General features: G+C 72.1%; 100 protein-coding genes and 2 pseudogenes (2 of these 102 only partly in view). 61 read left to right on the top strand and 41 right to left on the bottom strand.

Translation table 11 applies throughout. The features are described from left to right. Nucleotides 1-1,639: the 5' portion of a S8 family serine peptidase gene (locus tag AB0F29_RS14415; protein ID WP_361871492.1), read on the bottom strand. 974 nt of this gene lie to the left of the window's left edge; the window shows 1,639 of its 2,613 coding nt (coding positions 1-1,639); it begins with the start codon at nt 1,637-1,639; the stop codon falls past the left edge of the window. Nucleotides 1,640-1,865: 226 nt separating this feature from the next. Between AB0F29_RS14415 and AB0F29_RS14410 the strand changes: the two genes are divergently transcribed. After that, a complete protein-coding gene (locus AB0F29_RS14410; RefSeq protein ID WP_361871489.1) occupies nt 1,866-2,924 on the top strand; it encodes a VWA domain-containing protein in 1,059 nt (352 codons plus the stop codon). Here AB0F29_RS14410 and AB0F29_RS14405 read toward each other — a convergent pair whose 3' ends face one another. Beyond that, nucleotides 2,925-3,569 carry a LysE family translocator gene (locus tag AB0F29_RS14405; protein WP_361871488.1) on the bottom strand — a complete coding sequence of 215 codons (645 nt, stop codon included), beginning with the start codon at nt 3,567-3,569 and terminating at the stop codon, nt 2,925-2,927. A gap of 198 nt (nt 3,570-3,767) precedes the next feature. Here AB0F29_RS14405 and AB0F29_RS14400 point away from each other — a divergent pair, with 198 nt between their 5' ends. After that, the gene (locus AB0F29_RS14400; protein WP_361871485.1) at nt 3,768-5,111 is read left to right on the top strand and encodes a PLP-dependent aminotransferase family protein; all 1,344 of its coding nucleotides are present in this window, start codon (nt 3,768-3,770) and stop codon (nt 5,109-5,111) included. A gap of 50 nt (nt 5,112-5,161) precedes the next feature. On the opposite strand, the gene AB0F29_RS14395 is transcribed toward AB0F29_RS14400, so the two are convergent. Both AB0F29_RS14395 and AB0F29_RS14390 read right to left on the bottom strand, forming a co-directional pair. Further along, on the bottom strand, nt 5,162-5,392 hold the full coding sequence (locus AB0F29_RS14395) for a hypothetical protein (protein ID WP_361871484.1): 231 nt from the start codon (nt 5,390-5,392) through the stop codon (nt 5,162-5,164). Beyond that, on the bottom strand, nt 5,389-5,778 hold the full coding sequence (locus AB0F29_RS14390; RefSeq protein WP_361871481.1) for a hypothetical protein: 390 nt from the start codon (nt 5,776-5,778) through the stop codon (nt 5,389-5,391). Before AB0F29_RS14390 ends, AB0F29_RS14395 begins: the two co-directional genes overlap by 4 nt. 187 nt (nt 5,779-5,965) lie before the next feature. Between AB0F29_RS14390 and AB0F29_RS14385 the strand changes: the two genes are divergently transcribed. Both AB0F29_RS14385 and AB0F29_RS14380 read left to right on the top strand, forming a co-directional pair. Next, complete coding sequence (locus AB0F29_RS14385) at nt 5,966-6,802, top strand: helix-turn-helix transcriptional regulator (protein WP_361871478.1); 837 nt, start codon at nt 5,966-5,968, stop codon at nt 6,800-6,802. Next, nucleotides 6,789-6,998, top strand: a complete 210-nt coding sequence (locus AB0F29_RS14380) for a DUF397 domain-containing protein (protein WP_361871476.1) — start codon at nt 6,789-6,791, stop codon at nt 6,996-6,998. The genes AB0F29_RS14385 and AB0F29_RS14380 overlap by 14 nt, the downstream gene beginning before the upstream one ends. A gap of 170 nt (nt 6,999-7,168) precedes the next feature. Here the strand turns inward: AB0F29_RS14380 and AB0F29_RS14375 are convergent, their stop codons facing one another. Continuing rightward, a complete protein-coding gene (locus tag AB0F29_RS14375; RefSeq protein ID WP_361871474.1) occupies nt 7,169-8,695 on the bottom strand; it encodes a cryptochrome/photolyase family protein in 1,527 nt (508 codons plus the stop codon). Nucleotides 8,696-8,823: 128 nt separating this feature from the next. Continuing rightward, complete coding sequence (locus AB0F29_RS14370; RefSeq protein WP_361871471.1) at nt 8,824-9,264, bottom strand: hypothetical protein; 441 nt, start codon at nt 9,262-9,264, stop codon at nt 8,824-8,826. Nucleotides 9,265-9,380: 116 nt separating this feature from the next. On the opposite strand from AB0F29_RS14370, the gene AB0F29_RS14365 reads away from it, so the two are divergent. After that, nucleotides 9,381-10,196 carry a helix-turn-helix transcriptional regulator gene (locus AB0F29_RS14365; protein WP_361871966.1) on the top strand — a complete coding sequence of 272 codons (816 nt, stop codon included), beginning with the start codon at nt 9,381-9,383 and terminating at the stop codon, nt 10,194-10,196. Here AB0F29_RS14365 and AB0F29_RS14360 read toward each other — a convergent pair. Beyond that, nucleotides 10,190-10,426: a hypothetical protein gene (locus AB0F29_RS14360; RefSeq protein ID WP_361871468.1), complete on the bottom strand. Its 237-nt coding sequence runs from the start codon at nt 10,424-10,426 to the stop codon at nt 10,190-10,192. The genes AB0F29_RS14365 and AB0F29_RS14360 overlap by 7 nt on opposite strands. A 159-nt stretch (nt 10,427-10,585) precedes the next feature. On the opposite strand from AB0F29_RS14360, the gene AB0F29_RS14355 reads away from it, so the two are divergent. From AB0F29_RS14355 to AB0F29_RS14335, 5 genes are all read left to right on the top strand, one after another. Beyond that, the gene (locus tag AB0F29_RS14355; protein WP_361871465.1) at nt 10,586-11,551 is read left to right on the top strand and encodes a hypothetical protein; all 966 of its coding nucleotides are present in this window, start codon (nt 10,586-10,588) and stop codon (nt 11,549-11,551) included. Nucleotides 11,552-11,835: 284 nt separating this feature from the next. Next, nucleotides 11,836-12,885, top strand: a complete 1,050-nt coding sequence (locus AB0F29_RS14350) for an iron-siderophore ABC transporter substrate-binding protein (protein ID WP_361871462.1) — start codon at nt 11,836-11,838, stop codon at nt 12,883-12,885. 83 nt (nt 12,886-12,968) lie between these two features. After that, nucleotides 12,969-14,006 carry an iron chelate uptake ABC transporter family permease subunit gene (locus AB0F29_RS14345; protein WP_215104695.1) on the top strand — a complete coding sequence of 346 codons (1,038 nt, stop codon included), beginning with the start codon at nt 12,969-12,971 and terminating at the stop codon, nt 14,004-14,006. Then, on the top strand, nt 14,003-15,079 hold the full coding sequence (locus AB0F29_RS14340) for an iron chelate uptake ABC transporter family permease subunit (RefSeq protein WP_361871459.1): 1,077 nt from the start codon (nt 14,003-14,005) through the stop codon (nt 15,077-15,079). The genes AB0F29_RS14345 and AB0F29_RS14340 overlap by 4 nt, the downstream gene beginning before the upstream one ends. Nucleotides 15,080-15,137: 58 nt before the next feature. After that, the gene (locus AB0F29_RS14335; RefSeq protein WP_361871457.1) at nt 15,138-15,722 is read left to right on the top strand and encodes a hypothetical protein; all 585 of its coding nucleotides are present in this window, start codon (nt 15,138-15,140) and stop codon (nt 15,720-15,722) included. 71 nt (nt 15,723-15,793) lie between these two features. Here the strand turns inward: AB0F29_RS14335 and AB0F29_RS14330 are convergent, their stop codons facing one another. Together AB0F29_RS14330 and AB0F29_RS14325 are read right to left on the bottom strand one after the other, a co-directional pair. Beyond that, the gene (locus AB0F29_RS14330) at nt 15,794-16,459 is read right to left on the bottom strand and encodes a DedA family protein (protein ID WP_361871455.1); all 666 of its coding nucleotides are present in this window, start codon (nt 16,457-16,459) and stop codon (nt 15,794-15,796) included. 14 nt (nt 16,460-16,473) lie between these two features. Then, entirely contained in the window at nt 16,474-17,361 is an 888-nt protein-coding gene (locus AB0F29_RS14325; RefSeq protein WP_361871453.1) for a sugar isomerase, read from the bottom strand. Between the two features lie 229 nt (nt 17,362-17,590). Between AB0F29_RS14325 and AB0F29_RS14320 the strand changes: the two genes are divergently transcribed. From AB0F29_RS14320 to AB0F29_RS14270, 11 genes are all read left to right on the top strand, one after another. Beyond that, nucleotides 17,591-18,388 carry a DeoR/GlpR family DNA-binding transcription regulator gene (locus tag AB0F29_RS14320; RefSeq protein WP_361871450.1) on the top strand — a complete coding sequence of 266 codons (798 nt, stop codon included), beginning with the start codon at nt 17,591-17,593 and terminating at the stop codon, nt 18,386-18,388. Between the two features lie 215 nt (nt 18,389-18,603). Then, nucleotides 18,604-19,008, top strand: coding sequence for a cell division protein SepF (locus AB0F29_RS14315; RefSeq protein ID WP_006128240.1), 405 nt, complete (start codon nt 18,604-18,606; stop codon nt 19,006-19,008). Nucleotides 19,009-19,146: 138 nt separating this feature from the next. Then, entirely contained in the window at nt 19,147-19,506 is a 360-nt protein-coding gene (locus tag AB0F29_RS14310) for a nucleotide pyrophosphohydrolase (RefSeq protein ID WP_361871448.1), read from the top strand. Nucleotides 19,507-19,630: 124 nt separating this feature from the next. Continuing rightward, nucleotides 19,631-20,131: a DUF6099 family protein gene (locus AB0F29_RS14305; RefSeq protein ID WP_361871446.1), complete on the top strand. Its 501-nt coding sequence runs from the start codon at nt 19,631-19,633 to the stop codon at nt 20,129-20,131. Between the two features lie 156 nt (nt 20,132-20,287). After that, nucleotides 20,288-21,211 carry an LLM class F420-dependent oxidoreductase gene (locus AB0F29_RS14300; protein WP_361871443.1) on the top strand — a complete coding sequence of 308 codons (924 nt, stop codon included), beginning with the start codon at nt 20,288-20,290 and terminating at the stop codon, nt 21,209-21,211. 53 nt (nt 21,212-21,264) lie between these two features. Then, entirely contained in the window at nt 21,265-22,194 is a 930-nt protein-coding gene (mmuM, locus tag AB0F29_RS14295) for a homocysteine S-methyltransferase (RefSeq protein ID WP_361871441.1), read from the top strand. A gap of 93 nt (nt 22,195-22,287) precedes the next feature. Beyond that, complete coding sequence (locus AB0F29_RS14290; protein WP_361871438.1) at nt 22,288-23,820, top strand: 3' terminal RNA ribose 2'-O-methyltransferase Hen1; 1,533 nt, start codon at nt 22,288-22,290, stop codon at nt 23,818-23,820. Next, a complete protein-coding gene (locus AB0F29_RS14285; RefSeq protein WP_361871435.1) occupies nt 23,817-26,402 on the top strand; it encodes a polynucleotide kinase-phosphatase in 2,586 nt (861 codons plus the stop codon). Before AB0F29_RS14290 ends, AB0F29_RS14285 begins: the two co-directional genes overlap by 4 nt. Before the next feature lie 63 nt (nt 26,403-26,465). Beyond that, the gene (locus AB0F29_RS14280; RefSeq protein ID WP_361871433.1) at nt 26,466-27,701 is read left to right on the top strand and encodes an arginine deiminase; all 1,236 of its coding nucleotides are present in this window, start codon (nt 26,466-26,468) and stop codon (nt 27,699-27,701) included. Between the two features lie 114 nt (nt 27,702-27,815). Then, the gene (argF, locus tag AB0F29_RS14275) at nt 27,816-28,820 is read left to right on the top strand and encodes an ornithine carbamoyltransferase (RefSeq protein WP_361871431.1); all 1,005 of its coding nucleotides are present in this window, start codon (nt 27,816-27,818) and stop codon (nt 28,818-28,820) included. Nucleotides 28,821-29,063: 243 nt separating this feature from the next. Continuing rightward, a complete protein-coding gene (locus AB0F29_RS14270) occupies nt 29,064-30,551 on the top strand; it encodes an amino acid permease (protein WP_361871428.1) in 1,488 nt (495 codons plus the stop codon). On the opposite strand, the gene AB0F29_RS14265 is transcribed toward AB0F29_RS14270, so the two are convergent. Then, nucleotides 30,502-30,951: an ATP-binding protein gene (locus tag AB0F29_RS14265; protein WP_097867015.1), complete on the bottom strand. Its 450-nt coding sequence runs from the start codon at nt 30,949-30,951 to the stop codon at nt 30,502-30,504. The two genes, AB0F29_RS14270 and AB0F29_RS14265, sit on opposite strands and share 50 nt — an antisense overlap. 283 nt (nt 30,952-31,234) lie before the next feature. Here AB0F29_RS14265 and AB0F29_RS14260 point away from each other — a divergent pair, with 283 nt between their 5' ends. Together AB0F29_RS14260 and AB0F29_RS14255 are read left to right on the top strand one after the other, a co-directional pair. After that, the gene (locus tag AB0F29_RS14260; RefSeq protein WP_361871424.1) at nt 31,235-32,062 is read left to right on the top strand and encodes an enoyl-CoA hydratase family protein; all 828 of its coding nucleotides are present in this window, start codon (nt 31,235-31,237) and stop codon (nt 32,060-32,062) included. Further along, nucleotides 32,047-34,443, top strand: a complete 2,397-nt coding sequence (locus AB0F29_RS14255; protein ID WP_361871422.1) for a bifunctional salicylyl-CoA 5-hydroxylase/oxidoreductase — start codon at nt 32,047-32,049, stop codon at nt 34,441-34,443. Before AB0F29_RS14260 ends, AB0F29_RS14255 begins: the two co-directional genes overlap by 16 nt. Here AB0F29_RS14255 and AB0F29_RS14250 read toward each other — a convergent pair. From AB0F29_RS14250 to AB0F29_RS14235, 4 genes are all read right to left on the bottom strand, one after another. Continuing rightward, nucleotides 34,430-34,879: a hypothetical protein gene (locus AB0F29_RS14250; RefSeq protein ID WP_361871963.1), complete on the bottom strand. Its 450-nt coding sequence runs from the start codon at nt 34,877-34,879 to the stop codon at nt 34,430-34,432. The two genes, AB0F29_RS14255 and AB0F29_RS14250, sit on opposite strands and share 14 nt — an antisense overlap. Nucleotides 34,880-34,947: 68 nt before the next feature. After that, nucleotides 34,948-35,778, bottom strand: coding sequence for a GNAT family N-acetyltransferase (locus AB0F29_RS14245; protein WP_361871419.1), 831 nt, complete (start codon nt 35,776-35,778; stop codon nt 34,948-34,950). A 56-nt stretch (nt 35,779-35,834) separates the two neighbouring features. Then, the gene (locus AB0F29_RS14240; protein ID WP_361871416.1) at nt 35,835-36,656 is read right to left on the bottom strand and encodes a PaaX family transcriptional regulator C-terminal domain-containing protein; all 822 of its coding nucleotides are present in this window, start codon (nt 36,654-36,656) and stop codon (nt 35,835-35,837) included. A gap of 65 nt (nt 36,657-36,721) precedes the next feature. Further along, nucleotides 36,722-38,410 carry an AMP-binding protein gene (locus AB0F29_RS14235; protein WP_361871413.1) on the bottom strand — a complete coding sequence of 563 codons (1,689 nt, stop codon included), beginning with the start codon at nt 38,408-38,410 and terminating at the stop codon, nt 36,722-36,724. 207 nt (nt 38,411-38,617) lie between these two features. Here AB0F29_RS14235 and AB0F29_RS14230 point away from each other — a divergent pair, with 207 nt between their 5' ends. The 9 genes from AB0F29_RS14230 to mnhG all read left to right on the top strand — a co-directional run bounded on the left by AB0F29_RS14230 (nt 38,618) and on the right by mnhG (nt 47,230). Then, on the top strand, nt 38,618-39,907 hold the full coding sequence (locus tag AB0F29_RS14230; RefSeq protein WP_361871410.1) for an acyl-CoA dehydrogenase family protein: 1,290 nt from the start codon (nt 38,618-38,620) through the stop codon (nt 39,905-39,907). Then, nucleotides 39,904-40,305 (top strand): RidA family protein, encoded by a 402-nt coding sequence (locus AB0F29_RS14225; RefSeq protein ID WP_361871407.1) that lies wholly within the window; start codon nt 39,904-39,906, stop codon nt 40,303-40,305. Before AB0F29_RS14230 ends, AB0F29_RS14225 begins: the two co-directional genes overlap by 4 nt. 81 nt (nt 40,306-40,386) lie before the next feature. Next, nucleotides 40,387-40,626 (top strand): hypothetical protein, encoded by a 240-nt coding sequence (locus tag AB0F29_RS14220; protein WP_361871405.1) that lies wholly within the window; start codon nt 40,387-40,389, stop codon nt 40,624-40,626. Between the two features lie 132 nt (nt 40,627-40,758). Further along, nucleotides 40,759-43,662, top strand: coding sequence for a Na+/H+ antiporter subunit A (locus tag AB0F29_RS14215; protein WP_361871403.1), 2,904 nt, complete (start codon nt 40,759-40,761; stop codon nt 43,660-43,662). Further along, nucleotides 43,659-44,276 carry a Na(+)/H(+) antiporter subunit C gene (locus tag AB0F29_RS14210; protein WP_018956988.1) on the top strand — a complete coding sequence of 206 codons (618 nt, stop codon included), beginning with the start codon at nt 43,659-43,661 and terminating at the stop codon, nt 44,274-44,276. Before AB0F29_RS14215 ends, AB0F29_RS14210 begins: the two co-directional genes overlap by 4 nt. Then, nucleotides 44,273-45,925 (top strand): Na+/H+ antiporter subunit D, encoded by a 1,653-nt coding sequence (locus tag AB0F29_RS14205; RefSeq protein WP_361871400.1) that lies wholly within the window; start codon nt 44,273-44,275, stop codon nt 45,923-45,925. Before AB0F29_RS14210 ends, AB0F29_RS14205 begins: the two co-directional genes overlap by 4 nt. Next, nucleotides 45,922-46,548: a Na+/H+ antiporter subunit E gene (locus AB0F29_RS14200; protein WP_361871397.1), complete on the top strand. Its 627-nt coding sequence runs from the start codon at nt 45,922-45,924 to the stop codon at nt 46,546-46,548. The genes AB0F29_RS14205 and AB0F29_RS14200 overlap by 4 nt, the downstream gene beginning before the upstream one ends. Beyond that, nucleotides 46,545-46,880 (top strand): MrpF/PhaF family protein, encoded by a 336-nt coding sequence (locus AB0F29_RS14195; RefSeq protein ID WP_361871396.1) that lies wholly within the window; start codon nt 46,545-46,547, stop codon nt 46,878-46,880. The genes AB0F29_RS14200 and AB0F29_RS14195 overlap by 4 nt, the downstream gene beginning before the upstream one ends. Next, nucleotides 46,877-47,230, top strand: a complete 354-nt coding sequence (gene mnhG / locus AB0F29_RS14190; protein WP_361871393.1) for a monovalent cation/H(+) antiporter subunit G — start codon at nt 46,877-46,879, stop codon at nt 47,228-47,230. Before AB0F29_RS14195 ends, mnhG begins: the two co-directional genes overlap by 4 nt. A gap of 14 nt (nt 47,231-47,244) precedes the next feature. On the opposite strand, the gene AB0F29_RS14185 is transcribed toward mnhG, so the two are convergent. Further along, nucleotides 47,245-47,613, bottom strand: coding sequence for a nuclear transport factor 2 family protein (locus AB0F29_RS14185; RefSeq protein ID WP_361871391.1), 369 nt, complete (start codon nt 47,611-47,613; stop codon nt 47,245-47,247). Between the two features lie 175 nt (nt 47,614-47,788). On the opposite strand from AB0F29_RS14185, the gene AB0F29_RS14180 reads away from it, so the two are divergent. Together AB0F29_RS14180 and AB0F29_RS14175 are read left to right on the top strand one after the other, a co-directional pair. Next, on the top strand, nt 47,789-48,334 hold the full coding sequence (locus AB0F29_RS14180) for an MOSC domain-containing protein (RefSeq protein ID WP_361871389.1): 546 nt from the start codon (nt 47,789-47,791) through the stop codon (nt 48,332-48,334). Between the two features lie 87 nt (nt 48,335-48,421). Then, nucleotides 48,422-49,162, top strand: a complete 741-nt coding sequence (locus AB0F29_RS14175; RefSeq protein ID WP_361871387.1) for a CDP-alcohol phosphatidyltransferase family protein — start codon at nt 48,422-48,424, stop codon at nt 49,160-49,162. On the opposite strand, the gene AB0F29_RS14170 is transcribed toward AB0F29_RS14175, so the two are convergent. After that, nucleotides 49,131-49,580 carry an adenylyltransferase/cytidyltransferase family protein gene (locus AB0F29_RS14170; protein ID WP_361871384.1) on the bottom strand — a complete coding sequence of 150 codons (450 nt, stop codon included), beginning with the start codon at nt 49,578-49,580 and terminating at the stop codon, nt 49,131-49,133. The two genes, AB0F29_RS14175 and AB0F29_RS14170, sit on opposite strands and share 32 nt — an antisense overlap. Nucleotides 49,581-49,731: 151 nt before the next feature. Here AB0F29_RS14170 and AB0F29_RS14165 point away from each other — a divergent pair, with 151 nt between their 5' ends. Genes AB0F29_RS14165 through AB0F29_RS14155 form a run of 3 tightly spaced genes read left to right on the top strand, consistent with a single transcriptional unit; the run spans nt 49,732 to nt 53,917 of the window. Continuing rightward, nucleotides 49,732-50,994 (top strand): glycosyltransferase, encoded by a 1,263-nt coding sequence (locus AB0F29_RS14165; protein ID WP_361871381.1) that lies wholly within the window; start codon nt 49,732-49,734, stop codon nt 50,992-50,994. Next, the gene (locus AB0F29_RS14160; protein WP_361871378.1) at nt 50,991-52,676 is read left to right on the top strand and encodes a lipopolysaccharide biosynthesis protein; all 1,686 of its coding nucleotides are present in this window, start codon (nt 50,991-50,993) and stop codon (nt 52,674-52,676) included. The genes AB0F29_RS14165 and AB0F29_RS14160 overlap by 4 nt, the downstream gene beginning before the upstream one ends. Further along, on the top strand, nt 52,673-53,917 hold the full coding sequence (locus tag AB0F29_RS14155) for a hypothetical protein (RefSeq protein WP_361871377.1): 1,245 nt from the start codon (nt 52,673-52,675) through the stop codon (nt 53,915-53,917). Before AB0F29_RS14160 ends, AB0F29_RS14155 begins: the two co-directional genes overlap by 4 nt. Here the strand turns inward: AB0F29_RS14155 and AB0F29_RS14150 are convergent. Continuing rightward, complete coding sequence (locus AB0F29_RS14150; RefSeq protein WP_361871373.1) at nt 53,886-55,427, bottom strand: hypothetical protein; 1,542 nt, start codon at nt 55,425-55,427, stop codon at nt 53,886-53,888. The two genes, AB0F29_RS14155 and AB0F29_RS14150, sit on opposite strands and share 32 nt — an antisense overlap. Before the next feature lie 108 nt (nt 55,428-55,535). Here AB0F29_RS14150 and AB0F29_RS14145 point away from each other — a divergent pair, with 108 nt between their 5' ends. After that, nucleotides 55,536-56,702, top strand: coding sequence for a glycosyltransferase (locus AB0F29_RS14145; RefSeq protein WP_361871370.1), 1,167 nt, complete (start codon nt 55,536-55,538; stop codon nt 56,700-56,702). Here the strand turns inward: AB0F29_RS14145 and AB0F29_RS14140 are convergent. From AB0F29_RS14140 to gmd, 5 genes and pseudogenes are all read right to left on the bottom strand, one after another. Beyond that, nucleotides 56,644-57,554, bottom strand: a pseudogene (locus AB0F29_RS14140) (glycosyltransferase family 2 protein). The gene AB0F29_RS14145 and the pseudogene AB0F29_RS14140 overlap by 59 nt on opposite strands. Further along, the gene (locus tag AB0F29_RS14135; RefSeq protein ID WP_361871961.1) at nt 57,551-58,282 is read right to left on the bottom strand and encodes a hypothetical protein; all 732 of its coding nucleotides are present in this window, start codon (nt 58,280-58,282) and stop codon (nt 57,551-57,553) included. The pseudogene AB0F29_RS14140 and the gene AB0F29_RS14135 overlap by 4 nt, the downstream one beginning before the upstream one ends. Nucleotides 58,283-58,286: 4 nt before the next feature. After that, nucleotides 58,287-60,545 (bottom strand): LamG domain-containing protein, encoded by a 2,259-nt coding sequence (locus tag AB0F29_RS14130; RefSeq protein ID WP_361871369.1) that lies wholly within the window; start codon nt 60,543-60,545, stop codon nt 58,287-58,289. Next, entirely contained in the window at nt 60,546-60,902 is a 357-nt protein-coding gene (locus tag AB0F29_RS14125) for a hypothetical protein (protein WP_361871366.1), read from the bottom strand. Beyond that, nucleotides 60,899-61,912: a GDP-mannose 4,6-dehydratase gene (gene gmd / locus AB0F29_RS14120; protein ID WP_361871959.1), complete on the bottom strand. Its 1,014-nt coding sequence runs from the start codon at nt 61,910-61,912 to the stop codon at nt 60,899-60,901. Before gmd ends, AB0F29_RS14125 begins: the two co-directional genes overlap by 4 nt. Before the next feature lie 114 nt (nt 61,913-62,026). Between gmd and AB0F29_RS14115 the strand changes: the two genes are divergently transcribed. Further along, entirely contained in the window at nt 62,027-63,010 is a 984-nt protein-coding gene (locus AB0F29_RS14115; RefSeq protein WP_361871363.1) for a GDP-L-fucose synthase, read from the top strand. A 73-nt stretch (nt 63,011-63,083) separates the two neighbouring features. On the opposite strand, the gene AB0F29_RS14110 is transcribed toward AB0F29_RS14115, so the two are convergent. From AB0F29_RS14110 to AB0F29_RS14095, 4 genes are all read right to left on the bottom strand, one after another. Next, on the bottom strand, nt 63,084-64,625 hold the full coding sequence (locus AB0F29_RS14110; RefSeq protein WP_361871361.1) for a sugar transferase: 1,542 nt from the start codon (nt 64,623-64,625) through the stop codon (nt 63,084-63,086). 374 nt (nt 64,626-64,999) lie between these two features. Further along, complete coding sequence (locus AB0F29_RS14105; protein WP_361871358.1) at nt 65,000-67,240, bottom strand: hypothetical protein; 2,241 nt, start codon at nt 67,238-67,240, stop codon at nt 65,000-65,002. A 138-nt stretch (nt 67,241-67,378) separates the two neighbouring features. Continuing rightward, the gene (locus AB0F29_RS14100) at nt 67,379-67,915 is read right to left on the bottom strand and encodes a hypothetical protein (RefSeq protein WP_361871355.1); all 537 of its coding nucleotides are present in this window, start codon (nt 67,913-67,915) and stop codon (nt 67,379-67,381) included. A 295-nt stretch (nt 67,916-68,210) separates the two neighbouring features. Next, nucleotides 68,211-68,840: an alpha-ketoglutarate-dependent dioxygenase AlkB gene (locus AB0F29_RS14095; RefSeq protein WP_361871352.1), complete on the bottom strand. Its 630-nt coding sequence runs from the start codon at nt 68,838-68,840 to the stop codon at nt 68,211-68,213. Nucleotides 68,841-69,099: 259 nt separating this feature from the next. On the opposite strand from AB0F29_RS14095, the gene AB0F29_RS14090 reads away from it, so the two are divergent. Together AB0F29_RS14090 and AB0F29_RS14085 are read left to right on the top strand one after the other, a co-directional pair. Continuing rightward, complete coding sequence (locus AB0F29_RS14090; protein ID WP_361871349.1) at nt 69,100-69,450, top strand: isomerase; 351 nt, start codon at nt 69,100-69,102, stop codon at nt 69,448-69,450. Between the two features lie 73 nt (nt 69,451-69,523). Beyond that, nucleotides 69,524-70,741, top strand: coding sequence for an FAD-dependent monooxygenase (locus tag AB0F29_RS14085; protein WP_361871347.1), 1,218 nt, complete (start codon nt 69,524-69,526; stop codon nt 70,739-70,741). An 80-nt stretch (nt 70,742-70,821) separates the two neighbouring features. On the opposite strand, the gene AB0F29_RS14080 is transcribed toward AB0F29_RS14085, so the two are convergent. The 6 genes from AB0F29_RS14080 to AB0F29_RS14055 form a co-directional block, all read right to left on the bottom strand. Further along, on the bottom strand, nt 70,822-71,550 hold the full coding sequence (locus AB0F29_RS14080; protein WP_361871345.1) for an ATP-binding cassette domain-containing protein: 729 nt from the start codon (nt 71,548-71,550) through the stop codon (nt 70,822-70,824). 10 nt (nt 71,551-71,560) lie between these two features. After that, the gene (locus AB0F29_RS14075) at nt 71,561-72,370 is read right to left on the bottom strand and encodes an ABC transporter ATP-binding protein (RefSeq protein WP_361871343.1); all 810 of its coding nucleotides are present in this window, start codon (nt 72,368-72,370) and stop codon (nt 71,561-71,563) included. Next, on the bottom strand, nt 72,367-74,529 hold the full coding sequence (locus tag AB0F29_RS14070) for an ABC transporter permease (RefSeq protein ID WP_361871341.1): 2,163 nt from the start codon (nt 74,527-74,529) through the stop codon (nt 72,367-72,369). Before AB0F29_RS14070 ends, AB0F29_RS14075 begins: the two co-directional genes overlap by 4 nt. A gap of 1 nt (nt 74,530) precedes the next feature. Then, nucleotides 74,531-75,736 carry an ABC transporter substrate-binding protein gene (locus tag AB0F29_RS14065; protein ID WP_361871338.1) on the bottom strand — a complete coding sequence of 402 codons (1,206 nt, stop codon included), beginning with the start codon at nt 75,734-75,736 and terminating at the stop codon, nt 74,531-74,533. Nucleotides 75,737-75,873: 137 nt separating this feature from the next. Then, entirely contained in the window at nt 75,874-76,278 is a 405-nt protein-coding gene (locus tag AB0F29_RS14060; protein ID WP_361871335.1) for a roadblock/LC7 domain-containing protein, read from the bottom strand. Beyond that, nucleotides 76,275-78,707 carry a nitrate- and nitrite sensing domain-containing protein gene (locus AB0F29_RS14055; protein WP_361871333.1) on the bottom strand — a complete coding sequence of 811 codons (2,433 nt, stop codon included), beginning with the start codon at nt 78,705-78,707 and terminating at the stop codon, nt 76,275-76,277. Before AB0F29_RS14055 ends, AB0F29_RS14060 begins: the two co-directional genes overlap by 4 nt. A 1,110-nt stretch (nt 78,708-79,817) precedes the next feature. Here AB0F29_RS14055 and AB0F29_RS14050 point away from each other — a divergent pair. The 5 genes from AB0F29_RS14050 (at nt 79,818) to AB0F29_RS14030 (ending at nt 86,682) form a co-directional block, all read left to right on the top strand. Continuing rightward, nucleotides 79,818-80,570, top strand: a complete 753-nt coding sequence (locus AB0F29_RS14050) for a response regulator transcription factor (RefSeq protein WP_361871957.1) — start codon at nt 79,818-79,820, stop codon at nt 80,568-80,570. A gap of 81 nt (nt 80,571-80,651) precedes the next feature. Further along, entirely contained in the window at nt 80,652-81,803 is a 1,152-nt protein-coding gene (gene wecB, locus AB0F29_RS14045) for a UDP-N-acetylglucosamine 2-epimerase (non-hydrolyzing) (RefSeq protein ID WP_361871331.1), read from the top strand. A 137-nt stretch (nt 81,804-81,940) separates the two neighbouring features. Continuing rightward, nucleotides 81,941-83,281 carry a glycosyltransferase gene (locus tag AB0F29_RS14040; RefSeq protein ID WP_361871328.1) on the top strand — a complete coding sequence of 447 codons (1,341 nt, stop codon included), beginning with the start codon at nt 81,941-81,943 and terminating at the stop codon, nt 83,279-83,281. A gap of 52 nt (nt 83,282-83,333) precedes the next feature. Next, a complete protein-coding gene (locus AB0F29_RS14035) occupies nt 83,334-84,533 on the top strand; it encodes a PP2C family protein-serine/threonine phosphatase (protein WP_361871325.1) in 1,200 nt (399 codons plus the stop codon). Nucleotides 84,534-84,648: 115 nt separating this feature from the next. After that, complete coding sequence (locus AB0F29_RS14030) at nt 84,649-86,682, top strand: SpoIIE family protein phosphatase (RefSeq protein ID WP_361871322.1); 2,034 nt, start codon at nt 84,649-84,651, stop codon at nt 86,680-86,682. A 36-nt stretch (nt 86,683-86,718) separates the two neighbouring features. On the opposite strand, the gene AB0F29_RS14025 is transcribed toward AB0F29_RS14030, so the two are convergent. Together AB0F29_RS14025 and AB0F29_RS14020 are read right to left on the bottom strand one after the other, a co-directional pair. Further along, nucleotides 86,719-87,093 carry a hypothetical protein gene (locus AB0F29_RS14025; protein WP_361871320.1) on the bottom strand — a complete coding sequence of 125 codons (375 nt, stop codon included), beginning with the start codon at nt 87,091-87,093 and terminating at the stop codon, nt 86,719-86,721. A gap of 44 nt (nt 87,094-87,137) precedes the next feature. Beyond that, entirely contained in the window at nt 87,138-87,293 is a 156-nt protein-coding gene (locus tag AB0F29_RS14020; protein ID WP_161322245.1) for a hypothetical protein, read from the bottom strand. A gap of 305 nt (nt 87,294-87,598) precedes the next feature. On the opposite strand from AB0F29_RS14020, the gene AB0F29_RS14015 reads away from it, so the two are divergent. The 4 genes from AB0F29_RS14015 to AB0F29_RS14000 all read left to right on the top strand — a co-directional run bounded on the left by AB0F29_RS14015 (nt 87,599) and on the right by AB0F29_RS14000 (nt 94,140). After that, the gene (locus AB0F29_RS14015) at nt 87,599-88,735 is read left to right on the top strand and encodes a hypothetical protein (protein ID WP_361871317.1); all 1,137 of its coding nucleotides are present in this window, start codon (nt 87,599-87,601) and stop codon (nt 88,733-88,735) included. After that, nucleotides 88,722-89,375 (top strand): hypothetical protein, encoded by a 654-nt coding sequence (locus AB0F29_RS14010; protein ID WP_361871314.1) that lies wholly within the window; start codon nt 88,722-88,724, stop codon nt 89,373-89,375. Before AB0F29_RS14015 ends, AB0F29_RS14010 begins: the two co-directional genes overlap by 14 nt. A 149-nt stretch (nt 89,376-89,524) precedes the next feature. Further along, nucleotides 89,525-90,130 (top strand): RES family NAD+ phosphorylase, encoded by a 606-nt coding sequence (locus tag AB0F29_RS14005; protein ID WP_361871312.1) that lies wholly within the window; start codon nt 89,525-89,527, stop codon nt 90,128-90,130. After that, the gene (locus tag AB0F29_RS14000; RefSeq protein WP_361871309.1) at nt 90,130-94,140 is read left to right on the top strand and encodes a CHAT domain-containing protein; all 4,011 of its coding nucleotides are present in this window, start codon (nt 90,130-90,132) and stop codon (nt 94,138-94,140) included. The genes AB0F29_RS14005 and AB0F29_RS14000 overlap by 1 nt, the downstream gene beginning before the upstream one ends. Nucleotides 94,141-94,224: 84 nt before the next feature. Here the strand turns inward: AB0F29_RS14000 and AB0F29_RS13995 are convergent, their stop codons facing one another. Further along, entirely contained in the window at nt 94,225-96,261 is a 2,037-nt protein-coding gene (locus AB0F29_RS13995; protein ID WP_361871307.1) for a caspase family protein, read from the bottom strand. 202 nt (nt 96,262-96,463) lie between these two features. On the opposite strand from AB0F29_RS13995, the gene AB0F29_RS13990 reads away from it, so the two are divergent. The 7 genes and pseudogenes from AB0F29_RS13990 (at nt 96,464) to AB0F29_RS13960 (ending at nt 103,294) form a co-directional block, all read left to right on the top strand. Next, complete coding sequence (locus AB0F29_RS13990) at nt 96,464-96,931, top strand: hypothetical protein (protein ID WP_361871305.1); 468 nt, start codon at nt 96,464-96,466, stop codon at nt 96,929-96,931. Between the two features lie 59 nt (nt 96,932-96,990). After that, entirely contained in the window at nt 96,991-98,769 is a 1,779-nt protein-coding gene (locus AB0F29_RS13985) for a hypothetical protein (RefSeq protein ID WP_361871302.1), read from the top strand. Then, on the top strand, nt 98,766-99,074 hold the full coding sequence (locus AB0F29_RS13980; RefSeq protein ID WP_361871299.1) for a hypothetical protein: 309 nt from the start codon (nt 98,766-98,768) through the stop codon (nt 99,072-99,074). Before AB0F29_RS13985 ends, AB0F29_RS13980 begins: the two co-directional genes overlap by 4 nt. After that, nucleotides 99,071-99,646: a hypothetical protein gene (locus AB0F29_RS13975; RefSeq protein ID WP_361871296.1), complete on the top strand. Its 576-nt coding sequence runs from the start codon at nt 99,071-99,073 to the stop codon at nt 99,644-99,646. Before AB0F29_RS13980 ends, AB0F29_RS13975 begins: the two co-directional genes overlap by 4 nt. A 55-nt stretch (nt 99,647-99,701) precedes the next feature. Beyond that, nucleotides 99,702-101,267: an AAA family ATPase gene (locus AB0F29_RS13970; protein WP_361871293.1), complete on the top strand. Its 1,566-nt coding sequence runs from the start codon at nt 99,702-99,704 to the stop codon at nt 101,265-101,267. 51 nt (nt 101,268-101,318) lie between these two features. Continuing rightward, nucleotides 101,319-101,705 (top strand): annotated as a pseudogene (locus tag AB0F29_RS13965) (hypothetical protein); the annotation flags it as partial. A gap of 359 nt (nt 101,706-102,064) precedes the next feature. Beyond that, a complete protein-coding gene (locus AB0F29_RS13960) occupies nt 102,065-103,294 on the top strand; it encodes a restriction endonuclease (protein ID WP_361871290.1) in 1,230 nt (409 codons plus the stop codon). Between the two features lie 208 nt (nt 103,295-103,502). Here AB0F29_RS13960 and AB0F29_RS13955 read toward each other — a convergent pair whose 3' ends face one another. From AB0F29_RS13955 to AB0F29_RS13940, 4 genes are all read right to left on the bottom strand, one after another. After that, complete coding sequence (locus tag AB0F29_RS13955; protein ID WP_361871287.1) at nt 103,503-104,093, bottom strand: hypothetical protein; 591 nt, start codon at nt 104,091-104,093, stop codon at nt 103,503-103,505. Further along, on the bottom strand, nt 104,068-105,090 hold the full coding sequence (locus AB0F29_RS13950) for a reverse transcriptase domain-containing protein (RefSeq protein WP_361871284.1): 1,023 nt from the start codon (nt 105,088-105,090) through the stop codon (nt 104,068-104,070). The genes AB0F29_RS13955 and AB0F29_RS13950 overlap by 26 nt, the downstream gene beginning before the upstream one ends. 363 nt (nt 105,091-105,453) lie before the next feature. Beyond that, nucleotides 105,454-106,983, bottom strand: a complete 1,530-nt coding sequence (locus AB0F29_RS13945; RefSeq protein ID WP_361871281.1) for a UDP-N-acetylglucosamine 1-carboxyvinyltransferase — start codon at nt 106,981-106,983, stop codon at nt 105,454-105,456. 220 nt (nt 106,984-107,203) lie between these two features. Then, nucleotides 107,204-107,656 (bottom strand): RidA family protein, encoded by a 453-nt coding sequence (locus AB0F29_RS13940; RefSeq protein ID WP_361871279.1) that lies wholly within the window; start codon nt 107,654-107,656, stop codon nt 107,204-107,206. A 242-nt stretch (nt 107,657-107,898) separates the two neighbouring features. On the opposite strand from AB0F29_RS13940, the gene AB0F29_RS13935 reads away from it, so the two are divergent. The 3 genes from AB0F29_RS13935 (at nt 107,899) to acnA (ending at nt 112,404) form a co-directional block, all read left to right on the top strand. Continuing rightward, nucleotides 107,899-108,333, top strand: a complete 435-nt coding sequence (locus tag AB0F29_RS13935; protein ID WP_361871276.1) for a VOC family protein — start codon at nt 107,899-107,901, stop codon at nt 108,331-108,333. Between the two features lie 67 nt (nt 108,334-108,400). Continuing rightward, on the top strand, nt 108,401-109,303 hold the full coding sequence (locus AB0F29_RS13930; protein ID WP_361871273.1) for an aminoglycoside phosphotransferase family protein: 903 nt from the start codon (nt 108,401-108,403) through the stop codon (nt 109,301-109,303). A 386-nt stretch (nt 109,304-109,689) separates the two neighbouring features. Further along, nucleotides 109,690-112,404, top strand: a complete 2,715-nt coding sequence (acnA, locus tag AB0F29_RS13925; RefSeq protein WP_361871271.1) for an aconitate hydratase AcnA — start codon at nt 109,690-109,692, stop codon at nt 112,402-112,404. Nucleotides 112,405-112,495: 91 nt separating this feature from the next. Here the strand turns inward: acnA and AB0F29_RS13920 are convergent, their stop codons facing one another. Then, nucleotides 112,496-113,095 carry a hypothetical protein gene (locus tag AB0F29_RS13920; protein WP_361871269.1) on the bottom strand — a complete coding sequence of 200 codons (600 nt, stop codon included), beginning with the start codon at nt 113,093-113,095 and terminating at the stop codon, nt 112,496-112,498. A gap of 97 nt (nt 113,096-113,192) precedes the next feature. Between AB0F29_RS13920 and AB0F29_RS13915 the strand changes: the two genes are divergently transcribed. Next, nucleotides 113,193-113,810 (top strand): histidine phosphatase family protein, encoded by a 618-nt coding sequence (locus AB0F29_RS13915; protein WP_361871266.1) that lies wholly within the window; start codon nt 113,193-113,195, stop codon nt 113,808-113,810. A 133-nt stretch (nt 113,811-113,943) separates the two neighbouring features. Here AB0F29_RS13915 and AB0F29_RS13910 read toward each other — a convergent pair whose 3' ends face one another. Further along, nucleotides 113,944-114,046: the final stretch of a GH92 family glycosyl hydrolase gene (locus tag AB0F29_RS13910; protein WP_361871263.1), read on the bottom strand. The gene runs 3,782 nt beyond the window's last position; the window shows 103 of its 3,885 coding nt (coding positions 3,783-3,885); its start codon lies beyond the right edge, outside the window; it ends in the stop codon at nt 113,944-113,946.

Here is a 114,046-nt window from a genome sequence, read left to right as displayed (position 1 = left end):
GGCCGGTGATGACGTTACGGGTGCCGGTGGTGGCGCTGTCGGCGTGGACGGTGACGCCGGACAGTGCGGCGCCGGTGGCCCGGTCGGTGACCTTGCCGCTGACGGTGCCCGCGGTGTGCGGGGCCTTGTCGACCGAGGCGAGGATGTCGAGCCTGCCCTCGCCCCAGACGTTGTTCATGCCCGCGGTGCCGCCGCAGTGGGTGTCGTCGACGTCTAGGGCGCCCTCGTCCAGGAGCGCCCGGGTCTCGTCGATCCTGCCGATCAGCGACGGAGCGGCCGACCACAGCAGGGCCACCGCACCGGCGACGTGCGGCGTCGCCATCGACGTACCGTTGGACACCTTGTACGTCGAACCCGGCCAGGTGGAACGGATGTCGACGCCCGGGGCCGAGATGTTCGGCTTCGTCGAGCCGTCGATCAGTGAGGGGCCGAAGCCGGAGAAGGACGCGATCGCGCCGGTGGAGTCGTACGCGCCGACGCCGTAGGCGGGCGCCTGCGCGCCGGGGGCGTGCGCGGTGGAGCAGGTGGTGCCGTCACCGTCGTTGCCGGCCGCGAAGGCCTCGAAGATGCCCGCGGACTTCCAGGCCACGACGATGTCCTGGTAGAACGTCGTGTTGCCGCCGCCCCAGGAGTTGTTGACGATGTTCGGGGCCAGGTCGGGGCGGGGGTTCTCACCGTCGCGGTCGGTCGGGGCGAGGATCCACTGACCGGCCTTGAGCAGGAACTCGTCCGAGCACTGGTTCGACTCGCAGCCCTTGGCGGCGATCCAGCGGGCGTTCGGGGCGACGCCGACACCGTTCGCGCCGACCATGGTGCCCATGGTGTGGGTGCCGTGGCCGTTGTTGTCGCAGGGGACACCGCTCGTGCCGCACCGGCCGCTCGGGTCGTACCAGTTGTAGTCGTGGGTGAAGGTGCCGTCGCCGTTGGCGCCGCGGTAGCCGCCGACGAGGTCCGGGTGGTCGTACTGGACGCCCGAGTCGATGTTGGCGATGACGATGCCCTCGCCGCGCTCGTCGTACTGCTTCCAGACCTGGTCGGCCTTGATGTCGGCGACGCCCCACTCGGGTGCGCCGGTCTCGTCGGTGCCCGCGTCGCTGCCGTCCGTGGCGCCGCCGGCCGCGTTGACGCCGTCCGCGTTCGGCCGGGAGGAGGCGGCCTTTGCCCCGGCCGTCTCGACGTCGTCGAGCTTGTAATGCCGCTCCTTGACGATGCGGGAGACGTCCGAGCGCTTCGCGAGCTCGCCGATGAGCTGCTGGTCACCGGTGACCCGGATGGTGTTCGCGATCCAGAAGCCCTGGTGGCCGGCCTTCTTCCGGTCGAGGAAGGCCTTGAGCGGGGCCTGGGCGTCCGCGGCCTTCGCCCGCAGCTCCTCGAACGCGGCGTTGGCCTTGGCCGCGTGCGTCTTCTGCTTCCGGGCGGCGGACAGGTCGGCCCGGTCCTTCAGGACGACGTAGAAGGGCTCCTCGCCGCTCTCGGATACGGCCGCGGTGAGCGCGGGTTCGACTTTCGCGGACGCCACCGGGGGGACGGTGTCCGCCGCGGCGGCGACGGGTGGTGTCGCGGTCAGCAGGGCGGTGGCGGTGAAGGCGGTCGCCACCCAGCCGGCGCTTCTGCGCCAGGGCGGTCGGGGCAGGTGCATCGGGGTGCTCCTCCAGGGACGGTACGGGGGAGTCCGGACGCTAGACAGGGGCCGTTACTCGGGCATTACAGCGCTCGGCCCGGCGGTGTTCCGCGGGCCCCGGGGTGTTCCGCGGGACCTCGCGAGGCGGGCGGTCGTCGGCCCAACGGCGTTGTCAGTGCCTCCCCATAGAGTCGAAGCATCACTCGGGGGAGCACCGGGGAGCACCGGACGAAGGAGCAGAACCATGTCCGCCAACAGGATCCAGCACAAGGTGAATCACGTCGCTCTGGTCGTGGACGCCTCGGGTTCCATGAAACAGCACCAGGGTCAGCTCATCCGCGTCGTGGACGAGTTCGTGGCGGGCCTGAAGGCCGAGTCGGACACCCTCGGCCATGAGACGCGGATCAGTCTCTACTCCTTCGACCACCGGGTGGAGAACCTGGTCTGGGACATGGACGTGAAGCATCTCCCGTCCATGCGGGGGTTGTACAAGGTCAACAACGGCGCCACCGCCCTCATCGAGGCCTCGCTGAAGTCCCTGGACGACCTGGGGCACATCTGGGAGGAGTACGGCGAGCACAGCTTCCTCCAGATCGTGGTGACGGACGGCGAGGAGAACGCCTCCGGCGGCGACCGTCGGCACGACGGCGACATGACCATCCTCGGCCCCTGGCTCGACCGGATCACCGCCAAGATGAACGGGCTCCCGGGGCACTGGACCTCCGCGATCCTCGTCCCGAACTCCCTGGCGAAGCGCACCGCCCAGAACTACGGCTTCCCGGCCGGCAACATCGCCATCTGGGACGCGGACTCCCAGAAAGGCGTCGAGGACGCGATCGGCACCGTGCGCGCCGCCGCCACCAGCTTCCTGCGCGGTCGTGAGCAGGGCGTGCGCGGCACGAAGAACCTGTTCGCCGTCGGCCAGGACATATCGGTCGACGACGTGCGGGCCAACCTCGAACCGGTCGCGGCCGACAAGTACCGGCTGCTGAAGGTCGACAAGGAGACGGAGATCCGCGCCTTCGTCGACTCGCATCCGGGTGTCACCTACGAACGCGGCTCCTGCTACTACCAGTTGGGCACCCGAGTCCAGGTGCAGCCCGACAAGGAGGTCATCGTGGTCGAGAAGGACACCGACCGCGCCTACACGGGGGAGGCTGCGCGCAACCTCCTGTTCGGTGCCGGAGTCCGGGGGACCGTCTCGGTGAAGGCCGGCAACAACCCCAAGTTGGAGGTCTATGTGCAGAGCCGTTCGGTGAACAGGAAACTCAAGGCCGATACGCGCCTGCTCATCATGGTCTGATCATGCTCGGGCCGGTGCCGAGGTGTCCGTCGCCACCGATACGGCGAGCAGGCCCAACGCCGCGCCCATGAGGTAGCGCTGGGCGCGGAGCCAGGTGGGGCGGCGGGCGAGGAAGACGGCGATGGCTCCCGCCGCCAGGACGATGCCCAGATTGACGGTGAGGGCCACCACGATCTGGACGGAGCCCAGCAGAAGGCCCTGGAGCAGGACGTTTCCCGCCTCCAGGCTGATGAACTGCGGGATGAGGGAGAGGTACATGATGGCGATCTTCGGGTTGAGCAGATTCGTCATCATGCCCATGGTGAACAGCTTGCGCGGGGAGTCGTGCGGCAGTTCCTCGGGGGCGAAGACGGACACGCCCCCGGGCCTCAGGGCGTTCCAGGCCAGATAGGCCAGGTAGGCGGCGCCGGCCAGCTTCACGGCCACGTACAGCTCGGGCACCGCGAGGAAGACCACCGAAAGACCGAGATTCGTGGCCAGAAGGTAGACCAGGAAGCCCACGGCCACACCGCTCAGGGAGACCACCCCCGCGCGTCGCCCCTGCGTGATGCTCCGGGAGACGAGATAGATCATGTTGGGGCCCGGGGTGAGCACCATGCCCAGGGCGACCATCGCGACCCCCAGCACCCCGCTCAGCTCAACCATGGTTGCCCGCCGCTCTGTTCGTGGGGCGCCGGTCGGGTCCGGCGCCCTGTGCACCGGCCCCCCGCGACCGGTGCAATCGGAGTCTAGGGTCGCCGTTCTGCTCGGTTCAATAGGCGCCATTGCACTCGGTGCAATGCCATGCTTGACTGCCGCTCGCCAGGGATTCGATGCCGAACGCTCACCAGGGAGGCGAAGCCCGTGAAGGACTTCCGGTCCGTCGCCGACGCGGTGGCGGAGGAGATCGCGGCGGGGCGGCTCAAGGGCGGGGAACGACTGCCTCCGCAGCGGGAGTTCGCCCGGCTCCATGCCATCGCCGACTCCACCGCCGCCCGCGTCTACCAGGAGCTGGCCCGCCGGGGCCTCACTGTCGGCCAGGTCGGACGCGGCACGTTCGTCACGGAGGCACCCGGCGCTCCCGCTCCCGCCCCGGCGCTCTCCGAGCCCGCCGAGAGCCGGGTCGACCTGGAGCTCAACCACCCCGTCGTCCCCGAACAGGCCGGGCTGCTCGCCGCCGGCCTGGAGAAGCTGGTGCGCGCCGACCGCCTGGAGTCGTTCCTCCGCCCGGTCGGGCCCGCCGGTACGCCCGCCGCCCGCGAGGCCGCCGCCGATCTCCTCGCGCGCGGGCGGTGGCGGCCCGGCCCGGAGCGGATCCTGTTCGCGGGCAACGGCCGCCAGGCCGTCTCCGCCGCCGTCGCCGCGCTGACCCGGCCGGGCGCCCGGCTGGGCGTCGAGGAGTTCACCTATCCGGTGCTGAAGGCCATCGCCGCCCGGCTCGGTGTCGTCCTCGTGCCCCTGGCCATGGACGGGGACGGGCTGATCCCGGAGGCGGTGGAGGAGGCGCACCGCGCGGATCCGCTGCACGCCGTCTACGTACAGCCGGTCCTCCACAACCCGCTCTCCCTCACCATGCCCGAGCGGCGGCTCGACCACCTGGCGGAGGTGTTGCTGACCTCGGGGATCCACGCGATCGAGGACGCCGTCTGGGCCTTCCTCCGGGACGACGTGGCGCCCCTCGCCGCGCGGGCCCCCGAGCGGACCGTCCTCGTCGACAGCCTCTCCAAACGCCTGTCCCCGGGGCTGTCCCTCGGATTCGCCGTGGCCCCCGCCGCGACGGCGGGCAGGGTCGCGGGGGCCCTGCGCTCCGGAGGCTGGACACCCATGCGGTTCCCCCTGGAGGCGATGGCGCGCTGGCAGACGGACGGCGCCGTCGACATCCTCGTACGGGCCAAGCGGCGCGAGGCGGGGGCCCGTCAGGAGATCGCCCACCGGCACCTCGGCGACTTCCGCACCCGCAGCGACCCCTCCTCGTACTACCGCTGGTGGGAGCTGCCCAGCCCCTGGCGCGCCGACACCTTCGTCGCCGCCGCGGCGCGGCACGGCATCGCGGTGACCCCGGCCGCGGCGTTTACCGCGGGCCGCCCCCGGGGCCCGCAGGCGGTCCGCCTCGGCCTGGCGTCCCCCACCCGGGAAACCCTCGCCCGGTCCCTCGCGACCCTCGCCGACCTCGCCCGGTCCGCGCCGGAAGACTTCGCGGGGGAGTGAGGGAGTGCCCTTTCAGTCCGCTGACGTGGCGCCGGCGGCGGCTGCCGAGGTCAGAAGGGGTGCGGGTGCCGACTGCGGGCGTTGACCTCGGCGAGCTGCGCGCTCAGGAACTCGGCCCGGCTGAGCAGTCGTAGGTGGGCCGGATCGGCTTCCCACGCCCGGCCCCCGCCGAGCGGCCGGAGCAGCACGTACGGGTTGCTCCGGCCCGTCACCAGCCCGACCCGGCCGCTCCCGCTGTCGTGGACGGCCGCCCCGATCCCGGGGACACCGTCCTCGGTCACCGGGCCAGCCCGTTGGTGATCGCCGTCGCGAGGGCGTGGGCCACGGGCGCGGAGCACACGCCGAGGTGGACGAGGGCGTAGCGGACCTCACCGGACCGCTCTGTTGCCGGCTGCGCGGGGTCGTCGGTGTTCTCGCCGCCGTACGGGGAGAGCGTGCCGTCTTCGCGGAGGGCATCGGCCCACGGGGTACGGACGTCCATCGCGGGAAGCTGGATACCGGCCCGGGCCAGGGCGGTGGCAAGGGCATCGCGTGCGTCCAGGGCTTCTTGGACCTTGGCCGCGCCAGGGAGTCCGCCGGGCGGAACCGGGACGTGGACGGTGGTGGCGGCGGGGGTGACGGAGGTGTGCTGGGGCGTCCGGTGGGGGAGGGGCGGCTTGGAGGACATGTGGGGGTCTCTTCTTTCGGCTGGTTGTCGCGCGGAACCTGCGCCCCGGCCGCAGGTCGTGAACTACCGTGCGTGAGGGACTCGTTACGAGAATGTCCTGGTCAGGGGCGGAGTCCTGCCGAAGCCGGGGGAGCTTCCCCGGGCGGATCCGCAAGTTCCACACGTTCCACGTTTCACGGAGGGCGCGATGCCGACGAGGCGAGCGGTCACGGGCCGCAGCAGGGAACCACGAGCACGGTTCGCGGAGGAGTTACGCCTCCTGCGCACGGCACGCGGCCACAGCCTGCGGCAACTGGGCGACCGGCTGGGCTGGGACTGGTCGCTGTTCGGCAAGATGGAGAAGGGCGAGACGGTCGGCGGCCCGGAGGTCGTCCAGGCGCTGGACACGCACTACGGGACGCCTGGGCTGCTGCTGGCGCTGTGGGAGTTGGCCGTCAGTGACAAGACCCAGTTCAAGGAGCGCTACCGGCGGTACATGGCGCTGGAGGCCGAGGCCGTGAGCATGTGGCACTTCGCGGTGAGCGTGCTGCCGGGGTTGTTGCAGACGCAGGGGTACGCGCGGGAGGTCTTGGCGTCGGGTGGGCTCAGGGGCGAGGCGCTGGAACAGCAGGTCGAGGCTCGGATGGGTCGGCGGGAACTGCTCGCTGGTGAGGACGTGCCGCAGTTCCGGACCATCCTGTCCGAGGCAGTGTTGCGGACCCCACTGCGAGACCGGAGGGAGTGGGAGGCGCAGCTGGAGTATCTGCTGGAGGTCGGAGAGCGGGAGGACGTGACACTGCAGGTGGCACCGTTCAGAGCGGGTCTGCATGGCCTTACTAACGCCGATGTCATGTTCCTCCGCCTGCCCGATGGGCGTACCGTGGCGTATGCCGAGAACGGGTACAGGGGCGAACTCATCGAGGAATCTGTACCGGTTGAGCGGCTGCAACGTGCGTACGATTCGGTGCGCGACCTGGCTCTTTCACCAGCCGAGTCGCGGAAGTTCATTCTGCGCATCCTGGAGGAAGCACGTGCGAGCCCGTGATCTGAACGCAGCCACTTGGCGGAAGAGCAGCTACAGCAACCAGGACGGCGGCCAATGCCTTGAGGTTGCAGACGGCTTCGCCCCGGTTGTTCCGGTTCGCGACAGCAAGAACCCGCACGGCCCGGTGCTCGCGTTCGCGGCCAACGGCTGGACCTCGTTCGTGTCCGCTGTGAAGGACGGCGAGCTGAGCGCCTGATCCCGATCTTGTACGAGATGGCCCTCCCTGACACGCTCAGCGAGGGCCATCGGCGTCATCGGGGTGCCGGCAACGAGCGGCGAACCAGGTGACAAGCGGCGATGCCGGACGCGGCTCGCGGGGCGCGCTCACGGTCCGAGAGCCGCGCTCCGGGGCCGTTCCCGCACTTCTCAAGGTGCCCGGTCCCCCCGATCCGAGGTCTCCTCCAGAAGCTCGTCGAGGTCCTTCAGCCGGTCCAGGCCCTTGACCGCCCTCGCCATGCGGTGGTTGGCGCTCAGGGCGGTCCGGTGGCGGTGCAGGAAGGCCCAGTAGCCCGCCGTGTACGGGCAGGCGTGTTCGCCGGTCCGGTCGGTGGGGCGGTAGGCGCAGGGGGTGCACAGGTCGCTCATCCTGTTGATGTAGGCGCCGCCGGAGGTGTACGGCTTGGTCGTCATCCGGCCGCCGTCCGCGTACTGCGACATGCCGACCACGTTGGGGAGCATCACCCAGTCATAGCCGTCCACGAAGCAGCGGTGGAACCAGTCGGTCACGGCAGCCGGGTCCCAGCCGTCCTGCAGAGCGCGGCTGCCCAGCACCATCAGGCGCGGGATGTGATGGGTCCAGCCGGTGTCCCGGACCTGGGCCAGCACGGTGGACAGGCAGTTCGCGGTGACCGCCTCCGCGTCCAGGTCGAGGAACCAGTCGGGCAGCGGGGCGGTGTGGCGGAGTGCGTTGCGGCCCCGGTAGTCCTCGCCGAAGTACCAGTAGAGCTGCCATACGTACTCCCGCCAGCCGGCGATCTGGCGCACGAAACCCTCGACGCTGTTGAGCGGGGCCTCGCCCGCGCGCCAGGCCTTCTCGGCACGCTCGACGCATTCGGCAGGGTCCAGAAGTCCCAGGTTGAGGGGGGCCGACAACAGACTGTGGCTCATCACGGGGTCGCCCGCGAGCATCGCGTCCTCGTAGCGGCCGAAGTCGCCGAGGCGGTGCGCGACGAAGCGCCGGAGCGCGGCCAGCGCCTCCCGCCGGGTGACGGGGAAGCGGCGGGGGCCGTCGCGGCCGACGAACGAGACCTCCCCGTCCCGTTCCCAGCGGTCGAGGTCGTGGCGGACCTCGTCGTCGATCTCGTCCTCGGCCGGGCTGTACGGAGCGGGCTCTTCCAGGGTCGGACGACCTCGGGGCGGCGGCTCGCGGTTGTCGTGGTCGAGGTTCCACGTTCCCCCGGCGGGCTCGTCGCCGTCCATGAGCAGCTCGTGGCGCCGGCGGACCCACCGGTAGAAGCCCTCCATCCGCAGGCGGTCGCCCGTGTGCTCGTGCGCCCACGCTCCGAACTCCGTATGCGGCAGCAGGAAGCCCCGGGCCGGGAGGATGGCGACCTCCTCCCGGGCGGTCACGAAGTCCAGCGCCGCGCGGGAGGTCGGGTGGCAGACCGTCAGGCGCCCCCCGCGCCCCCCGCGCCCGCCGAACCCCGCCTCCGCCAGCCCGTCCGCGTACGTCTCGGACCGTACGTAACGGACGCGGTCGCCCAGTTCGGCCGCCCGGTGCCGCATCGCGGAGAGGACGAGGTGGGCCTTGGCCCGGTGGAAGCGGCGTCGGCGCAGCACGGATCGGGCCTCGATCATCAGGACGGGGGCGTGTGCGTCCGGTCCGCCGTGGCGGGGGTCCAGGAAGTGGGGGCCGAGCTGGTCCCCGAAGAGCCAGTGGGTGCGTGGTGCCATGAGGTGCGCCTGTCCTGCCGTCGGGTACCGCTCCGGCCAGGCTAAGGACGGCAGGGAAGGCCCTCGTGACACCACGCCGGGCCCTGGTGGAGGTCGTCGAGCCGCCGTCCGCCGGGCGGTGCATGGCACTACCGTGACGAGGGCGCCGCCGTCATCCGCCGCAGCCCCGTGTACTGGAGCGCGGAGTAGACCGCCACGATCACGGCGCCGATCAGCAGGAACACCACCCCGAAGCCGTTGAGCGGCACGAAGTCGGCGAAGGCCGTCACCACGCAGCCGACCGCGCACAGGGAGTTCACGGCGACGACGGTCCTGGCCAGGGCGGGCGGGATCACCGGATAGCCGGCGATCAGTGCGAGTGAGGCCGCCCCGCCGATCTGGAAGATCCCGAACGCCACGGCGAAGGCCACCGGCATTCCGGTCGCGGAGCCGAGCGGCACGGCGGCCGCGACCAGTACGACGCCCATCACGGCAGTGCTCACACTGTCGACGCGCAGCACCAGACGGAGGAACCGGGCGGCGTCCCGTGCGGGAGCCACCGTCGCGGAAGGGGTGAGGGTGTGCGTCATCTCGGATCTCCTTAGGCCGGTGGGGTCGGTGACACCGTGCCACGCACAGGGGCCCACACTCCATGACCTCCCAGGTCATGGAGGCGTGGACGGCGGACCACGGATACGGTGAGGTCATGGAGACCGAAGAACCGCCCCGGGTAGGCCTGTTGCTCCGGGAGTGGCGCCGCCGCCGCAAGCTCAGCCAGCTCGAACTGGCGCTGCTGGCGGACTCCTCCACCCGGCACCTCTCCTGCGTGGAGACCGGCCGTGCCCGGCCGAGCCGGGCGATGGTCCTCCGGCTCGCCGAGCACCTCGACGTTCCGCTGCGGGACCGCAACGGCCTGCTGCTGGCGGCTGGTTACGCCCCCGCGTACCGGGAGTCACCGCTCGACAGCGAGCGGATGACCATGGTCCGCTCCGCGGTCAGGGCGATGCTGGCCGGCCACGAGCCGTACCCGGCCGCGGCGATCGACCGGATCTGGAACATCGTCGACCGCAACGACGCGATGTCCCTCCTGCTCGGCACCGTGCCGCCGCACCTGACGGAGTCCGGCGGCAATGTGATGCGGCTGATCCTCCACCCGGAGGGCCTCGCCTCCCAGTGCCTCAACTTCGCCCAGGTCCGTGCCCACGCACTCGGCCGGCTGCGGCACCAGGCCGACACCACCGGTCACCGCGATCTGCGGGAGCTGTACGAGGAGGTGTCCGCCTACCCGGCCCCGCCGGACCTCGATGCCGACCCCGGGCCGGTGGACCCGACGGGCATCGTCGTCCCCTTGCGTATCCGCACGCCGCTCGGCGACATGGCGTTCTTCAGCACCATCGCCACCTTCGGCGCCCCGGCGGACGTGACCCTCTCGGAACTCGCGGTGGAGTCGTTCTTCCCGATGGACGAGCAGACGGACACCTTGCTGCGCGCCCTGGCGGCCATGGGCCCCGAGGGTCAGTGACGCCGCTGTCCTGAGCGTGACCCCCCGGCCGAGCGCGGCCCTCCGTGGGGGTGGGCCCGGAAGGCGCGCCCGTCGGTCTTCATCTGCTGTGCCCGCAGCCGGGCGGCCTGCTCGATCAGCAACCCGTCCGCGTTCTCGGTGGGCCCGCGACGCCCGCGCCGGACCAGTACCACCGCACACCACACGGCCGCCCCGCCCAGTCCTGCCATCAGCACGACGAATGTCCCCATGGAATCCCGTTCCCATCCGCTTCGGTCCAGCCGGTGAGCGGGATTCTTCCTGCCTCATGTCGTCGCCACAAGGTCACCTCCAGTTTGACTTGATACCCCAGGGGGGTATCTTGGGTGGTGAGTGGTCGCGACCCGGCGACCTTGACGAGGGAGTGGGCCATGCATACCGGTCTCAAGATCACGGCCTTCGCCGCAGCGGTCGCGGCGACCTTCGGGTCGGCGTACGCCGTGGGCGGGGCCATGGATCCCGCTGTCGCCGAGAAGGCGCCGTCCCACCAGGGCGGTCACGGCGCGAAGGAGGTCGCGGAGAAGGGGGCGGCGGAGACGAGCGTGGACGAGGCCCCGGAGCTTCCGGGCGGCCTGCAGATCTCCCAAGGGGGCTACACCCTCGATCTCAGCACCCCGCGCGTGGAGGCGGGCGAGCCCGCCGAGCTGCGCTTCGCCGTCGTGGACGAGGACTCCTCCCGCAAGGTGACGGCGTTCCGCCGCGAGCACGGCAAGGAGCTGCACCTGATCGTGGCGTCGAGCGACCTCACGACCTACCGGCACCTGCACCCCGAGCGGGCCGCCGACGGCACCTGGTCCACCCCCGTCGAGCTCCCCGAGGCCGGCGGCTACCGCGTCTTCGCCGACTTCACCCCGGACGTGAAGAACGCCGAGGGCGTCACCCTGGGCGCCGACCTCGCCGTGTCGGGCGACGCGAGCCCCGAGGCGCTGCCGAAGGCGGAACGGACGGTGACCGTCGACGGGTACGAGGTGACGCTCGACGGGGCGCTGCGCCCCGGTGCGGGCAGCGAGCTGAAGCTGGAGGTCGAGAAGGGCGGCAAGCCGGTCACCGATCTCCAGCCCTACCTCGGCGCGTACGGCCACCTCGTCGCGCTGCGCGCCGGGGACCTGGCCTACCTCCACGTGCACCCGAACGGCGAACCGGGCGACGGGCGGACGAAGCCGGGGCCGGAGGTCTCCTTCACCGCGACCGCCCCGAGCAAGGGGGCCTACCGTCTCTTCCTCGACTTCCGGCACGAGGGGAAGGTCCGTACGGCCGCCTTCACCGTGCACGCCGGGGGCGCCGCGGCAGGGGAGCCCGTGCCGGAGAACGAGGAATCCGCCGAGCACGGACACTGAGCGTGGCCTGTCCGTCCCGGGCGGGTCCATAACGATCAGCACACGGGCGGAGCGCGTCCCGCCGGGCGGGCGGAGGGGGTCCGCCGGCGGTCCCGGTGAGCAACAGCCTTGTCCCCGGGGCCAGTCCACGGATCCGCCCTGCCTCGGGGCATCGTGCCGAGGAGGGGTGTGAGGCCCGACGCCTCCCTGTGCCCGGCGGCGCGGGAGGGGGCCGGTTGAGGCGTCGACCTCTCTGGCTTAGGCTTGCCTAACCTTCACTCGCTCGGCCAACCTGAGGACCCTCCATGCTCGGCTTCACCCGCGTGCGCCGCCACACTCTCGCCGCGACGGCCACCACCGTCGCCCTCGCCGTCGCCCTGGTCGGCTGCTCCTCGGACGGCGACGGCGACAAGGACGGGGCGAAGGACTCGGCGAAGGGCGGCGGCGCCTTCCCCGTCTCGATCAAGAGCTCGCTCGGGACCGCGAAGATCGAGGAGAAGCCCGAGCGCATCGTCACCCTCGGCCAGGGCTCCGCCGAGACCGCGATAGCCCTCGGCCAGACCCCGGTCGGCATCGAGAGCTACCCCTGGGGCAGCGACAAGAGCGGCTACCTCCCCTGGATCAACGAGGCCGTCAAGAAGTCCGGCGACAAGCTGCCCAAGCAGTTCACGGGCGGTGAGGAGATCGACTTCGAGGCGATCACCGAGCTGGAGCCGGACGTCATCCTCGCCCCCTGGTCGGGCATCACGCAGAAGCAGTACGACGTCCTCAAGGACATCGCCCCCACGGTCGCCTACCCCGACCAGGCGTGGAGCACCGACTGGGACCAGCAGATCGACATCATCGGCAAGGCGCTCGGCCGGACCGAGGACACGAACGGTCTCAAGACGAAGATCGAGAAGCAGCTCGCCGACGCCGCGGCCACCCGGCCGAACTACAAGGACGTCACCTTCTCCTACATCTACAACTCCGGCCCCGGCACCCTCGGCGTCTTCAAGCCCGAGGAGCAGCGCGTCAAGATGGTCACCTCGCTCGGCCTGAAGGTCGACCCGGTCGTCAACGGCTTCAAGGAGACCCCCGGCACCGACTCGGCCCTCATCGGCCTGGAGAACGCCGAGAAGCTCAAGGCCAGCGACCTCGTCTTCACGTTCTACACGGACGAGAAGAACCGCAAGGAGATCGAGGGCCAGAAGCTCTACGGCGCGATCCCCGCGATCAAGAAGGGCGCCGTCGTCGCGAGCGACGACAACTCCTTCGTCACCGCATCCTCGATCATCAATCCGCTGACCGTGCCCTGGACGATCGAGCGCTACCTGCCGATCATCGACAAGGCCGTCAAGACCGCCGGCAAGTAATCCCGGACCGGCATCCGGACCGCCGAGCCCACGAGGCGGACCGGTATCCGAACCGCCGAGCCCACAAGGCACACTCCACTCCCATGGCAACCACCACGGTCGCACCGCCGAGCGGCGCCGGTACCTCCCGTACCGGTGCCGCTCGGCTGGCGTTCCTCCTGCTCCTCGGCCTGGCCGCGCTGGCCCTAGCGCTCTGCGCGAGCGTCATGTTCGGCAGTCGCAGCACCTCGCTCGGTGATGTCGTCGACGTCCTCGGAGGCACCGCCGACCCCAACATCACCGTCATCATCGAGAGCCGCTACCCGCGCACCGTCCTCGGCGTCCTCGCCGGACTCTGCCTCGCGGTCGCGGGCACCCTCATGCAGGGCGTCTCGCGCAATCCCCTGGCCGAACCGGGCCTCCTCGGCATCAACGCCGGCGCGTCCGCGAGCATCGTCGCCGCGACCGCCTGGCTCGGGGCCTCCGGCGCCACCGACACCATGTGGTGGGCGCTGCCCGGAGCGCTGGTCGCCGGCGTCCTCGTCCATGTCATCGGCTCCGCCGGTACGGGGACGAGCGTGGTGCGCCTGGTGCTCGCCGGAGCCGTGCTCACCGCCGTGCTGATGGCGTTCATCCAGGCGGTGACCCTCAGCAAACCGCAGGTCTTCGACAGCTACCGCTACTGGGTCGTGGGAGCGCTCGGCGGCAGGGACTTCGACGTCTTCTGGTCCGTCCTGCCCTTCGCCGCCGTCGGTTTCCTGCTCGCCCTCGCCCTCGGCCCCGGCCTCAACGCCCTGGCCCTGGGCGACGCCACCGCCGTCGCGCTCGGCTCGCACCCCGGGCGCACCCGGGGTGGCGGACTGCTCGCGGCGACGCTGCTCAGCGCCGCCGCGACCGCGGCCGTCGGCCCGATCGCCTTCGTGGGCCTTGCCGTCCCGCACGTCGTACGGGCCCTGGTCGGCGTGGACTTCCGCGCCCAGATCCTCTTCTCCGCCCTGCTCGGACCCACCCTCCTGCTCCTCGCGGACGTGGTGGGCCGGGTCGTCATGCGCCCCACCGAACTCATGGTCGGGGTCGTCACCGCCTTCATCGGCGCACCCGCGCTGCTCATCGCCGTACGCAGGATGCGGGGCACCTCATGACCGTCACCGAACAGACCGCCCCCGCACGCAAGGCTCCCCGGGCCCCCCGTGGCTATCTGGTCGTCGGCCGCACCGTGGCGATACCCATGCGCCGGGCCTCCGTGCTCGCGGGCGCAGGGCTCTTCGTCCTCCTCCTCGCGGCCGCCGTCACGACACTGGCCTGGGGGCGCCTCGGCATCGACCTCGCCGACCTGCCCGCCGCGCTCGCCGGCGACGCCGAGGGCAAGGACCGGTTCGTCTTCAACCGGCTGCGCGGCCCCCGTCTTACCGTCGCCATCGGGGTCGGCGCGGCGCTCGGCCTCTCCGGCGCCCTGTTCCAGTCCGTCACCCGCAACCCGCTCGGCAGCCCGGACGTCATCGGGCTCTCCGCCGGGGCCGGCGCGGGCGCCGCGATCTGCGCCCTGATGTTCCCCGACACGGTCCCGGTCGCCATCGGGGCGCTGCTCGGCGCGGTCCTCGCGATGGCCCTCGTGTACGTCTCCACCGGCACCGGCTTCCGCAACCCCGCCCGGCTCGTCATCGCCGGGATCGGCGTCGCCGCGATGGGCGCGGCCGTCACCCAGTACGTCGTCTACGCCCTGGAACGCGACAAGGCCTCCGTCCTCACCGCCTACGTCAACGGCAGCCTGACCGCTCGCTCCTGGACCGACGCCACCACCATCTGGCTGGTCCTGCTCGCCGTGGCCCCGCTGACCGCGCTGATCTCCCGGCGGCTCGACATCGGCGAGATGGGCGACGACATCGCCGAGGGACTCGGCTCCGAGCCGAAGAAGGCCAAGACCCTCGCCGTGGTCCTGGCCATCGCCCTCTCGGCCGCCGCGGTCAGCGTCTCGGGACCCATCGCCTTCATCGCCCTGACCGCGCCCCAGATCGCCAGACGCCTCACCCGCGGCTCCGGCCCGCACCTGCTGCTCTCCGCCCTCACTGGCGGCCTGCTGCTGGTGCTCGCGGACCTCTGCTCCCAGCAGCTGGCGCTCTTCGACGACCTGCCGGTCGGGATCTACACGATGGCGATCGGCGGCGCGTACCTCGGCTATCTGCTGGTACGGGAATGGCGCAAGGGCGTGCTCTGAGCGGTGCCGGGGCGGTGACGACTGGTCACGTACAGGTTCGTCGACCATACTGCCCGCCGTGGAGCAGAGCATAGATTCGAACAAGAAGCCCGAGTTCGCCGCAGGCACCGACCCGGCGTTCATCCCCTTGCCCGGACTGGCGGCGCCCGTCGCCACCCGGAAGCCCGAACCGGAATCGGAGGCCGGTCCGGAGGACGCTGCTCCGGAGTCGGAACCCAAGTCGGAGTCGGGGACGGAGACGGACCGCGACGACGAGGTGGCCGCGGACGCCGTCGGCACCGACACCGACCAGGAACCGGAATCGGCGGCGGGCGACGCCGCGACGGAGGACAAGGCCGAGAAGGAGGGCGACGCCGTCGATGACGGCCCCGTCTTCGAGGTCAGCGACCGGCGCGGTTCGATCCGGGTGGCCCGGGAAGGCGTCCGCTTCACGCTGGACGACCAAGAGGCCGAGTTCCACTGGGACGAGATCGGCGCGGTGGAGACCACCCCGGCGCGCTTCGGCCGCCGGTTCACGGTGACCGTCCACCTGTCGAGCCGCCGCTGGTTCAACGCCGAGGTCGAGGCGGCGAGCCGCGCCGAGCTCAAGGGCTGGCCGGCCGAGCTGGACACCGTCCTGGACGCCTACTTCGAGGAGTCCTGAGCCGTCTCCTGTGAGACACCCCGCCGGGGTGTCTCACGGGTCGGCGTGCCTTGCCGTGCCCGGTCGCGTCCTCAGGGCCGCTCGCGGTTGCGGCCCCGGACGCGCATCGCGACGTAACCGACCAGGGCCACCGCGGCCAGCGCCAGCACGATCTTGGTCACGACGCCGACGTACGCCCCGACCACGTCCCACTGGTCGCCGAGCCAGTATCCGGCCATCACGAGCACGGTGTTCCACACCAGGCTGCCCACCGTCGTCAACCCGACGAACACCGGCAGCGGCATGCGTTCCACGCCCGCGGGCACCGAGATCAGACTCCGGAACACCGGCACCATGCGGCCCAGCAGCACCGCCTTGGTGCCGTGCCGGGCGAACCACTCCTCCGTCCGCACCAGGTCCGAGGCCTTGACCAGGGGGAGCTTCGCCCACCAGGCGTGCATCCGCTCCCGGCCGAACACCGCTCCGATCCCGTACAGGACCACCGCGCCGACGACCGAGCCGAGCGTTGTCCAGAACAGGGCCGAGGCGATGCTGAGCACCCCCTGCGAGGCGGCGAACCCGGTCAGCGGCAAGATCACCTCGCTGGGCAGCGGCGGGAAAAGGTTCTCCAGCGCGATGGCCGCACCCGCGCCGGGACCGCCGAAGGTCTCGACCAGCCCGGTGGCCCAGCCGACGACGCCCCCCTGCGGATCCGGGGCGGCGAGCAGTTCCCGGGCGGCTGACAGGGTCAGATGCATGTGTCCATGGTCTCTCAGGCCCCGTCGAGCACCACCGAACGGCTCAGGTGGCGCGGCAGGTCCGGGTCGAGCCCCCGCGCGGCCGCACGGGCGAGGGCGAGACGCTGTACGCGTACGAGATCGGCCAGCGGGTCGAGGGCGCCGTCCACCCACTGGGCGCCCGTCGCGCGCACCTGCTCGGGCAGCCCCTCGGGGGCCTCGCCGAACATCCAGGTCGCGGTGGACGTGGTGGAGATGCTGATGGGGCCGTGGCGGTACTCCATCGCGGGATAGGACTCCGTCCAGGACAGCGAGGCCTCCTTCATCTTCAGCGCCGCCTCGTGGGCCAGCCCGACCGTCCACCCCCGGCCGAGGAAGGAGAACTGGGTGCTCTCCAGCAGCCCGTCGGGCAGCGGCGCGGCGAGCGCGGCCTCCGCGTCCGCGACCACGGCCTCGGAGTGCAGGCCGAGGTGGGCCCGCAGCAGGGTGAGGGCGGTCGTGGCGAAGCGCGTCTGGACGACGGACCGTTCGTCGGCGAAGTCCAGGACGACGAGATCGTCGGCCGCCGCCCTGACCGGGGTCCTGGGATCCGCCGTGACGGCCACCGTGCGGGTGGTCCCGCGCAGCCGGTTCAGCAGTTCCAGCACCTCGGTCGTGGTCCCCGAGCGGGTCAGCGCGACGACACGGTCGTAGCCGCGCCCGAAGGGGAACTCGGAGGCGGCGAAGGCGTCCGACTCGCCCTGGCCGGAGCCCTCGCGGAGCCCGGCGTAGGCCTGCGCCATATAGAAGGAGGTACCGCAGCCGACGACCGCGATCCGCTCGCCCGCGACGGGCAGGGCGGCGGTCTCGGGGCCGTCCGCCAGGGCGGCGGCGCGCCGCCAGCAGGCGGGCTGACTGGCTGTCTCGGTCTCGGCATACGACACGTCTGCACTCCACGGGAACGAGGTGGACCACGGGAACGGGGCTGAGCGGGGCCGACCAGCCCGAATGTAGAATTCTGCACGTTACATGCAGTTATCGAGCAAAAACAAGCAAGCCGCAGGTGGGTGACGGGCTCCCGGGAGGCCCTGTGCGACGCTTGCGACGGTCCGGCCCCCGGCGACCGCGTTCCCGCGAAACGCGGTGCCCGCGCCGGACGGTGAGGAGACGCTCTTGTCCAGGGACGCCCGGTGGGACGCGCTGCTGGAACTGGTCGGCAAGCACGGCAGGGTGGACGTCGAGGAGGCGGCGACGGCGCTCGACGTCTCGGCCGCCACCATCCGCCGCGACCTGGACCAGCTGGCCGAACAGCACCTGCTCACCCGCACCAGGGGCGGCGCGGTCGCGCACGGGGTCTCCTACGAACTGGCGCTCCGCTACAAGACGGGCCGCCACGCGCCGGAGAAGCAGGCCATCGGCCGCGCCGTGTCCGGCCTGGTCGCCGTCGGGGAGGTCGTCGGCCTGACCGGGGGGACGACCGTGACCGAAGTGGCCAGGGCGCTGGCGGTGCGTCCGGACATCGTGGGCGAGACGGCGACGGCGGGTGGGCAGCCGACGCTGACCGTGGTGACCAACGCCCTCAACATCGCGAGCGAGCTGGCGATCCGGCCGCAGATCAAGATGGTCGTGACGGGCGGGGTCGCGAGGCCCCAGTCGTACGAGCTGACGGGCCCGCTCGCCGTCGGAGTGATGAACGAGATCACCCTGGACGTCGCCGTCCTCGGGGTCAACGCCATCGACATCGAACGCGGTGCGTACGTCCACCACGAGGGCGAGGCAAGCGTCAACCGGCTGCTCGCGGAGCGGGCCCAGCGCGTGGTGGTGGCGGCCGACTCGTCGAAGATCGGCAAGCGGGCGTTCGCCCGGGTCTGCGACCTCGGACTGGTCGACGTCCTGGTCACCGACTCCCGTATCGGCGCGGAGGCGAAGGACCGGTTCGGCGAGGCCGGGGTCCAGGTCGTCACGGTCTGATCGGCGCGGTCCGGCTGGATCTGTATACGGTGCGGCTCGCCGCGCCCGAGGGCGCGGGGCGTCATGAACGGGTGCCCGTCGGGTACCGGAAGCGACACGGACGGAGACTTCGCCGTGTCGCTGGTACGCCGAACGGGTGAGGGACGAGAGGATTGCCCGATGAACAGTGAGTGCAGCCGGCGGGAACCCGACCGGCTCGACGACGGGGTGGCCCTGTGAGCAGGTACGACAGGTATGACAGATATGACGCCACCGACGAACAGTGGGAAGGGCTCGCGCAGGTCGTACCGCTGCGCGGCCGCGACGAGTGGCCGTCCCGCATCGACCACCGCACCGTCCCGGACGAGCGGGCGGCCGAACAGCGGCGCCTCGTGGTGCTGCGGGTGCAGGTCTTCGCGGACGCTCGCGAGGTCGCCGAGTACCTGGTGGCCCAGGTCCCGGTGCTGCTCGACCTGACGGCGGCCGAAACGGACGTGGCGAAGCGGATTCTCGACTTCAGCAGCGGTGTGGTCTTCGGCCTCGGCAGCGGCATGCACCGCGTCGACCGCAATGTCTTCCTGCTCGCGCCGGTCGGCATGGAGGTCGAGGGGGTCACGCCCGCGGGTCTCGCCCAGTCATAGGAAGCGGCAGTCGGGGCGGCAGCCGGACCGGACCGCCGCCCCCGGCCACGCCGCTCCCGCTTCCCTGGCCGCCCGGCCTCTCGTGCGGGGTGGGAGCGCGGGGAGCCACTGTCGGTGGCCGGTGATAGACCTGAGGCCGTGACAGACATCGATGTGGCAGAACTCCAGCGACGGCTGGCCGCGTTCGCGGCGGCGCGCGACTGGGAGCAGTACCACACCCCGAAGAACCTGGCGGCCGCGCTCAGCGTCGAGGCCTCCGAACTGCTGGAGATCTTCCAGTGGCTGACGCCCGAGCAGTCGGCGGGGGTCATGGAGAATCCCGGATCGGCCCACCGGGTCGCCGACGAGGTGGCGGATGTGCTCGCCTATCTCCTGCAGTTCTGCACGGTGTTGGGCGTCGATCCGACGGCCGCGCTGGTCGCCAAGTTGGAGCGGAACGAGAAGCGCTTCCCCCTGCCGAGCGCTCCGGAACCCCTCGATCGTCACTCTTCGGAGTGAGCGAGATATCCACAGTCGACTTCCTGTCCACAGATTTCCGATTTCCTCTGGCCTTACGGTGCTGTCTACCTCACTGTGGGTAATGAATGAGGTGAGCGGGTTTTCGTACGGACGGGGGAGAGACATGGAAGCGGAGCGAGTCATCGAGGCGGGGCGGCGGGCTCTGGCGGGCAGCCGGGGCGCGCTGGATGTCATGGCGGAGGCCTGGCAGGCACAGGCGCTCGCCCGGGCGGTCGGCAGTCGGCTGGCGCTGTACGGCCCGGTGGAGTTACGGAGCGAGGCGCGGGCGCTGGGGGAGATCGGCGCCGGATGCTCGGTGCTGGATCACCCGACGGTGCTCTCCGGCGGTGCCAGGGCGGCCCAGTTGTCCGGGATCGCCGATGTGCGGCGGTCCCTGGCCGGGCTCGCGCTGTTGCTCAGTGAGGCCGGGATCGCCCTGGTCGGGGTGGCCTGCGACACGGGCGAGGACGGTCTGTACTGGCAGTGCATCGAGGCCATGGACGCCGCCGACGAATCACTGGAGCGCGTGCACGGGATGCTGAGGCGGCTGGCGGAGCGGGAGAGGGAGCGCGACGGCCCCTACGGCGGCATACGCGGCCCTGCGGCATCGGCGGCAGGGCCCTGAGGGGGAGGGGGACGGAGCGCCGGGAGGGGACGCCGACGCCGAGGCCCGAAGGGAGACGACGGTCCGAGGGGAGGCAGGGGAGGCAGGGGGAGATGTGGGGGAGGTCCGGCCTGGCTGGTGGGCGGGACCGGGCGCCGGAGAGGCAGGATGGAGGGCATGGATCTTCGCATCTTCACCGAGCCCCAGCAAGGGGCCGACTACGACACCTTGCTCACCGTCGCCAAGGCCGCCGAGGACCTGGGCTTCGACGCCTTCTACCGCTCCGACCACTATCTCCGCATGGGCTCCGGCGACGGTCTGCCCGGACCGACGGACGCCTGGATCACCCTGGCCGGGCTGGCGCGCGAGACCCGGCGGATCAGGCTCGGCACGCTGATGACCGCCGGCACGTTCCGGCTGCCGGGAGTGCTGGCCATCCAGGTCGCCCAGGTCGACCAGATGTCCGGCGGCCGGGTCGAGCTGGGCCTGGGCGCAGGTTGGTTCGAGGAGGAGCACAAGGCCTACGGCATTCCGTTCCCGAAGGAGAAGTTCGGCCGCCTGGAGGAGCAGCTCGCGATCATCACGGGCCTGTGGGCGACGGAGGCCGGCGAGACCTTCAGCTACGACGGCACCTACTACCAACTCACTGATTCGCCCGCGCTGCCGAAGCCGGCCCAGGCCAAGGTGCCCGTGCTGATCGGCGGCCACGGTGCGACGCGCACCCCTCGGCTCGCCGCGCAGTACGCCGACGAGTTCAACATCCCGTTCGCCTCGCTGGAGGACAGCGAGAAGCAGTTCGGCCGGGTCCGGGCCGCCGCGCAGGCGCACGGGCGCTCTCCGGACGACCTCGTGTACTCCAACGCGCTGATCGTCTGCACGGGCAAGGACGACGCCGAGGTCGCCCGACGCGCGGCGGCCATCGGCCGGGACGTGGAGGAGCTCAAGGCGAACGGGCTGGCGGGATCGCCCGCCGAGGTGGTCGACAAGATCGGCAGCTTCGAGGCGATCGGCTCGTCGAGGATCTACCTCCAGGTCCTCGATCTGGGGGACCTGGACCATCTGGAACTGATCTCCTCGCAGATCCAGTCCCAGCTGACCTGACCTGACCTGACCTGACCTGACCTGACCTGACCTGACCTGAGGAGGAGGTGGCTGTGCGTACCGTGCGCACGCTCGCCGACGCGCTGGCGGCCGGGCCGGTCCTGCTGGACGGCGGGCTCTCCAGCCAACTGGAGGCGCAGGGCTGCGATCTGTCCGACGCGCTGTGGTCGGCCCGGTTGCTGGCCGACGCGCCGGAACAGATCGAGGCCGCTCACCTCGCCTACCTCCGGGCGGGCGCGCGCGTGCTCATCACGGCCAGCTATCAGGCCACCTTCGAAGGGTTCGGGCGGTGCGGGATCGACCGGGCCGGAACCGAGGCCCTGCTCGCCCGCAGCGTGGAGCTGGCCCGGGGCGCCGCCGACGCGGCGCGCCGGGCCGCCCCCGGGCGGGAGACCTGGGTCGCCGCATCGGTCGGACCCTACGGGGCGATGCTCGCGGACGGCAGCGAGTACCGGGGCCGCTACGGGCTGAGCGTCCGGGAGCTGGAGCGTTTCCACCGCCCCCGGGTGGCGGCGCTGGCCGCTGCCGGGCCCGACGCCCTGGCGCTGGAGACGGTGCCGGACCTGGACGAGGCCGAGGCCCTGGTCCGGGTGGCCGAGGAGACCGGGCTGCCGTACTGGCTCTCGTACAGCGTGGCGGGCGGCCGGACCAGGGCCGGTCAGCCGCTGGAGGAGGCGTTCGCGGTGGCGGCGGGGCGGGACTCCGTCCTCGCGGTCGGGGTCAACTGCTGCGATCCGCAGGAGGCACAGGGGGCGGTGGAACAGGCGGTGGCGGTCACGGGCAGGCCCGCCGTGGTCTACCCGAACAGCGGGGAGGGTTGGGACGCCGGAGCGCGGGGATGGACCGGGCGCGGCACCTTCGACCCGGGGCGGGTGCGGGCCTGGACACGGGCCGGGGCCGGACTCGTCGGAGGCTGCTGCCGGGTGGGACCGGACCTCATCACGGAGCTGGAAGGGCGCCTGGAGAGTCAAGGCCCGCCGTAGCGGGCGCTTCTGGGACCGTCCCGGAGATCGCTGCGTTGCGGAAGGAGTGAAAATGCCTGGTGGGGGCAGGGGGCGACGACCATACTCGGACAGGTGTTCCTGACAATCGGTACGACCGGCACCCACGAGCGTCCCGCCACGGACCTGGGCTTTCTGCTGCACAAGCATCCCGACAAGGCGCAGGCGTTCTCCACCTCGCACGGCTCCGCACACGTCTTCTACCCCGAGGCGTCCGCCGAGCGCTGCACGGCCGCGCTCCTGCTGGAGGTGGATCCGGTGGCGCTGGTGCGGCGCGGCAAGGGCAAGGGCCGGGGCGGCGCGCCCGACGCGGCGCTCGCGCAGTACGTCAACGACCGTCCCTACGCGGCGTCCTCGCTGTTGTCGGTCGCTCTCGCCGCCGTGTTCAAGTCCGCGCTCGGCGGCGTCTGCCGGGCCATGCCCGAGCGGGCCGGGAGCCCGCTGCCGCTGCGGATCGAGGTGCCGGCCCTGCCCGCCAGGGGCGGCGCCGAGCTGGTGCACAAGCTGTTCGCGCCGCTCGGCTGGTCGCGGGTCGACGTCACGGCCGTACCGCTGGACGAGGAGTTCCCCGCGTGGGGCGACTCCCGCTACGTACGCCTGGTGCTGGAGGGCGAGTTGCGGCTCGCGGACGCGCTGCGCCAGCTCTATGTCCTGCTCCCGGTGCTCGACGACGCCAAGCACTACTGGGTCGCGCCCGACGAGGTGGACAAGCTGCTGCGCGCGGGGGAGGGCTGGCTGGCCGACCACCCCGAGCGGCCGCTGATCACGCGGCGCTATCTCTCCCACCGCTGGGGGCTGACGCGCCAGGCCGACCAGGCCCTGGAGCTGGTCCGGCTCGCCGAGTCGGACGACCTCGACGTCGACAGCGTCGACAACGCGGTGGACGAGAGCACCGACACCGAGGAGAAGCCGGTCCCGCTCGCCGAACAGCGGCGCACCGCGATCCTCGACGCGCTGCGCGCCGCCGGGGCGAGCCGGGTACTCGACCTCGGCTGCGGCCAGGGCCAGTTGGTGCAGGCGCTCCTCAAGGACGTGCGTTTCACCGAGATCGTGGGCGTCGACGTCTCGATGCGCGCCCTCACCATCGCCTCGCGGCGGCTGAAGCTGGACCGGATGGGAGAGCGCCGGGCGGACCGGGTCACCCTGCGGCAGGGTTCGCTCACCTACACCGACAAGCGGCTCGTGGGATACGACGCCGCCGTGCTCAGTGAAGTGATCGAGCACCTGGACCTGGACCGGCTGCCCGCCCTGGAGTACGCGGTGTTCGGCGCGGCGCGACCGGCGACGGCGCTCGTGACCACGCCGAACGTCGAGTACAACGTCCGCTGGGAGACCCTCCCGGCCGGGCACGTCCGGCACGGGGACCACCGTTTCGAGTGGACCCGGGCCGAATTCCGGGACTGGGCCGGGAAGGTCGCCGAGCGGCACGGATACACCGTCCGGTACGTACCGGTCGGGCCGGACGACCCCGAGGTGGGGCCGCCGACCCAGCTGGCCGTGTTCACCCGGACCACGGAAACCACCGGCAGCCGCGACAGGAACACCGAGAAGAAGACCGAGAAGAACACCGACGAGAACACCGGCAAGAAGGAGGCGGAAGCCGCATGAACAGCGACCACAGCACCACCGGCGCGGAAACCGCCACGACCGCCACCGCCGCGCGCGCCCTGCCGGTGACCGACCTCTCCCTCGTCGTGCTCATCGGCGCCAGCGGATCGGGCAAGTCCACCTTCGCCCATAAGCACTTCAAACCGACCGAGATCGTCTCCTCGGACTTCTGCCGGGGGCTGGTCGCCGACGACGAGAACGACCAGAGCGCCAGCCGCGACGCCTTCGACGTGCTGCACTACATCGCCGGCAAGCGCCTGGAGGCCGGGCGGCTCACGGTGATCGACGCCACCAGCGTCCAGTCCGAGAGCCGCAAGCAGCTCGTCCAGCTGGCCCGGAAGCACGACGTCCTGCCCATCGCCATCGTCCTCGACCTCCCCGAAGAGGTCTGCGCCGCCCGCAACGCGGCCCGCCCGGACCGCGCCTCCATGCCGCGCCATGTCATCCAGCGGCACCGCCGCGAGCTGCGGCGTTCCCTGCGCGGCCTGGAGCGCGAGGGCTTCCGCAAGGTGCACGTCCTGCGCACCGAGGAGGAGGCCGAGCGCGCCGAAGTGGTCCTGGAGCGCCGCTACAACGACCTGCGCCACCTCACCGGCCCGTTCGACATCATCGGGGACATCCACGGCTGCCGGTCCGAGCTGGACACCCTGCTCGGCAGACTCGGTTACGTGGACGGCGCCCACCCCGAAGGACGTACGGCCGTCTTCGTCGGCGACCTCGTCGACCGGGGCCCCGACAGCCCCGGGGTGCTGCGCCGCGTCATGTCCATGGTGTCGGCGGGCACCGCCCTGTGCGTCCCCGGCAACCACGAGAACAAGCTCGGCCGCTACCTCGCGGGCCGCAAGGTCCAGCTCACCCACGGGCTCGCCGAGACCGTCGAGCAGCTGGAGCGCGAGGACGCCGAACACCCCGATTTCCGGGGCCAGGTGCGGAAGTTCATCGACGGGCTGGTCAGCCACTACGTCCTGGACGACGGCAAGCTGGTGGTCTGCCACGCGGGGCTGCCCGAGAAGTACCACGGCCGCACCTCAGGCCGGGTCCGCTCGCACGCTCTGTACGGGGACACGACGGGGGAGACCGACGAGTTCGGCCTGCCCGTGCGCTACCCGTGGGCCGAGGAGTACCGGGGCCGCGCCACCGTGGTCTACGGGCACACCCCGGTGCCCACCACCTCCTGGATCAACAACACCATCTGCCTGGACACCGGGGCCGTCTTCGGCGGGAAGATGACCGCGCTGCGCTGGCCGGAGCGTGAACTGGTCGACGTACCCGCCGAGAAGGTCTGGTACGAGCCCGTCAAACCGCTGACCACCGAGGCGCCCGGGGGCCGGGAGGGCCGCCCGCTGGACATCGCCGACGTCCAGGGCCGCAGGGTCGTGGAGACCCGGCACCTGGGCCGCGTCGCCGTGCGCGAGGAGAATGCCGCCGCCGCGCTTGAGGTGATGAGCCGCTTCGCCGTCGACCCGCAGCTCCTCGCCTACCTCCCGCCCACCATGGCGCCCACCGCCACCTCCCGCGAGGACGGTTTCCTGGAGCACCCGGCCGAGGCCTTCGCGCAGTACGCCGGCGACGGCGTCGAGCGGGTCGTGTGCGAGGAGAAGCACATGGGCTCCCGGGCCGTCGCCCTGGTCTGCAAGGACGCCGGGGCCGCCACCGCGCGTTTCGGCACGGCGGGCCCCACCGGCGCGCTGTACACCCGCACCGGGCGCCCGTTCCTGGACGACAGGGTGATGACCGAGGCGGTCCTGGACCGGCTCCGCACCGCCGTCACCGCCGCCGGGCTCTGGCAGGAGTGGGACACCGACTGGGTGCTCCTGGACGCCGAGCTGATGCCGTGGTCGCTCAAGGCCGGCGGGCTGCTGCGCTCGCAGTACGCCGCCGTCGGCGCCGCGTCCGGCGCGGTCTTCCCGTCGGCCGTCGCCGCTCTGGAGCAGGCGGTCGCCCGGGGCGTCGAGGTGGCGGGCCTCGCCGGGAACCAGCGTGCCCGCGCCAGGGACGCGGCCGCGTTCACCGAGGCCTACCGGCGCTACTGCTGGCCCACCGAGGGGCTGGACGGGGTGCGGATCGCGCCGTTCCAGATCCTCGCCGTCCAGGGCCGCTCGCTGGCCTCCGTACCGCACGACGAGCAGCTCGCCTGGCTGGACCGGCTCGTGGAGCACGACCCGACGGGGCTGCTCCAGGTCACCCGCCGGCTCCTCGTCGACACCGGGGACGAGGCCTCCGTCCGCGCGGGCGTGGACTGGTGGCTGGAGATGACCGGGCGGGGCGGCGAGGGCATGGTCGTCAAGCCGCTCGGCGCCCTCGTCCGGGACGCCAAGGGCCGACTCGTCCAGCCCGGCATCAAGGTGCGCGGCCGGGAGTATCTCCGCATCATCTACGGCCCCGAGTACACCCGTCCGGAGAATCTGGAGCGCCTGCGCTCCCGGTTCCTGGGCCACAAACGCTCGTTGGCGCTGCGGGAGTACGCGCTCGGCCTGGAGGCCCTGGACCGGCTGGCGGAGGGCGAGCCGCTGTGGCGGGTCCACGAGGCGGTGTTCGCCGTCCTGGCCCTGGAGTCGGAGCCGGTGGACCCCCGGCTCTGAGAGCCGTCCAACCCGTGGGCGATTCGCGGGGTGAACGGCGCTCCGCGCGGTGAGGATGAAGGCATGGGATTCCACGTCGACTCCGAAGCCGGGCGGCTGCGCCGCGTCATACTGCACCGCCCCGATCTGGAGCTGAAGCGGCTCACCCCCAGGAACAAGGACGCGCTCCTGTTCGACGACGTCCTGTGGGTGCGCCGCGCCCGGGAGGAGCACGACGGCTTCGCCGACGTGCTGCGCGACCGGGGGGTCGCCGTGCATCTCTTCGGCGACCTCCTGCGGGAGTCCCTCGACATCCCGGTCGCCCGGCAGCTCGTGCTCGACCGTGTCTTCGACGAGAAGGAGTACGGTCCGCTCGCCACCGAACCGCTGCGGGCCGCCTTCGAGGAACTGTCCTCGGACGAGCTGGCGGAGGCGCTGGTCGGCGGCATGACCAAGCGGGAGTTCCTGGAGCGGCACAGCGAGCCGACCTCCGTCCGCTTCCACGTGATGGACCTGGACGACTTCCTGCTCGGCCCGCTGCCGAACCACCTCTTCACCCGGGACACCTCGGCGTGGATCTACGACGGGGTCTCCATCAACGCGATGCGCTGGCCCGCCAGGCAGCGCGAGACCGTCCACTTCGAGGCGATCTACCGGCACCATCCCCTCTTCGCCGGCCCGGAGGCGGGGGTCTTCCACCACTGGTCGGAGGGTCAGGACGACTACCCCTCCACCATCGAGGGCGGTGACGTCCTGGTCATCGGGCAGGGCGCCGTCCTCATCGGGATGAGCGAGCGCACCACGCCGCAGGCCGTGGAGATGCTGGCCCGGGGCCTCTTCGACGCCGGCTCGGCGCGCACGATCGTGGCGCTCGACATGCCCAAGGCCCGGGCGTTCATGCACCTGGACACGGTGATGACGATGATCGACGGCGACACGTTCACCCAGTACGCCGGTCTCGGCATGCTCCGCTCGTACACCATCGAGCCCGGCAGCGGCCCCCGCGAGCTGAAGGTCACCGACCATCCGCCCCAGCACATGCACCGCGCCATCGCCGCCGCCCTCGGCCTCGATTCCCTCCGGGTGCTCACGGCCACCCAGGACGTGCACGCGGCCGAGCGCGAGCAGTGGGACGACGGGTGCAACGTGCTTGCGGTCGAGCCCGGGGTCGTCGTCGCGTACGAGCGCAACGCCACGACCAACACCTATCTGCGCAAGCAGGGCATCGAGGTGATCGAGATCCGGGGCAGCGAGCTGGGCCGGGGACGTGGCGGGCCGCGCTGCATGAGCTGTCCGGTCGAGCGGGACCCCGTCGCCTGAGAAGCGTGCGGACCGCGAGCCCTGGTCCTGTATAGGGATGCGGGTAATCGTATAGACTTCCAGTTCTGCCCGTGCGCAGTGCTGCCGATCCCGTCCGACCCAGGAGCAGTCATCATGGCCATAGACCTCACCGGCCGCCACTTCCTCAAGGAGCTGGACTTCACCTCCGAGGAGTTCCTCGGCCTGGTCTCCCTGGCCGCCGAGCTCAAGGCGGCCAAGAAGGCCGGGGCCGAGGTCCAGCGGCTGCGCGGGAAGAACATCGCGCTGATCTTCGAGAAGACGTCGACCCGTACGCGCTGCGCGTTCGAGGTCGCCGCAGCCGACCAGGGCGCCTCCACCACCTACCTCGACCCGTCGGGCTCCCAGATGGGCCACAAGGAGTCCGTCAGGGACACCGCCCGGGTGCTCGGCCGGATGTTCGACGGGATCGAGTACCGGGGCGACAGCCAGCAGGCCGTCGAGGAGCTGGCCGCTTACGGCGGGGTGCCGGTCTTCAACGGGCTCACGGACGACTGGCACCCCACCCAGATGCTCGCCGACGTGCTCACCATGGCCGAGCTCCGCGAGGGACCCGTCGCGGGGACGGCCTTCGCCTACCTCGGCGACGCCCGCTTCAACATGGGCAACTCCTACCTGATCACCGGAGCCCTGCTCGGCCTGGACGTCAGGATCGTCGCCCCCGAGGCGTACTGGCCGGCCGAGGCCGTCGTGGCGCGGGCCCGGGAGCTCGCCGAGGTCAGCGGCGCGACGATCACCCTCACCGGCGATGTCGCCGAGGGTGTCCGGGGCGCCGACTTCGTCGCCACCGACGTCTGGGTCTCCATGGGGGAGCCCAAGGAGGTGTGGGCCGAGCGCATCGCCGCCCTCGGTCCCTACGCCGTGACGATGGACGTCCTGCGGGCCACCGGCAACCCGGACGTGAAGTTCCTGCACTGCCTGCCCGCCTTCCACGACCTCGGCACCCAGGTCGGCCGGGACATCCACGCCCGGTACGGGCTGACCGAGCTGGAGGTCAGCGACGAGGTCTTCGAGTCCGCCCACTCGGTCGTCTTCGACCAGGCGGAGAACCGGATGCACACGATCAAGGCCGTGCTGGTGGCGACGCTCGCGGGGAAGTAGCCCCGCCGGTACGGGGGGACTGGGGCGGGGACGGGCACGGGTACAGATACGGAGCAGGGGTTCGCATGCTCATGCACCCGATTGGGTGAACATGCGCGGTGGTGGCTACCATGTCGCCTCTTGGTGGGGTTCGGGCTCGCGATGCCCGGGCCCCCTTCCCATGTGCCGCCCGCGGTCCCCACGGCCGCCGTGCGCACCGGGAGACGTCCCCCCACTGCGCCACCAGAGATGAGAACGTCCCGCATGAGCACCGGTCTGCCGCATTCCGGCATCCCGCAGCACCCCGGCCCCTCGAAGCCGGGGCTGCGCCGCAAGAGCCCCGATCAGCTCATCGCCGACTCCGGCGGCGACCTGGAGGGCCATGGCCTCAAGCGCACGATGGGCCTCTTCCAGCTCGTCTGCTTCGGGGTCGGCGCGATCGTCGGCACCGGCATCTTCGTCGGACTGTCCGACAGCGTCGCCAAGGCCGGCCCCGCCGTCGTGATCTCGTTCGTCCTCGCGGCGATCACCTGCATCTTCACCGCGCTGTCCTTCGCGGAGCTGGGAAGCGCCATCCCGGTCTCCGGAAGCTCGTACTCCTTCGCGTACGCGGCGCTCGGCGAACGCACCGCGTTCCTCGTCGGCTGGTGCCTGCTGCTGGAGTACGGCGTATCGGTCTCCGCCGTCGCGGTGGGCTGGAGCCAGTACGTCAACGAGCTGCTGAACAGCGTGATCGGCCTGCGACTCCCCGAGGCCCTGTCCGCCGGCCCCGCCGAAGGCGGTCTGGTCAACCTGCCCGCGATCGTCGTGATCGCCATGGCCGCCGCGCTGCTGGTGCGCGGTGTCCGGGAGAGCGCCACCGCGACCGCCGCCATGGCGATCCTCAAGATCGGCATCCTGGTCGCGTTCTGCGCCGTGGCGTTCAGCGCGTTCGAGGACGACAACCTCATGCCGTTCGCGACCCACGGGCTCGGCGGCATCACCGCGGGCGCCTCGCTGGCGTTCTTCTCCTATATCGGCTTCGACGCCATCACCACCGCCGGCGAAGAGGTCAAGAACCCCCGGCGGAACATCCCCATCGCCATCCTGATCTGCATCGGCGTCGTCACCCTGCTCTACTGCGCGGTGGCGCTCTCGGCCATCGGCGCGATCGGCTCGGACGCCGTCGCCGACAAGAGCGCGGCTCTCTCGATCGCCGTCAACCAGGTCACCGACTCCACGGTCGGCGGCGGCGTCATCGCCTTCGGCGCGGTCGTCGCCATCGCCTCGGTGGTGCTCGCCGTGATGTACGGGCAGACCCGCATCCTCATGTCGATGTCCCGCGACGGGCTCGTCCCGCGCGTCTTCGAGCGGGTCTCGCCCAAGACCCACACCCCGGTCGCCAACACCTGGATCGTGGCCGGAGTCTTCGCGGTCCCCGCCGCGTTCGTCCCGCTCGAGGTCGTCGTGAACCTGACGACCATCGGCACGCTCGCCACGATGGTCGCCGTCAATGTCGCGGTGGTGGTGCTCCGGCGGAGCGCCCCCGAGCTGAAGCGGACCTTCCGGGTGCCGCTCTACCCGGTGAGCCCGCTGCTGGGCGTCCTGTGCTGCCTGTATCTGATGTACGGGACCGGCTGGACGACCTGGGTCCAGTTCGCGGTCTTCCTCGCCGTCGGCTCACTGCTGTACGCCGGTTACGGGCGCAAGCGCTCCCGGCTGGTCAGCTCCCCGGGGACGGACCCGGCTGCGCCGGTATCGCCGGAAGCGTGAACCAGACGGCCTTGCCGTGCTCCGTGGTGCGGTGACCGCACGCGGAGCTGAGGGTCCGGATCAGCAGCAGGCCGCGGCCGTGCTCCTGCCAGGGGTCGACCTCACAGCCCGGCTGCGGCCGGGACAGGTCGCCCGGCGGGGCGGGGTCGCGGTCGTGCACCTCGACCTGGCAGCCGGTGGGCAGCAGCTCCACGACCAGCTCGATGGGCTCACCGCCCAGGGTGTGCTCGACCGCGTTGGCCACCAGCTCGGCGGTCAGCAGCTCGGCGGTGTCGCTGTCGGCCGGGGCGTCGATGTCCGACAGCGCGGTGCGGATGAGTGCGCGGGCGATCGGCACGGCCGCGGTGGAGTGGGGCAGGGCGATGCGCCAGGAGGCGGGGACGGGGACATCGGGCGGCACGGCGGGGTTTCCGTTCGGGAGCGGGTCTTCCTCGAAGCGGGAGGTCTCGACTTCTGGGGTTCACGCGGTACTCGTGTCGGGACTTCCTGGTTTCAACCTTACGAACCGCTCCGGGCCGACCATAGAGGCGGTCGGTCGGAGCGAAAGGGACTTTCGCCACAACGGTCTCATGGGTGCTGTATTGCGACCTCGTGACGGCAGTCACATAGGAGTGATAACTTCGGAGGCGGAACGCGACCCGCGCACGGCCGGCACCAGCCCGATCGCTGAAGGGGACCCCTCCATGAGCCCGTTTCCCAGCTCGGCCCCGAGCACCGAGGAATGGCGTCATCTCCGGCTGACCCGGGACGACGGTGTGGCCACCGTCACACTCGCCCGCCCCGAGAAACTCAACGCGCTCACCTTCGGCGCCTACGCGGATCTGCGCGACCTCCTCGCCGAGCTCTCCCGGGAACGGTCCGTCCGCGCCCTCGTCCTCGCCGGTGAGGGGCGCGGCTTCTGCTCCGGCGGCGACGTCGACGAGATCATCGGCGCCACCCTGGCCATGGACACCGCACAGCTGCTCGACTTCAACCGGATGACCGGCCAGGTCGTCCGGGCCCTGCGGGAGTGCCCCTTCCCCGTCGTCGCCGCTGTCCACGGCGTCGCCGCCGGGGCCGGAGCCGTGCTGGCCCTGGCTGCGGACTTCCGGATCGCCGACCCGTCGGCCCGCTTCTCCTTCCTCTTCACCCGGGTCGGCCTCTCCGGCGGCGACATGGGCGCGGCCTATCTGCTGCCCCGGATCGTCGGCCTCGGCCACGCCACCCGGCTCCTGATGCTCGGGGACGCCGTCCGCGCCCCGGAGGCGGAGCGCATCGGGCTGATCAGCGAGCTGGCCGAGGAAGGGAAGGCCGACGAACGCGCCGCCGAGCTGGCCCGCCGCCTCGCCGACGGCCCGGCCCTCGCGCTCGCCCAGACCAAGGCCCTGCTCACCGCCGAGCTGGACATGCCGCTCGCCGCCTCCGTCGAGCTGGACGCCAACACCCAGGCCCTCCTGATGCACGGCGAGGACTACGCAGAGTTCCACGCCGCCTTCACCGAGAAGCGGCCGCCGAAATGGCAGGGGAGGTAGCCGTGCCGACCATCGAGGGGCGCCGGGCCCCCTCGGACGCAGCCGTGCCGGCCCCCGAGGCAGCCCGGCGCCCTGACGCCGGGGCCGGGCCCCGCCGGGGCTCCTCGTCCGTGCGCCGCATCGCGGTCGTCGGCGGCGGCCCCGGCGGGCTCTACGCCGCTGCCCTCCTCAAGCGGCTCGACCCGGACCGCGCCGTCACCGTCTTCGAGCGCAACGCCCCCGACGACACCTTCGGCTTCGGCGTCGTGCTCTCCGACGAGACCCTCGGTGGCATCGAACACGCCGACCCCGAGGTGTACCGGGCGCTGAGAGCCGAGTTCGTCCGCTGGGACACCATCGACATCGTCCACCGGGGCCGGACCCACACCTCCGGCGGCCACGGCTTCGCAGCCCTCGGCCGCCGTCGGCTCCTGGAGATCCTGCACCAGCGCTGTGCGGGCCTCGGCGTCGACCTCCGCTTCCGCACCCCGGCCCCGCCCGCTGCCGAACTCGCCGCCCACCACGACCTGGTCATCGCCGCCGACGGGGTGCACAGCGCCACCCGCGCGGCCCACGCCGACTCCTTCGGCCCGAGCGTCACCGAGCACCGCAACCGGTACATCTGGCTCGCCACCGACTTCGCGCTCGACGCCTTCCGCTTCGAGATCGCCGAAACCCCGTACGGCGTCATGCAGTTGCACGGCTACCCGTACGCGGCGGACGCCTCCACCGTCATCGTCGAGATGCGCGAGGAGGTCTGGCGCGCCGCCGGGCTCGACACCTGCGACGCGGCCGAATCCACCGCCCGCTGTGCCAAGTTCTTCACCGAAGCGCTGGACGGCCGCCCGCTGCGCGGCAACAGGTCCTCCTGGGCCGCCTTCCGCACGGTCGCCAACTCCCGCTGGTCCCACGGCAACACCGTGCTCATCGGCGACGCGGCCCACACCGCCCACTTCTCCATCGGCTCCGGCACCAAGCTCGCCGTCGAGGACGCCCTCGCGCTCGCCGCCTGCGTCGAGGAGCAGCCGGACCTGCCGACGGCCCTCGCCGCGTACGAGGCCGAGCGCCGCCCGGTCGTCGCCTCCACCCAGCGCGCCGCCGCCGCCAGCCTGCACTGGTTCGAGGAGCTGGCCACCTACGTGGACCAGCCGCCCCGCCGCTTCGCGTTCAACCTCCTCACCCGCAGCCGTCGGGTCACCCACGACAACCTCCGGCTGCGCGACGCCTCGTTCACCGCCGCCGTCGAGGAGGAGTTCGGCTGCCCCCCGGGCACCCCGCCGATGTTCACCCCCCTGCGCCTGCGCGGCCTCGAACTGCGCAACCGCGTCGTCGTCTCGCCCATGGACATGTACGCGGCCGTCGACGGGCTGCCCGCCGACTTCCACCTCGTCCACCTCGGGGCCCGGGCGCTCGGCGGCGCGGGACTCACCATGACCGAGATGGTCTGCGTCAGCCCCGAGGGCCGCATCACCCCCGGCTGCACGGGTCTGTGGAACGACGAACAGGCCGCCGCCTGGCGGCGGATCACCGACTTCGTCCACACCTCCGCGCCCGGCGCCGCCATCGGTGTGCAACTCGGCCACTCCGGCCGCAAGGGCTCCACGAAGCTGATGTGGGAGGGCATCGACCAGCCCCTGGAGAGCGGCAACTGGCCGCTGACGGCCGCCTCCCCGCTCCCGTACGAACCGGGCGTCAGCCAGGTCCCCGCAGAGCTGGACCGTGCCGGACTGGACGCCGTGCGGGAGCAGTTCGTGGCGGCCGCCCGGCGCGCCGCCGACTCCGGCTTCGACCTCCTCGAACTCCACTGCGCCCACGGATACCTGCTCTCCGGCTTCCTCTCCCCGCTCACCAACCGTCGCACCGACGCCTATGGCGGAGCACCGGCCGGGCGGTTGCGCTTCCCCCTCGAAGTCTTCGACGCCGTACGCGAAGTCTGGCCGCCGGAACGGCCGATGACGGTGCGGATCTCCGCCACCGACTGGGCCGAGGGCGGCAACGACGCCGAGGACGCCGTCACGATCGCCCGCGCCTTCGCCGACCACGGGGCCGACGCCATCGACGTCTCCACCGGCCAGGTCGTGGCCGAGGAGCGCCCCGAGTACGGCCGCTCCTACCAGACCCCGTACGCCGACCGGATCCGCAACACCGTCGACGTCCCCGTCATCGCCGTCGGCGCGATCTCCTCCTGGGACGACGTCAACTCCCTGCTCCTGGCGGGCCGCGCCGACCTCTGCGCCCTGGCCCGCCCCCATCTGTACGACCCGCACTGGACCCTCCACGCGGCGGCCGAACAGGGCTACAGCGGCCCCGGCGCTCCCTGGCCCCTTCCGTACGGCGCGGGCAGCCGCCCCCCGCCCACCGGCCGCACCGACGGACCGAAGCCCCGGCTCACGCTGGAGTGAGGCAGCCGTGGCACCGGCACGGGACGGGGTGCGGCACACCGCCCCAGTGCTCCTCGCGGTACCGCGGGGCCAGGCGGGCCAGCAGGGCGGCCAGCTCCTCGGCGTGCTCCCGCGTGGCCCATGACCCGTCGACGCCCACCGCCGCCACGCGGCGCAGCACCGCCGGGCTGTACACCGCGACCGGCCGGAAGGTGTGGAGGTTGCGGGTCGCCATGTCGATGGTGATGTACGCCCCGGTGTGCCGGCCGCGCCCGACGGTGGTCAACTCCTCGTGCGCCATGCCCCCATAGGTCTTGACGACGTGCACCTTCGACCCGCCCCGGTACGACTTGGTCCCGGGCCGCAGTTGCTGCCCGCCGTCGCCGTACCGCCGCCACCGCACCACGTTCGCGGCGACGAGCCACAGCGGCTCCGCCGTCACGTGCTCCTCAACCATGGGGACGGTCAGGGGCACCTCGGCCACGGTCTCCTCGGCCACGGGCTCCGCCGACGCGGGCTCCGCGCTCACGGCTTCCTCCTCAACAGCAGCCGGTCCGCCACCGGTTCGTAGCCGATGCGCAGATATACGCCGTTGCTCGTCGGGTTGGCGAGGTCGGAGAACAGCACGACCTCCGCAGCCCCCGCCTCCCGGGCCGCCCGGCCGGCCTCGTCGGTCACGGCGGCCGCGTACCCCCGGCCGCGAAGCTCCGGCGGGGTGTACACCAAGGTCACCCGCACCGTGCCCGCCAGCATCCGGGAGCGCCCCGCGAGAGCCACCGGAGCCCCGCCGCTCTCCCAGAGGGTGAGCGCCCCGCGTTTCGTGCCCTCGTCCACCAGCCATTCGGCCGAGGACTTCGACTGCCCGGTCTCCTCGGCGAAACCGCGCACCCACTCCACGAGCAGCGCCCGGTCCGCCGGCGTCGCCGCCCTGGCGCGGCCCTCCGGCGCGGGTGAGGGCGGTCGCGGCGGGCCCAGCCGGTACAGCCGCTGCTCCTGCTCGGTCCGGTAGCCGGGGAGCCGGGTGGCCAGCAGCGCCGCGGTGTCCCGGTCCGCGTCGACGGCGTCCAGATCCGGGCCCGCTCCCAGGGCGTCGGCCAGCGGACCCACGGCCTCGGCCGGCACGGCGTTCAGCAGCGCGGGATGCGGCGGAGTGCGCAGCACGGTCCCCGCCACCGCCCCGTCCGCCCCGCACCACCAGCCGAGCACCGGATCGCCCCCGCCGTAGTGGTGCGGGCCCGCACGTCTCAGCCGCTCGGTGACGGTCAGCGCCACCGTGTGCTCGACGGGCCGCGCGGCGAGCGACGCGCCGGCCACGGCGAGGAACGTGGCGACGTCGTTCGTGAAGGTCCAGGTCATGCCTCATCCTGCCCGTGGGCCGAGGCCCGGGGCACCTGGATTTCACCCCGGCGGGGTCACGGCCGCACGTACCGCTCCCCGGCGTCCCGCAGCCGCTCGTGCAGCCGGTCGAACACCTCCGCCGACCGCCCGCCCGGCCAGTCCCCGGGCAGCAGCTCCGACGGCAGACCGGGGTCCGCGTAGGGGAGTTGCCGCCACGAGTCCAGGGCCAGCAGATAGTCCCGGTAGGCGGTCTGCGGGCGGGGTGCGTCGCCGGTGTCCCCGGCCGCCTCCCAGTCCCGCAGCACCGGCTCGTGCAGCTCCAGGAACTCGTGGTGCAGCCGGGCCACCGCCGGCAGGTCCCACCAGCGGGCCACCGCCTCGCGGGTGGCGGCGAAACCGAGGTGCTCGCCGCGGAACAGCTCCACGTACGGGGCGAGTCCGAGCCGCTCCAGGGTGTGCCGGGTCTCCTCGTACAGCCCGGCCGGCGCGATCCACACCCCGGGCGCGGCCGTGCCGAAGCCGAGCCGGGCCAGCCGGGAGCGCAGCAGATGGCGCTTGTTGCGCTCCGCCTCGGGCACGGAGAACACCGCGAGCACCCAGCCGTCGGAGAGCCGCGGCCCGGGCCGCCCGTAGATCCTCCGGTCCCCGTCGTCCAGCAGCTGCCGGGCGTCCGGCGACAGCGCGTACCCCGCCGAACCGTCCGCCGCACGGGCGGCCACCAGCAGGCCGCGCCGCTTCAGCCGCGAGACGCACGAGCGTACGGAAGGGGCGTCGACGCCCACGGCGTGCAGCAGACGGATCAGCTCCGACACCGCGAAAGGTGCCCCGTCCGGCGGGCGGCCGTAGGCGCCGTAGAGCGTGACGATCAGGGAACGGGGGGTGCGCAACTCGGCCACGTGATCACTCTAGGGTCTTTCGCTCGGAACAGGTCCCGAGCCCGGCATGATCCGGACGAGAGGCCTCAGAGGTGCTGGTCCCGCAGCAGGAACCGCTGGAGTTTTCCGGTGGCCGTCCGGGGCAGGGACGCCTGGAAGACGAAGACCCGCGGGCACTTGTGCGGGGCCAGGTTGGCCTTCATATGGGCGCGCAGCGAGTCCGCGGTCTGCTCCGAGCCCTCCGTCAGCACCACGTGCGCCACCACGATCTCGCCCCGCAGTTCGTCCGCCCGGCCCACCACGGCGGCCTCCGCGACCTCCGGATGGCGCAGCAGGGCGTCCTCCACCTCAGGGCCCGCGATGTTGTAGCCGGAGGAGATGATCATGTCGTCGGCGCGGGCCACGTAGCGGAAGTAGCCGTCCGGTTCGCGGACGAAGGTGTCGCCGGTCATGTTCCAGCCGTGCCGGACGTACTCCGTCTGCCGGGGGTCGGAGAGATAGCGGCAGCCGACCGGACCGCGTACGGCCAGCAGCCCCGCCTCGCCGTCGGGCAGCTCGTCCCCGCGCTCGTCCACCACCCGGGCCTGCCAACCCGGCACGGGCACCCCGGTCGTGCCCGGCCGGATCGCGTCGTCGGCGGCGGAGATGAAGATGTGGAGCAGTTCGGTGGCCCCGATGCCGTTGATGATGCGCAGCCCCGTCGCCTCGTACCAGGCCCGCCAGGTCGCCTCGGGGAGGTTCTCCCCGGCCGACACGCAGCGCCGCAGCGCCGAGAGGTCGTGGCCGTCCAGCTCCCCGAGCATGGTGCGGTAGGCCGTCGGCGCGGTGAACAGCACCGAGACCCGGTGCCGGACCAGGGCGGGCAGCAGCTGCCGCGGGCCCGCCTGCTCCAGCAGCAGCGTCGAGGCCCCGGCCCGCAGCGGGAAGACCAGCAGCCCGCCCAGGCCGAACGTGAAGCCCAGTGGCGGACTGCCCGCGAACACGTCGTCGGCCGAGGGGCGCAGCACATGCCGGGAGAAGGTGTCGGCGATGGCCAGGAGGTCCCGGTGCAGGTGCATACAGCCCTTGGGGCGCCCGGTGGTCCCCGAGGTGAACGCGATGAGCGCGACCTCGTCGGCGGCCGTGTCCACCGCCCGGTACGGCCCGGTCCTGGCCTCGGCCAGCCGGGTCAGGTCCCCGGCCGCGTCCCCGCCGAACAGGGTGATCCGCAGGCCCTCCACGTCCGCCTCCGCCAGGTCCCGCGCCGACCGGGCGTCGCACAGGGCGTGGCCGATCCGCGCCAGCGAGCAGATGGTGGCCAGTTCCGTCGCGCGCGCCTGCGCCAGTACGGTGACGGCGACAGCGCCCGCCTTCATGACGGCGAGCCAGCAGGCGGCAAGCCAGGGCGTCGTCGGCCCGCGCAGCAGTACCCGGTTGCCCGGCACGACGCCCAGGTCGTCCGTCAGCACATGGGCGATGCGGTCCACCGTCTCCCGCAGCTCTCCGTAGCTCCAGACGCTCCCGTCGCCGGAGAGCAGCGCGGGGCGGTCCCCGCCCCGTTCCTCGACGGTCCGGTCCAGCAGTTCGTGCCCGCAGTTCAGCCGGTCGGGGTAGCGCGGCGCGGGATCCTCCAGGAGGAGCTCCGGCCACTGCTCCGGCGGCGGGAGATGGTCGCGCGTGAAGGTGTCGGCGTGGGCGCCCGCGGCGTGCCCGGACGGCTCGGGATGCGCGCCGGGGACGCGTACGGACGCGTCGGCGGCGGCTGTGGGCGTGTTCGGCGAGGAATTCGGCTCCATGAAGGATCGCCCCCTTGTCGCCTCTGGAGCGTATCGTTTGGGTGACGGTAGTCAACGGTCCGCGATAAGACATGACGTGCGATGCGACGAAGCGACGAGAAGCCACGCAACGCGACAGGGCAGCCGACGCGACAGGGCACGTAACGCGACAGGGCACCCGACACGATGGGACACGACGCGACACGACGCGACAAGAGAGGCGCCGCCATGACGGCATTCTCCCTCGAACCGGAACAAACCGCCTGGTGCGAGGAGCTCCGCACCCTCGCCGCGCGGGAACTGCGCCCGCTCGCGGAGAAGGGGGAGCCCGGGCGCGTCAACCGCCCGCTGCTGGCCGCTCTCGGCGAGCAGGGCCTCCTCGGCCGGATGCTGGGCTCCGGGGCGCTGGACCTGTGCCTGCTGCGCGAATCCCTGGCCCGGGGCTGCACCGAGGCCGAGACCGCCCTCGCCCTCCAGGGCCTCGGCGCCACTCCGATCGTCCAGGCGGGCACCGCCGCCCACCGCGAGCGCTGGCTCCCCGAGGTGCGGGCCGGGCGGGCCGTCGCCGCCTTCGCGCTGAGCGAGCCGGGTGCGGGTTCCGACGCGGCGGCCCTGAGCCTGGCCGCCGAACACACCCCGGCCGGCTGGGCGCTCACCGGCGAGAAGTGCTGGATCTCCAACGCCCCCGAGGCCGACTTCGCCGTGGTCTTCGCCCGGACGACCCCCGGCGCGGGATCCCGCGGCGTCACCGCGTTCCTGGTCCCGTCCGACCGCCCCGGACTCACCGGCTCCGCCCTCGACATGCTCTCCCCGCACCCCATCGGCACCCTGGAGTTCGACGGCGTACCGGTCACCGCCGACGACGTGCTCGGCGAGCCCGACCGGGGCTTCCGCGTCGCGATGAACACCCTCAACCTCTTCCGGCCCAGCGTCGGAGCCTTCGCCGTGGGGATGGCCCGTGCCGCCCTCGACGCGACCCTGGAGCACACGGCCCACCGCACCGCGTTCGGCGGCCCCCTGAGCGACCTCCAGGCCGTCTCGCACCAGGTCGCGGAGATGGCCACCCGCACCGAGGCCGCCCGCCTCCTGGTGTACGCGGCGGCCGCCGCGTACGACGCGGGGGAGAGCGGCGTGCCCCGCCGGGCGGCGATGGCCAAGCTGTACGCCACCGAGACCGCGCAGTACGTCGTCGACGCCGCCGTCCAGCTGCACGGCGCCCGCGCCCTGCGCCGGGGCCATCTGCTCGAACACCTCTACCGCGAGGTCCGCGCGCCGCGGATCTACGAGGGCGCGAGCGAGGTGCAGCGCACCATCATCGCCAAGGAGCTGTACGCGAGCGCCGCCCAGCGGCCCGAGCCCTCCGCCGAGCAGCGCCACGACCAGCTGTCCCGTGACGCGCTGCCCCGTGATCAGCAGTCCCTCGCCCAGCAGTCCCTCGCCCAGCAGCCCGCCGCCCAGCAGCCCGCCGCCCCGGAGCCCGTGGAGCCCGCGGGCCTCACCCAGGAGCCGCCCGCATGAGTCCGTCCCACCGGATCAACCCGGCCGAACTCTCCCCGCCCACCGGCTTCAGCCACGCCGTCGTCGCCACCGGCGGGCACCTGGTCTTCCTCGCCGGGCAGACCGCACTCGACCCGGACGGAAAGGTCGTCGGGGCCACCCTGCCCGACCAGTTCGCCGTCGCCCTGGGCAACCTGCTCACCGCTCTCCACGCGGCCGGCGGCGCCCCCGCCGACCTCGCCCGGGTCACCGTCTACGCCACCGACATCGCCGACTACCGCTCCCACGCCCCCGAGCTGGGCCGGATCTGGCGCAGGCTCGCGGGGCGCGACTACCCGGCGATGGCCGTCATCGGGGTGGCCCGGCTCTGGGACGAGCAGGCGATGGTCGAGATCGACGGGGTCGCGGTGCTGCCGTGAGCCGGGCGTCCGAGTAGCGGCGGGAGGACGGCGGGCGAGGCTGAAGGGGTCCGGATGCCGAGCTGACCGGGAGAGCCAGCGGTGACCAGCCCGCCGCCCCCGCGCCCCGCCGCCCGCTCCTATGACGGCGAGGGCATCGTCGTCCGATTCGACGCGCACCGCTGCCTGCAGGCCGACGGGGTGCCGCACGTACGCGGGGATCTCGAAGTCGCCACCCCCCGCGGACCGCGCCACGAGACCCGGGTGATGCTCCGCGGCTGCGGCGCCACCGGCAACACGCCGTACTGCGACCACAGCGGACCCTGCGCCGGACACGGCTGAGGCGCCCCTCCCGCAGACAGCGGCCGGGAGGCGCGCGGCGCGCCGGTCGAGTGAATCAGCCTGAGGGATATATCTGTATTTAGTGCCTTTTATTTCGGATGCCCCGTCGTCGCCCGAACCGGACACCCCTCGGTGATCGCGCTCATCGTCGCCCACTTCGCGCTCGCGGCCTGCGCGGGCCCGCTGGTGCACCGGCTCGGCCGCCGGGCCTTCGTCGTGCTGGCCCTGCCGCCGGCGGCGGCCACCGTCTGGGCCCTCACCCGCTGGAGCACCGCCGCGTCCGGAGGCGCGGACACCTGGTCCTGGCAGTGGATCCCGGACTACGGCGTCGCCCTCGACCTCCGCCTGGACGCGCTGGCCGAACTGATGGTGCTGCTCGCCGCCGGGGTCGGCGCGCTCGTCCTGCTCTACTGCGCCTCCTACTTCACCGACGACACCCCGCAGCTGGGCCGCTTCGCCGGGAACCTGCTCGCCTTCGCGGGCGCGATGCTCGCCCTCGTCCTCGCCGACGACCTGATCACGCTCTATGTGTTCTGGGAACTGACCACGGTCTTCTCCTACCTGCTGATCGGCCACGGCAGCGAACACCGGCACAGCCGCCGCTCCGCCCTCCAGGCCCTCGTCGTCACCACGTTCGGCGGCCTCGCCATGCTCGTCGGCTTCCTGATCCTCGGTCAGGCCGCCGGCACCTACCGGATCTCCGCGATCGTCGCCGACCCGCCCGAGACGACCCTCGCCGTGTCCGTCGCCGTCGTCCTCGTGCTGTGCGGGGCCCTGTCGAAGTCCGCGATCTGGCCGTTCTCCATGTGGCTGCCGAACGCCATGGCCGCGCCGACCCCCGTCAGCGCCTATCTCCACGCCGCCGCGATGGTCAAGGCCGGTGTCTACCTGGTCGCCCGGCTCGCCCCCGCCTTCGCCGACGTCCCCGTCTGGAAACCCGTCGTGCTCGTCCTCGGCGGCGCGACCATGCTGCTCGGCGGCTGGCGGGCGCTGCGCCTGAACGACCTCAAGCTCGTCCTCGCCTACGGAACCGTCAGCCAGCTCGGCTTCCTGACCCTGCTCGCCGGGACCGGCAACCGCGACGCCGCGCTTGCCGCCGCCGCGATGATCCTCGGGCACGCCCTCTTCAAGGCCCCGCTCTTCCTCGTCACCGGCATCGTCGACCACGCGGCCGGCACCCGCGACCTGCGCGAACTGTCCGGGGTCGGCCGCTCCCTGCCGTACGTCGCCGGTGTCGGCGCCCTCGCCGCCGCCTCCATGGCCGCCCTCCCGCCGCTGCTCGGCTTCGCCGCGAAGGAGGCCGCGTTCGAGGCGCTGCTGCACGGCTCCGCCGCCGACCGGTGGGCGCTGGCCGTCGTCGTCGCCGGGTCCGCGCTGACCACCGCGTACAGCCTGCGGTTCCTCTGGGGCGCGTTCGCCCGCAAGCCCGGCGTCCCCGAGACCCCCGTCCACCGCGTCGGGTGGGCCTTCCTCGCCCCGCCCGCCCTGCTCGCCGCCCTCGGCCTGCTCCTCGGCCCCGGTGTCGGCTGGACCGACCGGCTGCTGGGCGCGTACGCCGACACGTTCCCGGCAGAGGGGAAGCCGTACCACCTCGCGCTCTGGCACGGGTTCGGTACCGCGCTGCTCCTGTCGGCCCTCGCCTGGGCCGCCGGCGCCGTGCTCTTCCTCGGCCGCGCCCACGTCACCCGGCTCTCCCGCCGGATCGCCTGGCCCACCGCCGACAGCGTCTTCGGCCATCTGCTGCTCGGGCAGGAACGTCTCGCCCTCCAGGTCACCGGCTTCATCCAGCGCGGCTCCCTCTCCGTGTACCTCGCCACCACCCTCCTCGTCATGCTCGCCGGGCAGCTCACCGTCCTCGTGGTCGACACCCCCTGGAACGGGGCCGTACGCCCCCGGCTCTGGGACAACCCGCTCCAGGGCGCGGTCGCCGCCCTGACCTGCGCCGCCGCCCTGCTCTGTCTGACGGTCCGCCGGCGCATGAAGGCCGTCGTCCTGGCCGGCCTCACCGGATACGGCACCGCCCTGCTCTTCGTCGTCCAGGGAGCACCCGACCTGGCGCTCACCCAGTTCTGCGTCGAGACCGTCTCGATGATCGTCTTCGTGCTGGTGCTGCGCCGGATGCCCGTCCACTTCCACGAGACCGTCAGCACCTGGCGGCGGGCCGCCCGCATCCCGACGGCCCTCGCGGCGGCCGCCACCGTCGGCGTCGGCATGTGGGTCGCCGCCGCCGCGCGCACCGCCGAACCGGCCGGCGCCGCCATGGTCCGGGAGGTCGCCGACCACGGGCTCAAGGACGTCGTGGCCACCATCCTCGTCGACCTGCGCGCCTGGGACACGATGGGGGAGTCCGCCGTGCTCGCCGCCGCCGCGATCGGCGTCACCAGCCTCATCTACCTGCACCGCCGCAGCGAGGGCACCATGGTCCAGGAGGAGTTGCGGGGGCGTACCGCCTGGTCCCTGTCGGCGCACCACTCCTCCCGACTGCCGCAGGGCGACGACGCGGCCCCCGAACGCGGCTGGCTGGCCGCCGGAGCCACCCTCGCGCCCGAGCACCGCTCGATCGTCTTCGAAGTGGTGGCCCGGCTGCTGTTCCACCCGATCCTCGTGCTCTCGGTCTATCTGCTGTTCTGCGCCGAGTCCCTGCCCGGCGGCGGGTTCGTCGCCGGGCTCGTCGCCGGACTCGCCCTGATCACCCGCTACCTGGCGGGCGGCCGCTTCGAACTCGCCCAGGCCGCCCCCCTGCAACCAGGACTCTTCACCGGGCTCGGCCTCTTCATCTCCACCGGCGTGGGCCTCCTCGGACTCGCCGAGGGCACCGTCCTGCACGCCTTCACGTACTACGGACACCTGCCGGTCTTCGGCGACTACCACCTGAGCACCTCGGTCCTCTTCGACTTCGGCGTCTACCTGCTGGTCCTCGGCGTCGTCCTGGACATCGTGCGGGCACTCGGCGCCAAGATCGACCGGCAGATCGAACGGGCGGCGGGCGTCCTCGCCCCCGAAGGCGGCCCCGAGGCGGGAGGGACCCCCCGATGATCGTCAGCGCCTCGCTCCTCGCCACCGCCGTCGTGCTCTGCGCCGTCGGCGGCATCCTCATGCTCACCCGCCCGCTGACCCGCATCCTGCTCGGCGCCGTCATCCTCGGCAACGGCATCAACCTGCTGGTCCTCTCCTCCACCGGCCGGGCCGGCGCCGCGCCCCTGCTCTACGGGGTGTCCCTGAGCCGGGTCACCGACCCGCTGCCCCAGGCCATCGCGCTGACCGCCATCGTCATCACCCTGGCCACCACCGCCTTCCTGCTGGCCATGGCCTACCGCAGCCACCAGATCACCGGCACCGACGAGGTCCACGACGACCTGGAGGACCGCCGCGTCGTGCTGCGCGCCGAAGTGCTCGGCGAACGCGCCCAGTTGCGCGAACAGTTCCGGTCCGGGGCCGAACCCACCGCTGAGGAGCGCGAACGCTACCGGGAGGAGCGCCGTCGGCTCCGCGACCGGCTCCGCGCCGACCGCGCCCGCCAGGCCCGGGGCCGCGACGCCTCCGGCAACCTGTGGAACGACGTGCTGGGCGCGGACCCGGAGGACTACGCACGTGACGGCGACGCCAAGGCGGACGACCGCTACCCCCGCGACCGAGGAGCCGACGGATGAACGCGCTCGTCCCCCTGCCCGTGCTGCTGCCCCTGTGCGCCACCGGCCTCAGCCTCGCCTTCGGCACCCGTCTGGGGCGCTTCCAGCGCTTCATCAGCGTCGCCGTGCTGTCCGCCGTACTCGCGCTCTCGGTGATCCTCATGATCGCCGCCGACCGGCAGGGCCCGCTCTCCGTCCACCTCGGCGACTTCGCCCCGCCGCTCGGCATCACCCTGGTCGCCGACCGGCTGTCCGGGCTGATGCTCACGGTCTCCTCGGCCATCACGCTCTGCGTGCTCGTCTACTCCCTCGGCCAGGGCATGACCGACCGGGACAAGGAGACCCCGCTCGCCGTCTTCCACCCCGCCTATCTGATCCTCGTCGCAGGGGTCTCCTGCACCTTCCTCGCCGGCGACCTCGTCAACCTCTACGTCGGCTTCGAGATCATGCTGGTCGCCAGCTTCGTCCTGCTCACCCTCGGCGGCACCGGACCCCGGATGCGGGCGGGCTCCACGTACGTGATCATCTCGCTGTTCTCCTCGATGCTCTTCCTCACCGCCATCGCCATGACGTACGCGGCCACCGGCACCGCCAACTTCGGCCAGCTCGCGGGACGGCTGGCCGACCTTCCCATCGGCGTGCAGACGCTGATCCAGGCGCTGCTGCTGACCGTCTTCGCGATCAAGGCGGCCGTCTTCCCGCTCGCCGCCTGGCTCCCCGACTCCTACCCCACGGCCCCGGCCCCCGTGACCGCCGTCTTCGCCGGACTGCTCACCAAGGTCGGCGTCTACTGCATGCTCCGCACCGAGACCCTGCTCTTCCCCGGCAACCGTCTCGGCGACCTCCTGATGGCCGTCGCGCTGGCCTCGATGGTCATCGGCATCCTCGGCGCGGTCGCCCAGACCGACCTGAAGCGGCTGCTCTCCTTCACCCTGATCAGCCACATCGGCTACATGGTCTTCGGGATCGGCCTCGCCACCCGCGAGGCGTACGGCGGGGCCATCGTGTACGTCGCCCACCACATCACCGTCCAGACGACCCTGTTCCTCGTCGCCGGACTCATCGAACGCCGGGGCGGCACCACGGAGCTGACCCGGCTCGGCGGGCTGGCCAGGGCCGCGCCGACGCTCGCCGTGCTGTTCTTCGTCCCCGCGATGAACCTCGCCGGAATCCCCCCGCTGTCCGGCTTCATCGGCAAGCTCGGGCTGATGCGCGCCGGCGTCGCCGACGGCGGCGGCTGGGCCTGGCTGCTGGTCGCGGGCTCGGCGGCCACCAGCCTGCTGACGCTGTACGTGGTCGCCAAGGTCTGGAACCTGGCCTTCTGGCGGGCCGCCCCGCCCGGCCAGGCCGCCGCCGGCACGGTCCTGGAGTCCGGCGACGACAGCGACGACGACGCGGACGCGGGCCCCGACCGGATCCGCGGCACCGGTGACGAGGGCATCGCCCCGGCCCACCGCCCGGCGGGGCAGGCCGTCGCCGCGACCCTGCACGCACGGGCCGTCATCACCACCAGCCGGCTGCCCCGCCCGATGATCGCGGCCACCGCGGCGACCATCGCGATCGGCCTCGCCTTCACGGTGTTCGCCGACCCGCTCACCGCCTTCACCGACCGCACGGCCGCCGAGATCCTCCAGCGGACCCCTTACGTCCAGGAGGTGCTGGGCCGGTGAAACGCATCCTGCGCCTCTCGTTCCGCAACGCCGATCTGCCGCCGCTGAGCTGCGAACTCGGCACCCGCCGACGCGTGCTGGACCTGCCGCTGATCGCCTGGCTCACCGTCATCTGGGTGCTGCTCTGGTCCACCCTCACCTGGGCCAACGTCATCACCGGCCTGGTCGTCTCGGTCGCCGTCTGCCTCGCCTTCCCGCTGCCCCGGGTCGACCTCGGACTGCGGCTCCACCTCTGGGGCATCCTGCGCCTGGTCGGCTACCTCGTCTGCGACATGTACACATCGGGGGTGAAGGTCACCCGGCAGATCTTCTCCGGCCTGCCGCACCGGGCCGCCGTGATCGGGGTGCCCCTGCGCTGCCGCAGCGACCTGATGCTCGCGGCCACCGCCGTCGCCGTCTCCAACGTTCCCGGCGGCTCCATCATCGAGGTGCGCCGGGCCACCGCCACGGTCTTCCTGCACGTCCTGGACGCCGACCGGCCCGAGGAGCTCGAAGCCGCCCGGCGCCAGGTGTGGCGGATCGAGGAACTGACCGTACGGGCCTTCGGCACCCCCGACGAGATCGCCCGGGTCGCCGAACCCCCGCCACCGCCCCAGCTCGCCGCAGGGAGGCCCGCGCCATGACCGCGCCCGAACAGGTCGACCGCATCCTGCTGACCGCCGCCGTCGTCCTGATCCTGCTCGCCGGGGCCCTGCTGCTGGCCCGGATCTGGCGGGGCCCCTCCATGCTGGACCGGGCCATCTCCCTGGACGTGTGCGCCGCCCTGATCATCGCCGGCCTCGCCGCCAAGTCGGCGTTCGCCCGTGACCCGTTCTACTTCCCGATCATGCTGGTGCTGGCGTTCCTCGGGTTCACCGGCTCGGTGGGCATCGCCCGCTTCATCGCCGTACGCGACCGGCCCCGCGACACGCCCCGCTCCCCGCGCCCCGACGACACCGAGGAGGGCCCGGGATGAATCTCTGGCACCAGATCGCCGACACGGCCGGCGCCGCACTGCTCCTCGTCGGCGCCGCGATCTGTCTGCTCGGGGTGATCGGCATGATCCGGCTCCCGGACGTCCTCTCCCGCAGCCACGCGGCGACCAAGCCACAGACCCTCGGCATGATCCTGGTCCTGGCCGGGGTCGCGCTGCGGCTGCGCGGCGGCATGGAACTCGCCACCCTCGGCCTCATCGCCTTCTTCCAGATGCTCACCGGCCCGGTGGCCTCGCACCTGGTGGCCCGTTCCGCGTACCGCACCGGGCAGATCGAACACGGCGACCTGCTCTTCGACGAACTGGACGAGCAGCTCACCGACGGCAAGTGAGCGCGCGTCGGGCTTCAGGCCCCCGGTACCCGGTCCAGGAATCCACTCACCGAACTGATCCGGCCGTCGTCGGCGAGCCGGGCCACATCGAACCCGGCCACCGGCGCGGAGCCGTCCGCGGGGGAGACCAGCTCCCAGGAGAACCGGACCAGGTCGTGGTGCCCGTCGGCCGTCCCGGCGGGCCGGAACCGGAAGCCGGGGAACTGCTCGTGCACGCCGCCGATCACGGCCGCCAGTCCCTCGTGTCCTCGTACGTCGGCCAGCGGGTCGGTGTAGCGGGCGTCGGTGGTGAACGCGGCGGCCACGGCCTTCGCCCGCTCCTCGGCGCCGGTGGTGTTCCAGGCGGCGAAGTAGCGCTGGACGGCCTCGTCGTACGCGGTCATGGTCTGCCCTCTCCTTCTGCGCCCCGTGGGTCCGGGGTGATGGCCCCACCTTGGCCCGGGGGGCGGGGCACCGTCGATTACCCCGGACGTAAGGGAGCTCCGTGTGCGGCTCCGCGACCGGGCGTAGGGTCGCGGGAGAGCGCGCATCGCGCAGGACGAGCGGGGGCAGGGAAGCATGACGTACGGAGCGGTCACGGCGGTCAGCACCAGTGGCGGGCACACGTTCAGCAAGGAGAGCCGGGACAGCGTGACGCTGCTTGCCGGACTCGGCGTCGAGGGCGACGCCCACGCGGGCGAGACGGTCAAGCACCGGTCCCGGGTCGCGCAGGACCCCACCCAGCCCAATCTGCGGCAGGTCCACCTGATCCACGAGGAACTGTTCACGGAGCTGGCCGACGCCGGATTCACCGTGGCTCCCGGAGAGCTGGGTGAGAACCTCACCACCCGGGGCATCGACCTGCTCGCCCTCCCCACCGGCACGCGCTTGAGGATCGGCGACGACGCGGTCGTCGAGGTCACCGGCCTGCGCAACCCCTGCCTCCAGATCGAGGCCTTCCAGGAAGGGCTGCTGAAGCAGGTCGTCGGCCGGGACGCGACGGGCGCGGTCGTGCGCAAGGCGGGTGTCATGAGCGTGGTCCGCCGCGGCGGTGTGGTCCGTCCCGGCGACACGGTCACCGCCGAACTCCCCGCCGGGCCGCACCGCCCGCTGGAACGCGTCTGATCCCCACACCGTCCTGTCCCCGCCAAAGCGCCCACGGGCCGGTGTGCGCATGCCATGATGCGGGCAATGCCGGACGCTGGGGGGCGTATGGGAAGCACGGGCACAGTGCTGCGCGAACTGCGCGGCGCACAGAAGAGCGCCAAGGGCGTCTCGCTCTATTCGCGGTACGTGAACCGGCCCGCCGGGCGGGTGCTCGCGGCCGGGGCGTACCGAATGGGAATGACGCCCAATCACGTCACGCTGACGAGCGCGCTTTTCACGTACGGCGCGGTGGCGTCGGTCGCGCTCGTCGAGCCGTCCTGGGCGCTCGGCGCCCTGGTCTGGGCGGCCCTGGCGGTCGGCTTCGCCTTCGACTCCGCCGACGGGCAGCTCGCCCGGCTCACCGGCCGGGGAGGGCCCGACGGGGAGTGGCTGGACCATGTCGTGGACTGCGGGAAGCTGCTGCTCGTCCACGCCGCGGTCCTGATCTCCTTCTACCGCTTCGGTGAACTGCCCAGCGAGGCTTGGCTGTTGCTTCCACTGGGTTTCCAGCTGGCGGCGGTGGTGACCTTCTGCGCGGGACTGCTGCGCGAACAGCTCGGCAAGGCGGCGGTGAGTGCCCGGGGTCCGTCCTGGGCGGCGCCGGACGCGGCGGCGCCCGTCTCCCGGGTGCGGGCCGTGGCGCTGCTGCCCGCCGACTACGGGGTGTTCTGCCTGGTGTTCCTGCTGCTCGGCGCACCCGGGGCCTTCCGCGCCGGGTACGCCGTGCTCGCGGTGGTGCAAGCGGTGTTCCTGGCGGCCTTCCTCGCCAAGTGGTTCAGGGAGCTGAAAGCGCTCCGGGCCGGTTGACGAGCACGTCCAGCGCCCGGCGCAACTGGGTGCTGGACGTGTGCACGGTGTACGGGAAGTAGACGACCTCCACGCCCACTTCGGCGAAGTCGCGCTCCAGCCTCTCCCCCTTGTCCGTGCCCCGCCAGTCGTCCCCCTTGAAGATCACGTCGAACCGGACCTGCTGCCAGGTCTCGACCTTGTCCGGCACGGTCTCCACGAACGCGGCGTCCACGAAGCGCACGCTGCGGACGATCTCCAGTCGTTCGCGGAGCGGGATCACCGGCGTGTGCCCCTTGGCGAGGGCGGCCATCTCGTCCGACACGACCCCCGCGACCAGGTAGTCGCACTGACTGCGGGCATGCCGCAGGATGTTGAGGTGCCCGACGTGGAACAGGTCGTACACCCCGGGCGCGTAACCCACCCTGTGCTGCACCATCCGTATCTCTCCCCCCACGGTGAACGTGATCCGGTGATGTTCCAACGACCTTACTGTGAAGAACACTTGTGCAAGCCGTGAACGGATAAGCTCGGCAGGGGCTGTTCCCCGGAGGGGACAGCGGCTGTCGTGGGGGGAAGGCGATCGTCCGATGTCCGAAGCGTCAAGGTCCAGTCCGATACGAGGCCGCCGACTTCTGGTGGTTTCGACCAACTACGCACCGGAGCTCACGGGCATAGGCCCGTACGCCACCCAACTGGCCGAGCACTGGGCCGCGTCCGGGGCCCGGGTCCGGGCACTCACCGGTATGCCGCACTACCCCTCCTGGCGGCTGGAGGAGGCGTACCGGGGCATCTGGAGGACGGTGGAGATACGCGGCGGCGTCGGCGTGCACCGGCGCCGGCACTATGTGCCGCCCCGTCAGACCGCTCTGCGGCGTGCCGCGTTCGAGGCGAGCGTCCTCGCGACCGGACTGTTCGCCCCGCCGCCCGGACGCCCCGACGCCGTGATCTCCCAGATGCCCAGCCTCGCGGGCGGCGTCATCGGAGCCCGCCTCGCCCGTCGCCACCGCGTCCCCCACCTGCCCGTCGTCCAGGACCTGATGGGCGCCGCCGCCGCGCAGAGCGGCATCCGGGGCGGCGGCAGGGCCGCCACCGTCGCCGCGGCCGCCGAGCGGTACGCACTGCGCGGGGCCGCCCTCGTCGGCGTCATCCACGAGAGCTTCGTCCCCGGCGTCACCGCTCTCGGCGTCGACCCCGGGCGTATCCGCCTCGTCCCCAACTGGACCCATGTGCAGGGCCCCACCGCCGACCGGGCCGCGACCCGCGCACGGCTCGGCTGGCCCGAGGGCACCCCGGTCGTCCTGCACTCCGGCAACATGGGGCTCAAGCAGGGGCTGGACGTCCTGGTGGACACCGCCCGCCTCGCCCCCGACGTCCGCGTCGTCCTGATGGGCGACGGCAACCAGCGCGACGCCCTGCGCGCCCGCGCCGGGGGGCTGGCCAACGTGGACTTCCTGGAGCCCGCGGCGGCCGAGGAGTTCACCGACGTCCTCGCCGCCGCCGACGTCCTCGCGGTCACCCAGCGCGCCTCGGTCCTCGACATGAGCGTCCCCTCCAAACTCACCTCCTACTTCACCTCCGGACGCCCCGTGCTCGCCTCCGTCGCCGACGAGGGCGGCACCGCCGACGAGGTGCGCCGCTCGGGCGCCGGGGTCCTCGTCGCCCCCGAGGACCCGGCCGCCCTGCTCGAAGCGGTGCGGAAGCTGGTCGCCGACCCGGCCGCCGCCGACGCCCTCGGGGCCGGGGGCCCGCACTATGTCGCCCGCCATCTGAGCCGGGAAGCGGGCCTCGCACGCTTCGACGACCTGCTCGCCGAGGCCCTGCCGGACGCACAAGGGAGCCCCCGCCGATGACCCCGCACCACCGCGCCCCGGACGACCAGGACGAGCCGGCGCTCCTGCGCGACCAGTTCCGCCAACTCCTGCGCTACCGCTCCCTGCTGGCCACCGGAGTCGTCGTCGGCCTGCTCGGCGGCGGCTATCTCGCCCTCGGCGGCGAGGACACCTACACCGCCACCGGCGAGGTGCTCGTCCGCTCGGCGATCTCCGACCCCTTCGCCGCCGGATCCACCGCGGACAAGGGCATCAACATCGGCTCCGAGCGCCAGACCGCCGTCAGCGACACGGTGGGCACCCTCGCCGCCGGGACCCTCCTCAAGGCGGGCGACGACGTCACCGCCCGCAAGCTGCTCACCGGGCTCCAGGTCACCAACCCGCCCAACACCCTCACCCTCCGCTTCTCCTACACCGCCGCAGCCCCCGAGCAGGCCCGCGCCCGCGCCGAAGCCCTCGCCGGGGCCTACCTGGCCCACCGCAAGGCGCGCACCCTGGAGAGCATCCAGAACATGTCCGACGGCTACCGGGCGCAACTCCGCCCGCTGGAGGAGAAGCGCGACCTGCTGGAGGACCAGACGGGAACGGGCGCGGAGGACGACGTCAGCAGCGCCCGCGCCAACATCATCGTCTCCATCTCCGAGCTGAGCCGGAAGATCTCCGAACTGAAGGCCCTGGACACCACCCCCGGCTACCTCAACAAGAAGCCCGTCGCCCCCACGTCGCCCACCGGCCCGGGACTGCCCCTGCTCCTCGGGCTCGGCGGCGTCGTCGGCCTCGCCCTGGGACTGCTGCTCTCCTGGGTGCGCCTCGTCTTCGACCCCGCCGTACGCTCCCCCCGCGAACTGGTCCGCTCGCTCGGCGCGCCCCTGCTCGGCACCCTGCCCCGGGAGCGCGCCACCGCGGGCAGCCTGCTCGCCATCGGGCGCGGCACCTCCCGGCTGGCCGAGGAGTACCGCGCCGTCGCCTTCCGGCTCGCCTACGACCCGTCGTTCGCCGAGAGCCGCCGTCTGCTGGTCACCGCCCCCCGCGGCGACAACACGGCGGCCGCCGCCGCGGCCGCCAACCTGGCCGCCGCCTTCGCCGAGATGGGCCGCGACGTCCTGCTCGTCGAGGCCGACCTGCGCACCCCATCGCTCGCCCGCGACCTCGGCTCCGGCTCCCACGAGGTGCGCCCGCCGCGCTGGGCCGCCGAGGAGGGCGGCGGCTGGCCCGCCGGCGGCCGCACCAACGTGGACGTGCCCGGCTCCGGGGCCTTCGCCCTGATCCCCGGGACCACCGTCGACAACGTCCCGCGCGCCCTGACCTCCCCGCCCGTCGGCCGCATCGTCGCCGAGGCGGACCGGACCGGCAACGTCGTCATCGTCCTCGCCCCGCCCGTCCTGTCCTACGCGGACGCGGTCGCCCTGGTCGACCGGGTGGCGGGCGTCATGGTCGTCTGCGACCCGCGCGAGGTGCACCGCAGCGACCTCGAACGCATCCGCGAGATCATCGGCGCCTCCGGCGGCGCCGTCCTCGGCGCGCTGCTCCACCCCGGCCACAGGCGGCTGCGGCGCGCGGAGCGACGGGCGAAGCCGACCCGACGCCGGGGCGGTGGCGGCGGCCCCGCCCCCACCGCCCGGCCGGACGCTCCCGAGACCACCGGCGACCCCACCGAGACCCTCGGCCTGCGCGCCTTCACCCAGCCGGCCGCGCGCAGGTGAGAGCCCGCACCGCCGTCCTCTGCTCGGTCGCGGACCAAGGTGTGGCGGCGCTCACCAACATCCTGGTGCTCCTCGCCGCCGCCCGGCTCTCCACCGTCTCCGACTTCGCCCGCTTCTCCGCGGTCTACCTGGTCTTCACGGTGCTCCTCGGCGTCGCGGGCGCGTACACCGGGCAGCCGCTGGTCCTCAAGCGCGGCGCGGGGGAGGAGACCCGGGGCGCCTGCCGGTCCGCGCTCGCCTTCACCGTCCTCGCCTCGACCGCCCTCGGCGCGCTGCTCGCGGCGGTCTGCGTCCTCGTCCCCGGCGACACCGCCCGCGCGCTGATGACGCTCGGCCTCGTGCTGCCCGTGGTGCTGGGACAGGACGCGGGACGGTACGCCTTCGCCACCCTCCAGCGCCCCCATCTCGCCCTGACCGCCGACCTGTTGCGCCTCGCCTGTGTGCTGGCGGCGCTCGCCGCGCAGGACCACGGGGCGTCCCCGGCGCGCCTGATCGCCGCCTGGGGCCTCTCCGCGCTGCCCGCCCTGCTCCTGTCGGCCGCTCTCCTCCACCGGGCCACCGCGGGGGCCCGGATCCGACTGCGCCCGATGCTGCGGCGCGGCCATCTCGGACAGCGCTTCACCGTCGAGTTCGGCGTCGGCAACGCGACCGGTCAGCTGTCGGTCCTCGGCCTCGGCGCGGTCGGCAACCCGCTCCTCGTCGGTGCGCTGCGCGGGGCGACCACCCTGTTCGGGCCGCTCAACGTGCTCTACACCTCGGCCACCTCCTTCGGCCCCCCGCTGCTCGGCCGCATCGGCGACGAACGCCGCCGCGTCCGGGCCACCGCCGCTCTCGCCGCCGTCCTCGCGGCGACCGCCGCGCTCTGGGCCACCGTGCTCGCCCTGCTGCCCGCGCGCGCCGGACGCGAACTGCTAGGCGACACCTGGCCCACGGCTGCCGCCCTGCTCCCCGCGACCGGCAGCCAGTACGCGGCGATGGCCGTCGGCACCTGCGGGCTGCTCGCCCTGCGCATGCTCGACCCGCGCACCACGCTCTCCGTCCAGGTCGTCTTCTCGCTCACCGCCGTGGCGCTCCTCGCGGGCGGATACGCCATCGGGGGTGTCCCGGGCGCCGCCTGGGGACTCGCCCTGGGCTCGCTCTGCAAGGCCGTCGCGACCTGGACCAGAGTGGCCCGGCTCCGCCGCCGGGGGCCCGCGCCCCAGGAGCCCGTCAGCGCCGACGCGCTGCCCGCTGCTCCCTGAACGTGGTGATCAGCATCAGGCACAGCGCCGCGATGGCCAGCTTCCCCACCGCCTGCAACAGCGGCCCGCGCAACAGGATGAAGGTGTATCCGGCGATCAGCGGGGCCGCGATCGCCAGCACACTGCCGGCCCCCGGCCCCGCCCGGGTGACCGCGAGCGCGTACCTGCGGTCGGTGCGGGCCGACGCGTAGCCGATCAGCGCCATCCCGCCGACCATCCCGGCCGGGCCGAGATCGACCCAGAACTCGGTCCACAGCGGCGCCGAGAGGTTGGTCATCCGCAGCCCCATCCACTGCCCGACCCGGACCCCGGTGTCCTCCGGCTTCCCGCTCCACACCGCACGCGGCACGAAGAACAGCGCCGAGCCCGTCAGCTGGCGGCCGTAGGTGTGCCCCCGGGTGTCCACCCACGAGATGGTGTTGGCGAACATCACCATCTGGTCGTAGTCCTTGGTCACCAGCGGATCGAAGACCGAGGCCGACTGCACGGGCCGCTCACCCCCCTCCTCGTACCGGAACTTGTCCGCGTACGGGAACACCACCAGCGCCCCCACCACCCCCGTCGTCAGCACCGTGCGGTAGAACGCCGCACTGCTCGGGAACGCGGTGAACACGAACGCCATCAGCACCGTCAGGAACCAGTAACGGGCATTGGAGACCGGGTTGTTCACCACGAGGTTCAACGCCGCCAGCGCCACCCACACCAGCACCGTCGACGGGGTACGCCGGGCGCGACGGGACGTCGCCAGCCGACGGGTGTAGAACAGCAGCGCCAGCAGCGCCGGGACCTGGCCGAAGCCCTTGATGAACGCCGAGCCCACATTGGACCCCTCCGTCACCACCCCGCTCGCCGCGACGGTCTCGTTGATCTCCTGCCGGCTGGAGAAGAAGACCGCGGGCCCGCCCAGCTTCAGCACGTAGAACGCGCTCGCCGCGAAGGCCAGCAGCACGAGGAGCCGCAGCCGCACCGGATGCGCCCGGGCCGGCCCTCCGCCCGAGCCCCGCGCGGAGGGGGTACGGCGGCGCAGCGGACGCCGAGAGGCCAGCAGCGCCCCCAGGTCGTAGGCCGCACACCCCACCAGGATCATCGCGATCGCGGTCACCAGGTCCTGACGCGGCCCCACCATCGGCGTCGGCGTCTGCCCGATCACCACCTGGGCGAACGGCGCCACGCCCATCGCGATGTACACGAACATCCAGAAGACGCCCTGGAGCAGCCGCCGCCGGGTCGAGAGGATCATCGTCGCCAGCCGGGCCCCCGCATAGCAGGTCAGCACCAGCTGGAGCCAGTACGCCGTGTCCCGGACCCCGCTGCCGGGCTGGGCGGCGATCACCGCGGGCAGGAAGCAGACCAGCCCCAGGACGAGCGGCACGGACAGCGCCCGCGACAGCATCGACCAGGCGATCGGCCGCTCGGGCGGCTCCGGGGGGCCGCCCGGAGCTCCCGGCCGCGCCGGACGAGCGGCCGCGCGGTCGGCCTCCCCCCGCGCCGACGTGTGCACCGACGTCATGCGCCCCCCAGGGATCAGTGAACCGCTGAACACTCTAACGAATCCGCCCACTTGAGGAAGACCGATGGCTACTCTGTGAACAAGTGGCCATGATCGAGGGGAACTCCGGTGAAAATCCTGCATGTTGTCACGCTCCACACTCCGGACCACGCCTTCGGCGGTCCGACCCGGGTGGCGTTCAACCTGTCCAGGGTCCAGCGGGCGGCCGGGGACGACGCCCGCGTCATGGCCCTCGGCGACGGCTTCCCCGACGGTGAACTGCCCCGCCACGTGGAGGGAGTTCCGGTCCACCTCTTCCAGGCGCGGCACCTGCTCCCGATGTTCGAGGTCAGCGGCATCACCTCCGCGGCGCTGCTGAACACCGCGCGCCGCATGATGCGCGGCGCCGACCTCGTACACGTCCATCTGATGCGGGACCTGGTGACCCTGCCCGCGGCGCTCCTCGCGCTCGCGACCCGGACGCCCCTGGTCGTCCAGACCCACGGCATGATCGACCCCACCGAGAAGAGGGTCGCCCAGCTCACCGACCTGCTCGGGGTCCGCAAGGTGCTGCGCGACGCCGACGCCGTCCTGCACCTCACCGAGATGGAGCGGGTCGATGTGAACGCCGTCGCCGCCCCCGTCCCGCTCACCCGCACCGTACGGCTGGTCAACGGTGTGCGCCCGCAGGAGCGCAAGCCCGCCCGCGCCCCCGGCCGTCCGCCCACCGTGCTCTTCCTCGCCCGGATCCAGGAGCGCAAGCGGCCCGAGGACTTCGTCGCCGCGATGCCGCACGTCCTCGCCCGCCACCCGGACGCCCGGTTCGTGCTGGCCGGGCCGGACACCGGCGCGCTGGCCGGCACCCTCGCCCTCGCCCGGAAGCTTGGGGTGGCCGACTCCCTCGACCACGTGGGCCCGTTGGAGCACGACCAGGTCCTGGCAGCCGACCGCGAGGCCGATGTGTATGTGCTGCCGGCGATCGAGGAGCCGTTCCCGGTCTCGGTGCTGGAGGCGATGTCGGTCGGCACCCCGGTCGTCATCACCCGCACCTGCGGTCAGGCCCCCGATGTGGCCGGGGCGGGGTCGGGCCGGGTCATCGACAGCCGGGTCGGCGAGGACGCGGCCAACGCCCGCAAGGTCGCCGACGCGATCCTGGAGCTGCTGGAGCCGGAGGCCGCCGAGCAGGCGGGCAAGGCCGCCTGGGAGCTGGTGAACGAGCGGTTCACCATCGAGGCCGTCACCGCCACCCTCCGGCGGACCTACGAGGACGTGGTCCGCCGGAGGCGGGGGTGGTGACCGCGCCACTCGTCAACGCGTCGGCTTCTCCCTCGACTTGAGCGCGATCTGCCAGCGGTAGAAACTCATCGCCAGCGCGAAGTCGAGACCCGCCCGACCGTCCAGGAAACCCCGCTTGTAGAGATACATGTAGGCGAAGGACACCACGGGCTTGAACGGCGCCTTGTGGAACAACTGCCCCTGGCGCGACTTGACCTGGCGCACCTGCTCCTTCACCCCGGGGTGCTGCTCCAGCCACGCCTCCCAGTCCGAGTAGCGGTTGTGCCGCTCGAACCAGGCGGTCACCGGATCGAGGTCCTGGTGCTCGATCGGGTGGGTGAGCGTCCCCACCGTCGCGGCGACCGGCTGGTAGTGGCCCTCCACCTCTCCGATGCCGGGGGCGTCGAGGTCCCCGACCTCCGGATAGTGGGAGCGGGTCCGGTCGGTCAACGACCGCTTGCGGATGGTGTATCCGTGCCGCAGCCGCTTCCCCGAGAACCAGTAGCCGAGCGGTATGTCGTACGCGGCCGGCCTCGGGGACGCCGGGTCCCGGAAGGTCGCCCGCAGCTCGGCCAGCAGCCCGGGGCTCAGCCGCTCGTCGCCGTCCAGGAGCAGGATCCAGTCCAGGTCGGTGCGGACGTTCTCCAGGCACCACTGCTTCTTCCGCGGGTGGCCCCCGTCCCAGGTGTACGTGATCACCTCGGCCCCGCACTCCTCGGCGATCTTGACGGTGTCGTCGGTGCTGTGGGAGTCCACCACCACGACCGCCTCGAAGTGGCCGAGCACCGATCTCACCGCCTCCGCGATGTTCAGGCCCTCGTTTTTCGTGGGGATCGCCACGGCTATCGGCAGCTTCGGCTTTCCTGCGGTCATCCGTCGGCTCCTTCGGGCAGCCAGGCGTAGCAGCCTGTGGAGGTGAACGTGCGGGCGGACTTCGGGATCGTGATCGTGCGGGAGGCGCCGGTGTCGGACGTGCCCGAGGACAGCTCCTTGCCGCCGGACCCGGCGATCTGCCAGGAGCAGCCCGTGGTGGGGGAGGCGGACCGGTAGACGCCCGGCCGGAGCTTCTTCCCGGTGTGCGTGCCGTCCGGGTAGGCGTACGCGGCCTCGTCCACCAGGTCCTGGTGCTGGGGGCAGAGTCCGGCGACCGCGTCCGCCCCGTCCGGGATCTCGCCCGTCGCGATGGCGCCGACGGCGGTGTCCCGGTCGGCCTTGACCAGATAGCGGAGCTTGTCGCAGGTCTCCTGGCCGGTCTGGAGCACGGCGGCCGGGTCCATGCCCTGGGGCACCCGGTCCGCCAGATACTCCTGCTGCTGCTTCGTGAACGTCCCGGTGGCCGGGGTGATCTCGCCGGACGGTGTCTTCGGGCCCGTGGCGGGAGCGGAGGGGCCGGTGGCGGCCGGCGCCTCGGGCTCCCCGGCGGTGGGCGTGGCGGGCGGGGTGGGCGTGCCGTCGGACGGGCCGGGGGCGGCGGGCCCGGAGGCCGCGGGGCGCTGGGCGCCCGCGGCCTCCGGACCGTTCCCGCCGGCGGACGAACCGCAGGCGGCCAGCGCCGCCGTCGTCATGACGACGACGGCGCCGGCCAAGAACGGGTTCCTCATCGGATCAGCCATTCCTCAGGGCGTAGTGCGCGCTGACCTGCGAACCGGTCAGCGTGGTCGGGTAGACGGCGGTCTCGTCGATCTGCCCGGCGAAGAAGTTGCTCGTCGGACGGCTCGGCCAGCCGGACAGGTTGTCCCCGCCGACCCGCCAGTAGCCGGGGTTGCCGTCGTTGCCGGAGACCAGGATGTTCGACGCGCGCAGCTGCCCGTCGACGTACAGCGCCATGCCCTGCCCCAGGGGGCCCTGGGTGGCGACGACATGGTGCCACTGGCCGTCGTTGTAGGCGGCCGGGGTGGTGACGGTCCGTGCCCCACTGCTCTGGACGCCGAACACGAGCCGCCCGTCGTTGCGCATGTAGACGTTCTTGTCCTGACGGGTGCTGTCCTGCTGCGTCTTGTTCCCGAAGCCGATGATCTTGCCGCCCCGGGTGGTGGTGGTCCTGATCCAGGTCTCCACCGAGAACCGGCCCGGCGCGGCGTGCAGCCGGTTGCTGTACGCGTACTCGTCGGTTCCGTTGAAGCCGATCGCCGTCGAGGGCCCGGCGACCGCCGCCGGGGTCTCCCGGTGGGCGGGGCCGTTGCGCAGGAAGCCGTTGTTCAGATTCCCGCTGCTGTCGTGGGCGAACGTGGACGTGCCCTCGTCGTAGCGCCAGTAGAGGCCCGCCCCGTCGGACCTGACCCGGGCCGGGTACGCCTCCGACGCGCCGGCCACGGTAGCCGACTGGGCCGGGGACTTCGCGCTGGTGTTGACGCCGTCGCTCGCGGTGATCCGGTACGAGTGGGTCTCACCCGGCTCGACGTCGGTGTCCGTCCAGGTCAGCTGGGGCCGGTCCCAGAAGACCGAGTAGCCGGTCGTCGTGTGGACCGGGGTGTTCGAGCCGTCCTTGTAGATCCGGTAGGTCAGCTCACCGTCGTCGGTGTCGAAGCTGGTCTGCCAGTTCACGTCGATCCGCCCCGGGGTCAGCGTGGACAGGCTGACGTTGGGCACCCAGGGAGCACCCGTGTCCGGGCCGTCCGCGAACCGGGTCAGCCCCTGCTGCCGATCGCCGTTGACCGTGGTGAACTCGCCGCCCACCCACAGGTAGTGGCGGCCTCCGCTGCTCGCCTGGCTCATCACGCGCGGCCCGACCGGTTCGCCGATGCCGTCGTTGGTGTCCGGGAACCAGGGGAGCAGCTTGGGGTCGTCGACCGACTGGGCCAGCAGATGTTTGCGCGGCTGGTCGGGGAAGGACCCCATGCTGGCGCAGTCGTGGGCGTGGCTGCCGCTGTACAGCACGCCCGAGTGCACCAGCACCGCCTGGGTCGCGCCGAGGCAGGTGTCCCGCCAGCGCTGGTCGAAGTCGTCGAGATCCAGTGCGATCCGGCCGTCGAACACCCCGCCGCCGGTGCCCTCGTTGCCGGTGTAGAAGCCGGTGGCGTCGGTGGTGATGTCCTGGACGGTGGAGTTGTTGTGGATGAATCCCGGGTAGGACTTGGTGAGTTGGCCGGTGGTCGCGTCGACCACGGCCAGGGCGTGGGTGTTCGTTCCGTTGATCCGGAAGAAGTCCCCGCCGAGCAGCACGTTCCGCCCGTCGGGGGTCACCTCGATCGCCCGGGCGACCTCGTCGGCGTTGGCCGTGAAGGGCAGCAGCGAGGCTCCGGTCGTGACGGCGGCGAAGTGGTTCCTGGTCTGGCCGCCGACCGTGGTGAAGTCGCCCGCCAGATAGACCGTGTCGTCGGTGACGGCGAGCCCCCGCACGGTCGCCGAGACCCCGATCTTGAAGGTGTTGCTGACCGTGCAGCTCTCGGTGTCGATCGCCGCGATGTTGCTCACCCCGACGCCGTTCACCGCCCCGAACTGACCGCCCGCGTACAGGGTCCCGCCGTCCGGGGACAGCGCCAGGGCCCGGACGGTCGCGGTTCCCGAGGAGATGGTGAAGGACAGCGAGCAGTCGGTGGGCGCCCCGGTCGCCGCGTCGAACGCGGCGAAGTTCACCGCGGGCTGTTCGTCCGTTCCGGGGGCGGCGGTGGGGGGCCGCAGGGTCGAGAAGGTGCCGCCCGCGTAGACGACGCCGTCTCCGGCGGCCATCGACCAGACGATGCCGTTGGTCTGCCAGGTGGTGAGGTCGTCCGCGGTGATGGCGACCGGTGGTGTCAGCGCCGCCGCCGGAGAGGTCCCGGCCGCGGTCGCGGTCAGGGCTCCGGCCAGCAGGCCGAGAGCGGCGGAAGCGGCCCGTACACGGCCGCGTCCTCCGGTTCTCTGCCCCGTACTTCCGTTCATCATTCAGCTCCGAAGGTGAGATTCGAGCTGCGGCCTGGAGGCCGCGGATGCTGCCTCGTCCGACCGGAAGCGCGGGACTGTCCGTCCCGCCGCCGGTCGGGCGAGTGAGTAGGCGGAGCCGAGGGCTCCGCCCGGTGCCGGCGCGGTGAGCTCCACCGACGGGTCGGTGGAGACGGCGGTCGCGCCGGTGATCGTCCCGAGCGCGGGCGCGGCTGGCGCCGGCCGGGAGTTGGGGGTGACCGACGATGCGGTCAGGGCGCCGGTGAACGGCACCGCGCGGCCGCCGTCGGTGGAGGCGGCCGCGGGGCCGGACGGGTCCGCCGGGCGTACGCGCGGGAGCGTGCCGCCCGGCTTGTTCACCTGTCCACCCGGACGGCGGCGCCGCTCAGTTGGTCGTCCAGTCGGCGGATGTCGGCGTCGACCATGATGCGGGCGAGCTCGCGCGACCTCACCTCGGGCTTCCAGCCCAGCAGCTGCTCGGCCTTGGACGCGTCCCCGATCAACGCGTCGACCTCGCTGGGCCGTTCGTACTTCGGGTCGTACCGCACGTGCTCGTGCCAGTCCAGCCCGGCGTGCTCGAAGGCGAACTCCACGAACTGCCGGACGCTGACGCCCTCACCGGTGGCGACCACGTAGTCGTCGGGGGTGTCGCACTGGAGCATCCGCCACATGGCGTCCACGTACTCCGGCGCGTATCCCCAGTCCCGGATCGCGTCCAGATTGCCCAGGTGCAGCCGGTCCTGGAGCCCGGCCTTGATCCGGGCGACGCCCCGGGTGATCTTCCGGGTCACGAAGGTCTCGCCCCGGCGCGGCGACTCATGGTTGAAGAGGATCCCGTTCACCGCGAACATGCCGTACGCCTCGCGGTAGTTGACCGTGGCCCAGTAGGCGTAGACCTTCGCCACGCTGTACGGGCTGCGCGGGTGGAACGAGGTGTCCTCGTTCTGCGGGGGCGGGCTGGCGCCGAACATTTCGGAGGACGAGGCCTGGTAGATCCGGGTCTCGATGCCGCTGGCCCGGACCGCCTCCAGAAGCCGGATGGTGCCGAGGCCCGTGACGTCACCGGTGTACAGCGGGGCGTCGAAGGACACCCGCACATGCGACTGCGCACCTAGGTTGTAGACCTCGTCGGGCTGGATGTCGCGCAACAGGTTCACCAGGGCCACCCCGTCGGACAGGTCCGCGTGGTGCAGGACGAAGGAGCGCTCCGGCTCCTCGGGCCCCTGGTAGATGTGGTCGATCCGCTCGGTGTTGAAGCTGGAGGAGCGGCGTATGAGGCCGTGCACCGTGTACCCCTTGTCGAGCAACAACTCGGCCAGATACGAACCGTCCTGGCCGGTCACTCCGGTGATGAGCGCGGTCTTCGCCACGATTCCCCCTTCTCTGCTGATCGCCTCGGCGGCGACGTTCACCGACATATCTGAATTGGGGCGTTCTGCGGCGAAGTGTCACCGCAGTCCCTTTCTGCTGGCACAATCCGAGCCATGACGACCGAACTTCCCGTCCCTTCCCAGGAATCCGACCGCTCCCTACTGCGGCCCGGCTCCCGCATATTCGTCGCGGGACACCGCGGCCTGGTCGGCTCGGCGGTGGCCCGCCGCCTCGCCGACGACGGCCACGAGGTGCTCACCCGCGGCCGCGACCTCCTCGACCTGCGTGACGCCGCGCGGACCGGGACGTATCTGAAGGAGGTGCGCCCGGACGCCGTGGTGCTGGCCGCCGCCAAGGTCGGCGGGATCATGGCCAACAGCACGTATCCCGTGCAGTTCCTGGAGGACAACCTGCGCATCCAGCTCAGCGTGATCGCCGGTGCGCACACGGCCGGGGTCGAGCGGCTGCTCTTCCTCGGCTCGTCGTGCATCTACCCCCGGCTCGCGCCCCAGCCGATCCGGGAGGACGCGCTGCTCACCGGCGAGCTGGAGCCCACCAACGAGGCCTACGCCCTCGCCAAGATCGCCGGAATCGTCCAGATCCAGTCGTACCGGCGGCAGTACGGCGCCTCCTACGTCAGCGCCATGCCCACCAATCTCTACGGGCCCGGCGACAACTTCGACCTGGAGACCTCGCACGTGCTGCCCGCGCTGATCCGCCGCTTCCACGAGGCGCGGCGGGACGGGGCCCCCGAGGTGACCCTGTGGGGCTCCGGCTCCCCGCGCCGTGAGTTCCTCCATGTCGACGACCTCGCCGCCGCCTGCGTCACCCTGCTGGAGGCCTACGACGGCGACGAGCCCGTCAACGTCGGCTGCGGCGACGACCTCACCATCCGCGAACTCGCGGAGACCGTACGGGAGGTGACGGGATACCGGGGCAGCATCGGCTGGGACACGTCGAAGCCCGACGGGACGCCCCGCAAGCTGCTCGACGTCACCCGCCTCTCCTCCCTCGGCTTCACACCGCGGATCCCGCTGCGCGACGGCATCGCCCGCACGTACGCCTGGTGGCTCGGCCAACTCCAGCCCGCACAGTGACTGTTCGCCGCCGCCGAGAGGTGTCTCGCGGCGGCGAACCGGCTGTGTCCCTCGCATCCGCACGCCCCCTCCCTCAGTACGCCCCGCGGCCGTCGGTGACGGCGCGCACGGTGCGGGCGAGGAGTCCCATGTCGGCGGCGACCGACCAGTTGTCGACGTACCAGAGATCGAGCGCGACGGTCTCCTGCCAGGTCAGATCGGAGCGGCCGCTCACCTGCCACAGCCCCGTGAGGCCCGGCTTCACGGCGAGCCGGCGGTGCTCCCGTTCGTCGTAGCGCGAGGCCTCCTCCGGCAGCGGCGGCCTCGGGCCCACCAGCGACATCTGGCCCAGCAACACGTTGACCAGCTGCGGGAGTTCATCGATCGACGTCCGTCGCAGCAGCCGCCCGACCGGCGTCACCCGAGGGTCGCCGCGCATCTTGAACAGCGGTCCGTCCGCCTCGTTGGTCGCGGCCAGCCGCGCCTTGAGGTTCTCCGCGTCCGCAACCATCGTGCGGAACTTCCACATGGTGAACGGCCGGTTGTGCTGCCCCTGCCGGACCTGCCGGTGGAAGACGGGTCCCCGCGAGGACAGCCGGACGCTGAGCGCCACCGTCAGGAGCAGGGGTGTCAGGGCCAGCAGCCCGAACAGGGCCCCCGTGCGGTCCAGCACGTTCTTCAGCACCGCCTGCGGCCCCCCGCGCAGCGGTGGTGCGATGTGCAGCAGGGTGAGCCCGGCCGCGGTGGCGGGACGCACCCGCTCGGCCGCCACCCCGGACAGCTCCGAGACCACGGACAGGGCGACGCCCCCGTCGTGCAGCCCCCAGCCGAGCCGGCGCAGCCGGTCCCCGGTCAGCTGGGGCCCGGGCGCCACGAGCACCAGGTCCGCCGCGTGGGCGTAGACCCCGCCGAGCACCGTCGTCACGTCGTCGTCGGCCGGGCAGGCCGCGAGGCGCCCCGGCACCTGCACCCCGTCCAGCTCCAGCCGGGCGGTGCCCACCGGTATCGCGGCGACCAGGCAGTAGCCGTGGTCGGTACCGGAGTTGAGCAGCTCGGCCGCCCGGCCCACGCCCGAGGCCTCGCCGACCAGCAGCACGCGGCGGACCCGTCGTCCGGAGGGCTGCCACCGGCGCAGCCCCGCCACCGCCGTGGCGATGAGCAGCCCCGGTGTCACGGCCACGACGGCCGTGGCCGGGTCCACCGGGCTCCCCGCCGCCGTGTGCAGGACGGCCAGCAGGCCGATGAGCACGAGCCAGTCCCCGACCGGACGGAGCGTGCCGCCGGGCCCGGCCCCCGGCCGGTCCGTGTACCGCCCCCGGACGCAGCGCAGCCCGGCCCAGAGCAGCCCCGCCACTAGGGCGGCCGCCACCGGGCGCGGCTGGTCGCCGGCGCGCAGCAGCAGCCAGGCCGGACCGGCCAGGCCCAGCAGGTCGGTCAGTGCGGCGAGGGCCGGGCCGGGGGCCGGCTTCCGCCGGGCCGGCGCCCGGCCGGCCGGGTCGCGCTGTGCTGTCGGGGCCCTCCACAGCTGTTCCAGGGCCGCAGTGCGGTTCCGGGACGCGGCGGTGCGGGGGCGCGGCGCGCCCCGGAGCCCCACCGGCCCGGTCAGGTCGGTATCAGGTATTTCGACATGCCCCATGAACCCCCCAGTCCAGTCGCACCCCCACAAACGGGACGCATCCGCCGATCCCATGGACTGACGGATGCGCCCTCGCTCGGTGCACGATATCCACACACGTGCCATTTCGCTGGAGTTCTCGTGAAGTTCAGACGGCTCGTTCCAGACGCCGCCGATCGGCCGGAACCATCCGATGTCGCCTTGTGGATACGGATGTTGAAGGAGGGGCCGACCGGCAAGCGCTTGTGCCGGGCGGTGCCCGGGGCGCGGCCCGCGGGCCCCGGCCCCGGTGCGCTGCGGCGGGAACGCGGGAACCCCCTGGCCGGCGGTGTGCGGGGCCAGGGGGTTCACGGATCGGCCCGCCCGTCCCGAGGGGTCGGGGCGCCGCTACGGGATCAGGACGCGCCGACCGTGCGCCTCCTGGTGCGCCGGTGGATCAGCAGCCCGGTGCCAACGAGTGCCGCTGCCGCGAGTGTTGCCGACATCACGGTGACTCCGGTGGCCGCCAGGCTGCCGCCGCCGGACGTGGTGGCGGCCCCGGTGCCGCCGCCGACCGTGGAGCCGGTGCCACCGGACGCGCCGGAGCCGTCGGCCGTACCGGTGGACCCGGCGCCGCCGGTGGTGGAGCCGCCGCCCGACCGCGTACCGCCCTCGCCACCCGCCGTACCGGAACCTGTTGTGCCGTTACCTCCCGTGCTGCCGCCGCCGGTCGTGCTGCTGCCGCCGCTGTCGCCGCCGCTGTCGCCGCCCGTCTCCCCGCCGCCGGTGGCTGCCGCCGTGACGGTGAGCGTCGCGGCCGAGGTGCGGGTGGTGCCGACGTCGTTGCGGAACTCGGCGCGGTAGCGGTAGCCGTCCTGCGCGGTCCTCGCGGTGAACGTGAGGGCCGGCCCGGTCGCGCCCTCGACGTCTCTCCAGGTCCCCGCGCCGTCGGCGCTGACCTGCCAGCGGACCGCGGGCTCCGGGGAGCCCTCCGCCGCCGCGGTGAGGGTGACTTCCTCGCCGTCCTCGGCCGCCAGGTCGGCGGGTACGCGGGTCACCAGCGGCGATACCTGCCGGACCAGCTTGGTGATCTTGCCCTCGGCGGGGCTCGTCACGAAGACGGTGCCCCCACCCGGTTCGACGGCGAGCGAGGCCGCGCCGGACTGGGAGTGGTTGCCGGGCAGGGACAGGTCCTTCGCGGCCACGGCGAAGTCCTCGGTGTCGTACACGGTCAGCGTGCCGTTGTTGTCGTTGGCCGGATCGGAGAGGTCCCCGCCGTCCTGCCGGACGACGTAGGCCCGGCCCGTCGCCGCGTCGAAGGCGACGTCGCGGGCCAGGTCCTCGCCGACGAGCGTCTTGAGCGGCTTGCCCGCGGCGTCGAGGACCAGCACGGACCGGTTGACGCCGACCCACACCGCGCCGGTGGCCGGGTCCGTCTCGGTGAATCCGGCCATGCCCTGGGCGCCGGGCAGTTCGAAGGACGCGGTGACCGCGAACGACGCGAGGTCCACCCGGTGCACCTGCCCTGCCGCGAAGTCGCTGAACCAGAGCGCGCCCCGGGCCGGATCGGCGGCGAACTGCGCGCCGCCCGGGAGGGTGAGGCTGCGGGTCGCCGTTCCGGTGGCCCGGTCGATCTCGGAGAGCTTGGCGCCCTGGGCGACCAGCACCGTGGCCGGGGTCGTACCCGGGGCGATGTCGGTGATGGTGGACCCGGTGAGCCAGACGCCCGCGGCCTTCTCGTCACCGGTCTTGGCGCTCCCGACGCCCCGCAGCGGGTAGTTGTAGACGACGCCGTCGCCCGGCAGCGGTCCCGCGATGCGGGCGGCCGCCGAGGCGCGCACCTCCCCGGTGGGCCCGGGGGCCTGGCTGATCCAGCTCTCGGCCTTGCCGTCCTCGGGGTTCAGCACATGCAGCCCGCGCTCGTCGACGTCCGCGGTGTCGGGCAGGTTGTCCGCGCCTACGTACAGCTTCTTCGAGTCGGGGTGCAGCAGCAGGTCCAGCGGCTTGCCGGCCGAGGTGAAGTCGGCGGCGGCCTTGTAGGAGACGGTCCCCGCGGGCACGTCGACGCCCTCGCCCGGTTCGCCCGGCTCCTGGCCCGCGAAGGCGACGGGTACGCGGACGTCCTGCGACCGGTCGCCGCTGGAGCGGTGGTCGGCCCGGGTGACGAGGGAGCAGGCCACGGTGGCGCAGTCGAGGCCGTCGCCCTTCGCCGAGATCTCGATCTCCACGTCGAAGGTTCCGCCGGGCCCGAAGGCGCGGGCGAGGTCGCCCTCGTAGGGGTCGCCCGGGGGCACGATCCACTGCGAGGTCTTCGAGCCGCCGCTCATGTCCGCGCCGCCCAGGCAGGGGGAGGGCACCCGGTCGTCGCCGTTGTCCTTGCACAGGGCGACGTAGATGCCGGATCGGAGGCCGTACCCTTCGCCGGTGACCCGGACCTTCTCGCCCGCCGGGTCGAGTCCGGTGGTGGCCGAGACGGTCAGCTTCTGCCCCTGGGGGCCGGTGGCGGTCTTCGGGGTGCCGGCGTCGGCGCTGACGGCCGCGGCCGTGGGGATCGCCGCGAGCAGCAGGGCGGCGGCGGCGGCCGTACCCGCCCGGCGTCCGAGTCTGCGGCGACCGCTCGGCGGGGTGCCGGGAGCGGTGCCCGGAGTGGATGTCATGTCATTCCTCGTCACGACGCGGGGGAGCCCGGTCCCGGCACGAGCGGCCGGAACCGGGCGAATGGCTGAGCTGCCCAAGGGAGTTGAGCAGTGTTGGACTGGACGGATCTGTGCGGTACTGCTCGCGTTCGGTCGGCGTTACACGAAGCTGATCGGCGCGTGGACGTCGTACTTGCGGTCGTTGGTGTCGGTGTGGTCGGCGCGGGTCACGATGGCGCACTCGACGGTGTCGCCGCAGACGTTCCCGCCGCCGAGGTCGGCCTTGACGTGTATCCGGACGCTGAAGGTGCCGCCCGCGCCGAACGGTGAGGTGTTGGGGAGGCCGCCGCCCAGGCCGGACACCCAGTGCGAGGCGCCGGTGGTGCCGGACTGGTCCTGGCCGCCGAGACACGGGGAGGGCTTGTTGGCGCCCTGGGCGCCATTCACCACGCACAGGCTCACGTAGACGCCCTGACCGGCGTTGTAACCGCTGCCGGTGACGGTGATGTTGGCGCCCGCGGCGGCCGCGGTGTCGGGTCCGGAGAGCGACAGGTTGTAGGTGGCGCCCCCGTCGGTGACCGTACGGGTACCGGTCGCGGCGGCGGCGGGGGAGGCGAGGGTCAGGGCCAGCGCGGCGGCGGCGAACGCGGCGAGGCCCGCGCGGGCGACGGTACGGGTGGAGGGAACAGCACTCATGAGATGAGCACCTTTCTCGGCATCGGTAACCAGAACCACGGACACCCAGTCGACTTAGGTAAGGCATACCTAAGTCGATGTCTGTTGGGTTGTCAACAACTCTGCTGCCTACGGGTGCTGTCCATGGGCGGTGGTTCATGGGCGGTGGTTCATGGGCGGTGCGGAATGGCGCGCCCACGGGCGGTTCGGGTCAGCCGGTTCCGGCCGGTTCCGGACGGTTCCGGTCGACGGCAGGGCCTGCTCGGTCCAGCGGGTCTTGCCGGTCGGGGTGTGCCCTCCGCCGTGCTTGCCGGACTCAGCGCACCCCGTCGGGCCGGAACTGCACACTGATGCGCGGTCCGACGGCCCGCGCGGTCTTGGGGATCGCGTGCTCCCACGTGCGCTGGCAGCTGCCGCCCATGACGATCAGGTCGCCGTGCCCGAGCGTCCTGCGGACGGGGGCGGGACCCGGGCGGCGAGGCCGCAGCGCGAGGTGCCGGGGAGCTCCCAGCGAGAGGATCGCGACCATGGTGTCCTCGGTGCTCCCCCGGCCGATGGTGTCCCCGTGCCAGGCCACCCCATCCTGCCCGTCCCGGTAGAAGCACAGCCCCGCCGTGGTGAACGGTTCGCCCAGCTCGGCCGCGTAGTGCTCGCCCAGCCCGGTGCGGGCGGCTTCCAGGGCCGGGTGCGGAAGGGGGTCGCGGCGGCCGAAGAAGGCCAGCAGTCGGGGGACCGCCACCACGCGCTCGTACATGACGCGCTGCTCGGCGCGCCAGTCGACCTCGCGGACCAGTGTCTCGAACAGGGTGTCCGCGCCCCGGAGCCACTGCGGCAGCACGTCGATCCAGGCTCCGTGCCCCAGGTCGGTGCGCCGCAGTCCGCTCAGGGGGCCGGTTTCGACCTCGGCCCCCTGGTCGAAAAGCGAGCTTTGCAGGTGTACGGCCATGGGGAGAGCGTAACGCGATTCGAGCAAGTGTGCGAATAGCGTTCGAGGGAGGCTGAGCTCCTGTTCAGCCTTCCTCGAACGGATCGGCGCACTTCTCGCCGGTCACCCCCTTGACCGGCGGCCGCGCGGATCGACCCGGGGCTTGGTCCGGGAAGTGCCGGTCCGCAGCCGCACCGTGGGCCGGGGCCGTGTTCGGCTACCGTTCTCCCGGTACGAGCCGACGTCCCCAGCCCCCGCTGTTTCCCGAGGAGTTGCCCCCATGCCGCAGATCACCGTCGACTACTCCGGCACGCTCGCCGCGGCCTTCGACCGGCAGGCCTTCGCGCTCGCCCTGCACCCGCTCGTCGCCGCCACCGTCGACGCCCGCCCGGAGGGCTGCAAGACCCGCTTCCGTCGCGTCGACGACTTCGTCATCGGCGACCGGACCGAGGGCCACGCCGTCCTGCACATCGAGATACGCCTGCTCCACGGCCGCACCGACGAGACCAAGATCCGCCTCGCGAACGCCGTACTGGATCTGATCGCCGCCCGGGTCGAGCCGGCCGACGGCGTGACCCTGCACGCCTCCGTCGAGGTCCCCAACCTGGACGCGGCCTTCCGGAAGCGCTGAACGGGCACCGCGTCGGGTAAGTCGGGTGAGCAGGACCGGAAGGCCGGAACGTCGAGTGAGTGGAGTGCCAGACATGCGTGGAGGCAGCGTCGCCGTGGTCGGCGGCAGCATAGCGGGGTGTGCCGCGGCCCTGGCCGCCTCGCGCGGCGGAGCCGAGCGGATCACCGTGCTGGAACGCGCCGGTGCCCGGCTCCGTGACAGAGGGGTGGGAATCGCCCTCCACAGCGACCGCTACGACGAGTTGAGGGAGGCCGGATACGTCGCCCCGGAGATGCCCTGGGCGCCGCTGACCCGGCGGGTGTGGAGCGTGCGGGACGGCGACGCCGAGCACGGCCGGGTCGTCGGCGAGCAGCCGTTCCCCTTCCGCGCCTACAGCTGGGGCTCCCTGTGGAGCGAACTGCGCCGCCGGGTGCCCGAGGGGGTCTCCTACCGGTCCGGCGCGGTGGTCACCGGGGTCGAGCCGGACGCCGACGGGGTGACGCTGCGCCTCGCGGACGGGCACCGGGAGCACTTCGACGTGGTGATCGGGGCGGACGGATACCGCTCCGTCGTCCGCGGGGCCATGTTTCCCGGCGCGGACGCCACGTACGCCGGATACATCGGATGGCGCGGCACGTCGCCCGATGTCGCCGGCCTCCCGTCGGACGGCCACGACGCGCACAACATCGTCTTCCCCGGCGGTCACTGCATGATCTACCGCATCCCGGACGGCGTCGGCGGACACCGGCTCAACTGGGTGCTCTACACCGCGCCCCCCGAGGCCGACGGCCTCCACCCCGACCTGCGGGCCCCCACCTCCCTCCCGCCGGGGCGGCTCGACTCCGAGCTCACCGCGCACCTGAGGGCCCTGGTCGCGGACAACTTCCCGCCGTACTGGGCGGCCAGGGTGCTCCGCACCCCGGCCGAGACCACCTTCATCCAGCCCATCTACGACCTGGAGGCGCCGCACTACACCTCGGGACGGATGGTGCTCGTCGGTGACGCCGCCAGCGTCGCCCGGCCGCACGTCGGCGGCGGCAGCGTGAAGGCGCTCCAGGACGCCACCGCCCTGGAGGCCGCCTGGACGGCCGGGGGCAGCTGGAAGGAGATCCTGGAGAGCTACGACGCCGGGCGCGGGCCCATCGGGTCGGCCATGGTCGCGCTCGCCCGCCGGATGGGCGCCGCGCAGGTCGAGCGGACACCCGACTGGTCCGCCATGGACCGGACCGCGTTCGACACGTGGTGGCAGGACCAGAACCAGGGCTCCGACCGGCGCAGCGGCTTCGGCGGTCACCGCCTGAAGGCCGAGTAGGCCTCCCGGGCGCGGGAAAGGGGAGGGATAGGGGCGGCCCTGTGCCGCGCCGCGCGCCGCGCCCCCTCCCCGTTCGCGTATCAGACCGCCGTCGGCGCCAGCTCCAGCGCCGCGTGCAGCGCGGTGCCGTCGGCGCGGGCGTCCGCGCCGTCCATGCGCAGCGTCGTCCGCCCCGAGGTGAGGACCGTGAGCGCCCCGGCGGACGCGACAGCCTGGGCGGGGCTGGGGGAGACCAGCAGGACGGCGATGCCCTCGGCCGCCAGCGTGGCCACCAAGTCGTGGACCTGCCGGACGAGCACCGGGGCGAGGCCCTCGGTCGGCTCGTCGAGGAGCAGCAGCCGCGGCGAACCGAGCAGGGCGCGGGCCAGCGCCAGCATCTGCTGCTCGCCGCCGGACAGCTCCGCACCCCGGTTGCCCCGGCGCTCGCCCAGCCGGGGCAGCAGCTCCGTCACGCGCGCGGGGGTCCACACGCTGGGCCGCTCCGTGTCACCCCGGCGCGGTGGACGGTACGACAGCCGCAGGTGCTCGTCGACGGTGAGCCCGGCGAACACCCGGCGGCCCTGCGGTACGAGCCCGATCCCGGCACGGGCGATCCGGTGCGCGGGCTGCCCGGTCACCTCGCGGCCGTCGAGGCGTACGGTTCCGGCGCTCGGGCGCATCAGTCCGGCGACGGTGTGGACGAGGGTGGTCTTGCCGGCGCCGTTGTGGCCGACGACGGCGTGGACGGTGCCGGCGGGGACCGACAGGTCGAGCCCGTGCAGCACGGTGCCGCCGTGGTAGCCCGCGGTCAGGCCGGTGAGTTCGAGCATCGGGCGTCGGTCATCCTCTCGCTGGTGCGGCGGCCGGGCCCGCCGTCGAGCCGGTGCCGTGGTACGCGTCGCGTACCTCGGGATGCGCCAGAACCTCCTGGGTCGGGCCGGTGACGAGCAGCTTCCCGGCGGCCAGCACCGTGACGGTGGACGCGACCTGGGCGACCACCTCGACGTGGTGCTCGACCAGGATGACCGCGACGTCCGGAGGCAGACCGTCCAGGATGGCGAGCAGCCGGCCGATGTCGTCGTCGGTCAGTCCGGCCGCCGGCTCGTCCAGGAGCAGCAGCCGGGGGTCACCGGCCAGCGCGGCGGCGAGGTCGAGCATGCGGCGCTGCCCGTGCGAGAGCGTGGACGCCGGCCGGTGGGCGAGGTCCGCGAGACCGACGGTCTCCAGACCTCGGGCAGCGGACTCGGTGTGCAGCCGGTAGCGGGACGGGCTGCGCCAGGCCCCACGGCGCTTCGGGTGGTGCGGCCAACCGGCCAGGACGATGTTGTCCAGCACCGACAACTCACCGATCACCGAAGGCTGTTGGAAGCTTCGGGCGATGCCGAGACGGCTGCGCCTGGCGGTCGGCGTCCGGGTGATGTCGGCGCCGTCCAGGGCGATCGTGCCGTGGTCGGGCCGGTCCGTGCCCGCGATGAGGTCGAGCAGAGTGGTCTTGCCGGCGCCGTTGGGACCGATGACGGCGTGCCGGGCACCCGCCGGGAGCCGCAGGCTGACGTCGTCGACGGCGGTGAGGGTGCCGTACCGGCGGGTGAGCCGGGTGAGGTCCAGTACGGGGGGTTCCGGCGCTGCCGCGGTCGGTGCTGGTGTCATGGGGAGACCTTCCCGGCGGGGTGGGGGGCGGGCGGCGACGGGGGCCGGCCCCCGGTCACGGGAGCCTCGGACGGCGGCCCGCTCCCGCCGCCGGACCCACCGCGCAGCCCCGCGAGGCCGCGCGGCAGCAGGTACACGGTGGCGACGAAGAGCACGCCGAGCAGCAGCGGCCCGTGGCCGGGCCAGGAACCGGCGACCCAGTCCCGGGTGGCGACGATGAGCCCGGCGCCCAGCAGGGCGCCGATCACGGACGTCGTACCGCCGATGACCACCGCCAGCAGAGCGAACGCCGCGATCTCGAACCCGACGTCGGCGGGGGCGAGATACTGCTGGACGGTCACCATCAGGGAACCGCCCACCCCGGCCAGCGCGCCCGCGCAGATGTGGGCCACCAACAGGTAGCGCCCCACGGGGTGCCCGGAGGCGCGCATCCGCGCCTCGGCACCCCGGGTGCCGGTCAGCAGCTTCCCCGCCGGGGAGCGCAGGACGAGCAGGGTGACGGAGACGGCGACGACGGCGACGACGAGCGCGTAGTTGTACAGCTGGCTCTCCTCCAGCATCTCCTCCCCGCCCCAGAGCGCCCGGGTGGCCGGGAAGCCGACGAGCCCGTCGGCGCCGCCGGTCACGGACTTGAGCTGGTTGACGACCGCGCCTGTCAGCTCGCCGATGGCGAGCGTGATCATCAGGACGGTCGTGCCGCGGGCCCGGATCACCGCCGGCCCCACCGCCGCGGCGAAGACGGCGGCGGCGAGCGCCGAGAGGACGAGCTGCACGGGCCCCACCGTCCACCCCGCTTCCGCGAGGTTCGCGGTGGCGTACGCCCCCACGGCGAACGGCGCGGTCTGCCCGAGGGTGGGCAGTCCCGCGTAGCCGGTCAGGATGGTGACACTGACCGCGAGCAGCCCCAGGGCCAGTGCGGAACCCGCCAGCGAGATGCTGTACGCGTCGAGCAGGGCCGGCAGGGAGATCAGCACCACGAGCAGGACGAGCAGCGGAGCCGCCTGGCGCCATGCGGCCCCGCCCGGCAGCCGTCCGATCCGGACCGGCACCCGGCTCGCGTGCTCGCGGGGCGCCGCGCCGGCCCGGACCGCCCCGGCCACCTTCGCGGTCCGGCCTGCTCCCGACGCCCCTGCTGTCCCTGCTGTGCCTGGCGCACTTGGCGCACTTGGCGCGCCTGGCGTACCTGGCGTACCGGGTGTCCTCGGTGTCCCGCGCGGTCGTCGTCGCAGACGTCCGGCGAGGTGGTTCCGGAGCCGGGCGACCGGGTCCGGTCCGGGGTCCTCGGGGCCGTGCCCCGCGGTCGGTTCCGTGAAACGGGAGCGCAGCACCAGCACCGCCGCCATCGCGGCGAAGAGCAGATACGGCGCCAGATCGGGAGCCAGCGAGACGCCCAGCGTCTGCACCTCGCCCACCGCGATCGCCGCGAAGAAGGTCGCCCACAGCGAGCGCAGCCCGCCGAGCACGACCACCACGAGGGAGAGCATCAGCACGTTCTCGGACGTACCGGGGCCGGGGCCGATGATCGGCGCCCCGAGCACGCCCGCCGCCCCGGCCAGCGCGCCGGCCGCCGCGAGGACGCCGGTGTGCACCGCCCGGGGGTTGCGTCCGGTGGCCGCGAGCATCTGTGGATCGTCGGCGGCCGCCCGCACCGCCGCGCCCATCCGGGTCCGGGTCAGCACCCAGGTCCCGAACGCCGCGAGCAGCACGGCCATGACGATGAAGCAGAGCCGGTAGGCCGGATAGCGGTGCCCCAGCAGCATCACCGAGGAGTCCAGCGCCTCGGGAACGCGCACGGGAAGTTCGTCCGCCCCGAAGAGCTGGATGAGCAGATCACCGCCGATCAGGGCGAGCCCGAACGTCAGCAGTGCCTGCGCCAGATGCCCACGCCGGGCGAGCGGAGCCGTCGCGGCGGAGAGCCCCGCCCCGGCGACGCACGCCGCCGCGGTTCCGGCGGCCAGGCCGAGGGCGAGACCGCCCCAGGTCCCGTCGCTCAGCTCGGCCCCCGTGTAGGCGCCGATCGCGTACAGCGTGCCGTGCGACAGATTCAGCACACCCGCCGTGCCGAAGGCGAGACTCAGGCCGGCGGCGACCACGAACAGCAGCAGCCCGAAGGCCACCCCGTCCACCGCCGGTATGAGGTGGGCATCGAGGAGATCCATGTCAGCTGCCGAGCGTCGCCAGGTCCTGGACCATGACGTTGGCCAACTGGGCCCCGTCCGGCCGCACCTGGCGCAGGTACCAGGTCTGCACCGGCGAGTGGGCCTTGTCGCCGAACTCCCAGGCGCCGCGCGGGCTGTCGATCTGGCCCAGACCCGCGATGGCCTTGTTGATGGTCTGCGACGTGACGTCGCCGTCCTTCGCCGCGTCGGCGATCGCCTTGTCCAGTACGGCGGCCGCGTCGTACGACGCCATCGCGTAGGTGGTGGGCTGCGTGTCGTGCTCCGCCGTCCAGTCGGCGGCGAACGTGCGGTTCGCCTCGTTGTCGAGGTCGGCCGCGTAGTTCAGGACCGAGTAGATGTCCTTCGCCGCCGCGCCCTGCGCCTGGAGCACGCTGCCCTCGGTCACGAAGGCCGTGTACAGCGGCAGATCGGCGATGTCCGACTGGGCGTACTGCTTGGCGAAGTCGATCGCGGCCTTGCCGGCGTAGAAGCAGTACACCGCCTCGGCGTCCGTCTTGGCGATCTCCGCGAAGTACGGCATGAAGTTGGTCGTCTTCGGGAACGGCGTCCAGGTGGTCTTGCCGTCCGGGTTGGCGAGCTTCCCCTTGATCCGCTTGAACTCATCGGTGAAACCGCGCAGTTCGTCGTGACCGCCCTGGTAGTCGGGGCCGATCGCGTAGACCGGCCCGTCGACCTTGTCCTTGATGTACGGGGCGATGGCCCGGCCCGGCTCGTCGGACAGGAAGCTGGTCGTCCAGACGTACTCGATGTCCTTGACCGGAGGCCGGGCGTTCGATCCCAGGAAGGGGATCCTGGCCTGCTGGATCAGCGGCAGGACCGCGTTGACCGAACCGCCGCCGACGAGGCCCGTCAGCACGTCGACCTTGTCCTTCTTGACGAGCTTGGTGGCCGCCGGCACGGCGGTCGGCGGGCCGTCGCCCTCGTCCGCCACGATCAGCTCGACCTTTCGGCCGCCCAGCTTGTTGCCATGGGTCTCCAGATACAGCTTGAAGCCGTCCCGCAGCTCCGTGCCGACCGGCTCGTAGGTGCCCGACAGGGAGGCCACCAGGCCGACCTTCACGGTGTCGTCGTCGGCGCCGCTGTCGCCGCTGCAACCGGTGACGGCCGCCAGGCCGAGGGCGAGGGCGGCAGCGCCGGCCGGCCGGAATCTGCGGCGGTGGGGGCGGGAAAGGGCGAAGGGGAACATGGGGCTCACATCACAGTCTCGGGGGCAGGGGTTTCGTGCGTGCCGGTCAGGACGGGTGCGGCGGATGGCCGCCACCGGTGGGAGTCCGGACCGGCGCGCAGTACGCGGTACGGGGGTGGAGACGCCCGTACCGGCGGTCAGTGGAGGGGCGGGAGGCTCGGATCGCGGAGCTGGGGAGAGAGCGAGTCGCCGACCTGGTTGATCAGTTCGGACATCATGTAGCTGACCTCGCCGATGTCCGCGTCCCTGGTCGTGGTGACGAGGAGCGAGGCACCGCTGGAGACGGCCATCGAGAACATGTAGCCGCCCTCCATCGCGGTCAGGCTGTGCTCCACGGGATCGGTGTTGGTCAACTGGGCAGCCGCGGACAGCAGGTTGACGACACCGGACGCGATGGCGGCCAGCCGCTCGGCGTCGTCGCGTTCCACACCGGTGTACGCGAGCGCGAGTCCGTCCACGGACACGGCTACCGCCTGGGTGACTTCCGGGAGGCGCCCGGCGAAATCGCTCAGGATCCAGCTCAGGTCGGAGGAGGTGGTCATTTCTCGGTCCGTTCGGTGGTGTCGTCCGGGGCGGAACGCCCCCGGTGGTTCGTGCTCCGGTTGATGCCCTGGGCGTACGCCGCCAGCACGTCGGAGACCTGTCGGGAGTCCCGGCGGCGGGGCGCCGGCCGCGGCGCGCCGGCCCCGGGGCGCTGTTCTGCACCCGTCCGCTTCCCCGCGGCGGGCCACTGCTGAGGCGCTCTGGGTTGCCGCAGGGGCAGCCCCGAGGAGCTGACGCCGGCGACGCGCGACACCGGCTCGTCGTGCACGGGGTGCGGCGCGGGCGTGGTGCCGTGGTCCCGCTCACGGATGGAGCCGGGGGGCCCGTCGTGGCCGGACGGGGTCTTCCGCTCGCCGCCTGCCGGGGCGCCGGCCCCGGCGGCGCCGACGCCCGCCCCGACCGGGGTGCTGTCGTGGCCGGGGCGCGCATGCGCGGTGGCCGGCTGCCGGTGGCCCCCCGGCCCCGGCGGTGTGATCGGCCGGGGCGTCTCGTAGCCGACATCGCTGCCGAGCGGGCCCGGCGTCGGAGCCCGGTCTTCCTTCAGGTCCAGTGCCAGCACCTTCGCGGGCAGCGTGACCTCGGCGATGGTGCCGGGGCCCGAGGAGTCGCGCAGTTCCACGACGATGCCGTGGCGCGCGGCGAGCCGTGCCACCACATGCAGCCCCATGGACCGTACGTCGCCGATGCCCGCCTGAGGTTCGAGCAGCGCGGTGTTGTGGACCGCGCGGCGTTCCGCCGGGATGCCCACGCCCTCGTCGACGATCTGCACGACGGCCCGGTCCCACAGCCGCCAGACGGCGACCCCGACCTGCTTGTCCGGGGGCGAGTAGCGGGTCGCGTTGTCGAGCAGCTCCGCCAGGATGTGCGCCACGTCGTGCACGGCGCGGGCGGTGATCCCGATCCCCGACTCGATCACGCCGAGGGAGACGCGGTCGAACCGCTCGATCTGCTGGGCGGCGGCCACGATGACGGTGGAGCAGCCCACATCGGCGGAGCGCACCCGGGCGTTCCCGTAACCGCCCAGCACCAGGAGGTTGTTGGTGTTGCGCTCCATGCGGATGGCGAGGTGGTCGAGAGCGAAGAGGGTCTTCATCCGCACGGGGTCGGCCTCGTCGCGCTGCACCGTGTCCAGCTCGGACACCATGACCGCGGTCAACCGTGCTCCCCGGCGTGCGACACCGACCAGCGTCTCCGCCAACTGCTCGTGGACATGGGCCTGTTGGGCGGCGAGGCGGACGGCCTCGTGGTGGACGGCGTTGAACGCCTCTCCGACCTCGCCGATCTCGTCCTCGCCCGTGGTGCTGACCGGGTCACCGGTCCGCCGGGCCACCTCCTCGGGCGTCGCGCCGCGCAGTGCGCCGGGCTGGGACAGCTCGCTCATCACTGCGGGCAGCCCGGAGTGGGCGACCTCGTGCGCGGCATTGCGCAGATCGCGCAGCCGCCGGATCATGACGCGGCCCAGGCGGACCGCCACGACGACCACACCGACCAGGGTCAGCACCACCAGCGCGACCTGCGCGCCGGCCGTCCAGATGAGAGTGGTGCGTACGTCGGAGATCTGGGCGAGGACGGCCGCGTCGACCCGCTTCTCCACCGAACGCAGCAACACCTGGCGGTCGTTGGCCGCCTTCTGCCATTCCTTCGGGGTGACCGTGATGTCCTTGCCGGTGCCCGTCCGCCCGATCTCGTCCTCAAGGCGCCGGGCCTCCAGCGCCTTCGCCCCGGAGAGGGTGCGCTCCAGCCAGGTCCGCCATTCGCCCGGCCCGAGGTCGAACATGGCGCCGGTCGACTCGGTGTAGCCCATCCGGCCGGCGTCGAAGGTCCGCTGCGAGGCGATGGTGAAGCCGCCCGCGGCCTGCGCCCTCGCGACGGTGACCTGCTGCTGTGCCGTGTGCTCCGCGGCCTCGGACAGGGCGGCGGCGGCGCGGATCCGGTCCGCGATGTCGGCGTCCACGCCGTCCGCCTGCGCGATGCCGTCGCGGTAGCTGTTGAGGTCGGCGATCACGATCCGATAGCCGAAGGCGAGGGCGGAGACAGTGCTGCTTCCCGAGCGCACCTGTGCGCGGAGGCCGGGCATCTCCTCGACGAAGCGCTCGATACGGTCCAGGGCGCCCCGCGCGCTGCCGGGAACCGCGGAGAGCCCCTTGGTCCGGCTGCGGAATCCGGCGATGCTCTCGTCGGTGGCGTTCGTACGCAACCGGAATGCCTCCGCGTCTCCCTGTTCGGAGATCAGGGCGGTGGCCGCCGCCCGCTCACGCTGTAATCGGTTGGTCAACTCGCTCGCTGCGTCCGCGACTTCGACCATCGAGGCCAGCCGGTCGGCCTGGAGCGCCTGGTTGGTCGCGGGGGCGAGTGCCAGGACCGAGAAGGCGACGGCCACGGTGAGCGGTGCGGTGACGAGGAGTACGAGGCGACGATTGATTTTCACTGCGCGGCTCCGTCGCCGGAACCGGGCTGGAGTATCGGTGACACGCGGATACCTGTACCTGTTGACGAATGGTGGGGGTGTCGGTGAGGGCGTGCTGGTGAGGGGAACGATGACGGTGGGGGGAGGCGTGCCGGTGGGGCAGGAGAGGCCCCGGGGCGCGCGGCATGATCCTATGCCGTAGTACACGCCGCCGGATGGGTGAATCAGCGAAAATTCTGCGCACCGGGCGCACGCAGGTGTTCGGACTTCGCCCTCAAGTAAGCACAAAACAAAGGTTCTTGACCGTGTCTGCGCGAACGCGGCCAAGGTGGTCTGTGCATCGCTGAATGCCGACATATGCCTGTGCGCAGTGTCAACGACATGCATTCCTGCGTGATAGTGGCGCCCGTGTACGCCGGGGAGATGGCAGAGAACGCCGCTGCATCGGTCGGCGCCCTGGTCACCGGAGCCGAGATCGCTCGGTTGGCCGGTGTCACCCGGGCGGCAGCCTCCAACTGCGGGTTCGTCCGGCCTCCTCGGCATCCACAGGGAGATCACCGCCCGGCAGCGGCGTGTCCGACGAGGTGCCGGCGGTAGCCGTCGGCGACAGCCCTTCCGCAGTCCGGGATGGTCGGCGGCCGCCTGGTCCAGGAGGGCCGACGCTCCAGACGCCAAGCGGAGAGCAGCGGCTCGATCAACTCCCCACGCGCGTCCGACAGATCACTCGGATACGCAAGCTGTCAGACCGGGCGTGGCCCGAAGCGGACGGCGAACCGCTCCTCCACGGGTCACTTCCCTCCGGCTTCACTGACCTCCCGCGCTCCTCCGGTCGGGGCCAGGAATGTGCCTCATCGCTGCTTTCCCCCAGCTGGCGCGGCACCCGGTAGGGCAGGCCCGGTCTCGTCGGCCGGCCGGACCGGAGCCCCACGCCCCGGGCAGCTTCGGGGCCTCGCGCCCTCACCCGATCGGCCGCGCCCGTCGCCCTGTCCCACGGGACCTCCCTGATCCTTGGAGCATGGAACGGAAGCCAGGGAGGGTACTCCGCCGTCCCCCGGCGGAAGGCCGGCGGCCGGTCGTGCGGCCAGACCCCTCCGGGACCGGTTCATGCCTTCGCGGGCGTGGCGGTGCGCGATGCCCAGGCTGCTGATCGTGGAGGACGACACCGCGTCGGTCCTGGCCCTGCGGGCGCTGCTCGTGCGGGGCGGGTACCTGGTGCTGTCGGCGGCCGACGGCCGTGAGGGGCTGCGGCTGCTGTTCGCGGAGCGGCCCGACCTGCTGCTCCTGGATCTGAGGGTGCCCGGGCTGGACGGCTGGCGGGTCTTGGCGCGCGCCCGGGACATGAGCGACTTGCCGATCCTGGTGCTTTCCGGGCTCGACGACGTCGGGCACCGGGTGCGGGCGTTGCGTGCGGGCGCCGACGACTACCTGGTCAAGCCGTACGACGGGGAGGAGCTGCTGGCAAGGGTCGAGGCCCTGCTGCGCCGTGCCGGGCACCGGCAGTGGACCGGTGAGCGCGTGGGGGAGCACTTGCGGCTCGTGCCGGAGCGGCGGGCCGTGGTGTGGTACGGCGGCGAGGTGCGGCTCAGTGACATCGAGTACCGGCTGCTGCAACTCCTCGTCCGCAACCGGGGCCGGGTCGTCACGACCAGGCAATTGCTGACGCGCGTGTGGGACGACGACTCGGCGCTGGATACCGACCGGGTCAAGTTCGGGGTGCTGCGGCTGCGCCGGAAGCTGCGCGATGCGGGCGGTTCGCAGGGGCGGGACCCCGTCGAGGCGGTGCGGGGCTTGGGATACCGGTTCGTGAGCGGCGAGTCGGACGAGCCGCCGGAGGCCGACAGTCCCCTCCCGCCGGGGCCGGAGGACCCAGGCCCAAGGTCCTGAAGTGGTTCGAATCGGACAAAGCAACCGTCGGGCAACCGATGGGCAACGGTTGCGACAACCGTGAACCGTAAAGCTCGGGTCATGACTTTTCCAGCAGATCGCAGTGTCGCCGTCGTCCTCGGTACCCGCCCCGAACTGGTCAAGCTCGCCGAACTCATCCGGCTGCTCGGCCCCGCCGCCCGGGTGGTCCACACCGGCCAGCACTACGACGACGACCTTTCCGGCGACTTCCTGGAGGAGCTGCGACTGCCCGGGCCCGAGTATCTGACCGGCGTGGGCGGGCAGCCGAGGGCCGTGCAGGTCGCGGCCGCCCTCGCCGCGCTCGACGAGCGGTTCGCGGCCGATCCGCCGCGCGTCGTCGTCGTCCAGGGTGACACCAACGCCGCCCTCTCCGGCGCCCTCGTCGCGAACGCCCGGTCGATTCCGCTGATCCACGTCGAGGCGGGGCTGCGCAGCCACGACCGGGCGATGCCAGAGGAGCACAACCGGGTGCTCGTCGACCGGCTGGCGGACGTGCTGTGCGCGGCGACCCCGCAGAACCGCGCCCTGCTGCTCGCCGAAGGGCTGGAGGAGGAGCGCGTCGCCGTGACCGGCAACACGGTCGTGGAGGCGGTCCGCGCCCATCTGCCGGCGCGGCGGGAAAGGACGGACCTTCTCGATCGTCTCGGCCTGGCGCCGGACGGCTACGTCCTGGCGACGGTCCACCGGCCGGAGAACACCGACGACCCGGCCGTGCTCGCGCGCCTTCTGCGCGAGCTGACCCGGATCACCCGCACCCATCCGGTCGTGCTGCCCCTGCACCCGCGCACCCGGGCCCGGATCGAGGCCGTCGGACTGCTGCCGCTCCTCGACGAACTGACGGTGATCGCCCCGACCGGTTACAGCACGTTCCTCGCGCTGGCCCGGCACGCCGCCGTCATCGTCTCCGACTCCGGCGGGATCCAGGAGGAGACGACCGTCCTCGGCCGCCCGCTGGTGGTGGTCCGACGGTCCACCGAACGCCCCGAGGCGCTGATCGACTTCGCCGATCTCGTCGAGCCCGGCCCCGGTACCGGTGCGGCGGTGCGCCGCCGCCTCGCCGAGGGCCCGGAGGGACTGCGCCGGCTGGCGGCACTGCCCAGCCCGTTCGGTGACGGCACCGCCTCGCGCCGTATCGCGGACCTGATCGCCGGAATGATGCCGGTCGGCACCCCGCCCACGGCCGCCCCCGCCCCTGTGACGGCCGACGTCTGACCAGCGACGGGGCGCCCGGCCGCCCCGCCTCGCACCCGCCCCACCCAGGAGCAGCCGACGGTCCCGCTCCCACACGCTCGCCCACGTGACGCCGAGCGGAAGCCAACCGCCCGCTACCGATCCCGTGGAGGGTTCACATGATCCCCGAGTTCCTTCTCTACCTGTTCCCTTTCCTTCTTCTCGGCGGCTTCCTGCTCTACTGGGCCGGCTCCCGGCACGCCTACGCCCGTAGCGGTCCCACCGAGCCCGGTGATCCCGCCGCGCACGACTGGCACTTCTTCGTTCCGGCCCGGGACGAGGAAGCCGTGATCGCGACCACGGTCATCCGTCTGCGGACCGATTTCCCGTCCGCCCACGTCTGGGTCATCGACGACGCCGGCGACGACCGCACCGGCGAGATCGTGGCGGCCCTCGCCGCCGAGGACAGCTATGTCCGGCTCGTCTCCCGCCGCCGCCCCGACGCCCGCATCGGGAAGGGGGCCGCGCTCAACGCCGCGTACGAGGCGATGAACACCCACCTGGGTGAGGTGGACCGCTCCCGGGTCGTCGTGTGCGTGGTCGACGCCGACGGCCGGCTGTCACCGGACGCTGCGGCGTACGTCAGTGGCCCGGACGGTTTCGGGGACCCGGAGACGGGGGGCGTACAGATCGGGGTACGTATGCGGAACGTGGACGACGAACGCCCGCTGCCCGACCGCGGCCGGCTCGCCAACGCCTACGCGCGTCTGCTGGTCCGGATGCAGGACGCGGAATTCGCCGTCTCCAACACCGGAATGCAGCTGCTGCGCCGCCGGACCGGATCGGTCGGCCTGGGCGGCAACGGCCAGTTCACCCGCCTTGCCGCCCTCGACCGGATCGCCGCCGCTGAACGCCGCCCCTGGAAGCAGGACGCCCTCCTGGAGGACTACGAGCTCGGCATGCAGATGCGCCTGGCGGGCTACCGCGTCACCCATGTCGCCGACACCTGGGTGTCGCAGGAGGCCCTGCCGTACACCCGGCGGTTCCTGACCCAGCGCACCCGGTGGGCCCAGGGCAACATCCAGTGCGTGCGGTACGCGGGCCGGATCATCGGCTCGCGCCACTACCGCGCCCGCGGTGTCCTCGAATCGCTCTACACGTTCTTCCAGCCGATCGCCCACCTCACGGTCCTCGTGCTGACCGCGTTCCTGTTGTTCGTTCTCGCCACCGGCGTCGGGGGCGCCGTGCTGCTGGCCGCGTGGCCGCTCGCGCTGGCGCTGGGCATCCTGTCGGTCGTGCCCTTCCTGCTGTGGGGCCCGGTCTACCGGCGGGAGTTCGCCCCCGACCGCTCACGCGCGACCGGTCTGGTGTGGGGCATCACCCTGTGGCTGTACGCCTACCACCTGTTCATCGTCTCGGCCCGCGGCTCCGTACGCCTCCTGCGCGGCAGGACCGGCTGGGCCAAGACCCGACGCAACGCCGAGACGGCCACAACCGGACCCACCGCGACCGAAGTCTGACCCGAAGCCGAACGCATGTCCGACTCCTGAGATCCGCATCGGAGGAACGGTGATGACACAGACCCGTATGCCAACCCCGCGGTGGGCCGACGGCGCCTGCGTGTGCGCCCTGCTCGCCGTCGCCCTGGCCGATGTGATCCTGGGACCGAAGACGACCCTCCTCGGCCTCTTCGCGGCGGCACCGGCCGTGGCGGCCGCCCGGAACACGCCACGCGCCGTGGTCGGCACCGGGCTTCTCGCCGCCGCTGTGGCTGCCGCTCTCGCCCACCGACACCACTCGCTCGGCTCACCCGGGGGGATCCTTCCGCTGCTGGCCCTGGGCCTCGTCACCGCGTTCTCCGCCAGGGCGGCCCGCACCAGAACCCGCCGCGAACGCCAGCTCACGCAGATGCGCGACATCGCCGCAACCGCACAGGAGGCCATCATCGGTCCGGTGCCCGCCGCCTCCGGACCCGCGCGCATCGCGGCGTCCTACGAATCCGCCGCGGACGCCGCACGGATCGGCGGCGACTTCTACGACGTGACCCCGGTCCGCGACGGCGTACGCGTGGTGATCGGGGACGTTCAGGGCAAGGGGCTGAGCGCCGTCCACACGGCGGCCACCGTCCTGGCCGCCTTCCGCGAGAGCGCACCGGTCGCCTCCAGCCTGGAGACGGTGGGACTCAAGATGTCCTGCGCCCTGACCCGGCACGACGCCGACGACCGGTTCGTCACCGCCGTACTCGCGGAGCTGTCCGACGACGGCAGGCTGTCACTTCTCAACTACGGCCACCCCGCACCGCTGGTCCTCCCCGCCCCCGGCGGCATAGCCCGGGCGGAACCCGACCGGCCCGGCATGCCCCTGGGCCTGGACGCGGTGGGTCCCTGCAGGCCGGGGCACCACGACCGCACGCTCTCCCCCGGAGACCGGGTCCTGTTCCACACCGATGGCCTCGACGAGGCCCGCGACGCAGCCGGACGTTTCTACCCACTCAGCACGCGTGCGGAACTCCTGAGGGACGACACCCTGGCAACCGGACTGGAACACCTGCGCACCGACGTGCACCAGCACACCGCGCCCACGTCCCCGCCGGACGACTCCGCACTCCTGCTGCTCGAATACGCCGGCCACTCCCGTGCGCTGACCCTGGCGCCGCCGCGCCCCGCCCACGGCGCCGCCGATCCGGGATGCGAGAAGTGCGCCGTCACCAACTGTCCGATACCCGCCGAGCTGCGCCCCTACAACCCGCGGGGACGGCCACCCGAACCATAACCGCACGGTGCGGTCCGAGAGGGGGGATCAGCTGATCCGATCCGCACATGCCCAAGGCTCGACAGCGGGGGATCATCGGTGTGGGGCGATCAGCAGGTCAGGAAGGGGCGACCCGGTGTCCGTATTCGAGAGCTTCGAGGAGGCCGACGTCGCCGCCGCGCTCCTGACCGGGCCCCGGCACCGGCTGGTGCAGCACAACCGGGCCTTCGGGGAACTGTTCGGTTTCTGGCGAGACGGTCAGGAGGCCGGTGTCGCCCTGGCCGGAGCAGGGCTGCGCCCGGTGCTCCGCGCACTGGACCGGGCCGGGACCGACCGCTCCCCGGCGTTGCTCGACGCCAGCGGGGTCACCGCCCACGGGCCGCCCGGGCACCGCTTCTGGGTGGTGAGCTGCCTGCCGGTGACCTCCCCGCACGGGGCCTCCGTGCTGATGCTGGCGCTCAAGGTGCCGGAAGAACCGGGGAGCGCTGCCGTGATCCCGGCGGTCACCACGGATCACGGCGCGGACCTGGCGCGCTACGAGGCCCTGCACTCCGCCGTGCCGCAGGTGGTCTGGCGGATGACCCCGCAGGGCGACGTCTCGGCCCTCGTCGGCAGCCTCGGAGACACGGGGGGCGGCCTGTGGCATCCCAGGCAGAGCGGTCTCTCCTGGATGGACGCCGTCCACCCGAAGGACCGTTCCTGGTTCGCCGGGCAGTGGGCCGCCACGGCCCGGGGCGACGCGCTGCTCGACGCCGTGGTGCGGATCCGGCGCGCCGGGGACTCCGCCGGCTACCGGCACGTCAAGGTCATCGCCGTGCCCGTCCTCCGCCACGGCGAGCTCCAGGAGTGGATCGGCACCGTGGCGGACGCCGAGGTCCAATGGCGCCGGCAGACCCGTGACCGGCTGCTGAAGCGTACCGCGGCAGCCGCCTCCGCCCCCGACCTGCCAGAAGCCTTCGCCACCACCGCCTGTGCCGTGGTGCCCGATCTCGTCGACGCCTTCGTCGTGTTCCAGCTGAGGTACCCCGAGCACACCCGGTCCGGCGGCGAGGCCCTCCGCGCCACCAGGGCACAGACGGCGCTCGCCACCGGAGTACCGCGCCTCCCGCCGATCGCGGACGACTTCACGCTCGGCGCTCTGGCGGAGACAGTGATCGACAGCCGGCGGACGGAGCTGGTGACCTTCCCACCCGGCGAGCCGCCGAAAGCCCTGATGTCGGGGCCGTCCGCCGACTGGATGGTCCAGGCCCGCGCCACCAGCCTGGCCATCGTGCCCGTCGTCCTCGACGAACAGACCGTGGCGCTGGCCGCGGCAGCCACGTGCCTCGGCAACCCACCGCCCGACGACGCCGAGCTCGGCCTGCTCGAAGAAGTCCTTTACAGCGTGCGCGACCCGCTGCGCCGCGCTCTGGAGCTGCAGAGCGTCCGCCACACCGCCCTGGTCCTCCAGCGGTCCTTCCTCACCACACCTCCCCACGTCGACGGCGCGGAACTGGCCGCCGTCTACCAGCCCGCCAGCACGACGGCGGAGATCGGCGGTGACTGGTACGACGCGATCGTCGTACCAGGCGGAGCCGTAGCGCTCTCCATCGGCGACGTCGCCGGTCACGATCTCGACGCGGCGACGCAGATGACCAAGGCCAGCAGCATGCTCAGAGCCCTGGCCTACGCCGACGGCCCGGCGGGCCCCGCGCACACACTCAGCCGACTCGACCACGTGCTCCAGGGGGTCAGTACCGCCCCACTCGTCACAGCGCTGCACATCGTGCTCCGCCCGACCGGAGACCGGGCCTGGAGCGTCACACTGTCGAACGCGGGACACCCGCCGCCGCTGCTGATCCCAGCCGATGGCCCGCCCCGCTATCTGTACGGCTCCCTCACACCCGATCCGCCCCTGTGCGTCGCACCGGATGTGGAGCGCCACCACGCGCACCACGAACTCGCCGAAGGCGGCACCTTGCTGCTCTACACCGACGGACTGATCGAAGTGGCAGGCACCGACATCTCCGACGGCATGCGGCACCTCGCCGACCAGGCCACCACCCTTGCCCGCGACCCCGGCATGCCCCTCACCGACCTCGTCAACACGCTGCTCCCCCCGCCCCACGAGCGAGCCGACGATGTCGCCATTCTCGCATTCCGCACCGGAAGCCACCGGCGTCGGGCGTAGTCGTACGGCCCCTGGGCCCGGAGAGTCGCGGTGCCTTCAGCGGACCTCCAGACCGACGTCGGCGGAACGCAGTTGTTCGACCACGGACGTCACCTTCTGCCTGCTCTCGTTGAGGGAGTACGTGTACCTGAGGCCTCGCCAGGCGCGACCCAGCGGCGTCGAGCCCAATGCGGCCAACTGGATCTCGCGGACGTCCGTCCGGTCCGTGATGTATATCTGGACCAGCCAGCCGCCGAAGAATGTCTTGAGCGCGGCGAAGGCATCGAAATCCGTTCTCTCGTCGAACGGGTTGTCACTTGCCTGTACGGCGCCGAATTCGACCTTTCGCGAGGTCTGGAGGGTCGTACTGAAGGTCTTCTTGACCTGTTCGACGCTGAGGGTGGTGCGGAGCTGAATGACTTCTGTCGCCATATGCCGTTCCTTCGCTGGAAGCCGTCTTCTGTACCCCTTGTCCGCTACTTTCCGTCGACCACACGGCGGGCGCGGTTACCGAGGGAGCTGCTTTCTCTGTACAGGGTCATGACGAGTTTCAGATCCTGTTCCTTGAGCGAACCGAGGCCCAGTTGCTCGGCCTTGACGAGTGCTGCCTCGTACTGCTGCTTGGTAGCCATGTTTTCCCCTGGTGACTGGTGTCCGGTGCCCCGTCACGGACGGACCGGAGGGTCAGCGTGGCACGCGGGTGGCCGGCGCGGAGCCGATGGACGGAAAGTGACCGGACAAGCACCGGGAAATACCCGGTTCGTGTCCACGTGCTTCCGAGGGGGAGGCGTTCGTGCGGCCGGTGACGCCGCATGCGTATTTCTTCTACGACTCTCTTCAGTGATCTTCTTCTGCGGTCGCAGGTGATTTTCGCATCGCCGCGGTGAGCTTCACGGAATCGGTTGTGGCCTCTCCCGGACGGTGCCATCCTTCCGGCATGCCTGAAAGCGCGCTGCCGGATCACGCCGCGATCCTGCGAGAGTTACGCCTGATCCGGCCGGTCGGCGTCATGCGGTTGAGAGGGCTGCAACTGCCCTCGCTCGACCGGCTCGCCGCCGCTCCGGGAACGCCCAGGACCGGCCCCCGGGTGGAAGCGGTCGAACAGCTGCTGCGGTTCGCCGTGGAGTCGATGGACGCGGGAAGTCTCCGGGAAGCCGCTGCGTACAGCCTCGGTCTGGCCAGGGGCACCCGCGACCTGCCCTCGGTCGAGCGGCGCCGCAGAGCGGCCGCCCTGTACGGCATCACCGTCGATCACTTCCGCAAGCACCAGGAGCTCGCGGTGCTCGGCGAGGTCGCCGAGCAGGTCGTCCGGCTGAGCGGTGCGCCCGCCGCGGTGGTGCCCGGAGCCCCCGACGCGGCCCGGCGGCGGCCGCTGTCCTCCGGCCACCGGACACTGCCGGTGGTGGTCCTGGGGCGCCCCTCGTCGATCACCCTGCACGTGCATCCGGTCGATCTGCTGCGGGACGTGGACGTGGTCGTCTCGCCGACCAACACCTTCCTGTCCCTGCCGGAGGTCTACAAGTCCTCCGTGTCCGCCTCGCTGCGCCGTGCGGGCGCGCTGCGCGACTGCGCCGGAGGCCTGGTCGAGGACCGGGTCCACGACGAGGTGCGGGACTGGGTCGTACGGCACGCGGCTCCCGGCCGGTCCGTCCTACCGGGCACCGTGGCGCCCACGAGCGCGGGTGCGCTGGCCGAGCAGGGGATCCGGCGCATCTACCACGCGGCGATCGCGGTGCCCCGGCCAGGATCCAACGACTACGACGTCCAGCCCGACGATGTCACCCGCTCTGCCGCCCGTGCCCTGTCACTGCTGGCCGCGGAGCGCGACGCGTTCGATCCGCCGCTGCGCTCCATATGCTTCGCCCTCCTGGGCTCGGGCCGCGGTGGGCTGAGCCACGAGGCGAGCCTGCGCGCGGTCTGGGCGGCGGTCGAGGCCGAACTGGCGCGCGGCTCGCGGGACGAGATCCACCTGGTGGTGCGCCATCCCTCCCGCGCCGACCTCGTCGAACGAATGCTGGCCCCGTACGAGGACCGTCGCGCCGACCGGACGGAGTCCTCCCGTGGCACCCGCTGACGACGCGGCCCTGAGCGGCCTGGCCCGCGCGGCCGCCGACTGGGACCGGCTGGACGGCGGCCTCGACTCGCGGGCGCGGGCCCGGCTCGTCGCCCGCCTGCGCGACTTCCGCGCTGCCGTATCCGGTACGGAGCGCCGGGCGGAGGCGGCAGAGGCGGTGCTGCGGCTGCTGGACGAGGCCGAGGGGGGCGCGGGCTCCCGACTGGCCGGGGCGGCGGTCGCGCCCGACGGATTCACCGCGGAGGATCTGGCCGTCCTGGTGCTCGACGGCCACCGCATGGTGGGTCCCGTACTCGGTGCCGTACGGGAACGGCTGCTCGCCGCACCCGCGCTCACCGCCCCCCGCGGGTCATCCGGCCCCGGCGATCCGTACGACGCCCGGCTCATCCGGCTGCGGGCCGCGGGCGGCAGGATCACCCTGCCCGCGTTCCAGTTCCGCGGTCCGACGGACGCCTGGTCGGCGGTGCTGAGCGTGAACGAGCTCCTGGACGCCCCGCGCGACCCCTGGGGCGCCGCCGACTGGTGGCTTTCGCCCAACGCCTGGCTCGGGACCGCCCCCGCATCCCTGCTCGGCAGCGGGCGGGATGCCGAACTGACCGACGCGGCCTCCTACCTGGTGGAACCCGCGGACCTCCCGTGACCCGCACGGGTCCTGCCCGCGCCCCTGGTCCCGCTTCCTCCGACCCATCACTTCTCGAACCGCCCGCGCCGGCCGACGGTGCAGAGAGCAGACGTGACACCGTGGTGAACACCCGGCCGCCCGGAGCCCTTCCCGGCACACCCGGCAGAGTGACACTGGCCGAAGGCACCGGCCTCTACCGGCTGCACGCCGCGCACCGGCCCGCCGGCTCCTTCAACCCGGTGCCGGCCCACCCCTTCTACGGCGGGGGGCGCTTCGACGCGACCGACCACGACCCGTACGGCTACGCGTACACCGGGCTGACCGCGGCCTCGGCGGTCTGCGAGTCCCTGCTGCGGTCGGTGCCTTTCGACGGTGCCGACACCCCTCGGCTGCTGCCGCGCAGCGCCCTGCGCGGACGACGCCTGTCGTTCCTGCGCCTGACCGTCGACGTCACCCTCGTACCCTTGCTGTCCGGACGGGATCTGGCGGCCGTCGCGCAGGACACCTGGCTCACCCAGACCGAAGCCGCCCACTACCCCTTCACCCGGCACTGGGGGCACTGGATCCGGGAGAACACCGCACCCTGGGCCCAGGGGTTTCTCTGGCCGTCGAAGCGTGAACCCGCCGACCACGTGGCGGTGCTGTTCGAGGACCGGTGCCCCGCCGGCGTACTGGAGGAGGCCGGCGTGCCGCCCGTCGACTTCGAGGCGCCCGACGGTGAGGAGTGGCTCAACACCCTGCTGGAACCCTATCTGGCGCGGGTGGCGCCGTGATGCCCCCGGCCGGGGCCCCGTCCGGGCAGGAGGGCGAGGGGGTGCTGGACCCGGACGTGCTCAGCGACGGTGAACTCGCAGCCGAGCGGGACGAGCTGGCGGCCTTCACCGTCCAGCTCGACCCCGACGAGCTGTGGGACGCGTGGGTGACCGTGGGCTGGTGGAGCTTCCTGCTCCACGACCGCCGCGAGGACCCCGAGGACCTGCGGCTCGCCGTGGACGCCCTGGACACCGCCTTCGCGCTGCCCGTGCCGGGACCCGGCCCCGGCGACGAGAGGTACGACGCGGCGCTGGAGCTGAGGGCCGATGCCGCCGTGCTCCGCAGTGATGCGGCTCCGGAGGACCGGCACCTGCTCGCCGAGGCCGTCACCCTCCTGCGGTCCCGCCTCGACGGGCCCGGCGCCGACCGGGCGGCCCCCGGCGAACAGGCGCTGGCACACGTGCAGCTCGCCGGCCTCCACCTGCGGCTGTCCCACATCCCGGACGACTGGTCCGAAGCACCCGCGGCCCAGGTCGCCGCCCGGCACTATGCGTCCGCCCTGGCCCTCCAGGAGGTCGGCAGCCCGGACGTCGCCCACCTCCGGGAGCGTCGAGCCGCCGCCCTGCTGCGCTTCGGCCGGGGCACCGGCCACCAGGTGGCCCTGGAGGAGTCGCTGAGGGAGTTCGCACGTGCCGTCGCCGCCGCCCGAGCGGTCGGTGACGAGGAACTCGACCGGCAGCTCTGGGAGACCGGTGTCGAGATGGCCTTCGGCCGCTGCCTGCTGTGGGGCCGGTGGCAGGACGCGACACAACCGGCTCTGGCCGAGGAGCAGTTGAACACCCTGCTGGCGGCACCGGGCGCACTGGACGCCATCGCGCCCAGCTATCTGGACGCCTTCGGCCGCATCCTCCACGAGCGGGCCGCCGAACAGGACGACGACCCCGCGCGCGACCGGGCCATCGCCCTGCTGCACCGTGCCGTCCAGGACTGGCGGCCCGAGGAGGACGGTGAGGTGGAGGCGGCCGCCGCGGCCCTGACGATGTTCCAGTTCGCCCGCTACGTCACCGACGGGGACCCGGACCGGCTTCCCGGGGTCGTCCTGGGGGCGCAGACGCTGATCGACGGGGGGACGACGCACGGGGACGCGCTGCGCCAGGCCCGCGTGGCACTCGGCACGGCCCGCTCCGAACTGGCGCGGCTCGGCCTCGCCGCACCTGATCCGGAGGCGGCGGCGGACGCGGCCCGCGCCGCCCACGAACTCTCCGGCGCCTACATCGACGGTCGGCTCCCGGGATTCGACGAGTCGTCCCTGAGCGCCTCCGTCCGGGACGTGACCGGCTCCCACCGCATCGACCAGGCATTCGACCGGCTCTACGCCGACTGGCTGGCACTCGAGGACGCCGGGCAGGCCGCACTCGTCGCCGGGCAGATCCTCCTCGACTTCCCCAAGTGGGACCCGCACGGGAGACATGTCACCGAGGAGCAGGTCGACCGTCTCTTCCGCTCGGCGGTCACCGCCAGGACCGACGCCGGCTGGCAGGTGGCGATGCACAGCATGGTCTCCCTCATCCGGAGCACCGGCGCCGCGGCGGCCGGGGGTATCGGTGTGCACGAGGCGGCGAAGTACGCCGCCCGGGCCGGCGAACTCGCGGGCGACAGCCAGGACGTACGCGACATGGCGGACTTCGTCCGCGCCTACACGGCGATGCTGCGAGGACAACTGGTCGGCGGCGCGGACGATGTCGAGACCACGGTGACGCTCTGGCGGCGCATCCGGGACGGCGGGCTGTTCACCCCGTACCAACGCCTCCTCTTCGACGGGCAGTTCGGCGGGTTCGAGGCGATGCGCGCGGTGGCGCGCGGCGACCTCGCCCAGGCCGACCGGAGCATCGGCACGATGGCCGGCGCCTACCGCGGGATGCGGGACGAGGACATCTCCCGCATCGAGATGTGGACCCTGCTGGAGCAGGCGCGGCAGCTTCGGAACATGCTCGCCGGGAGCGTCGGAGCACCCACGCTGGGTGCCGTGGCGGGGCGGCCGGACACGCCCGCCCTGCGCATCGCCGCCGAGCGCCTGCCGCACGGCCACCGCGCTCATGTTCTCGGGGAGAACGGGATCGTGCGGAGCGCGGACGCCACCGCGGCGCGAGATGCACGGGCGTTGACGGAGGCCACGGATCTGCTCGTCGAGGCCATGGAGCTGAGCGACGAGGGCGGTGACACCTGGCTCCGGTACGCTCACGCGCTCGCCCAGGCCGACTGCGTACGCGCCCTGTTGGAACAGAGCCGCGCCCCGCTCGACCGGGGCATCGCCGTCATGGAGCGGGCCCGCCGCCACCTGCCCGGACCCGAGCACCGCCTGTGGGGCACCACGGGCCTGTCCCTGGGCACGGCCTACCGGCAGCGTGCCTCCCTGCGCGGCCCTGCCGCCGCCGAGGACCGGCGGGCCGCGCGCCGGGTGGGACTGGAGGCGTTGCGCGGCCACACCTGGGCGGCCCTCCTCCAGTCCGGTACGGACCACGCGGCCGAGGCGGCGTCCAAAGCGGTCGACGCGGCACTGGACGTGGCCGACTGGTGCCTGGAGGACGGCATGCCGCACGAGGCGGTCAGGGCTGTCGACTCCTGCCGCGCCCTGCTGCTCCACGCGTCGATCACCTCCCGGTCGGTCCCGGAGCGGCTGGAGGCGGCGGGCCGCGCGGACCTCGCCGGGCCCTGGCGGACCGCGAGCACGCAGGAGACCTCGGTGCCCGGTGCGCCGGACGGCCCCGGAGGCGTCCCCAGCGACCTGCGCCGCCGCGTGCTGGAAGTGCTCGCCGCCACGGGCGCCACCGGCCGTTCCGACAGTGGCGCTCCCGGACTTCTGGACCCACCGGAACCCGCCGAGATCGCCGCCGCGCTCAGGGCGACCGGATCGGACGCCCTGGCCTATCTGCTGCCCGCCCGCGAAGACCGCCGGGGCTGCGCCCTCCTCGTCACGGCCGACGGGCGCACCCACGTGCTGCCGCTGCCGCTGCTGCGAGAGGAGGCCGGCCCGATCCGGGACTACCGCCCCGGGGCCGGGGGCCGCGACATGGGGCCCGCGGTACCCGGCGGCCCGCGCCCTTCGGCCGTCCCGCTGCGCGAACAGCTCGACCGGCTCTGTTCCTGGGCCTGGTTCGCGGCGACGGAACCCCTGCTGGCGGCGCTGGGCGCCCCCGACCGGGAGCCCACGATCGTCCTCGCCCCGTTGGGCGCGCTCGGCGTGGTGCCCTGGCACGCCGCGTGGGAGCCGGGCATCGGGGGCACCCGGCGGTACGCGGTGGAGGCCGGGGCGTTCTCGTACACGGCCTCGGCCCGGATGCTCTGCGACGTGGCTTCCCGGCCGGCCGCGCCGCACACGGGCGCGGCGCTCTTGGTCGGCAACCCCACCGGGGATCTGCGGGCTGCGGGTGACGAGGCGCGCGCGGTGCACGAGGCGTTCTACCCCGCGGGCCGGTTCCGCTCCGAGGACGCCACACCGGAGGCGGTGCTCGACTGGCTGCGACGTCCCGAGAGCGCCGGCGGGGTCCTGCATCTGGCCTGCCACGGTTCGGTGGCGGAGCACCGCCGGCTCAGCGCCTTCCTCTCGCTCGCCGGCGGGCGGCTCGCCGCGGAGAGCCTGACGGAGGCGGGGGCCGGAGCGCGCGGGGCGAGGGACGGATTCCTGGAACTCGTGGTCCTCGCCGCGTGCCGCAGCCAGGTGTCCGGGCGCGGCCCCGATGAGGCGTACAGCCTGTCCACCGCCTTCCTGGTGGCGGGGGCCAACTCGGTGGTCGGTTCGCTCTGGCCGGTCCCGGACGACGCCACGTCGGTGCTGATGTTCATGACGCACCACTTTCTGCGGCGGACCGGCCGGTCACCGGGGCGCGCGCTGCGCCGGGCCCAGTTGTGGATGCTGGACCCCGCGCGGGTGGTGCCGGAGGGGATGCCGAGGGCGCTGCGGCGCTGGTCCGCGGCCATGGACCCCGACGACCTGTCGGGGTGGGCCGGTTTCACTCACCTGGGACGGTGACGGGGGCGCGGCACCCCCGTGTCCGCGCCCCCGTGTCCGCGCCCCCGTGTCCTCACCCCTGTGTCCGCGCCCCCGTGCCTCGGCTCAGCGTCCGGACGCCGTGGGCACGACCGTACGCAGGGCCAAGGTGCGGGTGGACCAGTCACCGGCCCATGGCCGGTGGGCCGGCCCGGCGTCGCGATGTGTCCGCGCGGGAGCGGCCAGCCGCAGTACGCCGTCGGCCGCGGCCGGGTCGAGGCGGTTGCGCGTGGCCCCCGGAACCAGCGGCTCCAACTGGAACGGCACGGTGTTGAACTCGTTCTCCGCGACGATCAGTTTGAGCCAGTCGCGTACGTAGGCTCCCGGCCGTACGGGCCGCCCCGGAGGCAGGCTGAGCCGTACCGGACTCCCTCTCAGCGCGTAGCCGGTGCGGCCGGCGCCGATGAAGTCCGGTTCGTAGAGCCCGAGGCCCGCTCCGTGGCTGTCGGTGAGATCGAGCAGCACGCACCACAGCGGTAGACGCGAGCGGTTGTGGATGCGGATCTGGACGAGGGGTTCGTGCCAGTCCCCGGGCCCTCCTCCGTACCGGAAGACCTGTTCGGCGGTCCCGTACGGCGCCGTGCCTGCCTCGACGGGTGTGCCGTCGAGGCCGCAGACCTCGACGTGTACCCGGCCCTCCAGGGGGGAGCGTGGGTTGCGCAGGCCGTGCAGCTGGTACCAGCGGGTCAGATGGATCAGGGAGTCGACGACGGCGTACGCGTCGGCCCGGTCCGCCAGCGGGAGGCCGGAGACCACGACGCCGCCGTCCCGGCGGGTCACCTGGGCGCGGCCGTCCCGGACCACCACGCGGAAGCGGATCAGCGGCTCGGGGTGCCGTCGGCCCGGCCCGGGGCCGGCGTGGAGCAGCGGTGTGGGGCCGCCCCCGGGACCGGCGGTGGCGAGCGCCGAGAGCAGCCACGCCTCCGCTCGCGGGTCGTGCGTCGCGTCGACCAGGAGCCGGGCGGGCGGCAGCGCGAGGGTGGCCAGGGCGACGGGATAGACGCGGGTCGGGTCCGGCGCCCAGTCGGCCGGTGTGACGAGCGTCCGGTCCGGCCGCACCTCCCGTACCCGCACCAACCGGGTGCCGGATTCCGGCCCCTCGACGGCCGTCCCGCCGGAGGTCACCACGAAGGAGGCCGTGTCCTCGCCCGTCGGGCGGCCGTCCGCCCGGGAGCTCAGCCCGTGCAGGCTTCCGTGGTCGACCTCCCAGCCGTCCCTGCCGTGGCGCAGGAGCTGCGGGCTGGGCGCGCGGGCGGCGCCGCCGAGGAACGGCCGGTCGGCGAGACCGCCCGACTCGTGCGGGATCAGTACGGGGTCCTGGCCGTGCCGCAGGATCTGTACGCCGCAGTGCGCGGCCGAGAGGATCTCCCGCGAGGTGGCGGTGGGCCCGGCCGCCGTGAGCGCTTCGAGCAGCGCGTAACTGAACATGCCGTGCCGGCGGCCGCCGAGGTCGTGCTCGTACACGAGCTGTTCGACGGTGCCGGCGGCCAGCGTCACATGCCCGCTGCCGTACGGAAGGGAGCCGGCGGCCGACGCGAGCGCCCTGGCGGACGGGTCGGGCAGCCGCCAGCCGGGGTCCGGTGGCAGATAGCGGGCGGTGGGTCCATCCTCGTCGTCGCGGGTCGTCCCGCCCGAGAAGCAGCAGTCCATGACGGCGGTGGTGTGCGCGCCGCGCGCGGCGACGGACTCCAGCAGCGGACCCAGTTCGACATCGGCCAGCGGGCCGTCCGCACAGACGATGGCCTGGCAGTCGCCGGTGCCCTCCTTCATCAGCTCCTCGGCGCTGCGGGCGGCGAACCGCGTGCCGTGACCGGAGAACCAGAACAGTGCGCTGTCCCCGGCGACCGCCCGGCCGAGGTGCTCGGTGATGCCCTCCCCGACCGCCGCGGCGGTGGCCTCCCGGTCGCGGAGCACACGCAGGGAGAGCGGTCCGTCGACGCGGCTCTCCAGCCAGGCGCGGGCTGCGGCGATGTCGTTCAGGCAGCCGCGCAGCGGATGCGAAGCGACGCTCGGGCAGTATTCGTTGATCCCCACGAGGAGTGCGTGGACGGTCCCCGTCCTGGGGGCCCGCGCTCTCCTCGGGTTCGGCTCGTCGTCTTCCATGCCCGGATTCTGGCAGCGGGACCAGGTGCCGGATGGGGCAACTCCGGTGTATTACAGGGCCAGTTCCGGTGGAGAACCGGGCATCTGAAGAAGTTAGCCCATCAATCCGCAATTCCCATCCCATGATTGACACTTCATCACTACGCTCACTCTTCCTGTGACATGCACCACAGCATGTCGTGCTCATGCGTGCGGGGGATCCATGGGAGACATCGAGCGGCCACGCCGTCTGGTGCGGCCCGCCACGGCCACCGGTGCCGTACGGCCCGCCGTCGGCGCCGGGCGGGCATCCGCACGGCCGGGTCCGACCGCCGGACTCCTGGGTGCGAGGCCCCCGTTCCTTCTGGAAGCCCTGCGCCGCATGGACGCCCGGCTCGCCGACGAAGAGCTCCGCGACACGGCCGCGTGGCTGCGTGAGCAGTACACCGCCTCGTACGGCACGGCACCGGTCGGCTATGTCGCCCAGTGCTTCCTGGGCCCCCCGTACGTGGACCATCTGCTCGGCACCGACGGCCGCATCCTGGAGCACTACGCGCCCGCCGACCCGATGCCGGACCCCTTCTCGGCGGCCCGGATGCTGGCCCGCTCCGGCGCCTACGCCTTCATCGAGGTGTACGAGGGCGGGCTGATCCTGCCGGTCCTCGCCGACGGCGGCGTCGTACGTCCCTGAATCGCCCCTCCCCCCACCGCACCACCCAGACGAGCTGCGAGACCGAAGAGGAGGCAGGGATGACGGAGATCGACCGCCAACTGCACCACAAAGTGGAACAAGTCAGCAGTCATGTGCTCAGGCTCACGGAGAACCTGATCGCGGTGTCCGACCAGGTATCCGCCGTCGACACCGCCCAGAAGCAGACGCAGGACAGCCTGGCGGAGCTCGTCGCGGAGTTCCGGACCTTCGTCCGCGTTGCGGAACTGACCGCCAACGTGCAGAGCGCCGAGACCCAGATCCTCTCGGTCGAGGAGCGGCTGGAGCGGGAGTACGGCCACCTCAAGCGGGTACGGCGGACCGCTGTCGGCATCCTCCAGGCTTTCGACGTGGGCCTCGCCTCGCAGGAGACCGTCCAGCAGATCAGCGAAGAGCTGATGATCGAGAGCCCCCGCTACTGGCTCGCACCCGCCCTCGTGGCCCTGGCCGCTTGGCCCCGCGACGATCGTGCCCTCTGCGAGAAGGCCGTCGAGGAGGCGTTCAGGCGCTCACCGGCCCGTACGTCCCTGCTGTTCGCGCTGATCCTGCGCCGTCAGGGCCGTACCGACGCCGCGGTCCGCTGGCTGCACCACTATCTGCGCGCACAGGACCCGAACTCCCTGGGGCGGGAGTTCGCGGTGATCCTCGAATGCATCTCCCAGGGAGCCTTCGGCCCGGCCGCACGCGAGGTGATGAAGGCGACGCTCGCCACCTGGCGCGAGACGCTGATGACCGACGACGAGGCCCAGCACGCGCAGGTACGCCGCTGGCGGGCGGAGATCGACGGACTGCGGGGTCCGGCCTCCCAGGAGTTCCCCCGGCTGGCCGAGTGCTCCCCCCAGTGGCCGGCGCTCGACGCGGCACTCCGCGCCGCAGGCGCCCACCAGGAACTGCTGGACGCCTACGCGGCGACTACGGAGCCGGAGGCGCGCATATCCGACCGGTTGGAGGACACCGTCGACGACATCCTTGACCAGCTGGTCAAGGAATACGACAGCGAAGAGCTGCCTCATCACCGGCAGTTGGCGCTCCACCGGGCAGTGGTCGCGGCGGGTGGAGACCGGGAGGCGGCCCAGCGTGCCGCGGACGCCGACGCGCCGTCGTACGAGGAGCGGTCGGACTACCTGACCGTGCAGACCACGGCGGCTCTGAACCCCGAGTCCATCGGCGCCTCGGCAGCCACCCAACGGCTCTCCGTGGCCGCCTGCGCCCCGTGGCTCGCCGAAGCGCACGCCGGATTCAGCCGTGACTACCGGGCCGCGGTCCCGTCCGAGGTGCAACTCGTCATCGGTGTTCCCGACGGGATCGCCCTCGGGGGCAAGAAGTTCTGGATGCCGGCGTGGAAGGGCTCCTTCGCCACGGACGTCGACGCGCTGGAGCGGTCCCTCACCAGCCACTGGGAGCGCCGGATCGAGCCGTTCGTGGAGAGCCTGTCCTATCCGCTCAGGAACCAGTTGCTCCTGCTGGGCGGCACGGTCTTCGGGATCTTCCTGCTTCTGGTGGGCGCCAGCACCGGCTTCGCCGTGCTCCTGGCCCTCCTCGTCGGCGGAGCGTGGGGCGTCCTGCTCCTCCGGCGCCATGACGCCGCAGCCTCCACACAGGAGGACGCCCGCACCGTCCTGTGGACGCACCAACAGAAGGCGCTGGACCAGCTGCACGGGTCCGCCGCCGAACTGGCCGACTGGCAGCAGCGCTACCGGGACGCCGACGCCGTGGAGCCCGCCGCCCGCACCCTCATTGCCTCACTGGCGACCGGGGCGACGGCGAACGCGCCCTTCGAGGGGCGCGTCGTGACCGACACCGAAGGACGGACAGCATGAGCTCCGAGCGACCTGACCTGCCGCCGGTCCCCGGAGAGCCGCCGCGGCCCTGGGCGAGGACGCCGGCCCCCGCGGAGGGTTTCACGGCCACGGCCGTCCCGGCCATGCCGGTCGGCACGCCGATGGCAGGGGTGCTCCCCGCCCGGCCGCAGCCCCTGCTCCCAGCCGCTCCCTGGGCGTCCGGTGCCGGAGCCGGAAGCAAGCCCGCCACGGACAGAATGCGGCGCATCGCCCAGGACCTTCCCGCCTGGGAGCCGCTGCCGCCGGGCGAGATGACCGTACGGCGCCCCGGGACGGGCACGTGAGCGGGCTCTGGGCCGGGGGCGGGAGCTACCAGGCGTGGGTGGACCACCTGGAGACCTGGGCCGCCGGCACCACCACGACCGCCGGCTCCGCGTCCGCCCTCCCCGACCTTCCCGTGGAGCGGCTGCCCGCCGACGCCTGGCAGCGGCTGTACGTCCGGATCGGCGACGCTGTCAGCAGGCGGTTCCAGAGTTGGGCCGACGGGCTGGTCACGGCACTCGCCGCAGCTCCCGACGAGTTCTCCGCCGGGCGCGCCCTGGCTCAGGCGCGCGAAGGACTGCGAGAGATCCGCGCGACGGTGTCGCACCCGGGACTGCCGGAGGAGGTGCGGGAGAAGCTGCTGGCGTCGGTGGACGCACAGATCCGTCGGCTCCAGGGCGAGATCGACGCGCAGACGGATGCCGCGGCGCCCGGCTCCTCGGCCCCCTCGTGGGCCGAGGCCCGGCGCCGCACCGTGCGCGACAACCGCCTGACCCGTGTGCTCGACGAGGCCCCGGCCGCCGTCGCGCAGCGCCCCGCGGCCGACTGGTCCTACGACCCGGCAACCACCCGGCGCCGCGTCATCCTGGACTGACGGCGCCGCCGAGCCACCGGACTCCGAACGACGACCCCCGAGAGCGAAGGCACCCATGGCGAACTACGGCGACAGCCGCCATGATCTGGAGAGCTACCTCACCGCACGCGTCCCGGTCATCGGAGTGCGCACCATCGAACAGCGGCGGGCCATCCGCCTGGTGAAGGAAGTCGCCGAGCATCCCAAGCGCACTGCCCAGCCCTTCTGGATCTACACACGGGCGACGGGCCTGCGTGATCTGCGGACCAACAGCACGGTCCTCGACGACCGTTCGCTGACGGGCGCGATGGACTTCATGGCGGCGCAGTTCGGCGCCCGGCAGCTGGCCACCGTGGTTCTGGTCGACCCTGACGGCCTGGAGTCCGACACCCCCTTCACACGCCATGTGGCCGAACTGGCGCGCCTCGCCGACTCCAACGCGGGCAGCATCGTGCTCATCACCGACAACCCGATCTGGAGCGGACTCCAGCGGCTCGGCATGAGCCTCCAGCTCGATCTTCCCGATCCGGCCGAAATGTACGCGATCATCAGCGACTTCCTGACCGATCACCGCGGTGTCGTCCCAATCGCGTGGACGGCGGACGACGCCCGGCGAGCCTCGGAGTTCCTCCAGGGAGTGACCGAGGGGGAGGCGGTCAACCTGATGGCGACGGTCGTCGCCAAGGGGTCCGTCGAACCGGACGACGTCATGGTCCTGGCCCGTTCGAAGGACCGGATCTTCAGCGACCTCGCCGGTCTGGAGCGGCTCAGCCTCAAGGCGTCGGACTACTCCGTCGGCGGCCTCTCCAGCCTGCGCACCTGGCTGACACGCAAGCACCGCCTGATGCATGCGGACCTGCGCGGCACCGGCCTTCGTCCACCCCGCGGCGTGCTGCTGGTGGGCGTCCCCGGCTGCGGCAAGTCCCTGTCGGCCAAGGCCGTCTCCCAGCAGTGGCAACTCCCTCTCTACCGGCTCGACATGGCCAGCATCCACGGCAAGTACCTGGGTGAGTCGGAGAGCCGGATGCGAGAGGCGCTCGCCACGGCGGACCGGGTGGCGCCCTGCATCCTGTGGATCGACGAGATCGAGAAGGGTCTGGCCGGCGGCAACGACCAGACCGGCGTACCTCAGCGCGTGCTCGGCCAGTTCCTCTTCTGGCTCCAGGAATCGGAATCCAGGGCCTTCGTCGTCGCCACGGCCAACGATGTCCGGAGCCTGCCACCGGAACTGCTGCGCAAGGGCCGGTTCGACGAGCTGTTCTTCGTGGATCTGCCGGACGAGAAGGACCGCAAGGAGATCATCGAGCTCTACTACCGCCGCTACGTGAAGGCCGAACCGGACGCGGACCAGGTGGCACGGCTGGTGGACATCTCCGAGGGCTTCGCGGGGGCCGACATCGAATCAGCCCTGCACGACGTGGGCGCCGAGGTACTGCTGAACGGCGGAGCCGAGGCTCTCCACCCGTCGTTCGTCCTCCAGACCTTCGCCAACACGACCCCCCTCAGCCGTACCAACCCGGAACAGGTCGAGGACATCAGAGCCTGGGGCCGCGAACGCGCGGTCCCGGCCGGCCGCCAGCCGGCCACGACGTCCCCTTCCGGGAATGTGCCGTCGCGCAGGGTGGTGTTCCTGGGGGAGTGACCCGAGGGGTGGCGGACACCCGCACCCGCACCGCCGTGACCGCCAGACGTCGCCCACCTCGAACTGGCCTCCCTGGCAATCGCGCTGAAGCGGCGGGTGGTTGTCCTCCAGGCCGTCGAGCACGCGCAGAGCAACGACGGCAATCCGTTCGAGAACTTCACCCGCGAACTCAGGCGCGATCAGCAGCGCCTCGATGAAATGGAGTCGAGCATCGCCGGTGTCCTGGTGCGCCTGTCGGCACTTGAGCTGGCCCGCCCGAGCGGCTTGCGGGCGCCCGTCTTCACGACCGGTGAAGTGGATCGCCTCATGAGCGCGACGCACCGGATTCACCAGCTGGGCCGTGGCGTCACCGTCAACAGCCGGCCGACAGACGTGGCGATTGAGATTGCTCGCGACAAGGACGGCTCGGTGGTCGTGTTCCCCGCATTGCCGGCGTAGACGTATCGGTGTGTTCGGCATCGCGCACAGGGCGCACCCGTCCCAAGACGCCGATCAGCAGCGGCGGGCAGCCGGACCGGGACCGTGGTGGGTGGCGCGCAGAGTGTTGAAGGCGCTGTCGTGGTCGAAGGCTGCCTCGATCCCACACGCGCAGGATGGTGGTCGCCCAGGGCAGGCGGGCCAGGACCTCCCTGGGACTTCAGGAGAAGCAGCCAGAGGCCGACATACCCGGTGTCGATCGGGTTGGGGTCGAGAGCTGGCCTGAGCATTCGACGCATTCATGGTGCACTCCGCACCGGGAGCAAGCTTTCGCCCCGGAACCCTCGGCTTTCACGCCTGAGTTGATGCAAGATGGCCTGGTGTCAAATCTCCGCAGCGACCCTCGTACCTCCGCTGCTGTCCGCGGCAGCGGCTGGGTAGCCAACTCACCACAGGCCGAGCAGTTGCTGACGCATCTGGCGCCCGGTGAGCGGGTCGAGTCGCTCTTCACCACTCTCCGGTTCCACGGCGCGCTGACCGGTCATCGTCTCCTCCTGTGGCGGGGCACCTTCAAGGTGGAACACATGGAACTGCGCCGTCCCCTCACCGTCCTGGGGAGTGGGAGTCAGTCGCGGTTCGGCGAGGCGGTCGTGCTCGACGGCCCAGAGGGGGTGATGGAGCTCAAGCCCCTTTCGCCGGTGCCGGCCCGTGCTTTGATCGACGCCGGTCGGCCTGGTGATGACGACGGCCCGGGCACTCCTCCGTACCTCGCGCAGGGCGACAGCGACGCCTCCGGGATCCCCCGAGCACACCCGGGGAATCCCGGCCGGGCATCCACACCTCCGCAAGCGAAGGAATGCACCGGCTCACAGGAGAGGGTGTTCCGCGCGAGAGCCATCCGCACGTGGCAGGACGCCGAGCTCGCCGCCGTCGACCACATGCGCAGTATCGGCTTCGCCGAGGCGCAGGTGACAGGTTCCGGCGCGGACGGGGGTATCGACGTGATCGCCCACGATGCCATCGCGCAGGTGAAGCACTATGCCCAGCCGATCGGTGTCGGTCCCATCCGAGAACTGCGGGGGGTGGCGGAGGCGCACCACCACCTGCTGTTCTACGCGTCCGGCGGCTATACGGCCAGTGCCCTGGAGTTTGCGCACGAGAGGGGGGTCGCGCTGTTCTCCATCCTGGAGCTCGGCCACATCACTCCAGTCAACCCGGCAGCGTCTCGGCTGTCTGCTCGCCAGGACCGGACCGCCGGATGGAGCCGGACGACGCCCAGCTGGAGTCACGTGGACTCCGGGCGCGGGCAGTCCCCGAACTCGCGCGCGATCCAGCGCGCCGCTGAGCTGGAGGCCCAGCGCCAGACCGTGCGCCGCCTGATCACTGGCGTCCGTGCGCAGACGGGTGTGGTTCACGCGCTGCCGTCCAACCGGTATACCAAGGACCGCATCAAGACACTGAAAGCAGCGCACAAACTGACGGAGCGAGCGGAAAGCCTCCTGGCCAAGTCGGAGGCGGACTTCCAGACCCACGGCGGCCGGAAGCGACTCATCGCCATGGCCGACGAGAGGACCCGCGAAGCTGCCCTGAAGCTGGGGATGCGTGTCTGAGGGCACAGCAGGCAGGAGGTTCTGTCGCTCTCATGGTCCGTCAGGGGCCCGGCAGCGAGACCGTTCCTGATGCGGAGCTTGAGTCCCACCGGGAATGGAGGCTCTGCTGCCGCGGCAGATCCGGGGCTACCGGCGGCGAGTGGACGGTTGGTCCGACGTCCGAGACCGAACTCGCAGAGGTTCGACGCATCCAGGGTGGGCAACCTGATCACTTCTTCGATTTCTGGAGCCTGGTGGCAGGGACGCGTTTCCTCCCCATCTCGATGATCTGGCCGGCGGCCTTGAACGTGAGGTTGAGGGCGACGCTGTCGGGGACCTGCTGGTCGGGGCCGAGGTGTCCGGTGATGTAGTCGCCCATCTGGACATCCGGGCCCAGCCGCCTGAGGACCATGTAGGCGATGGACTCGGCCTCGACCTCGTCGCGGGCATGGGCAATGGCGCGTTCCTCGTCCGAGCAGGGCCGCAACCGACGGTCGGGCCAGGTCTCCCCAGGACCTGCGCCGAGGTGTGCGCAGAACAGGTGCCCGAGCTCGTGGGCCAGCGTGGCGTACCGGTCCAGCAGGGGCAGATTCCGGTTGACCTCGATCTCGAACAGCGTCGGGTACGTCTCCGGCCGATCCCCGGGCCTGCTGCCAGAACGCCCGACGAAACCGCCGGACCTGCTCGGGTACGTGCGCCCGCAGGAGGAGGCCGCGTGGTCGACCAAGGTCAGCCGGATTCCCAGGGGCGCCAGGTTCGACTCCGTGTGGTGCCAGAGCTCAGCGACTTCCTTCTCACCGGCCCGCGATGACACCGACACACGGGAGGTGACCTCCTTGGGCAGGGCCCGGGCTCCCGGCAGGGCTTCTGTGTCCCCGACGTCGTACACGAGCATGTAGGGCCCCCGGGGCTGGAAGATCAACAGCGGTTGGGCGCCGGGTCTGAGTACCCGCCGGTACTTCGATTCCCACTCCGAGGAGGACAGGACGTAACGCGCGCCCGGCCTCTGGATGTGGACCACCATCGCATTGAACGGGGCGTACCGTTTGAAGCGTCCTACGAACTCGAGTATCTGCACGTAGTCGGCGGACGAGCGATAGCGCTGGGCGCCTCGGACGAGATCGTCGATCGACGTCGATCGACGCCTTGGCCAGGTCCGCCTGAGAGACTTCGACCTCCTCGTGCCAAGGAAGATCCAGCCCGTACTGCGCGATCACCGGTTCTTCGTGCTCCAGCGGAATTTCACGGAGCCGCTTCCAGGTCGCGAGCTGTTCTCCGGCCCAGCCGGGTTCGACCATGTGCGCGAAGGACAGCAGCCCGGTGACATGAGCGTCCAGCTCGGCCAGATCTCCGAACTTCTGATGATGGCAATGCTGCACGACACCGAACGACGCGGCTCCTCGCACATGCATGGTGATGCGGCGCTTGTACGCGCGCGTCAGGCGAGGAGTGGGGCCGTCGACGACGATGCCCAGTACGCTCCGGCGAGCACCGGGGCGAGCCACATAGGTCTTCTTCGCGTTGAGTCTCATGTCCAGCGGTTCCATGGCCCTCTTCACCTCGGCGACGAGACGGTCCACGCGGTCGTGGGGCACGGGACCACGGCTGGAGAAGTACATGTCGTCGCTGTAGCGGGTGTAGCGCAACCTCAAGGACTCCGCCCGGTGCGAGACGACCTCGTCGACGTCGCGCATGACGATGTTCGACAGATACCCACTGGTGGGAGCGCCCTGCGGCAGGAAGCCCTCGCGGGTGTGCTTGTGGACCAGGGCGGGCCGGCGGACGGAGAGGTGCTGCCCGGTGGTCTCCAGGTACATGTCGCGGTGCCCGGTGCCACGGTTCGTCCAGGTCCGGTTCGACGCAGTGGGTGGGGGAAGCATTCCCACCGGTCGGAGAGAGCGGCGACGAGCAGCAGGACACGTCCGTCGGTGCGGTCGGCGTGACACGACCGATATCGGACGTCGCGAGGCCACTTCGGCGACAACCCCCGTGAAGGCTGATGGGCACTCAGACTTCTTTGACGTACCGTCACCCATTCAAGATCATCTTGCACGTGCGTTGCACAAGGCGCTGAGAGACAACTGTGATCGGTGGAGGGCTGTGAACGTATATATCCGCAGTTCAACTGGCATGTTGCGGTGTTGTGCCCCTTGCCCCCAAGGGGCACAACACCCCACCCGTCAGATGTCCCGGAAGATCTCGATCTGCGCGCCCACCGAGTTGAGCCGCTCAGCCAGTTCCTCGTAACCGCGGTTGATCACATAGACGTTGCGGAGTACGGAGGTGCCCTCCGCCGCCATCATCGCCAGCAGCACCACCACGGCGGGCCGCAGGGCGGGCGGGCACATCATCTCGGCGGCGCGCCAGCGGGTCGGGCCCTCGACCAGGACCCGGTGGGGGTCGAGGAGTTGGAGGCGGCCGCCGAGGCGGTTGAGGTCGGTGAGGTAGATCGCGCGGTTGTCGTAGACCCAGTCGTGGATCAGGGTCTGGCCGTGCGCGGCGGCGGCGATCGCCGCGAAGAACGGGACGTTGTCGATGTTGAGGCCGGGGAACGGCATCGGGTGGATCTTGTCGATCGGGGCCTCCAGCTTGGAGGGCCGCACCGTCAGGTCCACCAGGCGGGTGCGCGCGTTGTCGGCGGCGTACTCCGGGGTGCGGTCGCAGTCGACGCCCATCTCCTCCAGGACCGCGAGTTCGATCTCCAGGAACTCGATCGGCACCCGGCGGATGGTGAGTTCGGACTCGGTCACCACCGCGGCGGCCAGCAGGCTCATCGCCTCGACCGGGTCCTCGGAGGGGGAGTAGTCCACGTCCACGTCGATCTGCGGGACCCCGTGCACGGTGAGCGTCGTCGTGCCGACGCCGTCGACCCGTACGCCCAGCGCCTCCAGGAAGAAGCACAGGTCCTGGACCATGTAGTTGGAGGAGGCGTTGCGGATGACGGTCGTGCCGTCGTGGCGGGCGGCCGCCAGCAGGGCGTTCTCGGTCACGGTGTCGCCGCGCTCGGTCAGCACGATGGGCCGGTCCGGGGAGACGGACCGGTCGACCTGTGCGTGGTACAGCCCCTCCGTGGCGGCGATCTCCAGGCCGAACCGGCGCAGCGCGATCATGTGCGGCTCGATCGTGCGGGTGCCGAGGTCGCAGCCGCCCGCGTACGGCAGGGTGAACTGCTCCGTGCGGTGCAGCAGCGGACCCAGGAACATGATGATCGAGCGGGTGCGGCGCGCGGCGTCGGCGTCGATCGCCTCCAGGTCCAGCTGCGCCGGCGGCACGATCTCCAGGTCCACGCCGTCGTTGACCCAGCGGGTGCGGACCCCGACGGAGTTGAGCACCTCCAGGAGCCGGAACACCTCCTCGATCCGGGCCACCCGGCGCAGGACCGTCCGCCCCTTGTTGAGCAGCGAGGCGCACAGCAGCGCGACGCAGGCGTTCTTGCTGGTCTTGACGTCGATGGCCCCGGAGAGCCGGCGTCCGCCGACGACCCGCAGATGCATGGGCCCGGCGTAACCGATCGACACGATCTCGCTGTCGAGGGCTTCACCGATGCGGGCGATCATCTCAAGGCTGATGTTCTGGTTGCCGCGCTCAATGCGGTTGACGGCGCTCTGGCTGGTAGCGAGCGCCTCGGCCAGCTGGGTCTGTGTCCAGCCCCGGTGCTGACGGGCGTCACGGATGAGCTTGCCGATGCGTACGAGGTAGTCGTCTGACATGACGGCAGGTTATCTCAGATATGAGATGAGGCTGCTGTGGGGGTGTGCCGTTCGAGTGACGGGTGTGCACCGGCTCCGCGTGAGCGGCCTCCTCCCACAGTGGCCCCTTCCGGAGTGAAGGGCGCGGCCGACGCGTCCGTACGAGTTGCGTGGCCCATGCCCGTCGCCGCGCCCCCGCCACCCGCCTCGGCGTGCGGGGGCGCGGCGGTTCACACCGTCATTACGCCGACGGGGGGCCGGCCGGGCTGTCGGGCGTCGGGGCGTCGAGGACGGCGGCCACGGCTTCGATCTCGACGAGCTGGTCCGCGTAGCCGAGCACGGTGACGCCCATCAGGGTGCTGGGCACGTCGTGGTCGCCGAAGGAGTCCCGGACCACCTCCCAGGCGGCCACGAGATCCTCCTGCCGGGCCGACGCCACGAGGACCCGCGTGCTGATGACGTCCTCGACCGAAGCGCCCGCGTCGGCGAGCGCCGTCCGCAGGTTCTCCACGGCCTTCGCCGCCTGGCCCGCGTAGTCGCCCACGGCCACGGTCTCGCCGTGCTCGTCGAGCGGACAGGAGCCGGCTAGGAAGATCAGCCGGGCCTCGGCGGGTGCGGTGGCCGCATAGGCGTACTCGGCCACGTCGGAGAGGGAACGGGAACGGATCAGTGAAACGGCGCTGGTGCGGGTCACGATGGGTGCGTCTCCTGGTGCTGGGGGTCGGCCCTGGAGTACGCCATCCTTTCAGCGTGTTCCGCGTCCCGCTTCCTCATTTTTCTTCCCAGCCGAACGCAGGCCCCGCGCCGCCCACTTGGGCTGAGCACCTGGCGAAGGGCGTCAGCGGCTCGGCGGCCCGCCGGCGGTGACTCGTCCCGCGACTCCCGCGGCGGCGAAATACGGAGGCTCGGCGAACGGCGCGCCGTTAGGGTGGCCCGATGGCTCCGATCAGGCAGGTACAGATCACCTTCGACTGCGCGTCGCCCTCGCGCGTCGCGTATTTCTGGTGCGAGGTGTTGGGGTACGTCGTTCCGCCGCCGCCGGAGGGGTTCGCCACGTGGGGCGATTACGACCTCTCGCTGCCGTCCGAGCAGCGGGACGCGGGCTTCGCCTGCCAGGACCCCTCGGGTGTGGGCCCTCGGCTGTACTTCCAGCGCGTTCCCGAAGGCAAGGCCGTCAAGAACCGGGTGCATCTCGACGTGCGGGTCGGCACCGGGCTCGTGGGTGAGGAGCGCCTCGCCGCGCTGGAGGCCGAGTGCGCGCGGCTGATCCCGCTCGGTGCGGTGCGCGGAGAGCTGCTGCTCGCCGACGAGGAGAACGAGTCCTGCCTCAACATGCAGGACATCGAGGGCAACGAGTTCTGTCTCGACTGACAACCCCAGGCTCTGTGCGCGGGGCCCGGCCCGTCCGGCGGGCCCCGCCGCACTACCGTGGCTCCGCATGACCGACTTCGAGATCGAGATCACGGCGGACCTGGTCCGCGGCCTGCTCCAGGAGCAGCATCCGGACCTCGCGCGGCTGGCTGTCCGCGAGGTCGAGGGCGGATGGGACAACCAGCAGTGGCGCCTCGGGGACGAGCTGGCCGTCCGCATGCCGCGTACGGAACGCGCCCCGGATCTTCAGCTCAAGGAGCGCCGTTGGCTGCCGGTCCTGGCTCCGCGCCTGCCGCTGCCCGTCCCGAACCCCGTGCGGGCGGGCGAACCGTCCGTACGCTTCCCGAAGCCCTGGACGGTCATGACGTGGGTTCCCGGTGAGCCGCTGGACCGCACCTCGATCAGCCGCGGCGACCATGCGGCCGGTGCTCTGGCGGACTTTCTCCGGGCCCTTCACGTGGAGGCGCCCGTCGACGCGCCGGCCGGTTCGGACCGCGGTGGTCATCCCCGTGCGCACACGGAGGGATTCGACCACTTCTTCCACGCCGTCGTCCCCGACGGCATCGCCGACGAGGTCCGCGCCGTCTGGGACGATGCCGTCGCGGCCCCGGAGTGGGAGGGGCCGCCGGTATGGGTGCACGGTGATCTCCACCCCGCGAACGTCGTCGTGTCGGACGGGACGCTCTCGGGCGTGATCGACTTCGGTGACCTGTTCGCCGGCGACCCGGCGTGGGACCTCGCCGCCGCGTGGGTCGTCCTCCCCGCGGGCGCCGCCTCACGGTTCTTCGACGCGTACGAGCGTGCGGACGAGGCGATGATCCGGCGCGCCCGCGGGCTGGCCGCCATGAAAAGCCTGGTGCTCCTGCTCATGGGGCGGAACGGGGACCAGGGGCTTCCCGGAGGCAAGCCGACCTGGGGGCCCGCAGGCCGGACGGCACTCGACCGCGTTCTGCGTACGGGCGTGGTCTGAGTACCGCGTTCTGCGTACGGGCGTGGCCCGAGTGCCCCGTTCCGCGTAGGTGTGTGGGCCGGGCGCCCTGTCCGGCCGCACGGGCGTGGTGTGGGCGAGGTGCTCAGCCGGTCGCGGTGAGCTGCCGTGCGAAGCGGCGTACGGCATCGGTGAAGGCGTCCGGCGGTGCGGTGGGGGCACCTGGGCATGACCGAGCGGCGGCTATGTACTAGAGTTATCTCGACATCGAGATATCTGCCGGGGCGCACCGAAGCCGCCGCCCGGTAAGGGTTACCTAACTAATCCTTACCTTAGCGGATGGTCGGAGCAGTAGACGGCAAAACGCGGCGCCGACTGCCAATGAGGCGCGGCGCGGAGATACGCGCACATTGAAGAAGGAGACTGTCGTGTCGGCGAACAGCTTCGACGCCCGCAGCACGCTGCGCGTGGGCGACGAGTCGTACGAGATCTTCAAGCTGGACAAGGTAGAGGGCTCCGCGCGCCTCCCGTACAGCCTGAAGGTCCTGCTGGAGAACCTGCTCCGTACCGAGGACGGCGCGAACATCACCGCCGATCACATCCGGGCCATCGGTGGCTGGGACTCCCAGGCGCAGCCCAGCCAGGAGATCCAGTTCACGCCGGCCCGCGTGATCATGCAGGACTTCACCGGCGTGCCGTGTGTCGTGGACCTCGCCACCATGCGTGAGGCAGTCAAGGAGCTCGGCGGGGACCCGGCGAAGATCAACCCGCTGGCCCCGGCCGAGCTGGTCATCGACCACTCCGTCATCGCCGACAAGTTCGGCACCAACGAGGCGTTCGCCCAGAACGTCGAGCTGGAGTACGGCCGCAACAAGGAGCGCTACCAGTTCCTGCGCTGGGGCCAGACCGCCTTCGACGAGTTCAAGGTCGTCCCCCCGGGCACCGGCATCGTCCACCAGGTGAACATCGAGCACTTGGCCCGCACCGTCATGGTCCGGGGCGGCCAGGCGTACCCCGACACCCTCGTCGGCACCGACTCGCACACCACCATGGTCAACGGCCTCGGTGTGCTGGGCTGGGGCGTCGGCGGCATCGAGGCCGAGGCCGCGATGCTCGGCCAGCCGGTCTCCATGCTCATCCCGCGCGTCGTCGGCTTCAAGCTGACCGGCGAGCTTCCGGCCGGCACCACCGCCACCGACCTCGTGCTGACCATCACCGAGATGCTCCGCAAGCACGGCGTCGTCGGCAAGTTCGTCGAGTTCTACGGTGAGGGCGTCGCCGCCACCTCGCTCGCCAACCGCGCCACCATCGGCAACATGTCGCCGGAGTTCGGCTCCACCGCCGCGATCTTCCCGATCGACGACGAGACGCTGAAGTACCTCCGCCTGACCGGCCGCGACGAGCAGCAGGTCGCCCTCGTCGAGGCGTACGCCAAGGAGCAGGGCCTCTGGCTGGACCCGGCCGCCGAGCCGGACTTCTCCGAGAAGCTGGAGCTCGACCTCTCCACGGTCGTCCCCTCCATCGCCGGCCCGAAGCGCCCGCAGGACCGCATCGTCCTCGCGAACGCCAAGGAGCAGTTCGCCCGCGACGTCCGCAACTACGTCGCCGACGACGAGGAGGCGGGCAAGGAGTCCTTCCCGGCCTCCGACTCCCCGGCCTCCTCCAACGGCGTCCCGTCGAAGCCGACCACGGTCACGGCCCCCGACGGCTCGACGTACGAGATCGACCACGGCGCCGTCACCGTCGCCGCGATCACCTCCTGCACCAACACCTCGAACCCCTACGTCATGGTCGCCGCCGCGCTCGTGGCGAAGAAGGCGGTCGAGAAGGGCCTGACCCGCAAGCCGTGGGTCAAGACCACCCTCGCCCCGGGCTCGAAGGTCGTCACCGACTACTTCGACAAGGCGGGTCTGACCCCGTACCTCGACAAGGTCGGCTTCAACCTCGTCGGCTACGGCTGCACCACCTGCATCGGCAACTCCGGCCCGCTGCCGGACGAGGTCTCCAAGGCGGTCAACGAGAACGACCTCGCGGTCACCTCGGTGCTCTCCGGCAACCGTAACTTCGAGGGCCGGATCAACCCCGACGTCAAGATGAACTACCTGGCGTCCCCGCCGCTGGTCGTCGCGTACGCCATCGCCGGGTCGATGAAGGTCGACATCACCAAGGACGCCCTCGGCGTCGACCAGGACGGCAAGCCGGTCTACCTGACCGACATCTGGCCCTCCGAGGCCGAGGTCAACGACGTCGTGGCGAACGCCATCGGCGAGGACATGTTCAACAAGTCCTACCAGGACGTCTTCGCGGGCGACGCCCAGTGGCAGGCGCTGTCGATCCCGACCGGCAACACCTTCGAGTGGGACTCCGAGTCCACCTACGTGCGCAAGCCCCCGTACTTCGAGGGCATGACGATGGAGACGACCCCGGTCGAGGACATCACCGGCGCCCGGGTGCTCGCCAAGCTCGGCGACTCGGTCACCACCGACCACATCTCCCCGGCCGGCGCCATCAAGGCCGACACCCCGGCCGGCAAGTACCTCACCGAGCACGGCATCGAGCGTCGTGACTTCAACTCCTACGGCTCGCGCCGCGGTAACCACGAGGTCATGATCCGCGGCACGTTCGCCAACATCCGCCTGCGCAACCAGATCGCGCCGGGCACCGAGGGCGGCTACACCCGCGACTTCACCCAGGGTGACGGCCCGGTGTCGTTCATCTACGACGCCTCGCAGAACTACCAGGCCGCCGGCACCCCCCTCGCGATCCTCGCGGGCAAGGAGTACGGCTCCGGCTCGTCCCGCGACTGGGCCGCCAAGGGCACCGCGCTCCTCGGCGTCAAGGCGGTCATCGCCGAGTCCTACGAGCGCATCCACCGCTCGAACCTCATCGGCATGGGCGTCCTCCCGCTCCAGTTCCCCGAGGGCCAGACCGCCGAGACCCTCGGCCTCACCGGCGAGGAGACCTTCTCCTTCACCGGCGTCACCGAGCTGAACAACGGCACCACCCCGCGCACGGTCAAGGTCACCACCGACACCGGTGTGGAGTTCGACGGCGTCGTGCGCATCGACACCCCCGGCGAGGCGGACTACTACCGCAACGGCGGCATCCTGCAGTACGTGCTCCGCAGCCTGATCCGCAAGTAAGCGGGCCGGACCGAGCAGGAAGGGCCGCATCCCGGGTCACCCCGGGGTGCGGCCCTCGCGCCGTTTCCGAGCCCGCTGCCCGAGGCCTCCCTCAGCCGTCCGTCGGCACCCGCATGAGGTCGACGAGCCGGCAGGTCGCGCCGCGCGGCACCTCGCCGAGGCCGTTCACCTCCTCCACGACGCTCTTGCCCGGCCCGAGGTCAACCACTCCGGTGACGCCCTCTGCGACCTTCGTGCCGTTTTTGTCGAGGAACTCGACCCCTATGTGGTAGCTCGCCGTCGTGGACGAGCCGTTCACGACCTTCACCTTCGCCGACTGCCATCCGATCTGCGGATCGCGCCTGCACGCGGTGATCGTGACGTCCTCCTTCACGTCCGGCTCGGTCACGGTGGGCTCCGGCGCGGGTTCCACCGGCCCCTCGTCGTACGGTTCGGAGTAGGGCGCGTCCGACCGCTCGGGCGGCAGCGCGATGGAGTCCGAGACCGAGTCCATCAACGCGTAGACGAGCGCCACCATCACCCCCGCCAGGACCAGCCCGCCGCCCACGGCGAGCGTCACGATCAGCCCCGTACGCCGCTTGCCCGGCGGCGCCGCGGGGGCCGCCCACGGCGAAAGCGGTGCCGCACCCGCCGGAGCATGGTGCTCCGGCTGCGGCTGTTCGGGCGGCGGAGGCGGGAAGTAGTCGGACATGCGGTCCCCCCACGGGAAATGGATCAGGTGAGGGACTTACGGTACGGGGCCCCACCCGCACCACCGGCACCACCTGTACAGAAAGCGAACGGACCCCATGGGCGAGCTGATCCTCATCCGGCACGGCGAGACCGAGTGGTCCCGTTCCGGACAGCACACGAGCTACACCGACCTCCCGCTCACCGATGTCGGGGAACGCCAGGCCCGCGCGCTCGTCCCGCTGCTGGCCGACCGGAACATCGGGCTCACCCTCGTCAGCCCGCTGATCCGGGCCCGCCGCACCGCCGAACTGGCCGGACTCCCCGACCCCCGGGTCACCCCCGAGCTGCGGGAGTGGGACTACGGCGGCTACGAGGGCATCACCACCCTGGCGATCCGCCGCACCCGGCCCTTCTGGAACCTGTGGACCGACGGCGTCGATCCCGGCTCCGAGGAGCACCCCGGCGAGAGCCCCGCCCAGATCGGAGAGCGGGCCGACCAGGTCCTCGCGGGCGTCCGGTCCGCCGCCGACGGAATCGGGAGCGCGGACATCGCGCTCGTCGCGCACTCGCACTTCCTGCGCGTCCTCACCGCCCGCTACCTCGGCCTGACCCCGGCCGAGGGACGGCTCTTCCAGCTCGCCACCGGCGCCCTCTCCCGGCTCGGCACCGAACACGGCCGGCCGGTCGTCGCCGCGCTCAACGTGGCCCTGCCGGAAAGCCTCCAGCCGCGCTGAGCCTCGCGGCTGCCCGAGGAGTCTCCAGCCGCGCTGAACCCCGCGCCGCCCGAACGACTCCGACAGGCATGAACGCCGACGGCCGGCACCCCGCCCTCGGGGGTACCGGCCGCCGACGCCCGTCGCGTACGGGTCAGGAGAGCAGCTCCACCTCCGCGAGCGTCGCCGAACCCGTCAGCACCAGCCGGTACGCGGTGTACGAGCCCGGCTCGTCCACCGAGAACACCCGGGTCTGC

Source organism: Streptomyces sp. NPDC026589 (assembly GCF_040638385.1).
Classification (GTDB): domain Bacteria; phylum Actinomycetota; class Actinomycetes; order Streptomycetales; family Streptomycetaceae; genus Streptomyces.
The sequence above is the reverse complement of the archived record's forward strand: the minus strand, read 5'-3'. Positions and strand labels throughout refer to the sequence as shown.

Bases quoted from the DNA above. Each gene is read 5' to 3' on its own strand.
- AB0F29_RS14410 (WP_361871489.1), top strand. From the start codon at position 1,866: ATGTCCGCCAACAGGATCCAGCACAAGGTGAATCACGTCGCTCTGGTC.
- AB0F29_RS14405 (WP_361871488.1), bottom strand. From the start codon at position 3,569: ATGGTTGAGCTGAGCGGGGTGCTGGGGGTCGCGATGGTCGCCCTGGGC.
- AB0F29_RS14390 (WP_361871481.1), bottom strand. From the start codon at position 5,778: ATGTCCTCCAAGCCGCCCCTCCCCCACCGGACGCCCCAGCACACCTCC.
- AB0F29_RS14385 (WP_361871478.1), top strand. From the start codon at position 5,966: ATGCCGACGAGGCGAGCGGTCACGGGCCGCAGCAGGGAACCACGAGCA.
- AB0F29_RS14375 (WP_361871474.1), bottom strand. From the start codon at position 8,695: ATGGCACCACGCACCCACTGGCTCTTCGGGGACCAGCTCGGCCCCCAC.
- AB0F29_RS14370 (WP_361871471.1), bottom strand. From the start codon at position 9,264: ATGACGCACACCCTCACCCCTTCCGCGACGGTGGCTCCCGCACGGGAC.
- AB0F29_RS14365 (WP_361871966.1), top strand. From the start codon at position 9,381: ATGGAGACCGAAGAACCGCCCCGGGTAGGCCTGTTGCTCCGGGAGTGG.
- AB0F29_RS14360 (WP_361871468.1), bottom strand. From the start codon at position 10,426: ATGGGGACATTCGTCGTGCTGATGGCAGGACTGGGCGGGGCGGCCGTG.
- AB0F29_RS14355 (WP_361871465.1), top strand. From the start codon at position 10,586: ATGCATACCGGTCTCAAGATCACGGCCTTCGCCGCAGCGGTCGCGGCG.
- AB0F29_RS14350 (WP_361871462.1), top strand. From the start codon at position 11,836: ATGCTCGGCTTCACCCGCGTGCGCCGCCACACTCTCGCCGCGACGGCC.
- AB0F29_RS14345 (WP_215104695.1), top strand. From the start codon at position 12,969: ATGGCAACCACCACGGTCGCACCGCCGAGCGGCGCCGGTACCTCCCGT.
- AB0F29_RS14340 (WP_361871459.1), top strand. From the start codon at position 14,003: ATGACCGTCACCGAACAGACCGCCCCCGCACGCAAGGCTCCCCGGGCC.
- AB0F29_RS14330 (WP_361871455.1), bottom strand. From the start codon at position 16,459: ATGCATCTGACCCTGTCAGCCGCCCGGGAACTGCTCGCCGCCCCGGAT.
- AB0F29_RS14305 (WP_361871446.1), top strand. From the start codon at position 19,631: ATGGAAGCGGAGCGAGTCATCGAGGCGGGGCGGCGGGCTCTGGCGGGC.
- AB0F29_RS14300 (WP_361871443.1), top strand. From the start codon at position 20,288: ATGGATCTTCGCATCTTCACCGAGCCCCAGCAAGGGGCCGACTACGAC.
- AB0F29_RS14285 (WP_361871435.1), top strand. From the start codon at position 23,817: ATGAACAGCGACCACAGCACCACCGGCGCGGAAACCGCCACGACCGCC.
- AB0F29_RS14280 (WP_361871433.1), top strand. From the start codon at position 26,466: ATGGGATTCCACGTCGACTCCGAAGCCGGGCGGCTGCGCCGCGTCATA.
- argF (WP_361871431.1), top strand. From the start codon at position 27,816: ATGGCCATAGACCTCACCGGCCGCCACTTCCTCAAGGAGCTGGACTTC.
- AB0F29_RS14270 (WP_361871428.1), top strand. From the start codon at position 29,064: ATGAGCACCGGTCTGCCGCATTCCGGCATCCCGCAGCACCCCGGCCCC.
- AB0F29_RS14260 (WP_361871424.1), top strand. From the start codon at position 31,235: ATGAGCCCGTTTCCCAGCTCGGCCCCGAGCACCGAGGAATGGCGTCAT.
- AB0F29_RS14255 (WP_361871422.1), top strand. From the start codon at position 32,047: ATGGCAGGGGAGGTAGCCGTGCCGACCATCGAGGGGCGCCGGGCCCCC.
- AB0F29_RS14250 (WP_361871963.1), bottom strand. From the start codon at position 34,879: ATGGTTGAGGAGCACGTGACGGCGGAGCCGCTGTGGCTCGTCGCCGCG.
- AB0F29_RS14245 (WP_361871419.1), bottom strand. From the start codon at position 35,778: ATGACCTGGACCTTCACGAACGACGTCGCCACGTTCCTCGCCGTGGCC.
- AB0F29_RS14235 (WP_361871413.1), bottom strand. From the start codon at position 38,410: ATGGAGCCGAATTCCTCGCCGAACACGCCCACAGCCGCCGCCGACGCG.
- AB0F29_RS14230 (WP_361871410.1), top strand. From the start codon at position 38,618: ATGACGGCATTCTCCCTCGAACCGGAACAAACCGCCTGGTGCGAGGAG.
- AB0F29_RS14225 (WP_361871407.1), top strand. From the start codon at position 39,904: ATGAGTCCGTCCCACCGGATCAACCCGGCCGAACTCTCCCCGCCCACC.
- AB0F29_RS14210 (WP_018956988.1), top strand. From the start codon at position 43,659: ATGATCGTCAGCGCCTCGCTCCTCGCCACCGCCGTCGTGCTCTGCGCC.
- AB0F29_RS14205 (WP_361871400.1), top strand. From the start codon at position 44,273: ATGAACGCGCTCGTCCCCCTGCCCGTGCTGCTGCCCCTGTGCGCCACC.
- AB0F29_RS14195 (WP_361871396.1), top strand. From the start codon at position 46,545: ATGACCGCGCCCGAACAGGTCGACCGCATCCTGCTGACCGCCGCCGTC.
- mnhG (WP_361871393.1), top strand. From the start codon at position 46,877: ATGAATCTCTGGCACCAGATCGCCGACACGGCCGGCGCCGCACTGCTC.
- AB0F29_RS14185 (WP_361871391.1), bottom strand. From the start codon at position 47,613: ATGACCGCGTACGACGAGGCCGTCCAGCGCTACTTCGCCGCCTGGAAC.
- AB0F29_RS14180 (WP_361871389.1), top strand. From the start codon at position 47,789: ATGACGTACGGAGCGGTCACGGCGGTCAGCACCAGTGGCGGGCACACG.
- AB0F29_RS14175 (WP_361871387.1), top strand. From the start codon at position 48,422: ATGGGAAGCACGGGCACAGTGCTGCGCGAACTGCGCGGCGCACAGAAG.
- AB0F29_RS14170 (WP_361871384.1), bottom strand. From the start codon at position 49,580: ATGGTGCAGCACAGGGTGGGTTACGCGCCCGGGGTGTACGACCTGTTC.
- AB0F29_RS14165 (WP_361871381.1), top strand. From the start codon at position 49,732: ATGTCCGAAGCGTCAAGGTCCAGTCCGATACGAGGCCGCCGACTTCTG.
- AB0F29_RS14160 (WP_361871378.1), top strand. From the start codon at position 50,991: ATGACCCCGCACCACCGCGCCCCGGACGACCAGGACGAGCCGGCGCTC.
- AB0F29_RS14150 (WP_361871373.1), bottom strand. From the start codon at position 55,427: ATGACGTCGGTGCACACGTCGGCGCGGGGGGAGGCCGACCGCGCGGCC.
- AB0F29_RS14135 (WP_361871961.1), bottom strand. From the start codon at position 58,282: ATGAGGAACCCGTTCTTGGCCGGCGCCGTCGTCGTCATGACGACGGCG.
- AB0F29_RS14130 (WP_361871369.1), bottom strand. From the start codon at position 60,545: ATGATGAACGGAAGTACGGGGCAGAGAACCGGAGGACGCGGCCGTGTA.
- AB0F29_RS14115 (WP_361871363.1), top strand. From the start codon at position 62,027: ATGACGACCGAACTTCCCGTCCCTTCCCAGGAATCCGACCGCTCCCTA.
- AB0F29_RS14110 (WP_361871361.1), bottom strand. From the start codon at position 64,625: ATGGGGCATGTCGAAATACCTGATACCGACCTGACCGGGCCGGTGGGG.
- AB0F29_RS14105 (WP_361871358.1), bottom strand. From the start codon at position 67,240: ATGACATCCACTCCGGGCACCGCTCCCGGCACCCCGCCGAGCGGTCGC.
- AB0F29_RS14100 (WP_361871355.1), bottom strand. From the start codon at position 67,915: ATGAGTGCTGTTCCCTCCACCCGTACCGTCGCCCGCGCGGGCCTCGCC.
- AB0F29_RS14095 (WP_361871352.1), bottom strand. From the start codon at position 68,840: ATGGCCGTACACCTGCAAAGCTCGCTTTTCGACCAGGGGGCCGAGGTC.
- AB0F29_RS14090 (WP_361871349.1), top strand. From the start codon at position 69,100: ATGCCGCAGATCACCGTCGACTACTCCGGCACGCTCGCCGCGGCCTTC.
- AB0F29_RS14085 (WP_361871347.1), top strand. From the start codon at position 69,524: ATGCGTGGAGGCAGCGTCGCCGTGGTCGGCGGCAGCATAGCGGGGTGT.
- AB0F29_RS14080 (WP_361871345.1), bottom strand. From the start codon at position 71,550: ATGCTCGAACTCACCGGCCTGACCGCGGGCTACCACGGCGGCACCGTG.
- AB0F29_RS14075 (WP_361871343.1), bottom strand. From the start codon at position 72,370: ATGACACCAGCACCGACCGCGGCAGCGCCGGAACCCCCCGTACTGGAC.
- AB0F29_RS14070 (WP_361871341.1), bottom strand. From the start codon at position 74,529: ATGGATCTCCTCGATGCCCACCTCATACCGGCGGTGGACGGGGTGGCC.
- AB0F29_RS14065 (WP_361871338.1), bottom strand. From the start codon at position 75,736: ATGTTCCCCTTCGCCCTTTCCCGCCCCCACCGCCGCAGATTCCGGCCG.
- AB0F29_RS14060 (WP_361871335.1), bottom strand. From the start codon at position 76,278: ATGACCACCTCCTCCGACCTGAGCTGGATCCTGAGCGATTTCGCCGGG.
- AB0F29_RS14050 (WP_361871957.1), top strand. From the start codon at position 79,818: ATGCCCAGGCTGCTGATCGTGGAGGACGACACCGCGTCGGTCCTGGCC.
- wecB (WP_361871331.1), top strand. From the start codon at position 80,652: ATGACTTTTCCAGCAGATCGCAGTGTCGCCGTCGTCCTCGGTACCCGC.
- AB0F29_RS14040 (WP_361871328.1), top strand. From the start codon at position 81,941: ATGATCCCCGAGTTCCTTCTCTACCTGTTCCCTTTCCTTCTTCTCGGC.
- AB0F29_RS14035 (WP_361871325.1), top strand. From the start codon at position 83,334: ATGACACAGACCCGTATGCCAACCCCGCGGTGGGCCGACGGCGCCTGC.
- AB0F29_RS14025 (WP_361871320.1), bottom strand. From the start codon at position 87,093: ATGGCGACAGAAGTCATTCAGCTCCGCACCACCCTCAGCGTCGAACAG.
- AB0F29_RS14020 (WP_161322245.1), bottom strand. From the start codon at position 87,293: ATGGCTACCAAGCAGCAGTACGAGGCAGCACTCGTCAAGGCCGAGCAA.
- AB0F29_RS14015 (WP_361871317.1), top strand. From the start codon at position 87,599: ATGCCTGAAAGCGCGCTGCCGGATCACGCCGCGATCCTGCGAGAGTTA.
- AB0F29_RS14000 (WP_361871309.1), top strand. From the start codon at position 90,130: ATGCCCCCGGCCGGGGCCCCGTCCGGGCAGGAGGGCGAGGGGGTGCTG.
- AB0F29_RS13995 (WP_361871307.1), bottom strand. From the start codon at position 96,261: ATGGAAGACGACGAGCCGAACCCGAGGAGAGCGCGGGCCCCCAGGACG.
- AB0F29_RS13990 (WP_361871305.1), top strand. From the start codon at position 96,464: ATGGGAGACATCGAGCGGCCACGCCGTCTGGTGCGGCCCGCCACGGCC.
- AB0F29_RS13985 (WP_361871302.1), top strand. From the start codon at position 96,991: ATGACGGAGATCGACCGCCAACTGCACCACAAAGTGGAACAAGTCAGC.
- AB0F29_RS13980 (WP_361871299.1), top strand. From the start codon at position 98,766: ATGAGCTCCGAGCGACCTGACCTGCCGCCGGTCCCCGGAGAGCCGCCG.
- AB0F29_RS13970 (WP_361871293.1), top strand. From the start codon at position 99,702: ATGGCGAACTACGGCGACAGCCGCCATGATCTGGAGAGCTACCTCACC.
- AB0F29_RS13950 (WP_361871284.1), bottom strand. From the start codon at position 105,090: ATGTACCTGGAGACCACCGGGCAGCACCTCTCCGTCCGCCGGCCCGCC.
- AB0F29_RS13945 (WP_361871281.1), bottom strand. From the start codon at position 106,983: ATGTCAGACGACTACCTCGTACGCATCGGCAAGCTCATCCGTGACGCC.
- AB0F29_RS13935 (WP_361871276.1), top strand. From the start codon at position 107,899: ATGGCTCCGATCAGGCAGGTACAGATCACCTTCGACTGCGCGTCGCCC.
- AB0F29_RS13930 (WP_361871273.1), top strand. From the start codon at position 108,401: ATGACCGACTTCGAGATCGAGATCACGGCGGACCTGGTCCGCGGCCTG.
- AB0F29_RS13920 (WP_361871269.1), bottom strand. From the start codon at position 113,095: ATGTCCGACTACTTCCCGCCTCCGCCGCCCGAACAGCCGCAGCCGGAG.
- AB0F29_RS13915 (WP_361871266.1), top strand. From the start codon at position 113,193: ATGGGCGAGCTGATCCTCATCCGGCACGGCGAGACCGAGTGGTCCCGT.